The sequence below is a fragment of the Sphaerochaeta sp. PS genome, assembly GCF_032144095.1.
In the GTDB taxonomy this organism is placed as follows: Bacteria; Spirochaetota; Spirochaetia; order Sphaerochaetales; family Sphaerochaetaceae; genus Sphaerochaeta.
In genome coordinates this window covers 284877-398944 of the sequence record NZ_JAVSNJ010000001.1, presented here as the reverse complement: position 1 = coordinate 398944, position 114068 = coordinate 284877, and the positions used below count along the sequence as shown (strand labels likewise).

Here is a 114068-nt window from a genome sequence, read left to right as displayed (position 1 = left end):
ATCGAAGCCTCCTGGTGAATCGCAACAATGCCAGCCTCCTGGGCCTCGGTTGCATTCCTGAAGGAGACAGGTTTTCCTTCCAGTTCGATGGTACCCCCGGTGGGGATATAGACACCGGTAAGAATTTTGACAAGGGTTGACTTGCCTGCCCCGTTCTCACCAATGAGGGCATGAACTTCACCACTGCGAATCGACAAATGGACAGTATCCAGTGCACGAATGCCAGGGAAAATTTTCGTTAGGTTGTGTACTTCCAACAATGCCTGCTGCATTGATCCTCCTTCAGCCGATACGCTTGTCCAGGAAAAGAAAACAGCTCCCGTCCAAAGAACGGACGGGAGCATACAATAGGTAGCTTAGAAAATTGCAGCGTACTGCTCGATGTTGCCCTTGTTGAACACATATGGGGTGCTCATGTAGATGAGGCCATTGTCAACAACGGTAACGCTCTTCATGCGCCCTGCAGGAATCACATCGCCAACAGCGGCTTTGGTGGTTCCGTCAATGAGTGCATTGAGGATGTAGGTGGAGGTGTATCCAAGGTCAATCGGATTCCAGAGAGCCATCTGACGGCAGGTGTCGTCAAGGATGTAGCCCTTCATCTCTGAGGGAAGGCCAAGACCGGTAACTTCAACAACACCGACCTTACCGGCATCCTTCACAGCCTGTGCAGTTGCGAGCAAACCAACAGTGGTCGGGCAAATGATAGCCTGGAGCTTGGGATACTTCTTCATCAAGGAGACAGCTTCACGGTAGCTCTTGTCCGGTGCATCATCACCATAGACGACTTCAACGAGCTTCATCTTGGAGTACTTTGCATCGGTGATCTCTTTCTTCATCCATTCAATCCAGAGGTTCTGGTTTGTAGCCTGGGCAGAAGCGGAGAGGACAGCGATTTCACCAGTATAGCCGGTCAGTTCAGCAGCAAGCTGAATCTGCTGGCGGCCGATGAGCTCAGCATTACTGGGAAGAAGGTCGACGATACGTCCACCAGCATTGATGCCGGAGTCAAAGGAAATGACCTTGATACCAGCTGCCATTGCTTTCTTTGCAACGGGAATGAGGGCATCTGCATCGTTTGCGGAGATGGCGATACCGGAGACACGCTGTGCGATCAGGGTCTCGATGATCTCGATCTGGCCTTCAGCAGTTGCCTGGGGAGGAGCCATGTAGGTGGTCTTGATGCCGCCAAGTTCCTTCGCAGCCTCTTCACTTCCCTTGAAACAAGCATCAAAAAATCCATTTCCCATGCTCTTTCCAAGAATGACGATCTGTTTCTCGCCCTTTACAGAGGCATCTTCCTTGGTGCCCTGTGCAAACACCGTTCCCATTGCCATAGCAATGATAAGAACAACCAACAATGTTTTCTTCATAACCAACACTCCTTTTGTTTTTCTCTTCCGGACAAGCCGGAATCTATCTGCAACCCGGATACCGGGGTCAATAGCTGCTTACGTGGTCACCTGGGTACTGCGATACTTCTCCACTTCCCAGTTGCGGATGAACAGGACCATTGCCTCATCCATGAAGAAAGGCCCTCCGAAACTCTCGCTGTAGACACTTACTGCGACAGTGTCAAAGAAGAGGGGAAGAGGTTTCTCCCCTACGGAGAAGACCCCTGTGTTCTGCACACAGATGATCTTTGGCTCGCACCCATAGGTCTTCTCAAAGGTGGCATAGGCCTCTTCCACTGACGAATGCTCGCCTACCCAAAGCGGCTTGAAACCGCTGTAGACGATATGGTCAGGGGTAAAGGAAGAAGCAATGCGAGAAAATACCCTCTCATCGGTGAGATAGTGGGCAAACTCCCTGTTGAAGGCTGCTACTATGGTTGCCCCTGTCAGGTGCTCGAGGGTCGAGACAATCCCAGCCTTCCGCTTCGGGTCAATCTCGAGTGGAGTGAAATCAGGCTTCCTCGAGACCAAGGACTCTATGTTCCCCATGATCTGATCATATTGGGTGGCAATCTCCTCCAAGGTTGCACCTCCTACGAACACCCCATGGTTTTGCAGGAAGATAACCTGCGCTGTCTTGCCACTCTTCTCCTTCTGCAGGGCCAGCCGTTGGCGGACTATCTTGGCAAGGATGAAGCCAGGTTTGACAAGCTCTATCCACAGTGCATCAGGAAAATTCCGTTCGACAGCCTTTTGTCCCTCCACCGAGCAGGTAATCCCATTTACCAGAGCTGGATGGAGATGCACCACATAGGTGAACGGAAGCAGGGCATGCAGGAGAGCCTCCACCGAAGGACGGGCACTCTCCCCTTCAAGACGGGAGGCCATCATGTCCTTGAGGACCTCTTCCTCACGTTCATCATCGTCCGTTGAATAGGTCTTGTCCCAGATGGTCTCCATCCTGGCGAGGTCCATCCTGACGAACCCGCTGCTTCCGATGGAAGAGAGGGCCCAGCCGGAGGCCTTCACATAGAGCACCCCCCCATCCTTGTAGGAGGTGTTGCCACCCCCCAGCAGGACATAGCGTGAGTCGCTTCCATACCGGCGGGACTCCTCGATCAGGGTTTGTAGGCTCATTGCCGTTCTCCTAGCACTTCTTTCTCATAGTCGCCGACCAGCTTGATGAGCTCTGCATCAAGGGCGACATCGTTACGGCGGCAAAACTCATCCCAGATGTAGCCGAAGGGCAAGGTATTCTGCATTTCAAGCAGTGCCATCTTAGCCCAACCGTTGTCTGTCTCCTCATAGCGAAGCAGCAGGTTCAGGGGCTGGAGCATGGCAAAGAGCAGGGCCTTGCGCATCGAGCGCACACCGGTGACCCAAGCACCGATACGGTTGATGGAGGCATCGAAGAAGTCCATCCCTATATGGGTGGTTGCCAGCTTGCCACTGCGGACAAGCTCCTCGGCCACCATCTTTATCTTGTCATTGAACAGGACAACATGGTCGCTATCCCAACGCATGGGGCGGCTTATGTGCAGCAGGATCTCATCGTCGAAGAGCAGCAGGGCCGACAACTTGTCAGAGATATCCTCTTCTGGGTGAAAATGGCCCATGTCGATGCAGAGCATCTTGTTGTTCCTGATGGCATAGTTCATGTAGAACTCATGCGACCCTACCACAAAGGCTTCGCTTCCGATGCCGAAGAGCTTGGTCTCAAGGGCGTCGACCATCTCACTTTTGGGATACTCGATGGCAAAGACCTCATCAAGGGATTCCTTGAGGATTGCACGGTAGCCAAACTTGTCTACCGTAAGGTTCTTGGCCCCATCGGGGATCCAGGTATCGAGGATGCAGGGGCTGCCCTGCTGCCGGCCGATCCAGGCAGCAATCCTTCTACAACGCTTTTCGTGTTCGATCCAGAACCTCCGCACCTGCTCATCCTTGCTGGCAAGGGTAAAGCCATCGTCGGCAAGGGGGTGGCTGAAAAAGGTCCCGTTGAAGTCAAGGTGGACCTGGTTCTTTCGTGCCCAGTCAACCCACCCCTGGAAGTGCTTCTCCTCAATCTGGTCACGGTCGACAAAATCGGAGCCGAACTCACCATAGCTTGCATGGAGGTTGAGGCGGTGTTTGCCGGGGAGAAGGGAGAGGACCTTTTCCAGGTCCCTACGCAATTGCCCAATGCTCTTGGCCTTGCCAGGATAGTTTCCCGTTGCCTGGATACCACCACCACCCAAGGAAGAGTCGGGTCGCTCAAACCCGCCGACATCATCGCCCTGCCAACAGTGGACGGCAATGGGTACATTGGCCAGTTCCTCAAGGACAGATTCAGTATTCACTCCATAGTTTGCATACGCTTCTTTGGCAATCTCATAGGTAGTCATGGTCTAATCTCCTACCATAAGTATGACACCTTTTTGGGAATACGCCTTGACAGAATTGTCATTTTCTAGCACGATTTTATCATGTCATACCAAATCTTGCCTGAGGGCATGTTTTTTACCGAAAACAACCTCCAGATGAAAGTGTTGCTGAGGGACCCAGAAATACCCTATTCCTTACATAGCCACGAATTTTATGAACTTGTAGTAGTTGTCTCAGGCCAAGGTACCCACCTCTTTAAGGGGGGGGAACAGCCTATAGGAGAGGGGTCGGTCCTCTTTATCAGGCCTGGGGTGTTTCATGGCTATGACAGGATTAATAACCTTCGGTTATATAATATTTTACTAGGAAAGGATGTCCTTTCGAGAGACATCTCCGACCTCTCCGAAATGCCGGGATTTCGGGAATTCTTTATGCAGACAGGAGAGAATATTCCCATCTGCAAACTCACGGGATACCAGCTGTCTGAGGTTATTTTCCTGTTGAGGGAGATCAAGAAGGAGAGCGAACAGGCCGGCTTTGCCAAAGGGTCCGCTACCATGACCTATGCAAAGCTCTTGCAACTGGTCATCCAGATAGCACGCATCTACACTCCCAGACCTCAGCTCTCTTCTCGGTTTCCCTATGAACGGCTCACCCCGATCATGGAGTTCATGGAACAGAACCTGAACCGAACCCTGACCCTCGAGGAACTGGTAGAGGTGGCCAACATGAGCAGCAGCACCCTGAACCGTCAGTTCAAGACCATTACCGGCTGGTCTCCGGTGGAGTTCCATATCCATCGGAGAATAGCCTATGCATGTACCCTTATCCTGAAGAGAAAAATGACTATGGAGCAGATCTCTGAAGCCACCGGGTTCTCCGACGCGAATTACTTTTCGCGTCAGTTCCGATCCCACATGGGGATGAGCCCCATCCAGTACAGGAAGGTCTGGACCGAACCCATGCAGTAGGGCTCAGACCACCACGCCTTTCTTCAGCAGTACATTGGCATAGAGAGCCTTCTCACCGGTTGCCACCACGGCGTATGCCTTCTTGGCCCTGTCGTAGAAGGCATATCGGTCAATGAAGGTGAAGGCTGTAAAGGCTGGGTCCCCTTTCTTGGCGATTTTCTCGTATTCGGCCCAGATCGGGGTCTCGACGGTGTCGCCAGGAACCTTTGCCATCAGAATCGCATTGTCGGCGTAGGTATCCAGGGGAAAGAGCTGGAGGATGGCCTCAAGGATGGAGGGCACATCATGGCCATCGAGCCTGATGACACGATCGTTCATGGAAGAAGCGGGGAAGTTCCCATCACCAATGACCAACTCATCCCCATGGCCCATCTCCATGAGCACTTTCAGCAGTTCAGGACTAAGAATGGACGGAATTCTTTTCAGCATGTGGTTCTCCTTCAAGGTGAAAAATAGTTGCAATTTAGCATCGCTCGTGCAATACTGCAAATGATGTAAACGATTACATTGCTAATGATATACCAAGGGGGACCATTATGGCAAATGTTTCTGATAACAAAATGATCGGGGCGGAAAAACGCTACGCAGGCGCCCTGCCAAAGATCGGAATTAGACCTACCATTGACGGAAGGCAGAGAGGTGTTCGCGAATCTCTGGAAGAGCAGACCATGAACATGGCCAAGGCCGCTGCAAAGCTCATCAGTGAGCATGTCTTCCACAGCACAGGCGAGCCTGTTGAGTGCATCATTGCTGACTCTACCATCGGAGGCGTGAGGGAGAGTGCCGACTGTGCAGAGAAGTTTGCCCGTGAGGGAGTTGCCATAACGCTGACAGTCACCCCATGCTGGTGCTACGGAACTGAGACCTTCGACTTCGATCCGCTTACGGTCAAGGCAGTCTGGGGTTTCAACGGTACCGAGCGACCTGGTGCCGTCTACCTGGCGGCAGTCCTTGCTGCCCATACCCAGAAAGGGCTCCCAGCCTTTGGTATCTACGGCCGGGATGTCCAGGACAGCAGTGACACCTCCATCCCCTCTGACGTTGCCGAAAAGATTCTCCGCTTTGCCCGGGCCGCCTTGGTCGTGGCTACCATCCGTGGCAAGAGCTACCTCTCCATCGGAGGATGCTCGATGGGCATCGCAGGCTCCATCGTTGACCAGGATTTCCTGCAGGATTACCTGGGCATCAGGACCGAAGCGATCGACATGTGTGAGATCGAGAGAAGGATCAACGAGAACATCTTCGACCAGGAAGAGTACAAGCTGGCCATCAAGTGGGTACGACAGAACTGCATCCAGGCCGAGGACACAGTCAATGCCCCTGAGAACCGCAGAAGCAAGGAACAGCTGGACAAGGACTGGGAGTACTGCACCAAGATGACCATGGTCTGCAGGGACCTCATGATAGGGAACAAGAAGCTTGCAAAAGCAGGGTTTGGTGAGGAGGCATTGGGGCACAACGCCATCTTCGCAGGTTTCCAGGGCCAGAGACAATGGACTGACCATTGGCCGAACGGGGACTTCATGGAGACGATGCTTACCACCTCCTTTGACTGGAACGGCATACGCGAGCCCTACATCATGGCTACGGAAAATGACTACCTCAACGGTCTTGGCATGCTGTTTTGCAAGCATCTGACCAATCGTGCCTCCATATTCAGCGATGTCCGGACATACTGGAGCCCAGACTCCATCGAGCGGGTAACCGGTTGGAAGCCTGAAGGACTGGCCAAGGAAGGGTTCATCCACCTGATCAACAGCGGAGCAACCACCCTCGATGCCAACGGGCAGATGAAGGACAAAAACGGCAAGAGCGAGATGAAGCACTTCTGGGACATCACCGATGCCGATGTGAAGAACGTTCTGGAGAATACCCGCTTCAGCGTAGCCAACTGTGGCTACTTCCGTGGCGGCGGCTTTAGCTCCACCTTCCTCAGCGAAGGGGACATGCCCCTGACGATGGTCAGGCTCAACATGGTAAAGGGTGTAGGACCTGTCATGCAGATTGCTGAAGGCTGGACCTGCGAGGTACCCGAGAAGGTGTTCGACATCATCAACAAGCGGACCGACCAGACCTGGCCGACCACCTGGTTTGTACCCAGAACCGACGGCAAGGACGGTCCTTTCAAGGATGTCTACTCGGTGATGGCAAACTGGGGAGCCAACCATGGTGCCCTGGGCTATGGCCATTTCGGTGCCGACCTGATGGCCCTCTGTTCCATGCTGCGTATCCCTGTATGCATGCACAACGTCCCTGATGAGCAGATCTTCCGCCCAAGTGCCTGGTCAATGCTAGGCATGAACAAGGAAGGAGCTGACTTCAGGGCCTGTGAGAACTTCGGACCCCTGTACGGAAAGTACTGAGTAGCGATATCAAACAATCTGTAGTGTAAAAGGGGAGCTGGCTTGGCCAGCTCCTCTCTTTCTCCTGCCCCTACAGCTCCAGTATCTTCTCCCACACCCTCTCATCCATAGGGATGCCATCGCGCAGGTTCTCTTCGCGAAGAGTCTTGCGCTTCTCGCCAGGAAACCTCACAGGATTGGAAGGATCCATCGGGATGGAACTCTTCAGGTCTGCAAGAGAAGCAGCAATCTTCTCCTCAATCGCCTCCCTATCGGGCAAATTGGAGAGGGAGATGGCGATGAAGATTTGGGAAACCCCCTTCTCCACCTCTTCCTTCCCTATGGCCTGGGTGGTCATCCCTCCCGAAAGGGCTGCTGCTATGAGGTCCAGGGCAAGGGAGAGTGAGGTCCCTTTCCAGAACCCCATGGGCATGGGCCGCCTGCTCTCCATGATGGCAGCGGCATCCCGGGAAGGGTTACCCTCCTTATCGAATCCGCCATCGAAAGGAAGGGGTCTGCCCTCCCGTTTGTAGGTCTCCATCTTCCCATAGCTGAATTGGGACATGGCGGCATCAACAAGGACAGGGCCGTCCTTGCTGGGAATCGCGAAGACGATGGGGTTGTTGCCAACCTTGGCATCCTTTCCTCCCCAGGCTGGCATAAGAGGCAGGGTGTTGGTCCAGAGGATGCCGATGCAATCCTCTTCAGCCGCCATTAGGCCATAGGTACCAGGGCGCATCCAGTGGGAGTTGTTGGCAAGGGCAACACAGCCGATGGTGTGCCCCTTTGCAAGCTCGATGGCTCGTTTCATACAGATATGGGCATTGAGGTTGCCAGGACCCTGTTTGCCATCCCAGCGCTCAAGAGCGCCAAAGGTGTCCACCCTTGAGGCCCGGGCATTGATATCCACAACCTTGTCATCGATGTTCTTCACATAGAAGCAGAAACGGTTGGCCCCATGGGTGTAGACACCCTCCAGGGAGGTCTCTGCTATCAGGGTCGCAGAAAGCTTTGCCGAGGGGCCGTCCATGCCCCGTAACAGCAACACCTTCTCAAATTGATCGACCATTACCTCAAAAGGGATTCTCATATACCATCCTCCTTGTATTCCCACCAAAGAACCGAACCACAGCTACGCAGGAATGTCACACATCCACGAACAGGCCTGCCGTAGATCCGGTGCATAGCCTGCATATAGGTCTCAACCTGAGGCCTATGCACCTCGGGATGCCTATAGCGGTCGGTCTTGAAATCGATGACCAGTATCTCGTCATCAAGCTCCACCAGCAGATCCACCGAACCTTCCACTACCACCTCCCGTCCCTTGTGGGGGATGGAGGAAAAGAACTGAACCTCACAACGGAGAGCTTTTCCCTCAACATGCTCCCTGAAAAGGTCACTTTCCAGGAAATTGGAACAGAGATGCCTTGCATCAGCAAGGAGAATCCTTCGCTGCGGCTCCGTAAGCAGACGATACAATCTTTGGGGCATAAGGGCAAAGGGGTCCTCCGGAGGCCTTCCCAGCACCATCGCCTCGCACAGCCCGTGGACAAAGGTTCCAAAGTCGGCTGAGACAGAAAAGCTTTGTTGCCTTACCTTTTCAAGGACATCGTCACTGGCCAGCTGGGGCAGAGGGGATCCTTCCTCAAACCCCTGGTCCTGCTCCTCCCTGAAGAGGGTTGTCACCCCGTAGCGCAGAGGACCAAGGTCTACAGCCTTTGGTGTGTTTGCATACCATGTTTTTGCATACGGCAGGCGTTCACCCCTATCGACCAGCTTACCCCCATAGAGGGAGTGCTCGGGGATATCCTCTATTTTCCAGGCGCGCACCATCCCATCGACCAGATCTGGTTCATCGATGTTCACCCCTAGGGTGTTGCAACAGAGCAGAAGGAGGTTACCATCCGGCTTTTCACCGGAGAGATTGCGGTTTTTCAAGTTGAATGAGCCACTGATCACCAGATGGGTCTCTGCCCGGGTTAGGGCGACGTAGAGCAGCCGTTTCATTTCGGCAAGCTCAAACAGCTTTTCATCCTCCTCCTCAAAGAGGGATGCGGCGCTCTTGGCCTCTTCGCTCTTGGCCTCACTGACCGAGAAGGTGCTGGACATGAAGTTGGGAAGGGTCTCACCGGCAAAAGGAGCCAGGGAGCTCCCCTTGCCGCTCCCTCCACTGCCGCTGTTGGCAAGAAATACAATGGGGAACTCCAGCCCCTTTGACTTGTGGATCGTCATGATCTGGACCCCTTCCCCCTGCTCCTTGAGAACCTCCAGGTCATCGAGCCTCTCGTTCTGCCCAAGGTTGCTGCGGATGAAGTCCAGAAACTGGCTCAGACTCATCCCCTGTCCTTCCTTTATCTGGGCAAGGCGGTGGAGGAAGGTGAAATGTTCCAAGTACATCTGGTACTCCGGATGCGTTACCAGGGAGAGGTAGTAGCCGCTCTCATACCACAAAAGCTGGACTATCTCGCTGAGGCTCGCTGTCTCCACCCTACTCTTCAGCAGGGAGAAGAACGAGCAGCAAGCCCGGTAGCGTCCCAGGTCCTCCTCATCAAGGAAGGGACCCTCAACAAAGGGCATATTATGTGCGGTGTAATCTTGTAATGTGGAATACACTCCCTCATCGGAGAGCTTGCAGAAGGGAGAGCGTAAGGCGCTCATATAGGAGAGCCTGTCATCGGGATAGAGGGTAAGCTGCAACATCGCATAGAGGTCGTTTGCCGGTGCTTCCAGCATGAGCGAGCGTGCGCTCTGCAAGGTATAGGGGATGGAGAACTTCCTGAACGCCTTCTCAAAGCTCAGCTGGCTGCCAGTCGTACGCATCAAGAGGGCCATGTCGCTGGGTCTGGGCCTTCTCGGCCCTCCCTTGGAAGGAATCAGATAGTCGTCAGTGGTGAGCATCCTCTGCATGAGGGTCGCTACGGCGTAGGCCTCTGCATCGGAGGCAGTAGCACTCTCCTCGTCCTCATCACCGGCTCCCTTGTCAAACGGCTTCACCAGGATCGAGCAGGTAGGAGAGATCCCTTCAGTAGGCTTGCGGTAGCCCAGGGGGGAGAAATCAGCCTCATACAGCTCTCCTTCATTGCGCATCACCTCCACAAACATCCTGTTGAACAGCTTGATGAGATCAGGTTCGCTACGGTAGTTGGTATCCAGGGAGAGTGCTTCCCCCCCGATCTTGCCAAGCTCCATACCCAACTGCTTGAAGACCCGGACATCAGAGCCGCGGAAGCGGTAGATCGACTGCTTCTCATCCCCAACAAAGAAGAGCTTGTCCTCGGTCAGTGCCGAAGGGAGGGGAATGCCCACTGTAGAGAGTTCCTGCTTTTCGGCAAGCAGGTAGAGCAGCTCCTTCTGTTGCTGGTTGTTGTCCTGGAACTCATCGATCATGATGTAGCGGAACTTTGCCTTGAAGTAGGAGCGTAGGGCAAGGTTGTCCTTGAGTATCTCCACAGCTAACGATGAAACATCGGAGAAGGTAAGGATCCCTGTCTTCCGTTTTTCCTCTTGGTAGGATTCTACGTACTTCCTGACAAAATCGACTACACAGGAGAGTTCCCTCCTGTGCAACAGCACCGAGAGGGCGATGCAGAGCTTGCGCCTATACTGCTTGTACTCTTCTGTGCTTTCACGCAGGAAGAGAAAATCATCCCCGCTCCCTTTTCCGGGCTTTCGGAAAAAGAAGCTGTTGCTTGCCAGCAGGTCAAACATGGCCGCCTCGTCAGGGCCCTTTGCCATCTCGGAGAGTAGCGTCTGTGCAATGGTAGCCGCTACAGCTACGCTCTTAGCAGAGTCGGTAAAGGAGGCGTACCGCTCCAACAAGCTGACAAAGGATGCCAGAAGTGAGTCATACTGCTTTTTGACCTCTTGCAGCAGGGTATCGGCGAGGTGGTCATCCACCTTCTTGGGAAGGTAGTAGTGTTGCGAGGCGAGCCTCAGCAGCATGCCCTCCACCAGGACATCGGGGCTGTAGAGCTGGGAGAGGATCTTCGCCCCTTCACTGAAGGAGCTCTCCTCAAGCAGGGCCAGTGCACACCGTATGGCGCCCTTCTTGTTCTGTTCATCATCGATGGAGAAATCCGCGGCAATGCCGTATGAGGTGCTGTCACAACGGAGGATGGTCGAACAGAAGCTGTCGAGTGTCGATATGGTTGCCTCAGGGAACTTTGCAAGTTGCCTGGCAATATGTTCCTCGTCCTTGAGGGTAAGCAGTTGCCGGTGGATCCTCTCACGCATCTCCCTTGCCGCCTTGCGGGTAAAGGTGAGGGTGAGTATCTGGTCGCAATCGGCTTTCTGCTCCAGCACCAGCCTAAGGAACCTATAGGAGAGTACGGTCGTCTTTCCTGAACCTGCTCCTGCAGAAACAACACAGTTCTTGTCACAGAAGACAGCCTTGAGCTGGTTCTTATCCAACTGCCTGTTCCCCATGGCCATTACTTCATCAAAGGTAATCATTCGGTTGCAAACCTCCTTCTGCAGATGGGTCGGTAGATGCAACCCTTACAGTTCTCCTTGGACGGGGTCGCCTCAAGGTGCCCCTCCCCAATGCCTTGGGCCATCTTGATCAGGGCATCTTCCAGAGCCTGGTCACAAAAGGCCATGACAGCGCTATCCTCCCTATCCCAGATAGGAAGGTAGGAACCATCCTTGATGCTGTAGTAGGAGGCGTTCACCACCTCGGCGCCCAGGTCTTCCCGTACCAGCTTCCTGTAGAGAGGCAGCTGGAAGGAGGGAACCTTGTCCTTGATCTTGCTAAAGGGGGCCTTCCCCTTCTTGTAGTCGATGACCGCATAGAGCTTGCCTTCTGGTGGGTCGAGGCAGATGATGCGGTCTATCCTCCCTTCCAGGGAGAACAGCTCGTTGACAAAGGCGAGCTTCTTCTCAAAGAAGAGGGAACGGGTATGGGCAAAGAGACGCTCTTCCTCATCGAGGATGGCGGTACACTTAACCCTGAACTCATGGATGATCCAGGCACGGGAGGGAGGGTTCGGTCCCCCTTCGCCAAAAAACTCGACAAGCTTATTGTCAAACAGGGAGAGCAACAGGGCCCTATACTCCTCCTTCTTCATCGGGGAGTAGTACTCGATCCTGGAGAAGAAGGCCTCATAGACAGCGTGTAGGAACGAGCCAATGAGGCGGTGGTCCACACTGAGTACCTGGTATTCGGCCTGGTCGACCTCGAAGAGGTATTTGCACAGCCATGCATAGGGACAGCGGACAAAGAGGTCAAGGCCTGTCGGGGAGAGGTGGATGAGCCCCTCCTCATCCTTCAGCAGGGGGATCCACTCCCTGGGAATGGGCTTCCTTGCAAAATCGCTCCGTGTATCTGCAAGTGAGGTCTCCAGGGCAAGGGCAAACCATTGGCTCTGCCTGGCCGTGGCCTTGCCATCGGGCTCGCCCCCACGCCACAGGAGGTTCTCCCCCTCAAAGGGGTCAGCAGCCTCTGCGGTATCCTCGCGATGGGCCGTCAGCAGGTCGTGTTCCAGGAAATAGGTGGGGGGCAGAGCCTCCCCCTCATAGCTGGAGGTATGGTAGGAGAGATAGGTCTCCCCCTCCCCGAGGAGGGTAGATCGCAAGGTCGCCTCAGTGGTATCCTCCTCCCTCCTCTCCTTGACATCTACAGTCTGGGGGAGCAGGGCCAGGGGTTGGTCTACACAACGTGAGGCTGTGTGGTCCAGGGAGAGGATGAAATGGTGTGGCCCATCCAAGGCCGCTGTCAGGGGCCAGGGATAGACCTGTATCCCTTCATCCCCCATCTGGGGGACATAGAGCTTGGTATCCAGGTAGTCGAGCAGGAAGCTGAAGATGGCTGGCTGGGAGGGTATCGAGGCTGCCGCCATGGCTGCCTTGATGCTCTCCATGGCATCGAGGCAGAAGGAGTAGACATCCTCACCGGAGGTCCCTTCCCACTGGGTCTCGATGAAATAGGTGTCCTGGAAGTGGTTGAGCTTCTTTCTGAGCTCCTCGATGGTCTTGGCCGTGCATAGGCCTACGATACTCTCCTTGAACTGACGGTACCATTGGACAAGAGGCCCATTGTGCAGCTGTTCGACCCACTGGTCACTACCCCACAGCGAGCCTTGAACCACAGCCCTATCCACGGCAACGGCGAGAAGCTTTCGCTGCTTGTCCTGCTCTTTCCAGGGAAAGCCTATGTCAAGCAAAAGTGCCTTCATGCTTTCCAGGCTAAAACGCTCGTCATAGACCTCCTTCAGGCGGGAGAGGAACCTCCCGCTGGGATAGAGCAAGGGGGACTTGCCCTGTCGGATGACCAGGGGGATGTCATAGAGCCAGGCTTGTTGCTCAAGGAGGCCGAGCATGGTGGTGGGGTTGGCACACCCGATGAGGATGTCCCGGGTTGGGACGCCCTCATCAAGGAGGTGGCGGATCCTGCGCAGCGTGGTGTGGATCTCCTCGACATGGTTGGAGAATATCTCAAGCCTTACCCTGGTGCCGCTACAGTCTGGCAGTGGCTTGCGGACGATCCAGGAGGGGGAGCCCAAACTTTCGATAAGGCTATCCAACCCGGCAATGAGGTCGGGAAAAAGGATGCAGTATCGGCGGGAAAGCACCGCATCATCAGCGAACTGCAGGGAGGGCCTCTCAAAGCCTGGTTCGAAAAGGTGGTTCTCCGCCAGGAACCTTGTGTATGCTTGGTAGAGTATCGCCACGTCCTGCTGCATCGGGCGGGGCATCAGGGCGAGGACCTCTTCATCCAGAGCCTGTCCCAGCTGTGGTAGCAAGGAGGCAAGGTATTTGCTGAATCTGCTGTTCGCCTCAGGAAAGGCTGGGTTTATGAAGTAGGAGAGCCCATGGGGGCTCTGCAGCAGGCTTTTGGTAAACAGCTTGCGGATAAGGGTGTTGGAGGGTTGTTCGTTCTCATGCTTGGGCAAGAACTGCGCCCGAAACAGGTCAAAGGAGATGGCCTGTTCGCTTAGGATCGCCCTCTTCTTCCCCGTAAGGGCATAGTCGGCCAAGAAGCGTCTTGCTGCTACCTCTGTGGGAAACACACAGACATACCCTTCATCAAAAGCACTATGGGTGTAGGTTCGTTTCGTTTCTCTCATACATTGCAGTATACCACGATTGTGTGTACGATTACCTATGCTCATGTACAAAGAGGATGAAAAGAAGAACACAGGCCGCTTCCCTGCCATTGCAGGAGCCCTTTCCGTGCTGCTGGGTGTCTATTTCTGGCTCACCCTAGGCCCTCTCTTTGCCCAGATATTCTTGAAGTTTACCATAGAAGACCCTATCCTCAAGGCCTATCTGGTGGCCAATGCCCCGTTCTTCTCCATGGCCTTGGGCCTCTTGCTTTCCCTGCGTTTCCTGCTTCGTACCACACCGAAGGCCATCATCACCGACAAGGCGAAACCCGATTGGACTCTTATGCTCCTCTGTGGTGCAGCCTATTTTGGTCTGGCGGTGCTTTTCACCCTCGGCCATGCCCTTGTGCAGCCACAGTACTTTCACCCTTCGCCGTCAACAGAGGCAGAGATACTTCGGATGTTGCCATTCGTTCTCATCATCACCCCGATCCAGACAACCAGTGAAGAGTTTCTCATGCGTGCAATCCCCTCACGGATATTCAGGAAAGGACGACTGGTAACAAAAAGCAGGAGCATCCTCTGGGTAAGCCTCTTCACAGCCCTGCTCTTCACCCTGCCCCATCTCTCGAACCAGGAGATGCTGCATGCCAACCAGAAGTGGGCGGTCCTGCTCTACTACGCCCTATTTGGCTTTGGGGGAACCTTCCTGAGTTTGCATACCAGAGGCTTCGAGCCTTCACTGGGGATCCATGCGGCCAACAACCTCTACATAGCCCTCATCTGCAACTACACCAACTCATCCCTGCCTTCACGATCGCTGTTCATATCCACAGCCCCGGTAGGGACCTACCTGGATGTGTTACAGCTGGTGCTGGGCCTTGGGGCTGTGGCATTGGTGTTGCACAAGAGCAAGGCATTTTCCCCTTTGGCAAGCTGAGGGCAATACAAAGACAAAGAGGTGCTTCCTGAATGGCATGGTCCCAAAAACATGACGATATCTGCCCATCTCCATCACAACCAACAGACCAGAAATTGTCCTTACCAGTTTACGATCTTTTCTTCACCCATATCTTTCTGCATCTGCTGATCGAGCAGAAGGAGGTCATACAGGAATATCGTGACCCCCAGCAGGTCCGCACTGCCGCCACAACTGATCCTTTTCTCTGTGCAGGTCTTGTCCATCTCAGCAATGAGAGCCAAACCTTCCTCGGTGAAGGCTCCCCCTTTCTGGAGGATCTGCAGGGCACTGGTCTGTACATAGGAGAGGGTATGCTCTCCATGGCGGTAGAGCACATTGGTGTCGGCAACATGGGCCATGAGGTTGAGCAGCACCTGCAGCCGTGCCAGATTGGGATCGCGCCCCTGATGCAGATACTCCCCGTACCAGGGAAGGGAGAGTGTCCGTACCGATGCAAACCCTTGCAAGACCTCACCGCGTATCCCCTGGATGCCTTCTCTTACATAGAGTTGCTCACCATGGGTGAGCTGTTCTTTGTGCGGTATTCTGGCAAGTTCCTCTTCGAGGATTGTTTTTGTCATGGAAATTACCAGGGAACAGACCAGAGCCGGTCGTGTGGAGGCAAAGTTCTCCCTCGCATAGCCTGAGGCTGCACAGAGCAGCCCCACACTGAACAGCATACCCTTGTGGGTATTCACCCCACCGGTAGCCTTGAACATGGCTTCTTCTGCCTGCAGGCCAATCTTGCGTATCTCCAGGAAGAGGTCTTGCAGGCTCCCCTTCCAATGCTTGCCCACCCGAGCCATCTTTCCGAAGAACGGCTCCAATGCCTGGGTACTTGCTACAAAGGTATGGTAGTCCATATCCGTATGGCCGCCACTGCTTAGGCGGTCGACCAACCCTGGCTTGGGGGTGGTGCCCACCTCTTCAAGCAGGGCCTTTGTGGCAAGCATCTGCTCGATCATCAGGCACCGTCCTTGGCCAGGAAGAGCTGCAAGGCCTCCAAGGTGATCCTATCCAGCTCGTCGATGCTATGTCGTGCGCTTCTGGCGCACTCCTTGGCATCTCTCTTGCAAACCAAACAGGTCCTGCCCTCCAGCATGATATCCTTTCGGCTAATGGCAGATCCCTGGAGATCCTTGACATCGAGGTCCAGCCACCTGCCGATTGGGTATACCTGTTCAAAGAAGGCAAGCCTGCGCTTGAGGCTATGGAGGTTTGCCCCTCCAGTCACCATGAAATACCGCTCAGGTCCGGTTTCCAGCCTCCGTTCAAGGACCAGGTCCAGGACCCCTTCGTTCTGCTTGGCAAACGCTCCCATCGCCTTGTCAAAACAGGCCTGTATCAGGGTACTGTTCTTTTCTGGCCCAGGGATGTTCATGGTACAGGATACAAGCGGACACCCATACTTCTTGATCAGTGTTGCTTGCAAACCTGCCCTCTCATCCCTGGCAGACAGGATCTGTTCCAGCGTGGCCATAGCCCTACTCCTCCGACCCCTGGTCGTCCTTCACCTGGTAGATCAGGTCAATGACAGAACCATCACGGTAGGTGACCACTCCGACAACCTTGTCGGTATAGGCGATGGGAGTCCCTTCGCCGACAATCCTTGCAGCCTTGTCCCTCAACTCCTCTATGGTACATAGGTCGATATCCGCATCCTGCATCATCTTCATCAGGTCCGTACGAATCGGGTTCACCGCAATGCCCTGGTCAGTGACGACAATGTCGATGGTCTTGCCAGGGGTAACGATGGTATTTACCCGATTGACGATCGTCGGGATACGCCCACGGGTCAACGGACAGGTGATGATGGCAACTGCAGCTCCTGCTGCGGTATCACTGTGGCCACCTATGGCCCCTCGGATGACACCATCGGAGCCTGTGAGTACGTTGACATTGAAATCGATGTCGATCTCCAGGGCAGAAAGGATGACAAAATCCAGCTGATTCACAGCCGAACCCTTGCTGTTGGGGCTTGCATAGTAGGAAGCGGAGATCTGTTGATGGAACCTATTGTCCTTCAGCGACCGGGCTGCCTCGAGGTCAAAGGACTGTACATCAAGGATTTTCTTGATGAGCCCCTCTTCATGAAGCTGCACGATCTGCCCGGTTATTCCGCCGAGGGCAAAGCTGGCCTTGATGTTCTTCTTGACCATCTTCTCCTTCATGAACCGTACGGTTGCAAGGCTTGCCCCGCCAGAACCCATCTGGATGGAAAAACCGTTGCGGAAGTAATCGGTCGCGTCAATGATGTCGGCAACCTTCTGGGCTATCATCAGTTCCTTGGGGTTGGTCGTATAGCGTGTGGCACCGCTCATGATGCCATTGGGATCCCCGATGGCATCCACCTCCACCACATAGTCCACATCCGACTCCGAGACGCCAAAAGGCACATTGGGGAAAGGAACTATGTTGTCAGTGAGGATGACCACCTTCCTGGCATACTGGGCATCGAGCTTGGCATATCCCATGGAGCCGCAGACGATACCCTTGTCATTGTCGCGTGAATACCCGTTCGCATTGCCCAGGGGATCGCAGGAGGGGGCTCCGATAAAGGCAACATCGATGGGAAGCTGCCCGGTCTCGATCACAGCGGCCCTTCCGCCGTGGGAGCGGAATACGACGGGTACATCCATCAGGCCATGGGAGATTGCCTCGGCAAGCTCACCACGAAGGCCGCTTGTCTCTATGCGGCGAACAACCCCATTCTTGATATGTTCGATCAAAGGCTTGTGGATATCGATCAAGGAGCTGGGAGCAAGGACCAGGTTCTTGAACCCCATCTCTGCTATGGTGTCCATCACCCGGTTGACGACAAAGTCCCCGTTTCGGAAATGGTGGTGGAAGGAGATGGTCATGCCGTCCTTCAGGCCACAGAGCCTGATGGCATCCTGCAAGGAGGGTACGATCTTGTTGTCGCTGAGCTCCCGCTCATGACAACTTTTCAGCTCCTTGTAGACATGTTCGTTATCAAAGGGCACTTCGACGTTCAGCAGCTCATCAATATGTGCAATACCGGTTAGGTCAAGGTTCTGCATGGGGTATCTCCTAGAAAAGAATTTTGGCAGCTTTTGCCAGGCTCAGCACGCGTTCTGCGCGCAAGACGATGGGCCGGTCGATCATCTTCCCATTGAGGGAGATGACTCCGGAGCCCCTCTTGTTGGCCTGGGCTATGGCTTCCATAACGGCCTTGGCTTTCTGGATCTCCTTGAGTGTAGGGGTAAACACCTCGATGATCGGCTGAATCTGCCTGGGGTTGATGACAGACTTTCCGTCGAACCCCAGTTGCTTGATATGCTTTGCCTCAGCTATCAGCCCCTCCTCATCGTTTACATCGGAGAATACGGTATCGAGGGCAGAAATGCCGGCAGCACGTGCTGCCTGCAGGATCATGCACCGGGCAAAGAGCAACTCAATCCCCTCGGGAGAGCGGTTTGTCTTCAGGTCCGTGACATAGTCCTCAGCACCTAGGGCGATACCGATAAGCCGTGTGCTGGCCTTCGCGATCTGGGGGGCATTGAGCACCCCCTCGGCACTCTCGATAGCCGCCATAAGCTTGGTGGTTCCCACGGGAATCCCGATGGTTTTCTCGATTCTCTCTATCTGGGCATCACAGAACACGATATCCTCGGCCGTCTCGGTCTTGGGAAGCCTGATGACATCGACACGGGCGCGAACCATCGCCTCAAGATCATCCAGCCCGATAGGGGTGTTGAGTGCGTTGACCCTGACCACAAGCTCCTTGTCACCATAGTCGATGGTGGAGAGGGCATGGAACACCAGACTTCTGGCTGCATCCTTCTCTGCATAGGAGACGCTGTCCTCAAGGTCAAACATGATGCAGTCACAGTTGTAGATATACGCATCCTTGATCATTCCAGGGTTATTTCCTGGAACGAACATCATGGTCCTTCTGAGTTTTTCCTGCATGGCTATACCTCCCACCGGTAGTCAGTGCTTAGACATGCACGATAGATGGCCGTCTTCACCCTAGCCTTGATGACACAGTCCAAGGCACCTTGATCGATTGCCGAAATATTCACATCCTTCACGCCAAGGCTTTCTGCACACTCTCGGATGACAGAGCGTATCTGCTTGCCAAACTGCTTTGACACAGAACTTGTCAGCTGAATGGTGATGCCCGCCCCTGGGGCCTTGCTGACGGTCACCATGATGTCGCTAGACTCCATGGTTCCTGCAAAGCCAGTAGTCACTATATCCATTACCCGTACCTCCTGATTGGCCTCTTACGCCTTTGCCACTCTCTGATTCTTCCATTTCTTGTATGTGGATTGGATTACAGGCAACAAAAACGACCCTGCAATAAGCACAAGCAAGATGATGGTGATCGGAGAACTCGCGAAGATCCTGAAGTCTCCATTGGAAATCTTGTAGGCCCGCCTGAAGTACTGTTCCATGTTGGTCCCAACGATGACAGCCAGGACAAAGGGACTCATGGGAAAACTGGCCTTGGCCATGAAATACCCGAAGATACCGAACACCAGCAACATATAGAAACTTGCAACTGATGAGGCGATGGCATAGGTCCCTACGAAGGTGAGCCCAAGAACTATGGGATACAACACCCGTGGGGGGACAGCAAGGATCCGTACCAGCACTCCTGCCAGGGGGATGTTGATGACTGCAAGGATGACATTGCCGATGAACATGCTGGCTATGATGGCCCAGACAATGTTGCTCTGCTGCTGGAACAGGGCAGGACCAGGCTGCAGGCCGAGCATCAGCATGGCACCCATCATGACCGCTGTTGTTCCGGATCCGGGGACACCGAGGGCTAGCATGGGGATCAATGCACCGACAGAGGCGGCATTGTTGGCAGATTCAGGTGCTGCCACACCTTCTATTGCCCCATGGCCAAACTTCTCGGGATGCTTGGAAAATCTCTTCTCATTGCTGTAGGCCATCAAGGAGGCTATGGTTGCACCGGCCCCTGGAAGGACCCCTATAAAGAAGCCCAGCGGGGTGCTGCGGAGGATCGGCCAGATGGAGAGTTTCCACTCTTCCTTGGTAATCCAGATCTTTCCGAACTTGGTCTGTATCTTCTTTTTCCCGTCGGTAATGCTCTTGAAGCTCTTGAGCACTTCACCAAACGCAAATACAGCGATGATGACTATGAGGAAGTCAATGCCACCCTGCAGTTCGAGGATCCCGAAACTGAATCTGTTGACACCTGACTGGGGGTCGATACCGACGGTCGAGATCATCAGGCCGATGATCATCGAGATGAAACCCTTCAGTTTCTTCCCGTCTGACATGGAGGCCGTTGCACTTAGGGCAAAGACGTAGAGCAAAAAATACTCGGCAGATCCGAACTTGAGAGCGAAGCGGGCTACCGGCAAGGCAAGCAGGGCGATGAAGATGGTTGCGAGCGACCCACCTATGAAGGAGGCGATGGCAGACATTGCCAGGGCTGACTCAGCCTTCCCTTGCAAACTCATCGGATAGCCATCAAAGGTTGCGGCTATCGCAGCACCGTCACCGGGGGTGTTGATAAGTATCGAGGATCGGGATCCTCCATACATCGCCCCGTAATAGACTCCACACATCATGATGAGGGCTCCGACGGGACCGAGGGAGAAGGTCAGAGGCAGCAGGATTGCCACGCCTGTCGCAGGGCCAAGGCCTGGAAGCATCCCTACAATGGTACCGAGCACTCCACCTATGGTGACAAAAAGGATATTCATGGGTTGGGAAGCAACCCCAAACCCTTGTAGCAATAGTTGAAAACTGTTCATTCGATATTCCTTATACAAACCCTAGGGGAGACTTTGGAAGATATACACCCATCAATGAATTGAAGAGGAAAAAAGCAACAAGCGAAAAGATAAGGGAGATGAGCAAGGTGCTCTTCCACGTCTTCATTCCCCTGAAGATGAACAGCTGGATGTCCAGGAAGACAAAGGTTGCAGGCACATAGCCGACCCGCTCAAACAGCAGTGCATAGAGCAAGCCGTTCAACAGGGTAAAAAGTATATTCTTCAGTTCATCGCCAGCGGGTTTTGCCTTGGTTGCAGAGCGGCTCTCCTGTACGTGGAGCCGAATCTCCTGCACCATCAAGATGGCACCCAACACAAGAAGGCTGATACCCAGGATTCCAGGGAATATCTTCGGTTCGTTAGCGATCCCTATCTTTGCATCCGGCAAGAGGAAAGTGGATAGGGTATATACAAAGCCAATCATAGTGACTACGACTGACATGATCATTGATGTATTCATGGTTTCCTCCGAAGGAACACAGGCTCTGGCCGGAATTGGCCAGAGCGAGATAAGGGTAGGCTCAGATCATTCCAATTTCTTGGAGGATGACCTTGTAGTCCTGTTCAGTCTTTTCCAGGAAGGTAGTGAAGTCAGGTCCATTGAGGTAGACATCGTCCCAACCGTACTTGGTGAGGGCAGCCTTCCACTCAGGGGTCTTGACCAGTTCAGACAGGGTCTTTTCCCAGTATGCAACAGCGTAGTCAGGCATATCAGGAGCACCGAACAGGCCACGCCAGTTCTGGAAGGTCTCGTTGATCCCGGATTCGATACAGGTCGGAATTTCCGCAGCCTTTCCCGTTCCAATCCTGCGGGCAGCAGTCTGGGCCAGAACACGGAGGTCTCCACTGGTTACCAGGCCCATGACATCTGCAAGGCTGGTCGAGAAGAGGTCGATGTGTCCACCCATGACCTGGGTAGCTCCATCATTGTCAAAAGCGATGTAGTCAATCTTGTTGAGATCCTTCACCCCGGCAGCGCGGGCGATGATCAGAAACTGGACGTGGTCCATCGAGCCTGCTGCAGAAGTACCACCGATCTTTACGGATTTGGGATCCTTCTTCAGTGCATCCATGACATCCATGATGGTCTTGTATGGGGAGTCTGCCTTAACCACGAACGCGGCATAGTCTGCAATAAGACGGGCCAACGGGGTGGTATCGCGGAATCCATACTTCGAAGTACCATTCAGGTTGAAGAACAGGATGGGAGGGGAGTAGACGGTAATGATCTTTGCATCACCCTTCTTTGCCTGCAGGGTACCGAGGTGTACTGCACCACCAGCGCCAGGGGCATTGCGGACAGGCATGGCTACATCCACCAGCTTGGTATCGGAAAGAGCCTTGGCCACAGTACGGATTGTCAGGTCCCAACCACCACCAGCACCAGCAGGTGCCACAAAGTCAAAGTTCCCTTTTGGGTATGCAACTTGTGCATTTCCAGAAGCTGCTTCACCGGAACCATTTGCCATCAGGGCAAATGGGACTGCCATGATGAGACATAGCAGAATAAGCATTCCTTTTTTCATAATTGTCCTCCAAGAGATACAGTAGCGATAGCATTCTATCGCCCTATATTCAGTATAGGGGCCAATTCTTAAGGGATACTTAACCAGTTCTTAATATTTGTTAAGGTTTGGATCGATAGTCTTCCGTATCGCCGAGAGCAGTTCATCATTGGATACAGGCTTGAGCAAATACCGATCGATGATGGTGGCCTGTTCTGCCTCCACAATCTCACGGCGAAGCAACCCGGTAAGAAGGATCACCGAGATCTTCGGGTTGATGAGTTTGGTTTTCATGGCCAGGTCCAGCCCATGCATCCCCTTCATGTAGTCATCGGTAATGAGGGTAGTAAAGGAGTGTTCCCGCACCATGGCCAGCGCTTCGGTGGGGTCTGTGGTTGCATAGACCTCAAGGCCTTGCCTGTTTAGGCTTTTCTGCAGGACCTTCAGGACAGCAAGGTTGTCATCGACCAGCAGCAGGTTGAGCTTTTCCTTTTCGCTAGATGGCCACCCTACGGTCCTTTGTGTCGCACCACTTCCAGGCTTTTGTTCTTCAGCCAAAGGAAGGGTGATGGTAAAGCAGGACCCTATAGCAGGCCGTGAAGTAACGGTCACGACTCCCCTGTGGGCCGTTACGATATTCTGGACTATGGAAAGCCCCAGCCCGGTTCCCCCTACGTCCCCTCTGGTAGTGAAGAAGGGCTCAAAAATCTTTTCACACACCTCTTTTTCCATTCCTACCCCATCATCGGTGATCGAAATCTGGCCAAAGGAACCAAATTGGGGGTCGAGGGTCTCCCAGTTGCTCTTGGAGAAACCTTCACCAATCTCTGCCTTGGAAATCTTACGGTAGACCAGCTCAATGGTACCAGGTCGGTCACCAATTGCCGCCACCGCATTCAGTACCAGATTGAGCAGCACCTGGTTCAGCTGGATGACATTACCGTAGAACCCGCTCTGTTCATCGAGGATCCGAACCTCCAGCTTACAGTTGGGGGGGAGAATCCCCACGATCATCTTCTCGGTATTCCTGATGAGCGAAGAGGCCTGCATGTAGTCGAAGACCGCTTCTGTCGTTCGGTTCCCGAGCAGCAGGATCTGCTGGATGATAGCCTTGGCCTTTTCTGAGGCAAGGAGTATCTCCTTGGCATCGTCGTAATAGAAGTTGTCTGGGTCCATAGACTCCACCATGAGGGCTGAATACCCCATTATCGGGGTAAGGAGGTTGTTGAACTCATGGGCTATCCCGCTGGTCATGGTCCCGATGTTCTGCAGCCGTTGCTGATGGAATATCAGCTTCTCGTTTTCATGGAGGGTCAACAGGGTCTTGTTGAGCTGGTTGAGATAGGTGTTTCTCCTCTTCATCTCATTCTTCTCAAGATATGCGGAGATCAATAACACCAATACCGTGAAGAGGGTGAAGCAGATCAGCAAGGTGAGGATGATCATCTTGGTCATGCCACCAGTTGCAAGGGCAGCTATCTCCTTGTAGTCAATGACAGCGCTGACAATGAAGAATCCATCATCGATATGTACTGGGGCATAGGCAGCCACTTTGGTGATGATCTTGGGTTTTTCGTCATCCCACCAGTATGACTGGTAGACATCCACCCCTTCCTTTCCTTCCTTCTGTTTGGCAACCATTTTTGTCAGGCTCTCCATCTCAAGCTTGATGTCAGGATAGAGCGCCTGCCTTTCGGTGACAGCATTGACCCCAATCTGCTCCCTCAGATGGTACATGATGATGACCCCATCACTGTTCTTCACCAGAGCATACCCCTTCTCCCCCAACTTCACTGGCGCGATCATCCGCTCATACATCAGCTGCAGGTCCAACATCGCAGTGACGCCTATTCCCTGTGCATTTTTGACGGTGATGGAAAGATAGCTCTCATGGTGGTCAGATCCACCAAGCCAAAGCTCTATCTTGGCGTAGGCATCTTCACTGACACTACTCAGGAAGGAGTACTCCTTGTTCTTCAGGCTCCAGAGGATCATATCCGGCTCTTGGTCAAAAATGATCATGTTCTCAATTATCTGGGAGTTGTAGATGCTGTAGGAGAGCACCAGCTTGTCCAACGGCCAGGAGATACCTTCGTCGGTAAGAGCCTGTAGGGCTCTCTTCAGGTCTCCCGATTCGGCAAAGAAGAAGAGCCCCTGCTTGGTCTGGTGAATCTCCCCACCCATCGCCTCGGCAATGTTCTTCACGATGGTCATCTGCTTGGTCTTGCTGTTTTCGAACATGATGGTTGCATTCTGGTGGAAGATATCCACCAGAAGGATGGTAATGGCCAGGACGATGCACAATGCTACCAGCATCAGAGGCAACCATGTTCTCATATCTTTTCTTATGGTATCGGTAACTGGTAGGGCCAATGGATTCTCCCAATAGATATTGTTACCTAGGAATATATCACGTATACTCGTACGTAAACAGAAAAAAGAGGGCTGAATTACATGCAGGACAAGGTACTCATTGTTGACGATGACTCATCAATCCGCAAGCTCATGTCAAAGGTAATCACCTGCAATGACCTGATACCTGTTGCGGTAACCAATGGTGAGGAAGCGATCAAACTGTTGAGAACCTCTACCTTCCAGTTGGTACTGCTCGACATCATGCTCCCCGGAATGGATGGGTTTCAGGTCCTGAAGCAGATCAGATACCTCGGGATATCCACACCGGTCATCATCATCAGTGGCAGGACAGAGGACTACGATGCCCTCTATGGCCTGGACCTTGGAGCTGACAACTACATCTACAAACCCTTCAACCCGGTGATACTGGGAGCCAAGATCAAGGCCCTGATACGAAGGAACAAACAGGTTTTGAACACTCAGGATGAGGTAACCACACTAGGACCCTTCTCCCTGGACCACAAGTCGATGAGGTTCTACAAGGAGGAGGAGGAGGTGTTCCTCTCTGCCAAGGAACTGATCCTCATGAAGCTGTTCCTGGAACATCCCAACCAGGTATTCTCCAAGGAAGCGTTGTACGAACAGATATGGGGAGACTCCATCGTTGACGACAATGCGGTGATGGTCTACATCAACAGGTTGCGCAACAAGATAGAGAGCTCGGCCAAAGCACCCCAATACATCCAGACCATCTGGGGGAAAGGGTATACCTTCTCTATTTCATCAAGTGAGAGGAAATCCTCTGACCCTCCTCAGAAAGGATGAAGTCATAGGTAGTGGGAGGTACGAGATCCCGCAGGTCGTCAAACCTCTGCAAACCCATCAGACTACGCACCCTCGAGGCGCTGATGGCCTGTTCGCCGGAGCATAGCCGCTCGACCTCGACAAACCCCACACCCTTGGCCTGCAGCATCTTCTGCATCTGGCGGTTGTATGCCCCGGTGGTCTTGCATAGGGGTTCGGTCCCTACAAAACGGCAGGTGATGCCAAGGCCCGGGACAATGTACCGCAAAAAGATTGCAATATCCAGTTCGCTGTTCAACTCATCTGCACTGCCCTGATCCTTGATAAAGTAGGAGGGGAAGGTTGCCACCGATACCAGATAGTCGCTCGCCTCATGCACCACGATGGTGGGGATGTCGGCAACACCCTGGCGCACCAGTGCCAGGCGGACAGCAGTTGGGAAAGCGCTCTTGTCGCTGGAGACCACAAACACATGGAGAAGCGAGCACTCTTTTGCTGTTGTTTCCAACAGATAGCGGTGGCCATTGGTAAAGGGGTTGCAGTTGACCACTATGGCTCCCACAGTTCCCTGTAGGGAGAGGCCCCTCTCCCTGACCGCCTGTTCAGTCTCCCTTTGCAACCCCTCAAGGTAGTGCTGGATACCCTGTTTTTGGTTCTCCATCAGCAGGACCTGACCTGTCTCCTCTATGGCAAAAAACCCAAAGGGAGCGAACAACGACTTGTTCTGGGGTTTGGAGAAGACAAACAGGTGGGTTTGCCCATTGGCAAAGGCATGGGAGACCAAAGAGGTCATGATCTGGCCAAGCAGCCCCTCCCCCTGATGGCCCTTCCCTATTGCGATGTACTTGAGCACATTCCCATCAAGGGATCCTGTACCCACTATCGCATCCTCATCGGAACGCAGAAAACAGGTAAAGGCGGCCCTCCCCTCAAAGACCAGCCCATTCTCCAGCAGGAAGGCTTGTAGCTCCTCAAGCAAGGGTCCGTCCACAGGTTGCGCAGTCTGCACTGAAATCTGCATATCACCACCTCAGAATTGAGAAATTCTGAATCCTACACTATGGCATGCACCCTCTGCTGTCAAGAACCCTGATGCCTGGTAGGCCCAGAACATGGTACAGGCCCCTCCATCATGCAACACAGTGCCATACCCCTCGCCTCTGACCATATAGCCTAGCAACTATATATGGATTGGGGAAAAGCCTAGCCTCAGCAAGATAAGGTATGGTACTATTTCTCAAAATAAGGAGCTAATTGGCATGAAACTACCTAAAAAACTCATTATTCTGGTTATGACACTAGTACTAGGATATACCCTCGGAGCGGTGAACACCCAGAAGATATTTCCCCTTGAGCATGAGATCTACCGATACATCACCTCTCTCTATATCCTGCAGGGGAAGGCTCTTCCCTCCACCAGCGGTCCCTATAGCCATGACGAACTTGAGCGGATGCTGGGCAGGATAGATCCCGCCCATCTTACAACAGAGGCTGAGAGGGAGCTCTACACCCAGGCAGAAACGATTCTGGCAGAGAAGCCCACCCAGAAGGGCCAGCTTGGCTATGCTGTGGACCTCACCTTCAATCTGGAGGCGTATGCACATGCCAATACCGAGGACTTTACCAGTGAACAGGACTGGTCCTACAACTACAAGGACAGAAAGCCCTTCGGCAACCTCAGCTTCGAGACCTGGCCGACAGACCATTTCTACAGCTACTTCGAGCTCTCCCTCATGAACAACTTCGGCTATGCAACAGGACCTGGGGCAATACCCAATGCAAAAAGCAACCCGCTCTATGGTGAGTCAAAGCTGACCACCAACATCGTCATGGTCCCTCCCAATGGGCTCTACGAAATTGACCTCAACTTCCCCTATAGGGCCTTTGTCAGCGGCGGAGGGGAGCATTGGAACATGCAGGTGGGAAGGGACAAGATCAGCTGGGGAGCCGGAAAAAGCGGCAACCTCACCATCAGCAACACCATGCCCTACCAGCAGGTTGGGCGGTTCACCACCTACTTCGACTCCTTCAAGTATACCCTGCTCTCCTCGTTCTTCGCCCATCCGCAGATCCTCGACTCAGATTTCATCACCACCAATGCCGGTGCCAACGAACAGGACCTTCTGGCCGATGGAATCAAGATGTTCCTCGCCCACCGGGTAGAGTTCCGTTTCCTCAAGGACAGGGCTGGCTTCACCCTCACCGAATCGATGATGTACCAAAGCAGCTCAGGCTCGATAGACCTTCGCTTCCTCAACCCCGTAGGGTTCTACCACAACCAGTATATCCGGGGAAACTCCAACTCGATGCTTGTCCTTGAAGGGGATGTGACCCCGGTTCGGGGCATCAACATCTATGCCCAGTTTGGGGTCGACGAGATTGCATTCGGGGAGGATGCCCCCCCTGACAACAACGCCAAGCCTTCAGCAAATGCATACCTTTTGGGCCTCCAGAGCAGGATGCCCTTGAAGAAAGGGGTACTGACCGTAGCCTTGGAAGGGGTATATACCGACCCGTTCTTCTATTTGCGCGAGGAGTATGATGAGACATCCCATCAGTATGGGGTCGGCTACGATGGCATCGTACGGGTCCTTGCCCAAGGGATGGCAAACCTCCGGTACGTCCAGGGCTATCCCTATGGGGGTGACGCCATAGTAGGGAACCTCCTGCTTGACTATGAGGTCCCAGGATCCTGGAAGGCCTCCATGGAGACGATGTTCATGGCACACGGGGTGATGGGCATCACCAGCAAGTGGAGTCTCTACAACGGTACTGGCCAGGGTGTACCCTCCACTCCTTCTACGCAGAACCCGTTTGACCTTACAAGTGGGCCGGTGGCATACAGCCTGCTCGTCAAGCTTGCCTCAGCGGTAGAGGTGACAAAGAAACTCTCCGTAACGGGGAACCTGGCCCTGCCCTTTGTCTGGAACAAGGGCAATGCTCCAGGTCCGATGGTTTTTGACTACCAGCTGAGCGTAGGCCTGCGCTATACCATCTGACAAGGTTGCATCTTCCCCTTAGCCATGCAAGGGCCTACAGATATACCAAGCAGCGTGGGTATCGACATTGACCACCCTCACCTCCGAAAAGCAGGATCTCAGGAGGGAAACACACCCCTTCATCTCTTTTTCGGCACTTTTGATGAACTGGAAATAGTCCCCTCCCTCCAGCCACTCGGCAAAGGAGACCAGATGGGAACGCCTCTGGTTATAGTCATAGATGATCACATACTCCCTCGTTACCCTACCCATCTCCCTGTACATCCGTTTCCGCTCATCGGAGGGCAGGCCGTGGGCAACATAGGAGGCTATGGAGATATCGAAGCTTCTCCCTTCGAAGGCGAGCCCTTCCAGGACATTCGCCTGCAGGAACGTGATGGGCTCTTCCCGTGTCTTGTGCCTCGCTTTTAAAAGCATTTCACCCGCAGGGTCGATACCGGTGACCTCAAGCCCAGCCTGGGAGAGCACCGAGCAGAGGGCGCCTGTGCCACAGCCAACATCGAGGACGCTCGCAAAGGCCGAGAGGTCCAGCTCGGGCCTCATCCGATCGAGCACTTCAGCAAAACGTCTCTTCTGCATGGAGAAGAACAGTCCATAGACCGGGGCTATGGTATTGAACAGCTGGGTGTGTTTTTCTCCCGTTCGTTTTGCCAAGGCTGACTCCTTTTCCGTTTCCATCGTATCCTACCCAAGGGCCATAGTACAGAAAATTGGATCTATTCCTTGGATATCAAAAGGGCCACCGCATTGCGATGGCCCCAAAGTATCTACAGTGTAAAAACAGTTCTAGAGAGTACGGAAGGCGTCACGGCCAGCATACTTTGCGGTATCACCAAGGTAGTCCTCGATGCGCAGAAGCTGGTTGTACTTGGCCATACGGTCAGAGCGGCTCATGCTGCCGGTCTTGATCTGCCCAGTCTCGAGTGCCACTACGAGGTCAGCAATGAAGTTGTCCTCAGTCTCACCGGAGCGGTGGGAAACAATTGCGGTATAGCCATTGCGCTTTGCAAGGTCAATAGCCTCGAAAGTCTCGGTAAGGGTACCGATCTGGTTCACCTTGATGAGAATGGAGTTTGCTACACCCTTCTCAAGGCCCATCTTCAGTCTATCGACATTGGTTACAAAGAGATCGTCACCTACGAGCTGTACCTTGTCGCCGATGCGGTCGGTAAGCATCTTCCAACCTTCCCAATCGTCCTCGTCCATGCCGTCTTCGATGGAGATGATGGGGTAACGGTTACACCAGTCTTCCCACATGTCTACCATCTGGGCGCTTGTAAGCTTTTCGCCAGTGGTCCACTTGAGGGTATAGGTCTTGGTCTTGGAGTCGTAGAGCTCAGATACGGCTGGGTCAAGGGCGATCATGAAATCCCCATCGCGACCGGTGGTATAACCAGCGTTCTTGATGGCTTCCATGATGACCTCGAGGGCCTCTTCGTTCGACTGGAGGTCGGGAGCGAACCCACCTTCATCACCAACACCGGTGTTGTATTTTCTGCCCTTGAGGACAGCTTTCAGGTTGTGGAATACTTCAGTGGTCCAACGCAGGCCTTCGTGGAAGGAGGGGGCCCCGATCGGCATTACCATGAACTCCTGGAAGTCAACCTTGTTGTCACTGTGTGCTCCACCATTGAGGATGTTTGCCATCGGGACAGGAAGGACGCAGGAGTGATAGGCTCCAAGATACTTGTACAAAGGCAGGCCGAGGAAATCGGCTGCCGCTCTTGCAACTGCCATGGAGACTCCAAGAATAGCATTGGCACCAAGCTTTGCCTTGTTGGCAGTCCCGTCAAGGGCGATCATGGCGCGGTCAATAGCTACCTGGTCAAGAGCATCCATTCCCTCAAGCTCGGGAGCGATGATATCGTTGACGTTGTCAACAGCCTTCAATACGCCTTTGCCCATGAAACGCTTTTTGTCGCCGTCACGAAGTTCTACAGCTTCGTGTACACCAGTGGATGCACCAGAAGGAACAGCTGCGCGACCCATGGAGCCATCCTCAAGAATAACGTCTACTTCAACGGTGGGATTCCCACGTGAGTCAAGGATTTCCCTGGCCTCGATAAATTCAATAATGCTCATGACTATACTCCTACTACGTAATTGGGTTACAAGATTAATATCGTATCTTTTAGCTGTAATGTCAAGGTAAGTGAAGGTTTCTCTCACTAGCCAAACCATCGAATGCATAGTAGAATTTTCGATATGGACAAAGACAATACCGAGCTGAAACTCCCACCCCTGACTGAATATCTTCTTGAGAACATCATTTTTGCCATGGAGGACCAGGTTGATACCCATTATCTGGATCTCCTCAAAGGCGAGGTCATCAATGAAGAACAGAAACTCTACCCTCTTCTGGAGGATGGGGATGTGGACGAGGATGCAGAAGTTGACCCCGCCCTAAGGTACATCGACCTGCCTGACTGGCAACCTTCGGACGGATTCCGTACCATGGAAAAATTCGCCTACCAGGTAAGGAACCCCATCTACCGGGAGAAGCTGCTGCAGGCCCTGCAGGCAGGAAGAGGGGTGTTCAGGCGGTTCAAGGACACCATCGGTGAACAACCCTCCCTGGAGAGGGAGTGGTTTGCCTTCAAGGACGACCAGCTCAAGCGGGAGGTGATCGCCTGGTACAGGGAGAACGACGGAGCCTTGCAGCTGCGGGACCTCGGCCTTGAGATCGAGGAACTGACCGACGACATACTCCAGGAGGATTTCATCATCGGCAGGGCCGAAGACGAAACCCCTATTGAGGAGATTGTCAGGTTGCAGGCCGACCTGCTGCAGGAGATGCAAGAGGGCAGCGATGCACAAAGGACCGCCCTGCTGTTGCTGAAGCCGAGGCTTGCCAACCCAGAAGAGACCCAGTACTTCTATGCGAAGACCCAGGAAGGGGAACTTGCAGGGTTCCTCGCCTACGAGGTTCTCTCCCCTTCCACCGCTGAAATACTCTTTTTTGGAAACAAGAAGGAGTTCCGGGGCATGGGCCTGTTCCGGTTTGTATTTGACCACTTCTGCCGCCATGCAGCAAGAAAACACTACACTTGCCTCATCGTAAACCTTGCAGGGGAAGCTCTCAGCCTGGATGCACTCTTTGCCCCCCTGGGATGTGCTACCGTCACCAAGCAGATAGTGCTCAGCACAAACGCTTGGAACGAGAGCCACCCCTCAAGCGAGAGCGCCTACCTGTAACGCACCACTATTCCAAGCGTTGTGAATGTATTATTCTAAGCAGGAATAATGAGGCAACCATGCGAGTCACAATCTGCGAAAACAAACAGGACTTGGGCCTTCAGGCCGCAAGGCTTGGAATAGAGGCGATCAGGTCAGCAATAGAGAAAAGAGGCGAAGCCATCATAGTCCTTGCCACAGGGGTAAGCCAATTTATCCTGTACGAGCAGCTGGTGGCCTCCTCCATCCCTTGGGACAAGGTCGAAGCCTTCCACCTCGCAGAGTATGTAGGCATCGGCAAGACCCATCAGGCAAGCATGCGAGCCTACCTGCAGAACCGTTTCCTGGACAAGGTTGGCTCCCTTAGGGCATTCCATCCGATCGAAGGCGATGCAGAGGACCTAGGCTGTGAGCTCAAACGTCTGAACGACCTGATCAGGAACAAGAAGGTCGATGTAGTATTTTTGGGCATTGGGGAGAATGGCCATGTAGCATTCAACGACCCACCGGCGAACATCGATACGACCGAGCCTTTCATTCTGGTGAACCTTGAAGAGAAGAACCGGAGGCAACAAGTTCGGGCAAATTGGTTCCCAACCCTTGAGAGTGTCCCCTTGCAAGCCGTCTCCATGTCGATACGCCAGATCCTGAAGGCATCCACTATCATATGTACGGTCCCCGACCAGCGAAAGGCAAGGGCTGTGGCGATGTGCATGTTTGACCAGGTCTCCGTCTTTGCCCCCTGTGCGATGCTCAGGACAAAGGAGGAGTGTACCCTTCTGCTGGACAGGCCCTCCTCCATGCTCATCTTCGGCGACAGAAGGTAAAAGAAACGATGTACCAGAAGGGGGAAGGTCTCTCTCTTGCAACTAATATATTAGTATGCTAGAATAAATCAACAGAAAAACTGCTATATTTGGAGGAACTTTCCATGAAAATGACATTACGTTGGTACGGCTCAAAATTTGATACAGTAACTCTCAAGCAGATCAGGCAGATCCCCGGTGTCGAGGGTGTCATCACCATGCTCTACGACGTCCCGGCAGGAGAAGTCTGGCCGCTTGACAGAATTCAGGCCCTCAAGGCCGAAGTCGAGGCAGCAGACCTCAAGATCCTCGGCATCGAGAGCGTCAACGTCCATGACGCCATCAAGATCGGAAGCCCAGACCGCGACAAGTATATCGCCAACTACATCACCAGCCTGGAGAACCTTGGCAAGGCCGGCATCACCACCGTCTGCTACAACTTCATGCCTGTCTTTGACTGGACACGCACCGACCTTGCAAAGATGAGGAGCGATGGCTCCACCGTCCTCGCCTACGACCAGAAGGTCGTCGATACCATCGACCCCCAGACCTTCTTCAACCAGACCAACAACAGTTCCGGTGGCTTTGCCATGCCAGGATGGGAGCCAGAGCGTCTTGCTAAGGTGAAGGACCTCTTCGACGCCTACAAGGATGTGACCGAGGAGAAACTCTTCGACAACCTCATCTACTTCTTGAAGGCTATCCAGGGCACCTGTGAGAAGTATGGCATCAAGATGGCCATCCACCCGGACGACCCGGCCTGGCCTGTATTCAACCTGCCAAGAATCATCACCAGCAAGGAGAAGATCCTCAAGGTCATGCAGGCAGTCGATGCACCGTTCAACGGCCTTACCTTCTGCGCCGGTTCCTTTGGGACCAACCCCAAGAACGACCTTCCCGGCATCATCCGTGCCCTCCCCGGCAGGATCCACTTTGCACACGTAAGGAATTTGCACCACTTTGAACCCGGTGTGTTCGAGGAAGCGGCCCACCTCTCCAGTGATGGTTCCTTTGACCTCTATGAGATCGTGAAGGCCCTCTATGACACTGGCTTCGAAGGTCCTGTCAGACCCGACCACGGCAGGATGATCTGGGGTGAAGTTGCAATGCCCGGCTATGGTCTGTATGACCGCGCCATCGGGGCATCCTACATCCTGGGGCTGTACGAGGCTATCGAGAAGAGCGCTACAAGGAAGTAATATGGCACAGATCGTCCGAGTCACCGCTTCGGAAGAAATCTACCAGACCCTACGGTCTGAGATCCTTTCGCTGCGATTCAAACCCGGCGAGGAACTCAACCTGCAGCTACTCAGTGAGCAGCTGCAGGTTAGCCGTTCCCCCGTTCGGGATGCTCTGATGAGACTCAGCGGAGACAACCTGGTGGACATATTCCCCCAAAAGGGGACCCGTGTCTCCCTCATCGACCTCAAGCAGGTCGAAGAGGAGAGGTTCCTGCGCAAAAGTCTTGAGGAGTCAGCAGTACGAAAGTTCATGCACGTCCAAACTGAAGCACATCTAAAAACGATGGAAGAGACCATAGTTCTACAACAGAATGCAATGAAGGAAGAAAACTTCGTCAATTTCCTTGAGGCTGACAACGCCTTCCATGGAATCATCTTCTCAGGCATCAACATGAGCAGAATCTGGACCCTCATTCAGAGCCAGGGGGGAAACCACCACAGGATACGGCTACTCTCCTTCTCGGAGAAGAACGTACTGGGAAACATCATCGACCAACACCGGAAGATGGTAGGGTCCCTTCGTCTCAAGGACCTCACCGAGGTACTCTCCCTTGAGGACAAGCACCTGAGCAAACTCCTGCAAGAGACCGAAAGCATGGTCTTGCGCTACCCGGAATTTTTCAAAAGAGAAGCACCGACCCAACCATTTTATATGCGAAGCAACTACGCAAAGGAGCTATCATGAAACTAACACAGCAAGGCATACAACAGAAGGCTGTCTGGACAGAGAAGGGCTTCTCCCTTCCCTCCTTCGACCGTGAGGCAATGATCGCAGAGACCACCAAAAACCCCACCTGGATCCATTTCGGTGCCGGCAACATATTCCGTGGCTTTCCGGCAGCCCTCCAACAGACCCTTCTTGAACAGAACAAGGCAAAGACAGGGATCATCGTGGGTGAAGGATTTGACTACCAGATCATCGACAAGATCTATGACAAGCATGACAACCTCACCCTCCTGGTAACCCTCAAGAGCGATGGCACCATCGAGAAGAAGGTCATCGCCTCGGTTGCAGCTGCCTACAAGTGCGACCCCCAGTTCAAGGACGAATGGGCATTCTTCAAAAAGGCATTCAGAAACCCCTCGCTGCAGATGGTGAGCTTCACCATCACCGAGAAGGGCTACTCCCTCAAGGCTGGAAACGGCGAGTTCTACCCCGCCATGGCCTCCGACCTGGCCGCAGGCCCCTCCTCCCCTTCCATGTTCCTCTCAAAGCTCACCGCCCTTGTCTATGAACGCTATCTTGCGGGCAAGAAGGGGCTGACCCTGGTAAGCATGGACAACTGCTCCCACAACGGCGAAAAACTGCAGAGTGCAGTATTGACCATTGCCCAGGCATGGGAGAAGGGTGGCCTTGTCGAGAAGGGCTTCGTCGCCTATCTTGAGCAGTCGGTATCCTTCCCCTGGTCCATGATCGACAAGATCACCCCACGCCCCGATGCCAATGTAGAGAAGATGCTCCAGGCTGATGGCTTTGAGGATACCACCCTGGTCGTCACCGACAAGAACACCTACATCGCCCCCTTTGTGAATGCTGAGGAGTGTGAGTACCTGGTCATAGAGGACTCCTTCTCCAACGGCCGACCGGCCTTGGAAGAGACCGGGGTCTATTTCACCGACCGTGATACCGTAAACAAGGTGGAGAAGATGAAGGTCTGCACCTGCCTCAACCCCCTGCACACAGCCCTGGCCATCTATGGATGCCTGCTTGGCTACACCCTCATTGCAGACGAGATGAAGGACCCCCTCCTGAACAAGCTGGTGCACACCATCGGGTATGTCGAGGGCATGCCTGTGGTCGTCGATCCCAAAATCCTCGACCCCAAGCAGTTCATCAAGGAAGTGCTCGAGAAGAGAATCCCCAACCCGTTCATGCCTGACACCCCCCAGAGGATCGCAACCGACACGTCCCAGAAGCTCGGTATCCGCTTTGGCGAGACCATCAAGGCATACATGGCCAATGACAAGCTTGATGTGGCAGACCTGAAGCTGATCCCCCTGGTATTTGCAGGCTGGATCCGCTACCTGATGGGCCTCGATGATGAGGGCAATGCATTCACCCCAAGTCCAGACCCCCGTCTCGAAGATGCCATGGCCCATGTGAAGGGTATCGCCATCGGCGACAAGGGACCCTTCTCAGAGCAACTCAAGCCACTTCTTGGCGATATTTCCCTCTTTGGTGTTGACCTGTATGCGATCGGAATGGCATCGTTAGTTGAAACCTACTTTACCGAGATGGTTGCCTCCAAAGGCTCCATCCGCAAGACACTCGAGAAGTATATCTACTGACCTTTAGGGGGGATGAAATGCACTTGCATATGAAACGTACTGCCGTGGAAGTTCTCTATATTCTTTTGGGGACCTGCCTAGCAGGCTTTGCAATAGCTACCTTCATCCTTCCTGCCAAAATAGCGAGTGGCGGTGTCAACGGCATCGCCACCATCGCCTACCACCTTTTGGGATGGGACCCCGGGCTTGTCATGCTCGTGATCTCCATCCCTCTCTTTTTCCTGGGGACGAGCGTATTCGGCAAGCTCTACGGGTTCAAGAGCCTGAGCGGCACCGTTCTGCTCTCCTTCTGGGTCAGCCTCTTTGGCAAGCTCACCGCCTACAACGGCTTCCTTCCCTATACCGATAGGATGGACACCCTACTCTCTGCCGTCTTCGGAGGGGTACTTCTGGGCAGCGGAATCGGCATCGTAATGCGTTCCGGTTCCAATACCGGTGGCACCGACATCATCGCCCAGGTAATCAGCCGATTCACCCCGCTTCCCATGGGAACGGCCCTCTTCTTCACCGATGCGGTGGTAATTGTCCTGGGGGCCCTGGTCTTTGGGTTTGAACGGGCGCTCTTTGCCGTGATAACCCTCTACCTATCGGGGCAGATGATCAACTACATGGTCATGAGCCTGGGGACCAAGTATGCCAAGACAGCCTACATAGTCAGCGAGCAGTATGAGACGATCGGCAAGCGCATCATAGCCGAACTGCACCATGGAGGCACACTCATAACGGGAACCGGTGTATTTACCGGCAAGGGCCGCACCCTCCTGATGGCAGTGGTGCACAACCAGCAGATCAACTCCCTGATGCAGATCGTCCATGAGGAGGATCCCAAGGCCTTCATGTTTGTGCATGAGACCTACCAGGTCTTGGGTGAGGGTTTTGTGCCTATGCAGCGAATCCTGACACTACAGAAAAAAAAGCGGAGCAAGCAAGACAGTAAAGATGCCTGAAAGGCTTATCGCTATGCTGCTCATCGCCCCTTCCACCTCTCCAATCTCCAGGGCCTTGCTGGTCCCTAGGGCATGGCTGCACGAGCCGATGCCCACTCCATGTGCGACGGGGTCAGAGATGAAGAACATCTTTGCCAGAACTGGGGCAAGCAGGTTTCCCAAGGCCCCGGAGATCACTGTCGAAGCGACAGTCAGGGCAGGGATACCGCCGAACTGTTCGGTAAGGGCTATTGCAATGGGCGTGGTCACCGACTTTGACATGAGCGAGGATAGTACCACCGAATCAAGGCCAAGGAGACCACATGTCCACTTGATGGAGAACAGGGAGGCCAATGCCCCTGCAAAGGTTCCCATCATGACAGGAAGCAGGGAATCCTTGAGCAAGGCCCTCTGGCGATAGATGGAGAGGGCAAGAACAGCCGTTACCGGCGCGAGAAAGAGCGATATGATCGATGAGCCTTTCTCGTAGGAATCCAGAGGGATGTCGAAGACCAACAGCAGGATGACAATAAGGGCCATCGCTATGATCAGGGGGTTGGCCAGGGGGTTCTTGAGCTTCTTGTTTGCCCAGATGCCGATCTTGAACGCAACAATGGAGAGGGCTATCCCGAACAGGGGTGTATTCAACACTTCACGCATTGCGCTTTTTCCTCCAACGTCTCTGCAGGGAAGAGACCAGCACCACCGTCCAGCTGCTTGCGGCAAAGCATGCCAGCAACGAGACCAGGTTCACCACCAGCAGCTGCCACCAGACGCTCTGGATAAGGGCGGCATAGCGCAAGATCCCCACGCCGAAAGGTATGAAGAAGAAGGTCATGTTCTTGAGGAAGAAGTCGGCACTCTCTTCAATGGCTGACTCTTTCAACAGGTTGGAGAGCAAGAGCAGGACCATGAGCAACATGCTTACCACACTGCCGGGAAAGGCAAAGGGAAGGAGGGAGGAGATCAGGTCCCCTAGGATGCAAATGCCGAATATGAGTGCAAGCTGGATGAGTATCTTCATTGAGCAACACCATACCCCATCAGATGGCTTTCTGGGAAGAGGGTGAAACAGACACCCCTCCCCTTTCCAAAAAGAGAGTTCCCCTCCTTTCGATAACTGGGTATACTGCTCTGACTAGCAAGGAGTGAGAGAGATGGCTACTAAGAGCAAAAAGACAAACAGTATGGTAGACAAGAAAGTAGGCAAAGCGAAGAAAATGGGCAAACGCCTCCTGCTTCTGGCCCTGGTAGTGCTGGTACTCTGGGTCGTCACCCTTATCTTTGCCCCCAGTGAAGTCGAATACAAACCAGGCACCACTACCTATATCGCTGGTCTTGAACTTCCGGCAAACCCCAACGGGGAACCGGTCATTACCCATTCAGGCTACTCACTGCTCTACAGTGAGGAGCACGAACAGCCTCTCTGGGTTGCATACCACCTGACCCAGGAAGAACTCTACGGAACCGATTCGCGCAAGGACAATTTCCGGGCCGACCCCTCCATTGCAACAGGCTCAGCAACCTTGGCAGACTACAAGGGCAGCGGCTATGACCGCGGACACCTGGCACCTGCCGCCGACTTCTCCTGGTCGGAAGAGGCGATGAGCGACTCCTTCTTCCTCAGCAACATGAGTCCCCAGGCCCCAGATTTCAACCGTGGGATCTGGAGCACACTGGAGGCAACCGTTCGGAACTTTGCCGATACCGAAGGTGACATATACGTAGTCACAGGCCCCGTCCTCACCGATGGGCCCTATAAGACGATCGGCACGAACAAGGTCTCCGTACCAAAACAGTACTACAAGGTAATTCTCGACTATACCGAGCCTGAGTTGAAGGCCATCGGATTCGTCCTTCCCAACGAGGGCTCGAATGCACGGGTGGAGACCTTTGCAACGAGTGTCAGGCAGGTCGAACAGCTTACCAACCTCGACTTCTTCCCCAAATTGCCTGACCCGGTGGAAGAGAAGCTGGAAACCTCCTTCTCAGTCGCCGACTGGAAGTTCGACTCCTTCCAGGCAAGTGCAGCCCAACGTCAGGGTTTCGAGAAAGCCGAGCCTACCGTCCAGACAAAGGCACATCCCCTCTACACAATGGCAAAGGGGACGCTTACCAAGGTCCTGGTGATGGTGAAGAAGCAATCCCTGAACCTTCTGGACATCTTCCTTCCGAAGAGTGTCATGAAGCAGGTCCAGGGCATTGTCAGCTAAGGGCGAAAGAGGAGAACAAGGATGCGAATGGGGACCTCTTGCGGTAGAATACGGCAGGACTTCCCATGGGAGCGTCAATGCGATGTTCCCCTGGCCCATACACCCTGGAAGTGAACAGATGTACCCACTCATCGTCAGGAAGCAGGACAGACCTCTGTGATGCTCCCTCCTCAAGGATAGGGGCAACCAACAGGTCCCTTCCCAGGAGATACTCATCCTTGCAGGTAAAGAACGGCTTTTCGGGGTAATGCAGGAAAATGGGCCTCATTACAGGCGTCCCATGCTCGGCATTCTCCCCCACTGCAACGATGAGGTAGGCCTTGAGCCTGGCATGGATGGTAGCCATCCTTGCAAACAGCGCTATGGTCTGCCCATCCCCATCAAACTGCCAGTTGTCCTTCGGTCGGTTACCCTCATGGGTTCTCATCAGGGGGGTGAAGGCCGCAAACTCAGTCCAGCGACAGAGCAACTCCTTGGTCCTCTTCATGCCATAGAGGGTGGTATACCCTCCGATATCACTATGATGCAGGCCCATACCACTCATGGCAAGGCTCAATGCACTGGTAATGACTGAAGGGAGGCCATCATCTTCCGACCAGTCCACATTCTGGTCCCCAGCCCACATCATGGGACACAAGGCCAGGCTGCGGGCGTTGCCGGCACGCATGAAGTAGAGGATCTCATCCGCTTTCCCTGCCCCTTCAACCGCAAGCTTGTTTACCTCTGCCCAGATTCCCGGCCACTGGTTGTGCGCGATCATGGCAGGGCTCTTGTCAAAGAGGACCACATCGGTAGGCAGGTACTCGCCAAAGTCGGCCATCCACCCACCAAGACCGAAGTCGATCATCTCCTTCTGGATGACCTTCACATACCACGCTTTGGCCTGGGGATTGGTAAAGTCCACGATGCCGGCATAAAACTCTCCAAAATCAACAAGGTAGGGCTTGCCCTCACCATTGAGGGCAAGGAACCCCTTGGCATCAGCTTCGTTGTAGAGCTCATGGCCCTCCAATACGTAGGGGTTGATGTATCCAAGGAACCGCACTCCCTCATCTGCAAGCTTTGCAACCACCTTGTCCAGATCTGGATAGAGAACCGGGTCCCACTGCCAGTTCCATCTGAGCCGCTTGCCAAAGGAGGTATATCTCTCCCCCTGCCAGTCCTGGGCCCAGATTCCGACTACGGGGACAGAAGAACGTTGCATTCGTTCCAGCTTGTCCAGACAGTTCTGCGTCCCCCCCTGCATGCCCAGGATCACCCCATCATAGACCCAGAGGGGAAGCTTCCCCTGTCTACCTAGGAAGGCTGAGATGTCCTGGACCACCTCAAGGAGGGTTGGCTTTGCACTGAGGGTGATCGAGGACGGGACATCCCAAAACATCAGGCGGTGGGCCCTTTGGGAAGAGAAGTCAAAGTCAGCATAGCCGTAGGTCTCAGCATGGAAAAAATAGCCACGGCTCGAGACAAAGGTTGGCTGGGGATAGAAGGTCGTATGGTAGTCACCCCCTGCCCTATCCTCCCTGTCGGCAGTCTGGGTGATGGCGGTCTTCTTGTTCCTGCCCACCCCCTGTTCCCCGGTCCAGAGGGGGAAGTTCCTTCCCCTCAGGTCCAGATAGGAGAACTGCTCTCCACAGCCGTAGACATGCTCATCCTTTTCGGCAGTGATGAAGAGTTCCAAGCGGTTATAGGGGGAAGGGATGGCAGAAAAGAGCATTTCAAGCCTACCATCACGTTCCAACAGGGAACAGGTCATCGAAATGTCATCCTGGTAGAACCTGATGGTGTAGTGGACCCGCCCCTCTTTCAGCGATTGCGACAGCTCATACCCCTTGAGTCCAACCTTATCCTGGAGATCGTCCTCGATGAAGTAGTTGCCCCGATACATGTCGATCTTCTCAGTTCCCCTGTAGAGGTATATGCAGGGAGAAGAGGGAGTGTGCTCAATAATCGGTAGCTTGTCATAGAGGAGAACCAACCTCTCCTTTTGCATCGTGCAGCTTATCATGGCTAACCCTTGACCCCTCCGGCAGTAAGTCCGCCGATAATCTTGTCATGCAGGAAGATGTACCCAGCGACGCTGGGGATGATCGTGATGATGACGGCAGCGTACATGCTGCTGTAGTCGGTGATGAACTGGCTGGAAAAGAACTTGATCCCAAGCTGGATGGTCCTCGATTCGATGCTGGATGTGAGCAGCATGGCCATGAGGAACTCATTCCACGAGTAGATGAAGCAGAAGGTCGCCGCGGTCACCAGGCCCGAACGGGAAAGAGGCAGGATGATCTTGGTAAAACGCTTGAAGAAGCCACAGCCATCGATGATGGCAGCCTCCTCCAGCTCCTTGGGGATGCTCTTCATGAAGGCTGTCACCAGGAAGATCGAGACAGGGATGTTGACTGCAGTGTAGACAAAGATCAGGGCGGTGAGCGTATTGTAGAGTCCCGTATGGGTGATGAGGGAAAAGTACGGGACCATAAAGGAGATGACAGGGACCAATACCCCTGCAGTAAGGATGGTATAGATGACATCCCGACCCTTGAAGTGCTCGCGGGAGAGGATGAAGGCGGCCATGCTTGTCACCAGGCTGTTGACGATTACGGCACAGACGGCCACAACCACCGAGTTCAGCAAAAGCCTGGGCAGGCTTGCCATGGAGAGGGCCTTGACGTAGTTGACCCATTGTATCTTTGCTGGCCAACCGAAAGGGGAGATCTGCAGCTCGAGGTTGGTCCTCAGCGAGCTGACAAACAACCACAGGAGCGGCAACAGGGAGAGCCCAAGGAGGGTTCCCAACAGAATCCATTTGAGAATATTTGCGAAGATCCACAGAGGGGTACGTTTTGCATGCATGAGGGGCCTCCTACTGTGCCATTTCGCTCATCGGGTCGGATTTTCCGAAGAGTTTACGAAGTACGGTAATCACCACCGTACCCAACAGGATGAGGAAAACACCAGCAGTGCTTGCCTCGCTATAGCGCAGTGCATCCATCTTCAGATAGAGGTCGATGCCCATCGTGGTGGTAGCATATGCCGGCCCTCCACCTGTCATGAGGAAGGTCGATTCAAAGTGTCGCATGCCGTAGGCCATCGCAAGGGTCATGGTGGTGACCAGGGTGCCGCGAAGCATGGGAAGGGTAATGGAGAACTCCTGCTGCAGAGTGCTTGCCCCGTCGATCTGGGCAGCCTCATAGAGTGACTGCGAGATGTTCATGGCAGAAGCCAACAGGACGATCATGAAATAGCCGATATAGATGACTGTCTGGAAAATAACCGCAAACAAGGCTGTATCAGGGTTTCCCAGCCAGTTACGGCTCTCCATGCCGAAGAGTGTTCCCAGGATGGCGTTGAGTGGCCCGTTGACGTTGTAGATCGCTACCCAGACCATGGCCAAGGCTACGGTGGAGATGACGTTGGGAAGATAGTAGACAGTCCTGAGGAACTTCCAGCCCTTTGGCTTGCGTACGAGAATGATCGCAACAAGGCAGGCAAGGGGGACCTGGATGAATCCCTGGCAGAGGGCCCAGATGATGTTGTTGCCCAAGGCCTTCCTGAATGTCGCATCCATGATGAGCTTCTTGTAGTTTGCTAGGCCATTGAACTTCATCCCCCCGATGCCTCGCCAGCTGGTGAAGCTGGTAAAGACGGTAAAGAAGAAGGGATAGACAAAAAAGAAAAAGAAAAACAGGGAGACAGGCAAAAGGAAGAGGATTCTTCCGGCCCAGTTAGTTCGGTCTCGTGGCGCTAATGCCTGCATGGGAAACTCCTACTACATGGTATGAAATGAGGATGAGCCACCACAGCTGTGGTGACCCATCGTAGACAAGGCTTTTAGCGCTCGATCTTGCGGTCAACCAAGGCACAGAACTCTTCGGCAGAGATTCTTCCAAGGGCAAGGGCACCGAGCTGCTGGGCAAATTCCAGGGTGACTTCTGCACCGAGGGCTGCCTCGAGATCAAAAGATGTGGTCTTTGCACCATTTGCAACATCATAGAACTGCTTCTGCAGGCCAATGGTCGGCAGATAGTCTGTCTTGATGGCAAACATTGCACCGGAGCTCTCCGCAATGCGGGCAATACTCTTTGCACTGGTCAGGTACTTGAGGAAATCAAGTGTTGCAGCTTCCCGTGCAGGATCCTTGCTGGAAGCGGCACAGATGTTTGCCTGCAGGCGGCTGATCATGAAATCAGAGGTTGGCCCAACAGGAGGAAGACCGGCAATCTTGATGGAGTTGAAGAATGGAGTGGCAGCAAGGTCGGCACGACCTGCATACCAGGGGCCATTGGAGAAGACAGCGGTACGACCAGCGAGGAAGTGACCACCACTACCACCTGCACCAAGACCGACAGCGTCGCTTGTGGAGTAGTCTGTGATGAACATCTTCACGAGCTTTGCAGCCTCGACGAAAGCTGGATCGGTAAAGCTCTTGTCCCAAACATTCACGCCACCAAGGGAGACAGCAAAATGGGAGAACCAGATCATCGATGTCCAGGCGTTTGTATCGCCAGTCATCTGGCTGGAGGGTGCAATTCCGGCGGCCTTGAGCTTGTCAAAGGCAGCGGTCAGGTCTTTCATGGTTGTAGGGATTGAGGTTACCCCAACGGACCTGAATGCGTCCATGTTGTACCAGAGGGGAAGGATCGCGGTTTCCATCGGCAGGGACTTGAGCACTCCATCGACGGTGGACTGGGCAATGGAACCAGCATCAAAGGTGGCCTTCCACTGGGGATCCATCACCTTGGCAAAGTCCATGAGGAGCTTTGACTGGTAGAAGGTCTCTGTGGTGGGGTTGAACTTGATCGTAAAGATATCCGCAGGAGCCTGGTTGGCTGCCAGGGAGGTACGGACCTTCTGCTCATAGGCATTGTAGTCAGGCTGTGGTTCGATGACAACCTTGATCTTCCCTGCATTGGCGGCATTGTACTCTTTTACCAAAGCCTCAACGGAGGGGGCCTTGCTGTCATTGCCTACCCAGATGCTTGCCCAGCGAAGTTCAATCTCCTTCTGGGGGGCTGTCTCGCCCTGTGCCTGTGCAAAGAGAGAGAATGTCAGCGATAGCATTGCGAGCAACACGACGAGAGCCTTAGATGTTCGTTTCATGATAATCTCCTTTTTATAGTAACTTCTTGACGAAAGTACTCACCTATTCTATGACCTTCCAGCCCTTGAGCCTGGCCACTATCTCCAAGGGCCTGATATAGGTCCCATAGACAACCGAGGAGTGATGGGCAAGCCCATTGTACACTACCAGGTCCAAAACTTCCTTCACAGGACGGTCAAAGACCGCCTTCATATAGGTCCCCTTCAGCAATTTCTCCATGGGGATGGCCTTGGCTTTCTGCAGGAACATGCGGTACCCGCCACGGGCTGAGTCGATGCGCAGTACCGAAAGAGGCCCATTCTTGAGGACAAAGTCGGCAGTAACACCCTTGCCACCTGCGAAGTAGGTGTCCAGGGAGCGGTTGCATACCCCATCCCAAAGGTTGCAGGGAGCAACACCACAGTGCCAGAACAGGGCAAAGTCCTGTGCAAAGTCGACCTGGGAGAAGTCGAAGAGGAAGGGGGTCTCAGCCCCCAGGGCTGCATGGGCTATCATGGAGAGGGCCCCATCGATATCACCCTCACAGGCGAGGATCATCCCTTCAGACTGCAGGAGGGACATGGCAGCACAGGGGGAGACGCCAAAGTCCCTGGCGAATTCCGGCCAGCACCTGATGGCCAGGGCCGAGAGCCTATAGTGGCTATAGAAGGCGGTAAGCTTGGCAGAGAGCTGGGAGACCTTCTCGATCTGAAAATCCGAGAGGGTCGATACGTCGAAGGTCTTCCTCAGCTGGGCCATCCTGGAGGCAACGTCCTCCTCAGTGACCGGCCAGGCGTGCAGTTCGCTCAACTCATAGTGGTCGACCAAGGCCCCTGTCTGTCCAAACAGCAGGTTGTCCTGCACCCCAACGTTGAAGAACCCATCGGCTCGGTAGCCGACGATACCGATCTTCGCGCTCTTCATCGCCTTGATGACGCGTAGCGCATCGACCCAATCCTCGTCGATGTGGTCCTGGATGATGACCGTATAGTTGTCTACCCCGCTCTTATAGAGGTTCGAGGCGTTGAGGTTTACCCCACAGACAGAGTTGAGCCGGATCTTTCCCCCATTGTAGGGAAGCTCGGGCAGGCCCCAGAGCAACATCGGAGCCTTCACTGCATTCTGCAGCTGAAGAACGAGATGGCCAAGATGGAAGGTACCCGAAATGCAGACAACCCCATCGACATTGGCATGGGCAAGGCGCTCGGCGGCGGCAAGCCCCTCTTCCTGGCTGATGACAAGCTCTTCAATGATTTCCCAGCTCACACTCTCCAGGCCAGAAAGGTCTTCTCGAATCTTGGCGTACAAATCAGCAGCAGCCTTATAGTCATAGGTAGTTCTGGCCAGGCAGACAACTCCCAGGGTAATAGGTTTTTTCACAAAAACGCTCCTCATGTAGAAGGAAAAGCAGAAGGCCCTTCCCAATAACGTTATTTACTTTCTATAAGTAAGTAAATAACGGATTATGCGTTTCGTCAATAAAAAAAATGGAAACTTATGCGAAGAACTCTTTCAGCACCAAATCGGAGGCTCCCTTTTGAGCTAGCAGCGGGTCGTACGCCGTAGCAAAAATCAACGGGGGATTGTTTTCGAATGCATCCGGTTCCACTATCAGGCGCTTCACCTCGGTAGCCAGGGCATCGGCCACCACAGAGGAGCAACAGACAAAAAGAAAGGACTGGGGGGCCAGGAGACGTTTGATGATGCGCATTGCGATCACCAGATAGCCAGCCGCCCGCTCGATGGTGCGAAGGGCAAAGGGATCCTTCTCCTTTAGCTTGGCATCGAGGCCCTCAAACAGGGCGAGGCGAAGGTCGACCGAGTTCGGGTCAAGGTCCTGCAGGAAGGCCTGCAGGCAGCCTCGTGTCCCACAGCTACACCTAGGCCCATCAAAGTTGATGGGTATGTGCCCTGTCTCGATGGTCATCTCCTTGCTGTTGGTATAGATGACATCATCATGGACAAAGGCTCCGTTGACCCCTGTGCGCAACAGGAAGGTAAACATCGAGTTGTGATGGCTGTACCCTCCATACCGATATTCGCTGAAGGCAAGGGCGGAGCAGTTGTTGTGTATCAGCACAGGCATACCAAGCCGTTCTTCCAGGCGTTCGACCAGAGCCACGTCCTTCATCCCCACGATACGGGGATAATAGGCCACCCTCTTGTTGCGAAGGTCAACCTGGCCAGGAGCTGCAACCCCCAGACCGAGCACCCTCTTCCTGTCGATGGAGAGTTGGCCAAGGATTTCCTGGACCTGTAAGACGATGAGGTCGAGCACCTCATCGGCATGAACACCCCCAGGAAGCGGGTGCATCCCGGAATAGATCCTGTCGCCAATGAAATTGAAGACCCCGATGGAGAGGTAGGCTGTCCAGAACTCCAGACCGATGGAGAGGTAGGCATCCTTGGAAACGATGTAGTTTACCGGCCTCCTGCCCTTCTTGGCAGCAGCACCCTCCTCCAGTTCAGAGGAGAGGGCCTCGATGAGGCCTTCCTCTTCCAAGGCAGTGAAGATGCGGAAGATGGTAGGAGCCTTCAGACCGGTACTCTGCACAATCTCTGACTGCGAGGTACCAATGCGTTGGGATGCATGGATTATGGAGAGAACCATCTTCTGGTTGTGCACCCTCAGGTCCGAAGCCCTCATTGGATTTGCCTGCATGTATTCGCTCCTTTGCCTCAAGTCTATCCCCTTCGCCTGAAAAAATCCACAAGAAGTGGCTTTACAACCGAACCATTATGGAATATATTTACTTTCACTAAGTAACTAAAGAAAGGACTCACAATGGAAATCGCCAAATCATTGACCAAGACCGCCTCTTTTGCCAAGGAAATCCGCAAGAAAACGCTCTACACCATTGGGAAGCTCGGCGTAGGACACATAGGAGGGGCGCTTTCGATCGTTGAGCTGTTGGCACTCCTCTACGACCAGGAGATGCGCATCGACCCCAAAAACCCCACCTGGGAGGACAGGGACATGCTCGTCCTCTCCAAGGGCCATGCTGGCCCCGCCCTCTATGCAACCCTTGCCCTGAAGGGCTTCTTCCCACTCTCCGAGCTGGACACGCTCAACCAGGGGGGCACCAACCTTCCCAGCCACTGTGACAGGACAAAGACAGTCGGCATCGACATGAGCACAGGCTCCTTGGGCCAAGGCCTTTCGGCTGCCTGCGGCCTGGCACTTGCCCACAAGGTGGACAAGAAAAAGAACCTGGTGTTTGCCATCATAGGGGACGGGGAGTCCCAGGAAGGACAGAACTGGGAGGCAGCCATGTTTGCCGCCCACTACAGGCTTGACAACCTCATCGCCTTCACAGACTACAACAAGATGCAGATCGACGGGATGACCGACCAGATCATGGGTCTTGGTGATGTCGAGGGAAAATGGAGGACCTTCGGCTGGTATACCCAGCGGGTCGATGGGCATGACCTGGAGGCTATGAGCGGCGCTATCGCAAACGCAAAAGGCCAGAAAGGCCAGCCCTCGATGATCATCCTGGACACCATAAAGGGTAAGGGGGCTGCCTTCTGTGAAGGAAAGGTCACCAACCATAACATGAACTTTGACATGGCCGTAGCAAACGAAGCCATCGCCCAACTGGGTTGAGGAGGAGAGAACCATGGAAAACAAGGAAATGCGAGCAGTATACTGCGACACCCTCATCGATCTGGCCAAGGCTGATTCCCGCATCATGGTGGTCGAGGCCGACCTCATGCGTGCATCAGGGACCACAGGATTCCAGACCCTCTTCCCCGACCGGGCTGTAGATGTTGGGGTAGCGGAAGCAAACATGGTAGGGGTCAGTTCCGGCCTGAGTGCTGCAGGGAAGATTCCCTTTGCCGCTACCTTCGGCTGCTTTGCCTCCCGAAGAGTATTTGACCAGTTCTTCATCTCCGCAAACTATGCCAGGCTCAATGTGAAGCTGGTAGGTACGGACCCCGGGATTTCCGCGGCATTCAACGGGGGGACCCATATGCCCTTCGAGGACATCGGGTTGATGAAGATGATCCCAGGCCTCACCATCCTGGAGCCCTCGGACCCTGTCTCCCTGGAGGCATTGCTGCGCGCCTGTGCCCTCCACCAGGGTTGCACCTACATGCGTCTACACCGCAAGCAGACCGCTCCCCTCTACAAGGAGGGTGAGACCTTCACCCTGGGAAAGGGCAAGGTCCTCAAGGATGGCAGTGATGTCACCATCATCGCCCTCGGTGCAATCCTCGTCCCTGAAGCCCTCAAGGCTGCCAGGCTTTTGGAAGAACAGGGCATTTCAGCTGCCGTGATCGACATGCACACCGTCAAGCCGTTGGATGAAGAGCTGGTCCTGGAGTATGCCAAAAAGACCGGGGCCATCGTGACGGCGGAGAACCACCAGGTCAGCGGGGGCCTTGGCGCCTCGGTAGCCACCTTCCTTGCAAAGGCCCACCCCACCAGGATGGCCATGGTCGGAATCCAGGATGAGTTTGGCCAGGTAGGGACACAGGCCTGGCTACAGGAATACTACAAGCTAACTGCACAGGAGATAGCAAAACAGGCTATTTCACTAAGGAGCAACAGATGAAAATTGCAATTGCATCGGACCTTTCGGGCTTTCCCCTCAAGCAGGAGATAGCCAAACACCTGCTGGAAGCGGGGTATGAGCTGCTGGACTTTGGCATCGAGTCTGCCGACAAACCCCAGCCCTACTTTATCCAGGCCCCCAAGGTAGCCAAGGCCATCCAGAAGGGAGAGGCCGAAAAGGGCATTCTCATCTGCGGTACCGGCCAGGGCATGGCGATCGTCGCCAACAAGCACAAGGGTATCTATGCCTGTGTGGTTGACGACATCTTCTCTGCTGAGAGGTCGAAGATCGTGAACAATGCCAACGTCATCACCCTCGGTGGCTGGATAACAGCCCCCTTCCTTGGGGTCCAGATCGTTGATGCCTGGCTTGCAATGGCCTTTACCCAGAAGATGGAGTTCAAGAAGGATTTCCTTACCAATGCCTTCAACCAGGTTCAGGAGTTGGAAAAGGAGACCTTCAAATGATCAGCAGCGTGCTCAGCAGTGTCCACATCCTCCAGTTCGAGGACCTTTCGGGCAGTGAGCTCTTCGATGTCCTCTCGTTTGCAGCAGGCAAACGGGAGTCATTGCGAGTAGCAGCTGTCTTTGACGGTGCACCAATCCCGGCAAGGGATGACTTGCTGGAGGCCCTGGGAAGAGTGTGCACGGTCACCCATTTCGACCGCGTAGAGCCAAATCCCAAGAGTGAGGATATCCAGAGCATGTTTGGTGACCCCTCTTTCAGGGATGTAGACCTCGTACTGGGAATCGGCGGGGGAAGCGTCCTTGACTCGGCAAAGGCTCTGGCGATGCTCGCCAGCAACGGAGGGGCCCTTGACGACTACCTGGGTAACACCCCCACAAGGAAAATCGAGAAGAAGAGCCTCCCGCTGGTGCTTGTCCCAACCACTGCGGGAACCGGGTCGGAGGTTACCAAAGTAGGGGTCTATACCAGTGCAACAGGGAGGAAATACACCCTGGGCTCCCCCTTGATGGCAGCCCATACAGCCCTTCTGGTTGGGTCATTTCTGGACTCCATACCCCCATCGCTCTGTGCAGCAACCGGGCTCGATGCCCTCGACCATGCACTTGAATCGATCTGGAACAAGAACGCTACACCCATCACCCGAAAGGCATCGGAGGATGCGGCCATAGCAGTGTTGACCCACCTGCCGCCCCTCTATCAGGCCATTGTCCGAAAGGACAAGGACCGAAGGGCCCTCCAGAAGCGGATGCTGGTCTCCTCCACCATGGCTGGGATCGCCTTCAACATGACCGGCACTGCCGCAGGCCATGCCATCTCATTCATCCTCAGCGAACAGTGGCATGTTCCCCATGGCCTGGCCTGTGCATTCACCTTGCTGGAGGTGTTCGACTGGGCATCGCAGAACGAGGAGACCCGATCCTCCCTCGCAAGGATCGCATCCCACTTCTATCCCGAGGTATCCGAGCAGGACAGGCTTGTCGCTTTGCTCAGGGACCGTATTGCGACCCTGATGAAGGAGATGCAGATCCCAACCACGTTTGGAGCCTTGGGTGTCAAGCTCAGGGAGGAAGAGATAGAGCCGCTGTTCGAACGGTGCTTCAGTGACCCGAAGATGCACAACCAGCTTCCCCCGATGCAGGGCCCTGACCTCTACAGCCGCCTGAGTAGCAAGCTATGAGCGCCATCCTGCTCTCTGGCCTGGTGGTCTTCATAACCCATACCCTGGAGGCTGTCACAGGCTTTGGCTGCTCGGTCCTGGCCATGCCCTTCGTGACAGCCCTGCTGGGCATCAGGCTAGGGGTGATGGTCATCACCGTCCTTGCCTGGATCCTGGCCCTCTATTTTGCCGTAATGAAATTCAGGGACATCGATTGGAAGCAATACTTCATCATCACTTTTTTCATGCTGCTGGGACTTCCTGTGGGGATGTACCTCTTCAGGAGTGTCGACAGCGCAAGGCTGAGGATGATACTTGCCTACTTCATCCTTGCAGTATCGGTCTGGCAACTCTTTCGGCTGGGCATGAACAAGCAGGCAAAGCCTGTCCTCCAGGCAAAGGCAGCCCTACCCTACTACCTTCTCCTGATAGCGGGGGGCGTCATCCATGGGATCTTCTCCTCAGGAGGACCTCTGGTGGTGCTCTATGCCTCAAGACAGCTGCAGGAGAAAGGGAAGTTCAGGGCAACACTCTGTATGCTTTGGACCACCTTGAACACCATACTCATTGCAACCTATTTCATTGAGGGCTCCTTTACGCTCCCGGTTGCAAAGACCACTGGCCTATTGGTTCCCTTTGTGCTGGTTGGAATCGTCGCGGGAGAAAAGATCCATGACAGGGTCGACGCGCGTACCTTCAGCCTCATCGTATTCGGCATGTTGTTTTTGACAGCCATATTCATGCTTATTTTTTAGGGGTCACCATGCAAGAGATCAACTACAGGGTTCCTGACGAACTCATAGCAAGAAACCACAAGTCCATGATCCTCTCACTCCAGTCATCACGCTTCACCCAGTACGGGAGAGTCATCGAACATCTGGATGTCCAGCCCCTGATAGAGAGGGCCCGCACGACCACCCCCATTCCCCAGGAGGGCAATCTCTATGTCCCCTCAGTTGGGGATCTGGAGGCATTCCCCGTTGCGAGGGAGCTTGCCTCATACTATGGAAACAGGCCCATCCAGATTGGATTCTGCAATGGCCGCAACATGAGCATGAACGGCATGGAGTACCACAAGAGCCCTGAGATCGTGATCGCCGTGACCGATTGCGTCCTCTTCCTCTGTCCCTTTGCAAGCCTCAACGAGTTTGATACGGTCAAGACAACCGATGCAGAGCTCTTCTACCTTCCCAAAGGCTCGGTAGCACTGCTGGACGACAAGGTCCTCCACCTGGCACCCTGCATGGTCGACAGGAAGGGATTCCAGACCATCATCGTCCTGCCCAAGGAGACGAATGAGCCATTGGACGCTGAAGAGACCAAACAGCGCGATGCTTCCCAGGATAGGGAAGATCGCCTGCTTTTCAAGAAGAACAAGTGGATGATAGCCCATCCCGAACGGATGCAACTGGTCAGCCAGCATGTCCATGTCGGGCTGGTGGGAGATAACAGGGTGGTCAACCCTCTCTGAGGGTGGGCCTACTCAGGCCTATCGTCTTCGTCGTCTTCTTCCTCATCTCCAAACTCTTCGTCAATGCCATCATAGGCGGTGTCGAAGGTGGTGTATTTCCCTCGTACCGAACGCTCATAGGGGTCGAGGACAAAGTACCCGTCAAACAACTGGTAGATGGCAAAGGCATCGGTTTCGTCCAGTTCGTAACTCCCCTCATAGTCGGCGTGGTTTTCCATCCAGTCGTACAGGCCCTCATCAGCGATGTAGTCCACTTCCTCGTCATTGGCCACACGGTCCAACAGGCAGGCCGCAACATAGTCAACCTCCTCATAGGGCTCTTCCCCCATGGAGGCGTAGTCGGTCCGTTCCAGAACCTCCTCAAGGGAGGAGAACCGCCCTTCAATGGCGAACTCTGCCGGGATGGCGATGAAATACGCCCTGTCAAACTCCACGATATAGCTGACCTGGGGAATCTCCCCCTCTTCTGCACTGCTGAACAGGGTTTTGCGAATCTCCCCTTCATCCATCAGCCAGTAGAACAGTTCTTCCTCAAAATAGATCTCGGTGGTGCTGTCCATCTCCGAGGGGAATGTGTAGGCTGAAAACCTTTCAGGAAGGGCGGGGAGGCTTATCATGGCCATGTTTGCCTCAGCAAATGCAACTGGGCTGCAGGAAAGGGTCGGGGGATTCGTACCCTGTACCCTGTAATAGAGCTCCCGGTAGAAAAAGTCCTGAAACTGGAGACTATCATCAACATAGATGGCATCGACAGGCTCCCCTTCCTGCATAACCTCGGCACACATCGCCTCTTCACTCTTGCCAAACCAATCCTGCTTGGCTGAGGCTAGATCTGCATATTCAAGAAACACGCCTTCTCCGATGATGTAGAACTTGCCCTGGTGAGCATACACCCCACTCTTCCCATCGAACAGGGAGAGACTGCCCTCGTCAGTTGACCTGATCGTCTCCCGGTCTACCTTGCCATTGGGCTTGCAACCCTTGCTGAACTGCATATATGAATTCCTCGCTTATCTGAAGATCCTAGTGGGAAGCCCCAAAGGGCACCCGTATCGGCAGTATATGCTGACAACAGCCAGGTGCGATAGAGAGAAAGGGAAGATTCGTGGTTGTTCCCCCTAGGAGAAAAAGGAAAAAGGGAAGCTGAAAACACAGCTCCCCTATACCGCAAGAAGACTGAAGGCCGCATAAGCGGCCTTCAGCTGAACATTATTTGGAGATGAGCATCGTCTTTGGATCGAGACTGACACCCATAAGTTTCCCATTTTGCGTAGTGCGGGATTTCACTAAAGTCATCACCACCTTATCACGTTCCTCGTTGTAGATAAGGCCAATAAGCACATCGATCAGGTCCTTGTACTTGAGCATGGTATTGGGAACACCAAACTCATCATAGGCAACATCGGCACGGACTGGAGAAACACTGAACCACACCTCAAGGTTCATATCAACAGCAAACTGCTTGATCTTCCTCACATCGTCTTCGGTGGCTACCGTAAGCTTGTACCCGTCAAAGAGGATTGCATCAGCTTTGAAGGAACCATGCTTGATGAGGGTTTCCAGGCTGGAGAGCACTTTATCAATCGTGACATTCTCCTGGCTAAAATTCATGACGACACGATTGGAGAGGATGTTATTATAGACAGAAGCTGCATCGGCAAGGCTTCTTCCTTCTGAGACTTCACGAAACACTTCCTTATACCAGTTGATGACATGCTCTACGTTTCCAGAGAAAGAGACGTGGATAACATGCTGGCCCCTAAGGAGTTTGTCGGTGGCAAGGTGCACCAAACACGCTGTTTTGCCTACACCATGACGAGAAACAAGTACGCCGAGATTACCACGACCGAGTCCCCCATCAAGAGAATCATCAAATACACGCAGCGGACTCAAGTCGTTCAACTCTTGGATTTCCATATTGCTCACCTCCAGAAGATTTGTTGTTCTACTGCCAGTATACTATAAAAAAGTTGGATTGGGTAGGAATTTGCACTATGAGCATGATGCAAAGGCCACCGGCAAAAAAAACCTCCATCCAGAGAGAACTCTGAGTGGAGGTGTATTTGCTGGCAAAAGGCTTATTTCTGCTCTTTCCTGCGCTTTTCCTGGTAGTCCAGTTTCAGCTGCTCGGAAACGCTCTGAGGTACCTTTCCGTACTTGCTCAGTTCCATGGAGAACTCGCCCTTTCCCTGAGTCAGGGAGCGCAAGGTCGTGGAATACCCGAACATTTCGGAGAGGGGGACCTCAGCGTAGACAGTACACATGGCATGGTCTTCAGTGGAACTGATGATGATACCGCGTCTCTGGTTAACAGAAGCAAACAAGCTTCCCTGGAATTCAGTGGGGGCTACAACCTCAACCTTCATGATAGGCTCGAGGATAACCGGCTTGGCCTTCTCGAAAGCTTCCCTGAAAGCATTGAGTGCGGCAGTCTGGAACGCCTGGTCGGAGGAGTCAACCGGGTGCCATGCACCATCGTTGACAACAGCCCTGACACCAAGGACGGGGAATCCAACCTGGCTTCCTTTCTTGATCGCCATCTGGAAGCCCTTGTCGCAGGAGGGGATGTATTCGGTAGGAATCGATCCGCCCTTGACCTCGTCGCTGAACACATAGTCCTTGGGATCTTCACCCTCAACAGTCTCCGGTAGGGGCTCGATGTATCCTGCAACACGTGCATATTGACCGGAACCACCAGTCTGTTTCTTGTGGGTGTAGTTGAAAGAAGCGCGTTCGGTAATGGCCTCACGGTACGCAACCTCTGGCTGACCAATCTCCACCTCTGCCTTGTACTCACGCTTCATGCGCTCGACATAGACTTCAAGGTGCAGCTCTCCCATTCCCTGGATGATGGTCTGGTTGGACTCTGGGTCAACATAGGAGCGGAAGGTCGGGTCCTCTTTGGTAAAGCGGTTGAGAGCCTTACCCATATTGTCTGCTGCCTTCTTGTCCACCGGCTTGATGGCAAGGGAGATAACAGGGTTAGGAACATACATGGAACTGAGGGAGTAGTTAAGCTTGGGATCACAGAAGGTGTCACCTGATGCACATTCGATACCGAACAGTGCGGCGATCTCACCACAACCTGCCTCGGTAAGGTCTTCCATGTTGTTGGAGTGCATGCGGATAAGTCTTCCTACCCTGAACTTCTTGCGGCTTCGGGTATTGAACAATTCGTCGCCCTTCTTCACCTTGCCTTGGTAGACACGGATGTAGGTGAGCTGACCGTACTGGCCATCCTCGAGCTTGAATGCAAGCACAACGGGAGGGAGGTTCTCGTCCGAAGGAAGGATGATCTCCTGCTCGTGGTTGTCCAGGTCCAATGCCTTGTTGACAACCTGCCCTGGGTTGGGAAGGTAGCTGACCACTGCATCGAGCAGGGCCTGGATACCCTTGTTCTTATAGGCAGAACCCATCAGCACGGGAACGAGCTGCAAAGCGATGGTCGCCTTGCGGATCTCCTCGCGGATAAGTTCTTCGGTCACAGTCTCTTCCAGCATCGCTTCCATCAAGGCATCGGAGCACATGGAAATGCTGTCAAGCATGACTTCGCGCTTTGCAACGGCTTCGGCAAGCAATTCTGCAGGGATCTCTGCCTCACGCATCTGATCCTCGGCAACGCCAGCGTCAAAATAGAGGGCTTTCATGGAAATGAGGTCTACTACACCCTTGATCTTGTCCTCAAGGCCGATGGGAATCTGCAACAAAACAGCGTTCAGGCCGAGTTTCTCGACCAGCTGTTTCTGGACACGGTAGGGATTTGCTCCGGTACGGTCACATTTGTTGACAAATGCAATTCGGGGAACATGGTAGCGCTTCATCTGACGGTCAACAGTAATTGACTGGCTCTGCACACCTGCAACGGAACAGAGGACAAGCACCGCTCCATCAAGAACACGCAAAGAACGCTCAACCTCAATGGTGAAGTCGACGTGTCCCGGAGTATCGATGATGTTGATCTCGTTTCCTTTCCACATAACGTTAGTTGCAGCGGAAGCAATCGTAATTCCACGTTCTCGCTCAAGCTCCATGCTGTCCATGGTGGCTCCAACGCCGTCTTTGCCACGAACTTCATGTATTTCGTGGATCCTATTGCAGTAGTAGAGGATACGTTCGGTGAGAGTAGTCTTACCCGAGTCAATGTGGGCACTAATTCCGATATTCCTCATGTTTTGCAAGTCAGCCATACTATTAAACCTCTATAATATAGAATAAAAGCGATGCTGCAGTATTTTCTGCAACTTACATTGTCCGTATTGAATGAGCCGGTTGTTTCTTGTATACCCATATGCTGCAAAGAGGAAGGGATAGAAACTCAGCCCGCTAAATACCAGCAGCCTAGCGTACCTTGTGGATAATATTACAATCATGGTTTTTGTGCAATCCCTTTTGTCCACACAATCCTTTTCCGACTCGATAATTGTATGATACAATGGGCTTGAGGTGTGCTATGAAAACCATTTTCACTAAAATCATAGAAGGGGAGATCCCCTCCATCAAGTTGCATGAAGATGCCCTTTGTACGGTCATCCTGGATATCAACCCAGTCAACAAGGGCCATCTGCTGGTCATCTCCAGGGAACCCTACCCAACCTTCAGCGAGTGTCCCCAGACGACCCTGGACCATCTTATGGCCATCGCCAAGCTTGCCGACAGCAAACTGCGCACAGCCTTGGGCTGTGAAGGTACCAACCTGCTCATCAACAACGGGGAAGCGAGCGGCCAAGAGGTCCCTCACCTACATATCCATCTCATACCCCGCTTCACCAATGACGGGAAAAAATTCGCTTTCACCAAAGAGACCTATGCCGATGGCGAGATGGCCACCTATGGCAAAAAGCTGGGGTTCTGAGCATGAAAGCATGTCACCACTGCCACAGTGCAATAGATGTCCTGATGACGGTAGGAACCTCCACCCTCTGTCCCACCTGCAACAAGCCCCTGCACAGCTGTTTCAACTGCAGGTTCTATAGCCCTGGAGCATACAACGACTGCCTTGAAGAGGTTGATGAGTTCATCGAAGAGAAAAAAGAGGCAAACTTTTGTGATTTCTTCATGCTTGGCGACGATGACCAGGAAGAGATGAGAAAGCACGCCGAAGCCAAGAGGCGGGCAGAAGCCTTCTTCAACAACTAAGGAACACTACCATGAACAAACGGACCATACTCCTCATTTGCACCCTATTGCCCCTCTTGCTGCTGGGATGCCAGAGCTATACGGCAAGCAAAGGCATCGCTGCCATAGAACCCCTTGCCTCCATCACTGATGGCAAGACCATAACCAAGCCCTCCACCCTCCAGGAAGCAAAGGCCAAGGAGGAGGCAGAGGCCAGGGAAAAGGAACAACAGCAGCAAGAGGTACTAGCATCCCAACTACAAAAACAACTGGAGCAGAAACTCTCGACCCTGAGTGCAGGGGAGGTGAAGCTACAGGCAACCATCACCGACCTGGAAAACCAGCTGGCAGAAGCCAGGAAGAAGAGCGAACAGCTCACGGTGACCCTTACAGCCCTCACCCTGGAAAAGGAAACCTTGGCCAAGGAGAGCGAACAGGCACAAAATGAGGGCAACGAGCGCATCCAGGCCCTCGAGCAACAGAACGCCCTGCTCTCCTATCAGATAGCAGAACTACAGAACCTCATTGAGGAACAGGAAGCTCAGCAGCTACAACAGCAGGCCGAGAGGAAAAAGCTGGAACAGGAACAGCAAGAGATGCAAGCACAACAGGATGCAGAAAATGCACACGCCTGGCTGGATCTGAGCAACCAGCGCGACGAGCTCCAAGCCGAAAACCGCCTGCTGAAGGCACAGCTGGAAGAGAAGACCCTCACCATTGAGGAGAAGGTAAAGCTTGAACAGCAACGAAGTGCAGAGGCTAAACGGCTGGAGAGCGAGAAACAGGCAGCACTGAAGGCCAAGGAGGCCGAACAGCAGCACATGGCGGCCGAGGAGGAGGCCAGACGCCTTGCCGCCGAGCAGGAGCAGATGAAAATCCCCCCTCTGGACAAGATTACCTTCCCTAGGCTCTATACCACTGACATGAATGCCTCACTCGCCAAGGAGGGAGAGAAGCTCCTTGCCCTGATGATCCCTCTCTCCGACCTGCCTTGGACGAATGCCAACACAGTCAAGGAGGTGCACCAGAGCATCAGCGACCTCAACGCACCGGTCATCTTCGTTACCGGGCACATGGAGAATGTCATAGCCTTGGTCAGGGAGATGCGCAGCAATGCCGCACTCTTCAGCAGTGGGGCCATCATCACCAGCTTCCCGATCCTAGAGGTCAGCGACGGTGGCATGGAGATACAATACCAGGAGAAGAAGACGGTCCGCCTGGCGTTGGCAAACCTTCCCGAATACCAGGTGGTAGAGCAGGTCCTACGTGGGGGGGATTGGAAAAACACCCAGAAAAGCCTCGAAAAACAGAGGTTGGCACAGGTGGAAAAACTCTTGGCAGAGGGATCGTTGACAACGCCTACCCTCTTGGGAGCATCCCTCTATGAACCTTCCTACCGGGATTGGAATACCTTCAGCCCTGTCGCCTATCGGCAGGTGGACTACCTCTGGCCCCTAAGCGAACGTCTGGAAAGCGAAGGATTCTTCGATACCTACAGGCTTACCCACTTCAATGAAGCGACCAGTGCAGGCAACACCCTGCTCACACCCCAGTGGCAGGAGCGGGTAGACTTCCTCTTCAGCAGAAAGATACTTCCCCTGGAATCAACACTGCTCACCATAGGTGGCGAGTCTGCCCCTGACAGTAAGGGTTACTCCAGGTTTGGCATCGTGGCAACCTACCTCATCCCCTGATCAGGACCTGTCCTCTCCCGAACCTGGCTCGCCTATGACCTCCATGTGGCCCTCAATGGTAGAGAACTGCTTGCTGAGCTTGCGGATCCTTACCGACCAGAAGAACATTGCAAGGCCAGAGGCCAGGAGCACCACCCCTACCAGCTTCAGAAGGAGGCTTCCGATCTGGGTGGGGAATGCAAAGAACAGGGCGGCAAGCAGCAGGGAGAAGAGCGCCTCAGAGAGGAATGGGGAGACACTGATGTTGCCCTTGCGCAAAAGGAAAGCCTGCAAGAGCGAGATGATGGCAGAGACCACCAGCTGTGCTGCCAGGATGTAGAGCAATAGGTGGGTGCTGAAATTCTTGGTAGAAAGGGAGAGGACGACAACCAGGATTCCGACCCCGATGTTGACCAGGCCCTTGATGAGCAGGGCTCTCTTGCTTTTGGGCCCTACGGCGTATACGCCCATCGAAACAAAGGAGTTGATGCCGGTTCCCACCATTCCAAGGCCAAGCAAGGCGACAAACGCCTTGGCAAAAGAGTCTCCCTGGAACATCATGTAGATGCCAAGGATCGCCAGAATTGCGGCGAGGACCACCGTTGTATTCAGATGTCTTTTCATAAACGTGTCTGCCATGAACTACCTTCCTTGCGTATAATATGTACACATACCCCATTTTTCTCTATGGTACAAGGTGTACCATAGCAAGTAAAGCTGTAGGAGCCACAATGTACCGATATCTATTCTTTGATGCTGACGGAACCCTTTTCGACTTCAATGAGGCAGAAACTCGTGCCTTTTACCAGATGGCAGGACACCTCGGTTTCACGGCAACCGAAGAGCAGCTGCAGCAGTACAAGGCGTGCAATGAATCGTGTTGGAAGGCATTCGAGAAGGCCCAGCTGACCCAAGAGCGGCTCAAGACCAAGCGTTTTGAGGATTTCTTCTCTGCAGTAGGACTCAGCCTCGATGCAAGAGTCGCCAGCCATACCTACCAATCCTACCTATCCCAACAGGGAATCCTCTACAAGGAGAGCATTCCCCTGCTAACAGCGCTTCTCAAGCGGGGCTATACCCTCTATCTGGCATCCAACGGCATAGCTGAAGTACAGAGGGGAAGGATCGAGCAGTCAAAGACATCTGGCTACTTCAAGGACATCTTCATCAGCGAGGAGGTGGGGTCCCAAAAGCCGGATCAGATGTTCTTCACCACCATGTTCAGCAAGACTGGCCTGGAGGGAAAAAAGCATGAGTGCCTCATGATCGGCGACAGCCTCTCCAGCGACATCAAGGGAGGAGAGGCCTACGGGCTCGACACCCTCTGGATCAATATGGCAAACATGCCAAACACGGCCTCGGTCACCCCTACCTATGAGATGCACAGCCTCCCTGAGATGCTTACCCTTTTGCCTGGACTTTACTGAGGGGTCTCCACCTTCTTGAGTTCCACCTGCACAACCAACAACATGTTGGGTTCAATGTTCTGGGTGCCTTCCTTGCCGTATCCCAGCTTGGGATGTATCCAGAACTGATACTTGGAACCTTCACTCATCAGCTTCACACCCTCTATGAAACCGGGGACCATGATGGCCTTCAGCTGGAAGCTGGAGGAGTGGCCTCGCTCATAGGAGGAGTCTACCACCCTGCCGCTGAGCAGCAGCATGCTGTAGTCGACCTCGACCATGGACTCCTCGGTAGGCTTTGCACCTTCACCTTCGGTGAGGACCTTATACTGGAGGCCCGAGTCGGTGACCTTGACCCCTTTCTGGTCCTTGTTGAGGGCAAGGAATGATTCAGCCTTCTTCAGGTTTTCACTGGCCAGGAGGTTCTGCTCAGTCTGGGCGATCTCCAGCATCCTGCTCTGCACCTCGGAAAGGGTCCTGGACATCTCGTCCTGGCTGAAGAAGCCGGACCCCTTCTGGGCATCGACAGCTCCCTTTGCAAAATACTCGCTGTCGAGGAAATCGAAGCCCTGCTGAATCATGGAGGAGTAGAGCATATACCCGTAGGTATAGCTAAATCGCTGATCAAGCGTAGAGGGTTTGGGTTTGTCCTTGATGGAATCGGTGAGCACTATCTCAGCCTTGGTATTCTGGGCAACCGGGGTAACCAACACGGGCGGGACTACTTTCTGTCCATTACAGCTGAGAAAAAGAAGCGACACGATGCAGGACGAAATGCAAGCAAAAAAAAATTTCTTCACGGTATGTCCTTCCGTTGCAGGGGTTTTGCCTCCAGACACACCACTAGTGGCACCTGTGTACTATTGCGGATAGTGCTGTCAGTCACCCCGAGATGACAACAACCACCGCATGGAGGCTTGCATACAGAAAACTGTAGCGCAGATAGTGCGAAACGTCCAGCAAAAGATTTCTTTTTCCCACCCAAAGCGCAATTTCATCGCCTCAACGGGAGAATACGCTCCTACCAGTAGCATCAATTGCCACAATGACAGGAAAATCCTCCACATCCAGGAGCAAAAGGGCTTCAGGGCCAAGCTCTGCAAATGCTATGGTCTGAACGCTCTTCACCGTTGAGGCATAGAGGGCTCCACAGCCACCATATGCCTGGAGATAGAGGGCTTTGTTTCTCACGATGGCGGAGAGCACGGCCTCGCTGCGAGGGCCTTTGCCTACCATCACCTTCAGCCCCTCATCCAACAGGCGGGGGGTAAAAGGGTCCATCCTGGCACTGGTTGTGGGACCACACGAGCCGAGGGGAAAGCCCTCGGGTGCCGGTGACGGGCCCATGTAGTAGATGGCCTGGCCTTCTAGGTCGAGGGGCAGGGGCTGCTCTGTTTCCAGGAGGTTGAACAGCCTGCTGTGGACCTGGTCCCTCCCTACATAGAGCTTTCCGCTGAGCAGGACCTGGTCGAAGGCCGCCAGCGAGAGAAGATCGCTCTCGGCGATCGGCAACTGTATCTTACGCATCCTCACCCTCCCAGACAATCTCAGCCTTCCTGTCAGCCCAACAGTTGATGGAAACAGCGAGCGGCATGGCCGCAATATGGGTAGGCTCCTGCTCAATGGCTACATGGAGGGCAGTCACACTGCCGCCAAAGCCTCCTGCCCCAATACCGAGGGCCTGGACACAGGAGAGGATATCCCTTTCCAGCTTCGCATAGGCGGGTTCGGCATGTTCGGTACGGGCATCCCTCAGCAGGGCACGCTTGCTCAGGGAGGCAGCGCGGTCCATCGTCCCACCAAGGCCTACCCCGATGAAGATCGGGGGACACGGTTTGCCACCGGCAAGACGGACGATATCACACACGGCATCGATGACGGCCTTCTCTCCCCCGGTGGGGTTGAGCATCCTCACCGAGCTGCAGTTCTCACTGCCAAAGCCCTTGAGCAGGATCCTGATGGAGAGAGAGGGGCCATCGACAAGGGTCCAGGTTATGACGGGAGGAAGGTTGTTCTGGGTATTCTTTCGTTCGAATACAGGGTCGGTCACCACCGAACGCCGGTAATGGGCCTTTTGCACCGCATCCAGGCACCCCTCGTTGATGGCTTTCTCGATCTGGGCCAGTTTCAGGGGGCAATCACGTCCAAGATCGACAAAGACGGCAAACATGCCGGTATCCTGGCACATCGGCAACCCCGTCCTGTCTGCAATCTCCAGGTTCTGCAGGATGGTATCGAAGACCGAGAGGCTCGCCCTCGATGCAACATCACCAGCCTCGTTGGACTGCTGTTGCCTACCCTGCTGAATACACCAAAGCACATCCGGTGAGAGACGTACTGCCGCCTCCTGCAATGCCTCACTAATCTTAGTTGAGAGTCTCATGGTCTTCCACCTTCCAATTGGGATCATAGAGCCAAGGTCGGGTAGCAAAGTAGCTTCCAACCAGGTTAAGCAAAGCCAGGGCCAGGGCGGTACCGACCACCAGGCCCATGCAATCGCTGGCCAGGTCCATCCACTCGCGGCTACGGCCAAAAAACGGCTGGAGCAGTTCAATAGACAGGCCGAACAGGGTCCCCAATACCAATGTCAGGATGATCGAAGAACCGGCCCAGGAGGTGAGATGCAAGGTAGAATGGGGTTTCCTGTTCTCACGGACGGTCTTGCCCGACCCTGGGATCTGGATGGTGGCAATGAAAAGGGAAAACCCAAGGAAGGCATAGGCTGCCATATGGTCGCCCTTGTCTGCAAAGGGAATCCATGAGATATGGGGGTACTGCTCCCCTGGTATGAATGAGAAATACATAATGAGTACCACCCCGACGGCGGTAAGCGCAAGCCCAATGGCCCGTAGTATTATTTGTAACGGAAGTCGGTCTTTCATGTCAAATCCCCTTGCCACACACCCCTCTCCTTCATTGCCTTTGCTAGGGAAAGGAGAAATGCACTTTTATCAGGAAACGTCCTGGGAGCCACCAACCTATGGTTAGGAGTTTCACACATTAGCCGTTCCACCACAACATCTTTTTGCAAATGTCTGAGAAACCAGATGCAATCCTCCTGATGCCGTCGGGAGGAGGCCACACTCACCTCCCCCTCTTTATACCAATCGAACACCCTCGTCCCCCCACAGACATGGAGGTTATGGATTTTCACGGCATCACTCTTTGCAGCGTTTATCCAGGCACAGGTCTGGGCATAATCGGCCTGGGTTTCGCCTGGCAAACCAAGCACTACATGAGTACAAACACCAATACCGCGGGAATGTAACGCATTTGCACTAAGAATGTAACAATCACGGTCATGTCCCCGCCCAATCGCCTGCAAAGTCGCATTGTTTGCACTCTGCAGCCCCAGCTCCACCCACACCTTCTGCACTTGGGTGGAATAGCTTGCCAGCAGGTCAAGGGCCTCGCTGGTGATGCAGTCGGGCCTGGTTGAGATGATCAGCTCAACAAAGGGCCCCTCCTCCAGGGCTGCATCGTAGAGGGCCTTGAGGGTAGCGATGTCCGCATAGGTATTGGTCCATGCCTGGAAATAGACGCTGAACAGTTCGGCCTTGTAGCGCCTTTTCAGGAAATTCTTGCCATGGGCGACCTGCATCCGGATAGACTGCTGCCGCTGTTCGAGCGAAAGGGCCACAGGGGGCTTGCCCCTGCTGACCTTCTCGTCGAAGTCGCTGTCGAAGGAGAACCTGCTCTCACTTTTTCTTTGGTACATGGCCGAAGCTCCTGTACCATCGCAGAAGGCACAGCCACCTTGGCGCCCCTCATCCCGGTTGGGACAGGAGAAACCTGCATCGATGCCTATCCGATGGACGCGTCTGCCATACTGGGCGATGAGGTGTTCACCATACCCCCTCCAGAACTCCTGCATCAGAGGATCACCACCATCAGGGAGATGGTGCCAAGGGTGCTGAAGCCAAGCTTCACCATCACATCCCCCAGGGGAGCCTGAAAGCCCAAAGCCACACCCAAACCAGCCTCAAGGCCCCTTGTCGAGGCAAGCCAAGGCTCCCTTGTGTAGGGAACTCCCCCATAGGGGTCATAGCTATCGGAGAGGCCCACCTTGGCCTCTACCTGCAAAAAGGTGGGGAGGCCAAACATCTTCTCCAGCTTCTGCTGGTAGAGCATCCCGGCAAAGGCAACATCGCGCTTGAGCGAGCCGACACTGTAGCCGGGGAATGCATTGTATCCTCCAATGTCCACATAGGAGGAGAGCAGAGGGTATGGCATGCGCATCATCGCAAGGAAAAGGTCATAGCCGAGGGTGGTCCTGTTGTCCAGGGCGAAGCGTTGGTTCCAGGCACTCTTCAATCCAAAGACCGGCCTCTCCTGGTACCCTAGGGTGGAGGAGAACTCCCCCCTCATGCCTGTGGTGGCAAACGGGGATAGCTGGGTGTCCCAGACAAGCGAAGCATAGAGGGAGGGGACGGCAAAAAAGGGAGCTTCCCAGCCATCACCATGCAGGGATGTGAGATTTACCACTCCCCCGAAGTCCATCCGCCCGTTGTCGAGGAACCGAAAGTCCATGCTGATGTCAACGGTAAAAGCCTTGTCCAGAGCGACAAGCCTCTCTCCATTGACCTGGTTGTTGAGCGGGGTAAACCCTCCTCCCTCATACGCCACAGAGAAATCGAGGTCCAGGGAGGTTTGTGTCCCGGTATAGAAAGGATAGAAGGCAGAGACCCGCATCTTGGAGGTCTGCCCCAGGGTGGCAAGCACCTCTAGGGAGAAATCACTGTCCATCACGTTGGAGAGCCGTGCATTCAGGCGGGCATCGGAGGTAAACCACACGGTCCCGTTGGGCGTATTGTTCGAAAGCCCGGTACTACCTGCCAACCCGAGGGTGATGTTTGAGTCACTCTCCTTGAACGACCGGACAAAGATGGTAAGCTCCCCCTGTCCCTCAACGGGGCGACCCATCTGGTAGCTGACGGTCGACAGACGGTAGTGCTTCTTGATCAGGTCCAACATATGGGTTAGCTGTCCTTTGGTCACTGCGTCCAGAGGTCGGCCCAGGAACTGTGAGAACTGCTCTTCTTGGGGGGTGTAGGCAGAAGGGGTGAGGGAGAGGTCAACGACCCTGACCGACCCTATGGTGGGGTCCTGCATGGCGAAGTAGCTGCCTCGGCGGCCCTGTTCCCTGAAGACCAAGGGGCGGTCGAGCTGGATTCGTGCAGCAAGCTCGCCAAACTCAGCGCCCTTCTCCTTGCTCGCCCTCTCCCCTTCGCTGATGATCTGGGCAAACTTGGAGAAGTCCAAGGCAAAGATGGTCCGAAGGTCGGGCTCGACCAAAAGATCTACCAAAGGGTACTGCCAGGTCACCCCGCCCTGGGTGACCAGTGTGATGGTCTGCATGACCATGCTGGAAAGGGAACCCATCACCGTCTCCAGGTCCGGGGAGACCGCATTGACATCACAGGCGATGATGATGTCATAGCCAAGGTCCCTGGCTATCTTCACCGGCATGTTGTCCACGATCCCGCCATCGACGGCAAAGCTGCCATCGCCTTGGGGATAGGGGGTGAAGATGATGGGGATCGAGATGCTTGACCGTACGGCTGTCACAATCGAGCCCTTCTCATAGACAATCTTCTCGCCGGTCAGAACGTTGGCCCCGATGCAGCGGAAGGGTATCTCCAGATGGTCAAAATCGATGTCGTCAGGAATCTTCGAGAAGACCGAGGTGAGCATCTCCATGATCTTCTGGTCGCCTATCAGACCCGGGGAGGAGCCCAACCCTTCCTTGCCAAAACCCAGAAAGAAGACATTGGAATGGGTTGGCTGAAAAGCCTCGGCAACATCCTGGGGAGGAACGGTGGTGCTTTCGAGAAACATGGTCGTGAAATTGGAGCTCTCCACCAGGGCGCGGATATCCTCAGGGCTATAGCCTGCACAATAGAGCGAGCCGACCAACGAGCCCATGCTCGTCCCCAATACCATATCGATGGGGATGCCATACTGTTCAACGGCCTCAAGCACCGCAATGTGTGCAAGGCCTCTGGCCCCTCCGCCGGAGAGGACCAGGGCCACTTTCGGTTTTTGGGCAAAGAGCGTCAACGCCGAGAGCAGAAGGAGGAAAAAAAGCATCAGCTTCTTCATGGTTATCCTAGCCTTGTAGTAAGAAAAGTGCGGTTCCCTGGTAGGAATGAAGCCCAGTCCATCTCCTTGCGTTTGTCCAGCTGCAGGCGGTCGACCCACAAAAGCCCATCGCCTGTCGCAATGGCTATGCCCTTGCCCTTCTGTTTTGTCACCACAGTGCCGACAGCAACGCCATCTGGAACAGGATCTGAGCCTGCATCCCTGAGCGTCCCCTCCACTGAGGTTATGAAGAGTGTCTCTCCCCCACATGTCGTATACGCCTTTGGCCAGGGGTTCATGCCCCTTACCAGGGCGTGTATCTCCTTGGCTGTGCGCTTCCAGTCGATGAGGGCCATCGGCCGTTCTATGAGGGTGGTATAGCTGCTCTCACCCTCTTGGGGTCTAAACATGCCACGTCCCTCCTCCAGCTCCTTGAGGCCCTGGACCGCCAACTGAGGCGCTAGAGCCCGTACCCGGTCAGTCAGGCTTTGGGTTGTCTCATCGCCTTCAAGGGCGAACGAAAGGCTGCACAGCAGATCCCCACAGTCCATCTCTGAGGCCAGGCGCTGGATGGAGATGCCCGTGTGGGTGTACTGGTTGAGGATCGCCCCCTGGATGGGGGAAGGGCCTCTCAAGAGAGGCAGCAGGGAGGGGTGGATATTGAGCCTCTCCCCGGGAAAAAGCGAGAGGAATCGGGGACCGAACAGCTTCCCATAGGCAAAGCAGACGAGGGTGTCGCACCCATAGGATGAGACCATCTCCCGCGCTTCGCTACGGAGCCTTTCGGGCTGCAGCACGGGAAGGCCGAGGCGAATCGCCTCCTCCTTGACAGGAGAGTAGAGCAAGGCCTTTCCCCTGGTCCCCGGCTTGTCGGGATTGGTAAGCACCGCCCCGACATCAAACTGTTCAGACAAGGCCCTGAGGGTAGGTACTGCTATGTCGGGAGTTCCGGCAAACAGGATCCTCACGCCTTTCGCCTCCTGCTCGCCTTATTCCGCTTTTCGTAGGCCTTGACCATGCTCTCCCGTTCCTCAAGGGTGAGGCGGTCGATGAAAAGCGTTCCGTTGAGGTGGTCATTCTCGTGCTGGATCGCACGGGCAAGCAACCCTTCGGCCTTGACGGTGAAGACCTTGCCTTCGATGTCCTGGGCCTGCACATTCACCCTCGCAGGGCGTTCAACGTCGTGCCATACTCCGGGGACGGAGAGGCACCCCTCTTCGGCTGTATCGGTCTCGATGGAGGTCTCAATGATCTGGGGATTTATATAGGCCCGTTTCTCGACTCCGTGGATGTTTATCACAAACAGACGCAGCGAGACACCGACCTGTGGGGCGGCAAGACCGACGCCATCGGCTTCGGCCATTGTTTCAAACATAGCATCGACAAGGACACGCAGGCCGCTGTCGAATTTTGTTACTGGTTGGCTCTTCTCTGAAAGAACCTCTTCTCCAAGCGTGTATATATCTAACATGATGGACATATGATACCAATACATACCGCAAGAGGTCAACGCTACAACATTTGCAGAGGGTCTATATCCACTTCCACATAGATGCCCGATGGGGCAGTGTAGTGCTCCAGGACATGAGCAACCACACTATGGGCTGCTGAGGGTCCGGGACCCATCACCAGGACATGGTGGCGCCAGTTGGACGCTATCTTCTCCAGGGGACATTCGCAGTTGCACAGCACCTCGGCTGCCCCCTCGCCGGGCATGGAGGCGATAGAGGCCTCCAGCAGCTCCTCAAGCCTATTGGCCTGCTGGATGACCTTCTCCTTGTTCCTGCCCCGTACCACCAGGTTGATCAGCCGGGTATGGGGGGGAAAGCCCGTCTCTTCCCGCATGGCAAGCTCCTGGTCGAAGAATGCATCGACCTCACGAAGGCGGGCATGGACGACAGCGGAATTGTCGGGATGGAAGGTCTGGATGATGACCTGGCCCTGGTCGTCATACCGACCAGCCCGCCCTGAGACCTGCATCAAAAGCGAGAAGGTCCTCTCCTGGGAGCGGAAATCGGGAATATTCATCCCGCTGTCAGCCAGGACGATGCCAACCAGCTCAACACCGGGAAAGTTCAGCCCTTTGGCAACCATCTGCGTCCCCAAGAGGATATCGACCTCACCCTTGCGGAACTGGTCCAGGACACCCTGCATATGCTTCTTGTCCTTGGCACTGTCGGTATCCAGGCGCCTGATGGTGGCCTTGGGGAAGAATTGGCTGACCTCCTGCTCGACCATCTCGGTGCCGAACCCACTGTAGCCTACATCGAGGGAGTGGCATTCAGGGCAGACCTGGATAGGCTTGCCACGGTAGCCACAGTAGTGGCATACCATGTCATTGCTGCCATGGTGGAAGGTCAGGGATACCGAGCAGTGGGGGCACTGCATATCGTAGCCACAGCTTTTGCAGTGGAAAAAGTAGGAGTAACCCCTTCGGTTGAGAAAGAGGATTACCTGCTTCTTCCTGCCCAGGACCCGCTGCATCTCCTCCAGCAGCTTCTTGCTGAGGGTATGCTTCTCCCCCACCATGTCCACTACCGTGACCTGGGGAGGGACACCACCACCTACCCTGGTATCGAGGCGGAGGGCGGTGACCTGCCCTTTTTTCATCATGCTCCACGCTTCCAGGGAGGGGGTTGCACTGCCCATGACCAGAAGGGCCTTCTCGTCCTTGCACCGCTGCTGGGCGACCTGGCGTGCATGGTAGCGGGGGGTATTCCCGCTTTTGTAGCTGTTCTCATGCTCTTCGTCGATGATGATCATGCCCAGGTTCTCAAACGGGGCGAAGACTGCACTGCGGGCCCCGATGGCAAAGAGCACCTCCCCACTACGGATACGCTTCCACTGGCTGAGGCGCTGGCTCGGGGTAAGGGCCGAGTGGAGGATCGCCACCTTGTTCTCAAAGCGGGTGGTCACCTGCCTCGCCAGCTGATGGGTCAGGGTAATCTCGGGCACCAGATAGATGACGGCCTTGCCCTGGGCGATCATGGCCTCGGCGCACCTGAGGAATACCTCACTCTTGCCGCTTCCCGTGATGCCGTAGAGGTAGTACATCGGATGCCTTGCCTCCAGGATCGTCTCAATGGCCCGGCTCTGGTCGACCGAGAGGTTGGCAACCCGAGCGATGGTTGCATCGTCCTCGACTGCCAGGGCGGGGGTACTGCTGTCCCGCCTGCCTCCGGGTACCATCATGCTCAGGGCCTCACCCTGGCTACAGAGGTAGAAGCGCGCCATCCAATAGGCAAGCTTCACCGAGGCCTCGCCATAGAGGCTCTCCTTGTCGATGACCCTCTTGATCTCCCTGATGGGGTAGGTTGCCTCAAAGCGAGGCACAACCTCGATGACATAGCCGGTCATCTCGCGCTTGCCGAACGGCACGACCACCCGGATGCCAACATGGACGAAAGGCTCCATATCGGACGGGATCGCATAGGTATAGCTCTGCTTTACCGGCACATCGAGCACAAGATGGGCAAAGAGGCTCATGACGACTTTCCTGGTATGGTGAGGTTGAGAAAGGATGCCACCTTCTTCATGTCCTCCCAGACAGGCCGCTTGAGGTCGGGGTTGCGAAGCACACCTGCCGGATGGTAGGTCACCACGACAGGGATGCCTTCATAGCGATGGAAGCGGCCCCTGAGCTTTCCTACCCCTTCATTGCTCGTGAGCAAAGTCTTGCTGGCCACAGCCCCTACAAGCAGGATGAGCTCAGGCTTGGCCAGCTGGATCTGCCGTTTCACAAAGGGGAGGCAGAGCTCTATCTCATCGGCCTGGGGGTCGCGGTTCTCCGGGGGCCTGCACTTGACGATGTTGGCGATATAGACGTTGGTCTTGCGTGACATGCCGATGGCTGAGAGCCAGGAGTCAAGGTACTGCCCGCCCTTGCCTACAAAGGCCCGTCCTGTGGCATCCTCTTCCCCGCCGGGACCTTCACCGATTACCATCAGCCGGGCCGGAAGTGTCCCTTCCCCGAATACGGTGTGGGTGCGCCCCTCTGCCAGGCGGCATCGATAGCAGGCCGCAACCATCAGCTGCAGCTGTTTCATGGTGGCCCCTTGGGGGGAGTCCTTGTCCATGGGAAGGGGGATGATGGCATCCACCAAGGAGGAGAAGTCCATCATGGGGCTCGCCTCTACAGGCTTGCCGGTGATAAGCCCTTCGGCCTCGTCGCAGATTTGGAGAAATTGCTGGAAGGAGGCGGCTAGGGCCTTTCGCTTCTGTTCACTGCTGTTCATCATGAGCCTCCTCAAACCAGGCATACTCCTCTGGGTCGTACGAAACGCGATAGAAGTAGAGCCCCCAGGGAGAGGCCGTCCTTCCCGAACGCCGACGGTCCTTGCTGGCAAGGATATCCTTGAAAGAGGCTGCATCCATATCCTTTTCTGCAAACTCCAGCATGGAACCCACCAGCGAGCGGATCATCCGGTAGAGGAAGGCATTCCCGCTGATGGTGTAGACCAGGACCTGGTGCCCAAAACGATCGGTCTCGTAGGACCAGTAGGACTCATAGATATCACGCCGACGACTGATGGAAGTATCCCCCCTGGCTGTGAAGGTGGTAAAGTCATGGGTGCCCTGTATGCAGGCGGCATAGCTGTTCAACAGGTCGATGGAGGGGAACTTCCTGACCTTCCAGACCTGCTTGGCATCGAAGGGGATGATGTCGCTTTCGCGCTTGAGGTAGTAGCGGTACATCCTTGCCATTGCCGTATAGCGGGCATGGAAGGTTCCATCGACCTCACTGCTCTCCATGATCCGGATATCCGACGGCAAAAGCCGGTTGAGGGCGATGGCGAAGACCCTGCCCTCTACCCTCTGGTTGGCCGTATCGAAATGGCAGACCTGACCGATGGCATGCACCCCGCTGTCAGTACGCCCACTGCCGACGACCATGACCTCTTCACCTATCATGGCATGGATTTCCTGCTCGATCCTTTCGGCTACCCCAAGTCCGTTCACCTGTTTCTGCCAGCCGTTGTAGTGTTGCCCATCATAGGCAACGGTCATGCGAATCCGTCGTTTTCCTGGTTCCAGCGGCTCAAGAGGGGGTCTTTTCCAGTCAGAGCGAGCCATCAGGACCCCCTTGCAGCAGGACTATGGCAGAGGCAACCGGAGGGTCGTGGGCTATGGAGACAAGCACCGTGCGCTCCCCGACCAGGGCCTTGGCTGTACCGTAGAGTCTCATGAAGGGTTTTCCAGACTCCGTCACATCGGTATGGATGTCCGAGGGACGAAGCCCTGCCATGCCACTACCGAGGGCCTTGCCAAGGGCCTCCTTTGCGGCAAACCTCCCGCTGAGGTATTCGCTCTTGCGCTTGGCCTCCAGGCCAAGGGCATAGGATACCTCCTCCGGATGGAAAAGCCGCTTGAGCACGCCATCGGAGATCATATCCATACGGGAGATGTTGACAACGTCGATGCCAATACCTTCAACCATCACTTCACTCCCTGGAGAGTGAAGAGGATCCTGTACTGGCTGGGATTTGCCGAAATGGAGATGCCTCCGCTTTCAAAGACATTCTCCTCATAGACGAGCAGGACAGGGGCATTGGCGATGCCCTCCCTTTTCACGAAGCTAAAGTCAATGCTTGCCTTGATGGAGTTGGGGTCGATCAGGTAGATGATGTCGTCGTTGCCCCGAATCTGCACCTCGACCGAGTTGGGAACCAGGCTCGATGCCACATAGGCTGAGGGCAGCTGCACATCCAGGGGGATGGTGACCACACGCGAACCTATGGTCGAGTACTGGATGAAGAGATAGATGCATACGGCAAAGACCAGGGAGATTACCTTGGCCGGCCAATGATAGAGCATGCTCTGCAGATATTTATTCAGCTTCATCGCTACTTGCCTCCTGCAACAACTCCTCAGGAGTGATGTCATGGTAACTGAAGAGGGCAAGAAGCATCCTCTTGATGGTAGTGGGTTCCAGGTCGTAATAGAGGTTGGCGTTATAGGTCATGCTGATGGACCCGGTCTCCTCGGAGACGACGATCACCACAGCATCGGACTCCTCGGCCATACCGAGGGCCGCACGGTGACGGGTACCGAAGCTCTTCTTGATGTCCGTCTGCTCGCTCAGGGGCAGGTAACAGCCCGCTGCCACAATCCTACCATTCTGGACGATCATCGCCCCGTCATGCAGCGGTGTATCGTGGTCAAAAACGGTTAGGATCAGGGAGGTAGAGAGGTCTGCATTCAGCTTGGTGCCACTGTCAATGATGTTCTTGATGCCCAAGCGTCGGGGAAAGACGATCAGAGCCCCCCTTCTCTTGTTCACCAGCACATTGCAGGCATTGAGGATGCTGTCTATCTGGTCGGAGCTGGTGGTCTGCGTCCCGATGCGGAAGATCCTGCTGCGCCCACTCCACAGCTGGGTGAAGGACCTTCGCAGCTCAGGCTGGTAGATGATGCAGATGAAGATGGTGGCAGGGACGGCAAGGGCCTTGAACATCCACAGCAGCACCTCAAGCTTGAGGATGTAGCTTACCGCGTAGGCGGAGAAGAGGATGATGAGCACCTTGACGATCTGTTGCGCCTTGGTCTGCGCTATCGCCTCATAGAATCGGTAGAACACCCATGCCAAGGTCCCCACCTGCAGGGCGGGGCGAAGAAAGGCGTAAAGATTTTGCAACGCATCAGAGAACATCATGCACTCCTATTCTTCGTCGTCGGAGGAGACCCAATCCAGCGTCCGGCTCACAGCCTTCTTCCAGAAGCGTATCTTCTCATTTCTCACAGATTCTCCCATCGTAGGCGACCACCGGGTCTCCTCTTGCCAATAGGAGGCAAGCTCCTCAACACTCTTCCAGACACCAACCGAGAGCCCTGCAGCGTAGGCAGCACCCAAGGCGGTGGTTTCCACAACCAAGGGCCTGATGACGGGAATTCCCAGAAGGTCTGCCTGGAACTCCATGAGGGGCGTGCTGTTGGTCAGCCCTCCATCCACCTTCAGGGTCGTCATGTGGATCTTGCTGTCGCTCTCCATCGCCTTGAAGATATCATGGGCCTGGAAGGCCGTGGCCTCCAGGATAGCCCTACACAGGTGGGCTCTGGTAGCAAAGCCGGTTAGGCCGGCGATGACCCCTCGGGCATCCGAACGCCAGTACGGGGCAAACAGACCACTGAAAGCCGGTACGATATAGACTCCGCCGCAGTCTGGCACAGAGCAGGCCAGCTTGTCCAGTTCCTGGGGGTTCTCCACTATCTTGAGGTTGTCCCTGGCCCACTGCACAAGGGATCCTGCCACAGCTACCGACCCTTCGAGGGCATATACCGGTTTCCCGTCGCCCAGCTGGTAGGCAACGGTGGTCAACAGCCCGTTGTTTGAGTAGACAAGCCTCTCTCCGGTATTTACCAGAAGGAAGCATCCGGTACCATAGGTACTCTTGCCCAGGCCCTGGGTAAAGCAGGCCTGTCCGAAGAGGGCTGCCTGCTGGTCCCCAAGGATTCCACAGACCGGTACCTCGGAGCGCAGGGGCCCGCTGGGGGAGGTAAGGCCATAGACCACCCCCGATGAAGGGACGATGGTGGGCAGCGCCTGCTTGGGGATTCCAAAGAGGGCGAGCAGCTCGTCATCCCACTGGCAGGTGGCAATATTCATCAGCATGTAGCGGGAGGCATTGGTCACATCGGTGATGGTGAGTTTTCCTCCGCTGAGGTTCCATGCAAGCCAGGTGTCCATGGTGCCAAAGACAACCTCCCCTCTCTCTGCCTCCTCACGGAGGCCAGGCACCTCTGCCAGCAGCCAGGCAATCTTTGAGGCTGCGAAGTAGGGGCTGAAGATAAGGCCACTCTTCTCGCGCAGCCATACGCTGTCGACCTTCCCCTTCAGCTTGTTGATGAGTTCCGATCCCCTGAGGTCCTGCCAGACTATCGCATTGTGCCAGACCTTCCCTGTCTTGGGATTCCAGGCAAGGATGGTCTCCCTCTGGTTGGTGATGCCTATGCCTACAACGTCCGTTCCCTTGGCTGAGGCCTTCTTCATCGCCTTTGCAATGCACTCGCTGCTGTTGTCCCATATCTCCCAAGGGTCATGTTCGACCCAACCGGGCTGGGGATAGATCTGCTGGTGTTCAAGCTGGGCGGAGGCAATGTTCGCCCCCTTCTCATCAAACAGGATGCATCGGGTACTGGTTGTCCCCTGGTCCAAAGCGGCAATTAACTTCACGAAAGGCCTCCTCTTTACGCTAGTATAGCTTCTTGCCCCTCTTTTTGAAAGGCAAAAACCAGCGAAGCAAAGCAGTTCACAAACAGAATTGCCCAATAACCAGTTTCCCCTATCGAAGAGAGTGCCATCATGGTATAATGCCCTCCATGAAACTGAAAGAAATACTTGAATGCGTGGATGGGAAGCTGGTCTGGGGAGAGTCCCATCTGGAAGATGAAGTGAAACGTGGCTTTGCCAGCGACCTGATGAGTGATGTGCTTACCATCCTCGAGGATGACATCATCCTCATCACAGGGTTGTCCAACAACCAGTCCATCCGTACGGCAGAGATGAGCGACATCAGCAACATCCTTCTGGTCCGAAACAAACGACCAAGCCAAACCATGGTCGACATGGCCAAGGATCTTGACATATCGCTCTCCTACACACCCTACTCCCTGTTCAAGGCGAGTGGCCTGCTCTATGCCAAGGGATTGAAGCCGGTATATTGAGATGCATGAAGAATTCACCATACCTTCCAAAGACTTTTCGGTAGCAGGGGACGCTTCAAGCAAGATCAAGAGGATCTTGAAGCAGCTGAACATACCGCCGCAGAGGATCAAGCAGATTATCGTTGCCGTATTTGAAGCGGAGGTGAATGTCATTGCGCACTCCTATGGGGGGAAAATTCTCTGCGACATTGAGGAACAACGGGTCCTGATCGATGTCATCGACACCGGCCCCGGAATAGAGAACCTTGAGCTTGCCATGACCGAGGGGTGGTCCACTGCCTCCTCAGAGGTAAGAGAGATGGGCTATGGTGCTGGTATGGGTCTGCCGAACATCCGCAAAAGCTGTGATGACCTCAAGATCTATACGAAAAAAGGAGATCATACCCACATCTCCATGCAGTTTGTCCTATAAAGGAGTGTGCGATGAGCGACCTTCCCTTCCACCACTCGCTTCATGTGATAGAGGAGCAATGCAAGGGGTGTACCCACTGCATGAAACGCTGTCCTACCAGTGCCATCCGCATCTCCGGGGGCAAGGCAAGGATCTATAGCGACCTCTGCATCGACTGCGGCCAGTGCATGGCAGTCTGCCCCAACGACGCGATCGAGGTCGAGCAGGACTCTTTCGAGCAGCTGAAGGGGTTCACCTACCGGGTAGGCATCGTGCCTTCGGTCTTCTTTGCCCAATTTCCCGACACCTTTTCCGAACAGCAGATCTGCTCGGCCCTCTACGAGTCGGGCTTCACCCACCTCTATCTCTCCGAGACCGGTGTCGATATCCTGGACAAGATCGGGGCTCCTGAGATGGAGCATGAGCTACCTCTCATCAGCAACTTCTGCCCTTCGGTGCAGCGTCTCATCCAGATCCGCTTCCCCCTGCTTTTGGACAACATGAGCCGGGTCCGCCCGCCGGCCCAGATGGTGGCCCTCTTTGCAAGGGCTGAACTCGGGGCCCAGACCGACTCGCTCGGAATCTTCTACCTCACCCCGTGCGCTGCAAAGATAGCCCAGATCAAGACCGAAGGGTCGGAGGACAACAGCCTCTTCCAGGGTGTCATCAACTTCGATACGGCCTACAATAGGGTTAGGACCTTCCTCGAGAAGCACAAGCACCAGAAGAGTGTCGGGAAACCCGATGCCCTCTCCTTTCCTGTCTGCACACGCAAGGCGAGCCAGTGGAGCATGGTCAAGGGGCAGAGCAACAACCGCAGCGGCAGGAATCTCTCCGTCGATGAGGTGCATAATGTCATTGAGTTTCTCGACCAGATGGAACAGGAAGCGGAGAACAACCTGGAGTTCCTAGAGCTGGATGCCTGTGCAGAGGGGTGCCCGGGAGGGATCTTGACGGTGAGGAACCGCTTTCTGACCAGTGAGCGGCTCAGGCACTGGTCGATGACCCTACCCAAGGAACTTCCCCCTTCCCTGATCAAGCGCATAACCGACCAAAGCGATTTCCTTGCCAAGAACCTCTACCTCGAAGCACCCCAGGCAAAGGGTGCGATGAAGCTGGACCAGGATATCGGCAAGGCGCTCTACAAGCTGGAGAAGGTCCAGCAGATCCTAGCCGTCCTGCCGGGGATCGACTGTGGGCTGTGTGGGTCTCCCACCTGCAGGGCCCTGGCCCAGGATATCGCCAAGAGCGAGGCGAGCATACGCCAGTGCGTCGTGCTCAAGCTCAAGGACCCCAAGGAGCTCAACGCCCTTGGGAAGATCTGGGGAGAGCGTTCTAGAGGGGCAAGCGCCTCGAAGGACGATCAAGAGTAGGGTTCTTCGCCTTCTCTGTATCCAGGAGGGCGGAGCCCGCTATCACCACAACCGAATCCTCGCTCTTGGCAAGATCCAACAGGGCCTTGGCCCCTTCGTTGAGGTGCGAGCTCGTCATCGCCAACATCTGCTTCCTTCTCATCGTCCTGAACTCATCGGTGATGTTGTAGAGGATTCTCCTGAAGGAGAGGATGGAGTCCTGGGATGGGGAGAGGGGCCTCAAGTCGTTTCCAACGGTGGAGATGAGCGCATTCTCGATATCCTTGGCAGGAATCTCCTTTGTCGTATAGAGCTCAAGGCTCTTGGTAAAGTCTGCAAGGGTCCCTGCAATACGGGGGTCGCGGTAGGAAGTGAAGAAGAAGAGCTCCTCCATGACATCGGCATGGGCGGAGACCCCATATGCCCCACCCTGGCCACGGACCTTCTCCCACAGGTCGTTGCCTGAGAGGATCTGGCCCAGCAACACCTGGGAAGCCTGGTTGTCACTCCCCCGCTTGCTGCTCCGTATCACATATGCGGCATAGCTTACCGTCGAAGGAAGGCGGAAGAGCTCCACTGCGTGGGCAAGGCCCTTGCTTACCTTCTCGTAGGAGCGCTGGCGCATCACTATCTCATCCTTCAGCTCAAAACGCTGGGCAAACTGGTCATACTGGGAGACCAGGGAGGGTACCAGCTCGTCATCACAGCCAAGATGGAATACCAGACGGTTACGGTTGTTCAGCTTCTTCTGGAGGGCGAGGAACTCCTCGGCCACCAGGAAGAGCTGTTCGTCGTGGATATTCTCCAGGAAGAACCACTGGTCCAGACCCGATAGCTGCTCACCCTCAAACTGCACGTTGCTGAAGATGGAAGCGGCCGAAAGGGAGGCAAAGCTGTGGGCCGAATAGGTTATGTTGTCGACATAGTCTGTCTTGAGGTTGGTAAGGGAGGCCTGCAGCCTTTCCAGATCCCCCACATTCGCCTCGGTGAAAAGCTTGTGCAGGAAGGTCAGTGCCGGCTCAAAATCCTCTACAAGGGTCCGGGTCCTGCATACCAGCAGCATCCGGTCATCCCCCTGGTGGGAGGAGCCCATCTCCAGATAGAGGTTGGTATCCCCTGTCAGGTATTTGAGCTGGTTTGCCACCTGGGGATACTCCATATCCCCTATGCCGGTCAGCTGCAGGGTGCGGATGTACAGGGGCAGGAGCATCAGCTCCCGTTCGCTCAGGTCCTCAAGGTGGAAGGCAAAGTCGGCATAGACTATCTTGTTGCAGAACATCTTCTTTAGATAGAGGGGCCTACCTGCGCAAGTGAGCTGCTCATAGAGGTTGGGTACGATGGTGGTCGGTAGGTCCTCGAGCTTGAGGTAGGGCACCTTTGCAAGGTCCTCCTCACTGTCCCCTTCCAGCTCGAACTGCAGGAAATGCTCGTTTTGTTGGGCAAGGAGTTTCAGTCCTTTCTTTCCCAGTGCATCGGCCTGTTCCTTGGCATACTTCTCTATGGTTGCCAGCTGTCGCCTCTCATGTTCGCTGTCGGCCTTTACGACGACCATCGAACGGTGTGGGTTGTCCAGCAGATGGTGCTGGATCCAATCCTCAAAATAGCGTGGGTTTGCTTCCAGGGCCTTCTGCAAAGCCTCCAGGGGCTCTGTAGTACCAATGGCGACGGTGGGAGAGAGGTCGACCATCCAGGACCGGGTTGCACGGTTGAGGGCGCGTAGGCCGTTGGGGATCCCGCCTGGGATCTCCTGCTGCTTGAAGCGCGAGCGTTTCATCGAGGATGCGATGATATCCACGGCCAGGCCTTCGCTGACGATGGCCTTGAGCGAGGTGAGGATGACATGCTCTGCCTCATCGGCCTTATCGGCATCGATCCCCTTGAAGCCGACAGTAAAGGGCATCTCCCTGAAATCGGCACTCATGCCACTTTCCGGCGAGATGTCCTTGCCAAGCTTCGAATCCAGCAACGCCTTGTAGAGCGGAGCCCCTGGGTTGCCCAGCAGGATGTCCACAAGCGTCGAGAGGGTTATGAGGGCAAGGGGGTCGGAGGCCTCACAGGTAGCCCAGGAGAGCACTACAGAGTCCCCGTTGTCCCCTTCCCCTTCCTCGACGGGACTGGTGAAGGATGACTTGCGGGGAGCCTTCCAGGGCTCCGAGAGTGGGACCAGGCTATCCACATTGAGCTTGCCATAGGAACGCAGGTATGCATTTTCGAGCATCTCGAGCTTTGCACCCACTTCCATGTCCCCGTACAGGAAGAGCTTGCAGTTGGATGGGTGGTAGAACATGCTGTAGAACGCGAGGAACTGCTGGTAGTTGAGCTGGACGATCTGCTCGGGCAGTCCTCCGGACTCAAAGGTATAGGGAGTATCGGGAAAGAGGGAACGGACGCTTGCCCTCCCTACGATGCTGTCGTGGTCGCTTCCGCCGCCGAGCATCTCGTTGAAGACTACCCCTTCAAAATGGCAGCTCTCCCCTTCACAGACCATGCGAACCCCCTCCTGCTGGAAGGTTTCCTCGCGTAGCAGCGGGGCAAATACCGCATCGGTATAGACAGAGAAGAGGTTGTCAAAATCCTTCTTGAGCGGGCTTGCCGCCGGGTAGAGGGTCTTGTCAGGATAGGTCATGGCATTCATGAAGGTGTTGGTGCTGCCCTTGAGCAGGGTCATGAACGGGTCCCGTACAGGATAGTTCTTGCTGCCAGCCAGACAGCAGTGCTCCAGGATATGGGCAATGCCGCAATCATTGTTGGGCAGGGTCCTGAACACATAGCCAAAGAACAGCTCGCTGTCGTCATTGACCATCTGGTAGACTTCCATCCCCGTGGCAATATGGCGAAACAGATAGCCTGTTGCCCTATAGTCCTCAAGGGAGGAGACTTCTACCAGCGCAAAACCAGAAACTTCATCCCCAACGGCCCATTGTCTTTCACTCATTGCTCTTGATGCTCCTATTCAAGGGGGAACACTACCACGAGTACCAGTGATTGACAACCCTTGGGTCAACTACTACCCTTTGGCCATGTTATACATAGGAAGCCATACCAGTATCGCCGGAGGCTTGGAGAATGCCGCCATCGAGGCAGACAGCCTGGGAGCAAGCGCGTTCGGCATGTTCACCAAAAACCAGCGACAGTGGGCTACGAGGCCCATTACCGAGGAGCAGAGCACCCGATTCAAGGAAATGCTTGCCTCCCTTGGCTTTACCAAGGAGCAGGTACTGCCCCACGGCAGCTACCTCATCAACCTGGGCAACCCCGACGGCCTGAAGCGAAGGCAGAGCCTGGATGCCTTCATCGACGAACTCTCCCGGGTGGGCCAGCTTGGCCTGGACAAGCTGAATTTCCATCCTGGAGCCCATGTCAACATGCTCGACAGGACAGGGAGTCTCAAACTGGTCTCCGAGGCCCTGGACGAGGCCCTGCAAGAGACCGAGGGGGTGATGCCCATCATCGAGACGACTGCCGGACAGGGAAGCACCCTCGGATCCTCCTTTGAGGAGATCGAGATGCTGCTCAACCTATCCAGATACCCCGAGCGGCTTGGGGTGTGCATCGATACCTGCCACATCTTTGCCGCGGGATATGACATCAGGGGTGAGGAGGCCTTTGCCAAGACCTTCGAGCTCTTCGACAGGGTCGTTGGCTTTGCCAACCTGAGGGGGATGCACCTCAACGATGCGAAGATCAAGCTGGGCAGCAGGCTGGACAGGCATGAGAGCCTGGGCAAGGGGGAGATCGGGCTCGACCCATTCATCCGCATTGTCCAGGACGAGCGCTTCATGAATATCCCCCTTATCCTGGAGACAATAGACAGCACCCTCTGGAAAGAGGAGATCGCCCTGCTGAAGGCTTCCAGCCAGAAGACGATGCAATGAGAGAGTTTCCTGCTGAAAAGCCTCTGTTGTTTGGCCATCGTGGCTACTCTTCCCTGAGGGCTGAGAACACCATCGCCTCCTTCCAGCTTTGCGTGGAAAAGCAGATCCCTGGCGTCGAGCTGGATGTACAGCTTTGCAAGACCGGCGAGCTGGTGGTCATCCATGATGCAAATGTACAGAGGGTCAGTGGTAGGGATGCCCTTGTCGCGGACCTGAGCTTTGAGGAGCTCAGGGGCCTCGATGTCGGGGGCCATGAGCAAATTCCCCTGCTCAGCGAGCTTTTCGAGCTTTGTGCTGACAAGCTCTACTACGACATCGAGCTCAAGGTTCCCGACCTGAAGGACCGTGGCCTTGAGCTAAAGACCTGGCAGACCATCGCTGCCTTTGGCCTGCAAGAGCGGTGCATGGTCTCTTCCTTCAACCCGTTCGCAGTCAGAAGGTTCAACAAGATCAGCAACTTTGCACTGCCAAGTGCGGTCATCTTCGATGACAGCCCCTCCATCCCAAGGCCCTTCCGCCATGGGTGGGGCAGACATATTGCCAGGTGTTCCTACCTAAAGCCCTCGGTCACCTTGTTGGACGAGGAGATGGTCACCAAGTTCAGGAAGAGGAAGGGGTATCCGCTCATCGTCTGGACAGTAGATGACTATGAGAGTGCGAAGAGGGCACTCGAACTAGGGGCAGAAGGGTTTGTCAGCAACAACCCTGAGCCTCTGCTGTCGCTTCTGCACTAGAAGAACGTAGCGAGCAGCAAGGAAGAGCTTATCATGCCGAAACGGCGGAAGGCCTCCTGCTTGGCATCCTCTGAAAGGGCGGCGAAGGCTACGGCCTCAACCTCAAGGGTGTTGCCTTCCATGGTCTTTTTCTTCAGGTCCCACACCTGGACCGATCCGGTGACAACCACCACATGCTGGTCTCCCACCACGGTCTCTTCAGCCACACCGGCCTTGCCCTTCACCACCATGTTGGCAGAAGGGGCTTTCTTCTGCACCTCATCAAAGAGCTCCTGCTGCTCCTCCCCCACCAGGGAGGTCGCCGTGATGGATAGGCCCCGGCTGCCATAGAGATCGAGCAGCGACCCAAGGGCCTGCTTGCCAGGACGTTGGGTACCGTTGTACTCATACTCCTGGATATCGGCCACAATGGTCTTGTTTGCAAGCGATGATACCAGCGAGTAGGGAAAGAGGATGCCCTGCTTTTCCATGGCCGCAAATAGAGGTTCCAGCTTCTCTTGGGGAACAGCCTGCTGCAGGGCCCCGAGGGATGAGGAAAAGTCGACACCGAACCGGATGGAACCGCTGCCGGCCAAGCCATAGTTGTAGGGGACAAACTCGATGAATCCATCGCTTGCGGTGTTGAAGGAGAGGGAGTCTGAGTAGTGTTTCCCCAGGCTGTTCTGGGCTTCAAAGGTTGCCACTATCGGGGCATTGAGCACTTTTGGGGAGAGCAAACGGCTCTTCCTTCGCAACTGGACCGTGGTCCTTGCCTGGGAGGGGTCACTCTTGCTGAGGGAGAACCGCAGGGCGTTGATGAAGGTGATGCTCTTGGAAAGCAGGGCGTCGACCTCAAACTTCTTGGAAGAGACAGAACCTTCCGAAGAAAGGATGGTGGCCTGAAAATAGAGGGCTATAGCCTCAATGTCGTTGTTTGCCCGGTAAGCCTTGTCGGCCTTGCCGATCAGGGCGGCTATGTCCTTGTCCCTTTGGAGCACTGCGTTGTAGACGCTGGTCCGTCTGGAAACCAGCTTTGCCGTATCGGCCGTTGCCAGCAGATAGAACTGGGAGGGGGCGCGGGGTTCTGTCTTGGAGTGTTCATTGACGATGCTCAGCGCGAATTCCGCAATCCCATCGGTGGTGGTAAGCTCACGATAGTAGGTCGACTGCACCGGCTCCCCGATGAAGGTCGATATCTGGTTGAGGATGTCCTCATAGGCCATCAGCTTGGCATTGAACAGCACCTGCGTGCTGCCCTTACCGACGAAGGCTGTCTTGTTTGCGGAAACCACTGGGGTATAGACCCAGGAAGGAACCCCTTCCACCTGGCTTCGCACAAGGTTGGAGAGCGAGGTACAGGAGGAGAGAACCAGCAGCAGGGCAAGCAGTGCTGCCACATTCACTAGTCGGAGGTGTTGTATCTTCTTCATCTCTACCAAGTGTACGCTGTACCCAGCATTAGGAAAAGCCCTGAGCCAAAGGAAGAGTGCTCAGATGCCCAGTTCTGGTTTCCTACCCCACCTTCCAGACGTAGGTCCCCTATCCTGTACTGGTACGAGACCACAACGCGGCTACCCAGGAGCAACTGGCTATCGGAAAGGGCGTAGCCAAGGCCAAGGGTGCAGCTGGCGGAGAGCGAGCTGTTTCGCCAAACCCCATGGTGGATGCCAAAGAGCAGGGACAGGGGCAGCCTTACGGCAAGGCCCGTCTGGGCATGCAGGCCGACGGGCGAGGTGCCTACTCCCACCAGGAAGGTAAAGGGGTAGAGGCCCACCTCCTGTTCATAGAGGGCATCGAAGAAAAGGTCCCTGGTCTGGGAAACGAGCAGCGATAGGGAGACGGCCCTGCCCTCCATCCTTTTCAGCCTCATGGAGGGGAGCAACTCCTTTCCCTCGGTCTGGGCTAGGATGGAGACGGCCCCTACCTGCTGGACAACGACACTGCCCCACCTCTTTGCCTCAGCATCGAGGACCTGGTAGTATTCACCTTTGCCCAAGGGATCGGAGGAGGCATAGCCCTGATTATAGGAAGAGCCAAGACGCAACGCCTCATCTTCCTCGACAAACAGCAGCCCATCATAGAGCAGAAGGAGCGAGAGCTTTCTCTCCAGACCCTTTTCCAGAGCCCCCAAACTCTGGGCATGGAGGCTTACCTGGAGGGGTAGGCTCTTCTCGCCGTAGGAAACCATTAGCCCAAGGCGAAGGTCGTAGGGTTCAGTGAGCAGGTAGTCATCAAGGGAGATGGAGAGCGAGCCCTCCCCTTCCATTCGGGAAAGCAGGGAGTGCTCTGCAACTCGCTCGACAGTGCCCCCTACCATCGCTGCCACCTCCCCTTGTGCGGTGGCAAGGTCCAGGACAAGCCGTGGCCTGGCACTGAGAGGGAGAAGAGAAGCCAGGATAAGGACAAACACCGTCACTCTCTTCACTGCTCGGATCCTACCTTGATGATCTCCTTGATAAGTTTTGCACTATCTTCCATGGCTGGAAGGGCCGCCCACTCAAAGCGGGAGTGGAGGTTATGCCCACCGGTAAAGATGTTCGGACAGGGGATGTGGTGCTCATTGGCCATCCTGGCCCCATCGGTACCTCCCCTGATGAGGGCTTCCTCCAGGGGCATGCCCAGTCGCTCTCCGGCCATTCTGAGGTTGTCCATGGCGATGGGCTTCTGTTTTGCAACCAGGGCCATATTGTAGTAGACAATCTTGGATTCAACGGTGGCCTTGCCTTTGTGGTAGAGGGCCTCGGCACTCTGGGCAAGCAGTTTCAGTGCATCGATCCTACGGTTGAGGACATCGAGGTCAAAGTCCCTGAGGTAGAGTGTCAGGTCAACCTCGGTGGCAGTACCGTTGATGGTATGGGCACAGTAGTAGCCGTAGCGCCCGTCTGTGGCCTCGGGACTCTCTGCCTGGGGAAGGGCGTTGATGAAGTAGGCTGCCATGGTAAGGGCATTCACCAGTCGTCCCCGGGCTGCTCCCAGATGGTAGCTTACTCCGGAAAAGTGAACCTTCACCGTTGCGGCGTTGAAGCACTCGCTCTCGATCTCAAAGCGCTTGCCACCGTCGATGGTGTAGCAGTAGTCGCACCCGATCGCATCATAGGGGAAGCTATCCATGCCACTGCCTGTCTCCTCATCGCTGGTGAAGATGAACTCCAGGGCCCCATGCTTGATGGACTTGTCCGCACTCAGCTCCTTGGCAACGGCCATGATGGCGGCAACCCCTGCCTTGTCATCGCTGCCAAGCAAGGTAGTGCCGTCGGTGACGATGAGGGTCTGGCCCTTGTACTGGGCAAGCTCGGCGTTGTCATCCCTCATGATGGTGTAGGTTTCATTCAGAGGGATATCCCCTCCGTCATAGGAGTCGATCACCCTAGGTTTTACCCCATTGCCAGGGACGTCGTCGGCGGTATCCACATGGGCCATGAAGCCTATGGTCGGGATCTCATGGTCGAGGTTCGAGGCCATGCGAGCTATGACTACCCCGGCCTTGTCGACGGTGATGTCGTCGATGCCCATCTGCCTCAGTTCAGAGACAAGCAGGTTGAGCAGGTCCCACTGCCCATCGGTAGAGGGTTGTTTCGTAGAGACCACCGTATCGTCGCTCATGGTATCAATGGCAGCATATCGCAAAAATCTCTGAAGTATGTCTTCAGCAATAGGACTTCTCATCATGTTTCTCCTTATGGCTATAGGGCCATTATTCCACAAACCCATATCGTGAGCAACAAGCAAAGGGTGACAAATAAGAAAGAGGCCCCCTTTCGGGAGCCCCAACGGAAACCAGAGAGTGCATCAGACATTGAAATTATACTTCTTCAGCATGGGTTTGATCATGTCGATGACATTGTAGAGGGCGAATACGCAGATGATGATCCCCGTTGTCACAAACCCTCTTTTCAGGGTTGTCCCAACTGCAATCATGCTGGCTGCAAGGGCGTAGGAGACCTCCGGCTCGGTGGTAACGGAGACAAGCCACTCGTTGAAGGACTCATCCAGCTCCCCTCCAAACTGGTAGTAGCGCCAGATGGACATCACCGTACTGGCGACCACCCCTGCAGCTACGGCTATGGCTGTTGCTGCCGAGATCTTCCCCCAGAAGACAACCGTCGGGATGCATGCATAGACAACCCCTGCGGTAAAGAGCACGACAGAGCGGGTAACAAGCTTTTGCATGTCCTTCCAGAAGGGGGCGCGCTGGGAAGGAGCCAGAGAGCGGGCAAGAGTTTCTGCCTCTGCGAGCATCAGAGCCCGGTTCTCCTCAAGCTTCACCTCAAGGTTGGCCATCTCCTCCTCACTGATCAGCCCCCTGGCAAACTCAACCACCTCCGAAGCCTGGTCGAGTGAGTTCACATCCTGTACCGCATAGCAGAACTCAAGGTACTGCCTTCCCTGCTGCTCGGTCAGGATGTTCTGCACTATCTCCTCACCGCTCTGCTCTGTTGCCCTGAGCGCCCGGCTCAGGTCCTCCTCGAGGTACTCCCACACCACGTCCTTCTGCTCGTCGATGACGCGGGCAACCGTAGGAAATAGCTCCTTGTCGGTAATCTTTGCTTTGGTTTGGGCTTCCCAACCCAGGGAGCATCCCGACAGGGGGATGACCAACGCGACCAATACCACCCAGTTCACGGCGTATTGCATCTTTCTTCTTTCCATGTGACCACTCCTTCTTCTTGCCATTTGCTCGGTATTACTTCTCCTCACAGGGCAGGGATGGCAAGAAATTCCCACCCAACCAGGAGAAACAGACGAAATTGGCCGTAGTCGGGCAGATACCGCTGGATCAGGGCATATTCGGCCTTGAACACCCCGCTGGGATCCCTGACAATGAGCTTTGGCTCAAGGTACAGCGACGGCGTCACATGCCAGGTGTAGCCAAAGGCAACCTCGTTCAGGTATTGAAGAGGTTCATCACCCTTGTCAAAGCCACTGAAAAGCCCCACCTGGACCAGGGAGACGGAGAGGAAGAACCCATTGTGGAAGGGGTGGTAGTCCAAGAACAGGCCAAATTCCCAGAGCCTGATATCGTTGTACCGAAGATCTGCGGTAAGGGTGCAGGGAATGTGGAAGGAGAACTCATCGTTGATGCATAGCCTCACCTCCGCCCTGGCCTGCAGGGTGTCAAGGAAAAGGGCATCCGCTCCCCTCAGGTCTCCACCCAAGGAGAGGGTGCTGCCCTCGCTTGCATAGAGGCAAGACAGGGTGAATGCCAATGCAACTGCCAACAGGGTCCTCTTCATCTCTTTCCTCTTGCTCCCTAGCCTATCATCAGGGGGAACAAGGAGAAATTCTTCAAATCTACTACCCAAGAATATGGAGAGAAAAAGGCAGGACACCCGGCCATAGGCAGCACCATTTGCCAGAGCTTATCCAGCTGCAAACGATAGACAAGGAGAAAACACTCACATTTTTCCAGTCTTATGGTAGACTTGTAGGGCAAGTGCCCACTATTTTGTTATACTGGTAGGTACAAGGAGCTTGGCGTGAATAAAACTTGGTCAATCATACTTATTGTAGTCGCATGCATTGTGGTGCTTGGGGGTACCTATTGGTACGTCGGAGCGCAAAAGCCTCTCACCGATGAGACAACAATTGAGCAACCCATACAGCAACAGGTTCCTGAGAAGGCCAAACCGGCAATTCAGCCTTCAGCGGCAAAGGAAACGGTCCAGCCAGAAAAGCAGGTACCAGCGGTCGTCGAAAACAAGGCGAGCACCCCTGTGAGCCCCCAGCCAGCGGTAAAGGCCAAAGCCACAGCCCCAGTTGTGACAACCACACTCCCCCCTCCAGTTGCCCCTGTTGTGAAAAAAGGTGTCTTCGCTCTGCCAACACTAGGGGAGAACCTGCAAAAGGAAGAAGCAGCACCTACCCCAGTCTTGATGGAAAAGGTAGTGCCTTTGCAAGCTGAGGCAACCATTGAGCAGGAGGTCCTTCCCGTCCCGGAAGAAAATAATGCAGAGGTTGAGCAAGCGCCTCTTGAGATGGCAGAACCTGTACAGGAAGCGGAGGCTGCTCCCATCAGGGAAGAGATTCCCGTCATAGAGCCGGTACAGGCAGAGCCTATTGCGGTGGCCATGAGTACCCCCTTGCCCCCACCACCCACCTCAGTCAAGCCTCTCGTGTATGAAGAGCCCGTAGAAAAGAGTGCAACCCTCGATGCAAGCATCTCTGTCTCATTTCTTGACTTAAGTTTCCCCAAAGAGCTTACCCCGTTCGACAAGGGATTCAATGTGCAGGTGGACCTACTCCATCAGGGCGAGAGCCTTGGCTATGGCGGGGTGTTGGAGGTTGGGAAGGTTGGCACTGACCAGCTACAGGTGAGCCTGCTTGGCAAGGTTTCCTGGAGCCTGGGAAAGGGGACTGTGACATTCCCCCTCTCGATTTCCCTGGGGCCGACATTCTTCCATGATACGACCACCAATGCAAACGGTTTTGGCATGAAGGCAAAGCTGACCGGTGGCGTCACCTATGCAATCTCCGACTCCTTCAGGATCTTCTATGAAGTAGGGGTTGCATCAACCTACAACTTCAAGGAGAGCACTTCCTTCAGGCTTGCCTTGGAGCCAATCAGGGTCGGGGTAGGCTTCAGCTTCTAGGTTCCAGCTTTTCGTCCAGGCTGCTGAAGGAGGGGGCACTTGAGGCTTCCCCCTCAACCTCTACGGGTTGGGGAATGGTAGGGAGGCGCTGCCACCCCAGGGCCTTGATGATCGCCTCTTTCTGCTTGATGGCCTTTGCGGCAGTGAAGCTGACAGATCCTTCATCAAGGTAGAAGATGAGTCCCTTTCGTGGGCCCACTACCTTTCCCACCCCCATACTGCGTATCAGAGAGACATCCAACGACCAGACCTCCTTACAGGGGGTCTGTCTTGTCCTGTGCCTCTCCACCCGTTGGTAGATCTTCACCGTCTTGTCGGTTATGACCAACCTTCCGCGGATGAGGTCTCCCTCCCCGCCCAAGGGGGCTTTCCCACAGAACAAGGAGAGCTGATAGTCTTCCTGGCGTACCTTTTTCACATCCGAGTCACTGACCCAGTAGGAGACCCTGTAAAACAAAAAAACCAACAGGAAAAGTGTGGGGAATATCAGGTAGTACGGGACTATCCCGATGGTTGCAGGAGAGATAAACACAACAAGCAGCGTCAGGCCCAACAGGAGGATTTTCAAGAGTGTCTTCATAGAGATGACTCTACCGCCTAGCTGAAAAAAAAGAAAGCCTCAGAAAAGATGAAGCGAAAAGCCTAGTGCGGAGCCTATCTGGTTGGAGGCTACTATGAAATACATTCGTAGAATGACCGGTCGGCTCACATTGCTTCTCTTGGCATTGCTTGTGGTAGGCCTGGCTGGTTGCAAAGAGGAACCTGGAAGGACATCCCTGCATCTGACCATGCAGGAGAAACAGGGCCAGGATCGTTCCATCGTTCCACAAGACACACCCTTGGATGTGTCTCGCTATGCAGTTACCGGCGAAGGGCCCCAAGGAAGCACCTTCGAGATCCAGAGCACCAGTGCCAACATAGAGATCGATGGCCTGCTCATGGGTAACTGGACCATTACTGCGGTGGGTCAGAACAAGGATGGGGTGAATCTCGTACAAGGCAGTACTGCCTGTACACTGACCACAGAACCCACAAATGCCGTAATCGAACTGAAGAGCCTTATGGGATCAGGGACCATGACGGTACATTTCACCTGGGACCAGAGCAAGATCTCCAGCCCTAGCATCGAGCTGTGGGTAACCGATAGCGAGGGGATCAAGAGCAAGGTGACACCTACCACGAACAACCTCATCAATGGCTCTGTCTCCTACAGCTCGATCTACCCCGCAGGTTCCTACATGGTGCAGGCCCGCCTGTACAGTGGCAGTACCGCAGTTGCAGGATGTGCAGAGGTGGTGCGGGTCGTAGGGAGCAAGACCACAGAGGGAACCATCACCCTGGATTTGGACAAGTATCCGGAGATTCCCAGCAACCTTACCCTCATCAACAAGGCAGGGACTCCCATCCAATGTTCCATATCGGGCCTCTCTTCCACTGTGGAGGCCTTGCAGCCGGTGCACGCCACCGTCACGGTCCCTGCCTCTGAGGAGAGCAGCACCATGGAGGTCCTCTGGTTTCTCGATGGCGAGGAGATATCCTCCTCGCTGGACTGCACCTTTACCCCGGCGACTGGGAACCACCGCCTGGACCTCATAGCAAAGGGGGCCCTCCTAGCCAGTTCTGGGTCGGCCAGTATATCTTTCAAGGCAACTGTTACGGGAACTGCCGGTATACCGGTACTCGTGAAAGTGGTAGCGGACAATACCAATGGCCTAAAAATCAGCGGGAATACCAGGGTGGCATTCCTTCCTGACGGAAAGGTATTACTGGCAAGCTCAATTCACCAGACACTGCAGATCTGCAGGATTGTCCGAGACTCCCTGGAGGTCATCAGGACCTATACCCAAGCTGACGGCTTCAACACCGCACAGGTTACGGATATCCTGGTAGACAAGACCACCAACAGGGTGGCAGTTGCCGATAACCAGCATCCTGGCATCACCCTCTACCAGTACAATGCGGGCAACGCTTCCCTGACCAAGCTCTTCTCGAGGGACAATGTCAGCATGCAGTTTGAGGACGGGTACAAGGTCACGTTCAACTCGATCAACCGCCTCATCCTCGATCCTGTCTCCGGTGTCCTCTACAACACGGAGCCCGGAAGCTGCAAGCTGCCCTGGACCAACTTCTATGCAACGAGTCAGGCTGATTTCAAGATCAACCGTTATAGCGATTTCCTGTTCATGCAAGAGGAGATGACAGGCATGACCGTCTCACCGGACTTCAAGAGGTCAGCTCTGTTCAGTACCCCTGCCAACATGCTCAAGATGTGTGAACGGACCACCGGTGGGGACATATTGGGCTATGCCCAGGACTACAGGACCCAGGATGGAATTCCCTACATCTCGGCGATCAGTGCTGTCGAGTTCCTCAACAACGAAAACGTACTGACTGGCAACAACAATGCACTGAACCGCTTCCACCTGATGAAGGAACCCCATCCTGACATCGAGGACTGGTGGTCGCAGGATGAGACCTGGCTTTCGGGGGACAATGGGCTGGGAGAGATGCTGGGGATCGAGCAACTCCTGGTCAACGCTTCCCGGGACATGCTCTATGTAGTCTGCAGTGGCAGCAAAAACATCAAGGCCTTCTCCTACAACGAAGCCATTGGATTCCTCAACTATGAGGGCAACACCTCGCTGGACACCTTTGTCCCCTCACAGGCAGCTATCTCTCCTGACAAGGAGAATATGCTGGTCGTCTCCAGGGTCAGCAACCAGATACTGATCCTCACCATCCCACACTAGGAGGTTGCCTAGGGAATACTGCATATCACACAGCCATTTTTACCCTGATGTTGGGGGCGCATGAGAGTGCGCCCCCTTCTTCTGCAGGAAGGCAATCTTCCTATAGCCCTACTTGCCAAAAGGATAGAACGGTTCCAAGAGCAGGACACCAATAGGTTTCATATCTATCTATATTATATAGCTCACAATCGTTCTTGTACTGCTTCAATACATCTGCGGAAGAAATCATTCAATTTCATATATTGTTGTTCAGCAGTATATTGGTTCCCGTCATCAAATATTTCTTGTACTGAATTTAGCTTTAAATTTATCAGCACATCCCTATCTGGTGGCTCAGAAGTAAACATTTCCTCATTTGGAATTGTAATTTGCTTACCAATTAGCTGATCACAATACGTAGATAGAGATTCAAACATTACCGAAATCTCTTGTTTTTGATACATAATCCCGAACCAAGGATACAAAGGGTATGGTAATTTTGGTGTTTCCATCCGAAAATAGAATCCAGAATACCCAACTCCAGCCTTGAATCTATATTCATTTACTTTGATTCCAAGTGTCAAAAAATGTTCTGTTGAGCCAATTGCAAAACTCTGAAAACCCCTCTTTCACCTAGTCTATTAGCCAAGGTTGGAGAAAAGACTATATCAGTGTTGTCTTACCCGGATTGGATTGTCTTTTGAACTGCTGTTTTTCCTGAAAATGGTCTTTGCTGGATATAGCAAGTCTGCCCCTTATGGGGCTTCAGACTAGAAAACCATTCTTTTCATTCAGCCCAGTCCTCTTGGATTATGCTACATCCTGTCTTTCCCTGAGCAGCAATCCCATCTGGAGTACAGCCAGCGCAACCACTGCACAACCCAGAGAAAAGTGCATTTTCTTGTGTCCCCTGATGCACAGGTTCTTGGGAATCAGCCAGTCCTTGAGATGGGAATTTGAGCGTTCAACAGTTGTGCGAACTTTGTAACGATGCTCCTCAGATGGGCAGAACGGCACTGAACCCAGTCTCTTTGCAGGGTCTATCAGGGCAATTCTTCCTGTATCATCGATATAGTTCTGGATGACGTTTGAGTAATAGCCGCTGTCCATGAGGGAGTAGCAGTGCTGCACCCTTTGCTGGGTCATCTTCTCCAAGGGGATTGCAACCTGGCTGTCATGCACATTTGCCCCTGTCACCACATAGCTGAGGGGTATGCCGGTATCGGTGGTGTCCAGGTGCAGCTTGTACCCACGCCAGAAGGAGGCGTTGCCTTGGGAATTCTTCTTGGAACCCCAGCTGCATTTGGTGTTCAAGTGGGATAAAGTCTCTCCTAGTGACTGAGTAACCTGTTTCTCGACAACTGAGCGTTTGTCTCGGTTAAGAAACTCCTTCTCTTCTGGGCTTCCCTTCTTCTTCCTTCCCCGTTTTTTAGGATGTTCTTTTCCCTTTGTCGGTTTCTTCTCAACTGTCTCACGGGCAGGGATTGCTGTGCTGTCCCTGCAGACATGCATGACATATTCCCCCTCTCCTCTGGGGTAGAAGGTCTCAACCAGAGGGCCCAATACATGGTCGTTCATGTCGATGCTATCAGAAAGAATCTTCAGGTAACGGCTAAAGGTAGCCTCGCTAGGGATACGCTCGAACCCACAAAGGTCCTTGAGGTTGTGATCAATCAGAAGCAACCTTCTCATGTCCTTAAAGGTGCTTTGCCGAAATATGGGCATAGCAAGCTGGAAGCGGAAAAACGCGTGTATGGGGTAAGGCTTCCGACCGAACCTCTTCTCTTGCTTGATGCTGTCCAATGAAAAGGGAAGCATAGGCTCAACGGCCATGATGGTAGCGGCAAGTTGCTCATGCAGATCAGTCACTGGAAAGATGCAACAACGCGAAAGCTCCTCTTTTGTCTCACTGGAAAATAGGAGGGGCTGGAATACTACAGGGGTATGTGGTACGGTATTAGGCATAAAGCTTGTGTTTCTCCTTAACTTTTTTGTGGTAAAATCAGTATAAAGGAAATACAGGCTTTATTCTATATGATTAATCAAGTTACTTAAAATGATTACGATATTTCTAGCCTTTTAGCAAGCCTATGCTAAGAGTACAAGTCAGTAAGGTAAATGAGAGTTTTGCAATTGCCTCTGTTGAATTTGCAATTATTTTTCTGAAAGTGAGATTTAGAGCTTCAAGAGAACCTAGATGGCTTAGTTCCATATGGACAGCCTCCCTATAATTACATACTTGCTTGATATATGTATAACAGAAATTATAAAACTCTGATAATTCACGGTCTCGATCACTCTTCTTTATCTCAGATGCCAGATGGACCAGAAACTCTTCCCATGTATGAATGCAGTAGTCATTTGAAAATCTTAGACTTCTTGCATTTCTTGAATAATTCATAATAAAACCGCGATTGCCTTTGCCTATCATTGGAAAGGTATTAATATAATCTTCAAAATGATCATATTGGTCTTGGATCTTTACTTCAATGAGATGTGTCAATTGTCCATCAGTCAGGATTATAAAATCCGGCCTGCAATTATCCTTGGAATATTCTCGGATTAAGTCGATTTGACGAGAGAAATCAATATTATTAAAGAAAAAAGAGAGAAAGAACCACTTAAATTGCTCACAGGATTCACAACAAGTCCAGATAAAATCGGAGAGGTCATTTTCGCTATGAAACCTGAACCCCATATTTGAAAAATATGATTCTATGAACATTGTTTCACCCCTTTTCCCCTTATTAATATTTTTTTAAGGCGGATGGCTCAACAACATACGTTCTACAATCGAAGCTCCGGTGAAAAAGGAGCTCCTGCTTCACACTAACATATGCAAAGTTAAGAAAAATTCAGCAAACATCTTCATAGCTGTTCTCGTAAATGAAAAAAACTGTTCAATTATGCGAATTGTTATTATTGAAAGGTCTTACAGCGACAACAATAATTCCGATTATAGTGAGCAGGAAGCCCCACCAAAAACCACCATCATAACCTTTTGATTCATTCATAGATTTGGTAATGAACCCGCAAATGACACCTACAATAATGTATACCAAAAACATTTTATTGTTCCTCCGGCGATAAATTTATAATAGCACATCTTCGAATATCGAACCAAACTAATTAAAAATTATTGTTGATCCATCTGTGCATACTCTTCTTGTCATCTGAATTGAGGCCTGCACTTCTTTCCTTGCGTAGAGGATGGTTTGCTCCATTGGGCTGACCACCACGGCGATACAAGCCTCACCTTACAGCCGGGAGCAGGACCGAAACGGTATTCTCCATATTGACGGAGCCATTCTGTCACCATATCATTCGCACGTGGAGTGTAGGCTTCATCAAGAATAGAGAACAACTTACAACAAGGAGATTGGATGTTTAGTAGTTTGGATTCGGTTCGTTATGCATAGCAAGGGCTATTGCATAGTACAATAACTATTGGGCAATAGCCCTTGCTTCAATCCTGACACAAACGTAGGAGGAGCATAATGGGCTATAAAAAAGCAATCGATCTATTGCCGCATCACCTATTGGTTGCGGTTCAACAGTATATAGATGGCGAGTATATCTATATTCCACGGAAAGCTGAGAGCAAGTTGCCGTGGGGTACAAACACTGACACAAGGGATCTTGTTAAGGCAAGGAACAGGGAAATATTGGGCAAACGCCTGGCAGGGTGTTCTGTTGGAGAGTTGGCCCAGCACTATTTCTTGTCAGAAAAAGCTATCTACAAAATCATCAATGCCAGTAAAAAAGAGTGAAACCAAAACGTCCTAACCTCAATTGGTGCGTTTTTTCTTTTCTGAAACAAAAAGTGGGATGCATCTGGAAGCTGCACAACGTAGTATCTCCTTACACATCTTAGACGAAAGGAACATGACTATGAACACCTCTTTTACTGATACGTTTGACAGGGATTTTCTTCTTGAAACCATGATGGGACCCAATGCCATGCGCATTACAGAAGAAATGGCGAGTTTCCTCCCTATTTCTCCAGGCATGCGCATTCTCGACCTTGGTTGCGGAATGGGAATTTCTTCCATCTTGCTTGCCCAAAAATACGATGTGACCGTGTTTGCTGCCGATTTATGGGTTTCCCCCAGCGACAACGCAAAACGCTTTGCAAGCTTAGGCCTTGATTCGAAAGTGATCCCTTTTTTGGTTGATGCAACCAAGGATATTCCGTTTGCACACGAATATTTTGACATGATCATAAGTGTGGATTCCTATCAGTACTTTGGCAATAATGAGCACATGTTGCCGAAACTACTGCCCTTTGTGAAAAAAGGGGGCTTTATGGCTGTAGCCATCCCTGGGTTTGTACAAGAGTATCCCGAGGGACAATTGCCAAAGGAAGTGCAACCCTACTGGACACCAGAATGGTATTTTTATTCCTGTCCTTGGTGGCGAACGCTATGGGAAAAAGAAGCCAGTATTGTTCTTACAGACCTACGTGAAATGGATTCGTGCAAACAGGCCTGGGATGATTGGCTGCAATCACCCAACCCCTATGCTCAACGTGATAGTGCGATGATGGAAGCAGGAGCCGGTCAATATTTCAACATCATCCAACTGATAGGAAGAAAAATATGACAGAAACCACAACCTACAAGTGGTTACACCAGTGGAGCCAACGGCCATGGCCCAAAGAGCTTCCATGGTCGTAGACCCCAATCATCGACAACAGAGGCATGGTTGCAAGCATTCTTTCATCAGCAAGGCTACTCTCTTCACGTTTTCAATGAAGAGAGTCAAAGCTCGACAGGAGATGGTGATGAAAGATGCCCTGGCTACATGCTCATGCCAAAGATTGCCCCTGAAACATAGGGTATCAACCATATGAGCCATACTGCAATGCTGAATTTGTGGAAACTGTTTCGTTTCGCCTGGTCGTTCTTCAGCAAAACAATCGTTGCCCATAGTGCATGGAAAAGCATGAGGGCAATCGCAAGGACCCCTGTAATCCCATGGAAATTCAAGGTGAAGCCGCTGCCTGCCATTGTGCTCATCAGCGTCGTTCCCAGGGTATCAAACAGAAGGCCGACCCAAAATGTAACGAGGTGCCATCGCTTCAACACCCCTTGTAATTTTTCGCCCCAGACTCCGATTGAATAGAAAACAAGCGCCAGTGTAATACTTACAATTGCATATACGAGCATAGTAGGGATCCTCCAGGATTTCCCTCACAAAGATAATTCTATTTTATGCCATGAGCAACCTACCTGCATAAAAAAGATAAAAGTTGGGCCTTCTTCGGCATGCAACCAGATTTCCGGTCTGCACTATATCACTCCATTCCAACCGCAAGCCACCTGTTACACGCCTTCCCGAATTGTTTTCCCCACCCTCCCTTCATTTCCTGCCCTATAGCCAAGACAGCAAAACACCCGGCCTATTGCTAAGCCGGGTGTTCTGTATGAGTGAGTTGTGAACCTATCAGGCCTTGTAGAGAGGCAGTTCCTGATAGGTGGTGTGCAAGAGGTGGTGTGCCTTCTCGCTCATCGGCTTCTCAAGGAAATCCTCATACAGCTTGATGATGGATGGGTTCTGGTGTGAGCAACGGTAGACACTCTTCTTGTCATCGGCATAGAGGCCTGCACTTCTTTCCTTGCGCAGGATATCGTTTGCACCATAGGGCTGACCACCACCGGCGATACAACCACCACGACAAGCCATGATCTCGATGAACTCATAGGGAGCCTTTGTCCCGTTGGCCTTTGCTTCACGGATTTCGTCCAGGACTTCCTTCGCGTGGGAGAGTCCATGGACTACGGCAACGCGGATAGGAGTGCCGTCAAAATCGACGGTTCCCTTCTTGATCTCATCCAGGCCACGCACAGCTTCGACTTCAACCCTCTCCATCTCCTTGCCGGTCACCACATGATATGCGGTACGTACAGCCGCTTCCATGACGCCACCGGTGGCACCGAAGATTGTTCCGGCCCCTGAGTATTCGCCGATCGGGCTATCAGCTTCCATCTCCTCAAGCTTGAGGAAATCGATTGCCGAGTCCTTGATCATGCGGGCAAGCTCACGGGTTGTCAGCACAAGGTCGACATCCTGGTAGCCTGATGCACTCATGTTGTCATCACGTTTTGACTCAAATTTCTTTGCAGTACAGGGCATGATGGCCACAGAGTAGATCTTGGAAGGATCGAGACCGGCCTTCTCTGCATAGAATGTCTTGGTAATGGCCCCATGCATCTGCATCGGGCTCTTACAGCTGGAGACATGGTCAAGCAGGTCAGGATAGTACTTCTGGACATAGTCGATCCATGAAGGACAGCAGGAGGTCAGCAGGGGCATGACGCCACCCTTGGTCAACCGGCCTACAAGCTCATGGCCCTCTTCTATGATGGTGAGGTCGGCACTGAAGTTCGTGTCATGCACTGCATAGGCACCAAGTTTCTTCAGGGCAAAGTAGATCTTCTTCGTGGTGACAGTGCCGGCAGGAAGCCCGAAGGACTCGCTCAATCCTACACGGATGGAGGGAGCGATCTGGACAACTACCTTCTTGTCAGGGTCATTGACCGCCTTGCGGAAGGAGCCGATCTCATCCTTTTCGTAGATGGCACCGACTGGGCAGTGTGCTGCACATTGGCCACACTTTACACAGGGGCTGTCATCGAGCTTGAGCATCGCAGCAGGAGCCATGTAGGTTCCATCACCACGGCCGATGAACTCGAGGGCGAAGGTGCCCTGGAGGTCCTGGCAGACCTGTACGCAACGGCCACACTTGATGCACTTCTCAGGGTCCAGGACGATGGAGGCAGAGGAAGTATCCTTTGGCCTATCGCTCAGGCGAACCTCAAAAGGCTGCTCGCGGATACCGAACTCAGCGGCCAGGTCCTGCAGCTCACACTCTGTATTGCGGATACAGGTGAGGCAGGAGGAGGGGTGGGTGCTGAGGATCAGCTCCAGGATGGTCTTCCTTACTTCATACAGCTCGGCATCATGGGTGATGACACTCAAGCCCTCGTTGACAGGGGCGGCACAGGCACGAATGATCTTCGCACTGCCCTCCTGCTTGACAATACACAGTCCACAGGAGCCAAACGGGGTCAGGTCATCGTGGTAACAGAGCGTCGGGATTCTGACCCCTGCCTGCTTGGCAGCGTTTAGCACGCTTGTACCCGGTTCAACTTCTACAGGGATACCATTTATCTTTACATGTACCATACTCAATTTATTCCTCCTCTGTCGGATCCTAATGGACTACGACGGCTCCAAATTTACAGGTCTCCAAACATACACCGCACTTGATACAGGTGCTCTGGTCTATGATGTGGATCTGTTTCTTCTCGCCGGTAATGGCGCCGACAGGACACTTTCGGGCACAGGCAGTACAGCCGATGCACTTATCTGCAAGGATCGAATACCTGACCAACTTCTTACAGGTTCCACTTGGGCAAGCCTTGTCCTCGATATGGGCACGATACTCCTCAGGGAAATACTTCATGCTTGAGAGAACCGGGTTGGGAGCTGTCTGGCCCAGAGCACAGAGAGAGCCGGTCTTCATCGCATGGCCAATCGTCTGGAGAGTCTCGAGGTCCTCAGGGACACCATTTCCTGCAGTAATCTTCTCAAGGATATTGCACAGGGAACGGCCACCAATTCTGCAAGGTGCACACTTTCCACAAGATTCATCAACGGTAAAGTTGAGGTAGAACTTGGCGACGTCCACAATGCAGTCATCCTCATCCATGACGATCATACCACCGCTACCCATCATGGAACCGATGCGGACCAAGGATCCGAAATCGATCGGAGTATCGAGGTCTTTCTCGGTGATGACGCCACCGGAAGGTCCACCGGTCTGCACTGCCTTGAACTTGCGTCCGTTGGCTATGCCACCGCCGATGTCAAAGACGATCTCGCGAAGGGTGGTTCCCATGGGCACTTCAACCAAGCCTGAGTTCCGGATCTTCCCGGTAAGGGCAAAGACCTTGGTTCCCTTGCTGTCTGCAGTACCGATCTTGCTGAACCAGTTGCCACCCTTGGTGATGATGATGGGGATGTTCGCCCAGGTCTCAACGTTGTTGATGACCGTCGGCCTACCCCACAAGCCCTTGACGGCTGGGAATGGCGGACGGGGCTGTGGCATACCACGGCGCCCTTCGATGGACTGCAGCAGAGCGGTCTCTTCACCGCAGACGAAGGCACCTGCACCGAGACGGATCTCAATGTCAAAGTCAAATCCACTTCCGAGGATGTTGGTTCCCAAAAGTCCATATTCTCTGGCCTGGGCCATGGCGATTTCAAGACGGTGGATGGCCAGAGGATACTCTGCACGGATGTAGATGAAGCCCCTGTGTGCACCGATTGCCTTACCACAGATGGTCATGGCCTCAAGGACGGAGTGCGGGTCCCCTTCCAGGGTGGAGCGGTCCATATATGCACCGGGGTCTCCCTCGTCAGCATTACAGACAACATACTTTACATCATTCTCAGCCTGCTTGGTGAAGTTCCACTTCATCCAGGTCGGGAAACCAGCACCACCGCGTCCACGCAGTCCTGCAGTCTTCAGTTCCTGGATGATGTCGTCACCGGTCATCTCAAAAAGGGCTTTCTCGAGAGCCTCATACCCTTCGCGGGCGATATACTCGTCGATATTCTCGGGGTCGATGAATCCACAGTTGCGCAGTACGATACGGAACTGCTTCTGGTAGAACTGGATGTCCTCAACCTTGGCATGCTTGCGGCTCTCTTCCTTGTTGTAGAGAAGGCGCGTAACTTCACGGCCCTTGATGATGTGCTCGGCAATGAGCTCATGGGCATCATTGGGAGAGACCTTTACATAAAAGGAGTCCTCTGGAAGGATCTTTACGATCGGGCCCTGTTCACAAAAGCCGAAACAACCGGTCTTGATGACCTGTACTTCGTCTGCAACGCCCTGAGCTTCGCACTCCTTCACAAGGTTCTGATAAATCTGGTCTGCACGGCTCGATTCGCAAGCAGTACCTCCACAGACCAAGATGTAGTTTCTGAAAGCCATTATCTACCCCCGTCCTTCTTGATGATATCAGCAGCAGGACGATCAAACAGATGATCGGTCACCAGTTGCTTTGCAATGATGTGCTGCTCAACAATCCGTCTTGCCGTAGCAGCATCCACTTTTCCATAAATGGTATCGGGCATGCCAGGAACCAGGACCTCAACGGTTGGCTCCACATAGCAAAGGCCCATGCACCCTGTCTGGGTGACCGATACATTGTCAACCTTGTTCTCGTCCAGGACAGCGAGGAAGGTATCCAGGGCGGTCTTGGCCCCAGCTGCGATCCCACAGGTACCCATGCCGATCACGATTCGGGAATCCTTTCCTTCGATGTCGCGCTTCTGCAGCGCGCTCTGTTTCTCGTCCCTAAGCTTTCTCAATTCTTCAAGTGTCATTTTAGCCATGGTCTAGCCTCCTAAATTAGTACGTGAAACAGGCTTTATGCCAAGAAAGGCGAGTGCTCAACATAATACTGCCGTAGGTCCTCTTCCTGCGATACCAGGAACTCCTTAAGCAGGTTCAACGTGCCGCTGGAGGTCAGGGGACCCAAGATTTCTCCCAACTCGCTCTTGGAGAGTTGGTACTCTCCATCTCCTTTAACCGTTGCAAGCGTCCGCCTGACAACAAGTTCCTGGGCGAGGGGGTGGCTCATCAGAGTCAGCAGTGTAGAAGGAAGGTCTCCAAAGGGAGGTGTATCCACATGGTTCAGGGGAAAACTAAAGGAAACTTTGGTTCCCATCCCCAAGGTGGACTGCAAGGAGAAGCTCCCTTCACAAGCTCTACAAGCCTGTACAAGAAATGGCAACCCCAAACCGACCTTACGTTTTGTATGTTTGACCCCATCAGTGGTGAAAGGGTCCAGTACTCTGGCTTTCAGATCCTCATCCATTCCCTTTCCGTTGTCCTCTACTGTACAAGAGAGTAGATGGTCACTCTCCTCGAGGGTAAGGTGCACTTCGCTACTCTTGGCCTCGAAGGAGTTTTGGACGATGTCCAACAGAAAGTCACAGATAAAGATGTGCATACGCCCTGTTTCGCGCTCCTTATTTGTACTTTGCGATTATTCCAGCAATCTGGTCTTTGGTGACCTTGCCGAAAACTTCCCCACCGACGGTGAGGACCGGGGCCAGGCCACAACAGCCTACGCACCGTACAGCCTCAAGGGAGAAGAGACCGTCGTCGGTCACTCCACCTATCTCGAGCTTGAGCAGCTTGCCCAACTCGTCGATGAGAGGCTGTGCACCCTTCAGGTAACAGGCTGTGCCCAGGCAGACCTGAATGTTATGTTCGCCAGGCTTGGTCAGCTTAAAGAAGTGGTAGAATGATACAACACCCCATATGGTCGCCAAGGGAACATCCAGCATCGCAGCAACCGTATCGGCTGCCTCGCGGGAGATGTAGCTTTGTTCCTCTTGCACTTTATGGAGAACCATAATGAGATTGCCCGGTTTGTCCTTCCACTCCTCGATGAAAGAGATCAGCTCAGGCGAGAACTTGTTTTCGTTAGTTTCCGACATGTAACCTCCAGTACCCAAATTTTCAGTTTGCCTATTCTAGCATTATTTTCCAAATCGTGTCACCATATTCTTACATCTAACGCTAATAACCATACTACTTTACTGGTTTTTGTAATTAAATATTGACCATTTATATGGTTTAATATACAATTAGGCACATTAACAGGAGATAATCTATGAACAACGACCAATTGATAAGAATCACAAGATACTACAGATCCCTCAATCGTCTTAAGACCATCGGACTGGAAAAAGTCTTTGCACATAACCTAGCCGATGCAGCAGGAGTTTCTGCCGCAATCGTACGGAAAGATTTCTCACAATTGGCAATATACGGGCAGAAAAGAGGTGGCTATGAGATCCTCGACCTGCTCAAGTCCCTTGGGGAGATTCTTGGCAAGGGATCTCCACAGAACTGCGTCATCATAGGCTGCGGGAGGATCGGGAAGGCCCTGATGCACTACAACGGCTTCGAACCCGATGGCATCCGCATCGTGGCAGGTTTCGATAGCGACCCGTTGGTGTATAGCGATGCATCCCATCCGGTTCCCATCTACCCGATCAACAGGATCGACGAAGTGGTTGAGGCCCTTGAGGTGACGGCAGGGATCATCACCGTCCCCGAGCAGGCAGCTTCAGACAGCTATGAACGGCTGGTAAAGGCCGGGATCATGGGAATCCTGAACTTTAGCCCCATAACCCTCAAGCCACAGCTGCAGAAGGACGGGACCATGCCGGTTGTGCACAACATCAACATAGCCCTGGAACTGGAGCAGATCTTCTACGAGCTCAAGTTCCCCAAGGAAGGGGGCAAGTCACCTGCGCAGAAGCGTAAGGAGAACAGGAAGATGGTCGCTGACGCCACTGAGAGTCTGTAGGTTCCACCCGTTGGGCGTCCCGTCCGTCTTCAGACAGACTGGCGGGGCGAGTATCTGGCAAGACCCATACTCCCAACCCAACCCATCAAATAAGAACTCATTGCCCAGAAACTGGTCATAGTGGTGCCAGGCCCCTCCATAGAAATAGCTACCGGGCTTGGCAAAGCTATTGCTCCTGTCAAGATAGGGCGAATACCAGACATCCGAATAGACATGGGCCCTCTCACCGGTAATACCCAGTGAACCGCTTCCCATATAGGTGCGTGCCTTCTGGCTCTCGATGCCTATGAGTGCAGGCTGTACGGTGGATGCACTTCGGTAGGCATCCGGGTCGGTATTGAAATCACCACAGAGAATGATGAGCTTGCCCTCGTGGCGCTTGGCAGCCTGCCCAAGGACACGGCTAAGTTCCAGACGCATGGCCTCGGTCTCCTCATACTCACCTATCTGGCTTTTGGCATGCAAGCCAAAGATGACGACCTCACCACGTGGGGTATCGAACACAGCTTCCAAAACAGGTCTGGATCCTTCTACTGCATGGACAGCAACGTGCTTTGGTTTTCTCCTGCTTACCATCCCCACCCCGATGGAAGAGCCTTCCTCTTTGGCAAAGGCATACCAGAGGTAGCCCTTGCGGCCAAGGTGGTTGTCCAGAAGGTCGGAGAGGACCCTCTCGTTTTCGATCTCCTGGAATATGCAGACATCACAGAGGCCGATGCTGCGGTTGGTGACCACCTCGTTGAGGGTTCTCAGCCTCATCCGATAGGATGCGGTATTCCAGCTTTCCGAAGGACGGTATTCAGGATACTCATCCCCGTCGAGCTTGTCGTCCATGAGGTTCTGTACATTGTAGGTGAGGATCCTGAACTCCATTTCCGAGGAGGGCTGGGCATCAAGGGAGCAGCCGCACACCAGGAACAGGAAGCACAGCAGGGATACAAGGGCTCTTTTCATCGTACAAAGCTAAGGGGGCGATCAGCCCCCTTTGCTTCAGACTTTGGCGTTCTTTCCCAGGGAGTAGCAGAAATAGAGCCCGGCGAGGGCATCCTGCATGTCAAAAAGCTTGATGTCCATCTCACGGGACTTGAGAATCCCAATCTTGAGGTTCTCAAAGTTGGGGTCGAAGGAAACATTGCAGTCATCGAGGATCCCCAGGCAGAAGGTGCGTAGCTCATCCCACCTATGGTTGGTGAACATCGAGTGCACCTCATCATAGTGTAGGTCTATCTGGTTGAGGTCCCTGGCTTCGGTAAGGAAGCCGGAGAGGAAATCCTTCACACTGCCGGTGTTCATCTGCTCGAAGAGGGTCGAAAGCCTTGGGGAGCCAAACTTGAGAAAGGATGCTATGACAGCATAGCGGGTCTGTCGGAAGGTCGAGCTCCTGCCCTGCTCCACCGAGAGGAAGAACTCCTGGTAGAAGGTCCCCTCCTTGTCCATGTGCCGTTTTGCAATGAGGAAGTCGATGACCTCGTCGATGTGCTTGGCATTGTGCGAAAGCTCATTGACCAGGGGCAGGTATTCGGTCGATTCGGTGATGCGTGCAAGGGTCTTGCTGGCCATGGACCTCACCGAGGACCATCGGCCATACTTGAGCAGCTGGAGCATTACTTCCTTGACCTTCGGGTCCTTCTTGTAGGAACCAAGGGCGGCTATGGCATCAAGCTGGACGTAGGAGTCATCGTCGCGTGCGATGGTGATGAGGTCATCGAGCAGGGACTTCCGTGGCCGGTCGGCAAGGGCACGAACAGCCTCGATCTTGTCCGAGGAGAAGGGGGAAGCAAGGATGGACCGGATCTCACTGGTTGCCATGTTGTTGTAGTTGCTTCCCAGGGAGTGCATGAGAAACCTGCGCTTTGCAGGGTCGGTCTCCTTCTCAAGCTTCTCGATCATGGAGACGGCCTTCAGCCCGTGCATGGAAAAGACAACCGCAGCAGCAGCCTGTGAGGAGTAGGCACCCACTTCCTGCAGCTTTGCAGCAACCAGGGCTTCGACGGCTGTCAGGACCATCGCAAAGAGGAATACCAGCGTATAGCCATTGCCTGCCGACCTGCTGTCAAAGGTGAAGATCGAGCGGGCAAGGTCGCCGCTGTCTGCCAACAGGCCGCTGACAATACCTACGCCAAAGGCCACGATGGCTATGACGAAGTTGGCCATGGAGTTAAAGCCCACTGCATCGTCGTCGGGCATGACCTGGGCAAGCAGGCGAAATACCAAGAGGCTGATGAGTGCGACAAAGAAGTTGGTAAAAAACCCGAGGAAGAAAAATACTACCGGAGAGGTCTGGGGAGTTATCAGAGCCCAGAGCAGGAAGAAGAAGAGGGAGAACAGGGTGGACAAGAAGACCAGGGGCCGGGATCCCAAGCGGTCGGAGAACTGCTTGCTGATGTAGCTTGCCGCAACCACAGCAAGGCCCAGCACGACAGAATAGAGTACGACCATGCTGTTGGAGAGGGCAAGCTCAATCCTGAGGAAAGGGACGGTAAGGCCAAAGATGACCGACACTGAGGTAGAGAGCCACCTGAGGAAGAGCCTTCTGCGCAGGGATGACTGGCCCATTGCCTCCCTGAAGATGGTGAAGACTGTCCTGCCCTTGTTGTGGACGATGGTGCTGCGTGAGGGAATGAGGGACATCTGGTGGGCGGCAAAGAAATTCATGAAGGCACCAATGATCTGCAGGCCTATCAAGCCAACGAGGCCAGAGAACTGCTGGATGCCCAATACCAGAGCGGTGATGCAGCGAACAACCATGGAGGAGCTCTGGTAGGCTACGTTGACGTTTCCCACCACCTTGCCCCGGTTGGAGACGCTGCTGATGCTCTTCATCGTAAAGTCGTTGAGGGCGATGCCTACCATGCGGAATATGTTGAATATGGTGTAGATGCCGAGCAAGAGGAGGACCGCAGCATCGCCAGTGAGGAAGAACAGGCCGACATAGCCAAAGCAGACCACCCCTCGAAGCAGCCAGACGCTTGACTGCACCTTGATCTGGTTCTTTCCCTTGAAGATCAGGGGGATGAACGGCAACACAGCCCCTGCGATATAGGAGGCAGAGGCTATGTATCCCAAGGCAAGGTTACCTGCACCAAAGTAGATGGCCAACAGATAGACGATGGTGTCCCCAAGCAGGCTGTATGCAACGCCGTTGAAGAACTCCTGCAAATACATGTGCTTTCGCCCGAGTTGTTTTTCTGCCTCACTGAGGTATTTTGTCTTGCCCATAGGTTTCTAGAGTTCACCCCTTGTGGTTATGATCCTGCTGACAAGGCCATAGGAGAGGGCTTCCGAGCTGGAGAGCCAATGGTCCCTTTCGGTGTCCTTGTTGACCTGCTCTGCACTCTTGCCTGTCTCGGAGGCGATGAGGGCATCAAGCTTGGTCCGAAGCTTCTCCAGGTGCAGGGCGTGTATCTCGATGTCCGTAGCCACGCCCTTCATCCCGCTCATGGGCTGGTGGATGAGGTAGGTGGAGTTGGGAAGAGCAAGCCGTCTCTCTGCAGGCACTGCAAGCAAGACCAGGGCAGCGGCACTGGCCACAAGGCCCATGCCTATCATGGTGACAGGACAGGTAACGAACCTGGCCATGTCGAAGATGGCGTAGCCTGCATCGACATCACCACCGGGGCTGTTGATGAAGATCCTGACAGGGTCGTTGCTCTCCCCTTCCAGGACCAACAGCTGCTTGATGACAAGTTCGGCACTCTCCTTGTTGATCTCGCCGCTGAGCATGATGGAACGGGTCTTCAAAAGTTTTTCGTTTATCTGGGGATCCTGCACTGCAGGCTTCTTCTCTTCTTCTGTATCTGGCATGAAAAGCCTCTCTTCATAAAGGTTTGCCGCTTACGCGTTTTGTCCAAGTATACGGGATATGCAACGCATTGAAAAGGGATAACAAGCCATTATGAGGAGGCGTTCAGTGATTCTTTGCACTTCTGTATCCATTGGCCTAGCTATTCGCTATACTCACCAATGGAGGATCTGTTCATGAAATGTGCCACAGTTGCAATTATAGGAAGGCCGTCTGCCGGCAAAAGCACCCTGCTCAATACCATCACTGAGATGAAGGTATCCATTACCGCATCCACGCCCCAGACTACCCGAAATGCCATCCGTGGCATCTATACCGACCCTCGAGGACAACTTATCTTTACCGATACCCCGGGCTACCACCTCAGCGAGAAGGTGATGAACAAACGACTGCAGGATACTGCGGTCAGAACCCTGGAAGATAGCGATATCATTCTCTACATCATCGACGCCAAAAGAACCCCTGGCGATGAGGAGAAGGCCATCACAGCCCTGCTGGCAAAGGTGAAGACCCCTGTGGTCGCCTGCATCAACAAGAGCGACATCCTCACCATAGGTGAGCATGACGCTGCCAAGGCCTTTCTTGCAGAACAGCTTCCAGCCGCAGTGGTTATAACTGCCAGCGCCAAGCTTGACGAAGGGGTCGACGAGATACTCATCGAGCTGTACAAGCTGGCCCCTGAAGGGGAGCTGCTCTACCCTGAGGACGCCTATACCGACCAGCCTGTGGAGTTCCGCGTCAGCGAGATCATCCGCGAGAAGGCGATCAACCTGGTCACCGAAGAGATCCCCCATGCCATCTATGTCACCGTCGAGGACATCGAGCACAAGGAAGAGACCAATACCATCTGGATCCGTGCAGCGATCATTGTCGAACGGGAGACCCAGAAGGGTATCGTCGTAGGCAAGGGCGGAGCCAACATCAAGAAGATCCGCCAAGGATGCACCCCTGAGATCAGGGCCATATTCCCGGGCAAGAAGCTTGAGCTTGACCTCAGGGTGAAGGCCCAGGACAAGTGGAGAAACAACGCCTCTGTCCTTGATAGGATCCTTCGCTAGCCTACCCCTGGCCGCAGACATTCCTTGCCTCTATGCAGATGAGCACCCATCCAACGATAGGTGCTCATCTGTTTGTACAGCAAGTCCAACAAATGTGTATCTACAGGGTGGAGAAGCGCAGGACATTCCAGGATGCTTTCTTCACTACCACCTCAACGGCTTTCCCCTTTTCCATGGGAAGGCCCTGGTGGAAGGGCTTGATGCGCATGGGGTCGGTTCCTGTGTTGGTCTCCTTCAGGCCATGGCCATCCAGCCTGATATGCTCGATCCCGGAAGAGACATGGAGTGACCGCAGGTCGCATCTGAGCTGCAGGTCGTCTGTGAGGCTACGGTTGAGTATGAAGAGCGTACAGGTTTTTTCCTCTTCGTTCAGGACTGCCACAGAGTCGATGAAGGGAATCCCTTCGCCTATAGCGCAATCATAGAGAGGGCTTTCAAGCTCCACCTCCAGGGCCCTTCCCCGTCCAAAGGTGGAGGCATGCATATAGGGGTAGAATATGGTCTGGACCCAGGCCTCGCCATCTTCTTCAGTCATGATCGGCGCGATCACATTTACCAGCTGGGCAAGGCAAGCTATCCGTACCCGATCGGAATTCTTGATCAGGGTAATCAAGAGCCCGCCGACAAGCAGGGCATCCTCGAAGTTGTAGTTGTCCTCCAACCGATGGGGGGCATCGACCCAGTGTTCGATACTCTTGTCCTGGTCAAGGGTATGGTACCAGACATTCCACTCGTCAAAGGAGAGGTTGATGGTCTTCTTCGACCCCTTCCTCGCTTTTGCGGCATCGCACAGGGAGACGACGCTCTTGATGAACGAATCCATCCCAAGGTTCTTGGCTAGGTAGGAGGGAGTGTCACCTTCACTGTTCCCATAGTATTCATGCAGGGATAGGTAGTCGATATGCTCATATGCCAGGTCGAGGACGGTTGCTTCCCATGTGCCAAAGGTGGGCATCTTGGAATAGGAGCTGCCACATGCCACCAGCTCGATGGTGGGATCTGTCCACTTCATGAGTTTTGCGGCCTCTGTTGCAACCCTTCCATATTCATAGGCGGTCTTGCTGCAAATCTGCCAAGGGCCGTCCATCTCGTTGCCAAGACACCATGTCTTGATGTCATAGGGGCTTTCCTTGCCGTGTTTCTTCCTCAGGTCGCTCCAGTAGGTCCCACCCCTATGGTTGCTGTACTCCACCAGGTTCCTGGCCTCATCGGGCCCTCGTGTCCCAAGGTTTACCGCCATCATCAGCTCTGAATCCACGTTTCCCAGCCACCTTGAGAACTCCTGCATCCCGATGGTGTTTGGTTCCCTGGTAAACCAGGCCAGGTCTAGCCTGGTTGGACGAAGCTGCTGGGGGCCTACCCCATCCTCCCAGTTATACCCGGATACAAAATTGCCTCCCGGGTACCTGATGATGGGTACCCTCAGTTTCCGTACCAAATCAATCACATCGAGCCTGAAGCCATCCTTATCGCTTCGGCTATGCCCTGGTTGGTAGATGCCACCGTAGACGGCCCGTCCAAGGTGTTCTATGAATGAGCCATACAGGCGGTCGTCGATGAGGGCGATCGATGCCGAGCGGTCTACTGTCAGTGTTGCAGATTTCATACTATATGGCTCCTTCACAACGATATGGGTCGGGTAGGCTCTAGCGGATAAAATTTGTCCTCAGCTCGTTGCTGACCTGGGGATGGGCAACGCCGTTGGCCTCGCCTGCCTCAATGCACTGCAAGAGCCACGCAAGGTTGGAGCCGAGGTTCCGCATTACCTGCAGCCCCTCAAGATCCTGACGCACCTCGTCAGGGGTGTTGCCATGGACACTGTTCCAGTAGGTGGAGGAGACGACGGGCATCTGGCTGATGGTAAAGTACTTGTTCAGCTGGTCGAAGGTTGCACTTGCCCCACCCCTGCGGCAGGATACCACGGCGGCACCTAGCTTTTTGGCCATATGTTTGGAAATGACCCTGAACAGCCTGTCGGTGAAGGCAACCAAAGAGCCAGCCGCTGCTGCATAATAGACAGGGGAACCCAGGACCAGGGCATCACAGGCCTTGGCCTTGAGGGCGGCTTCGTTGACCCGGTCCTTGGTAAAGATACAGACGCCGGTGGTGCTGCACGACCCACAAGCTGTGCATCCGTTGATGGCACCCTTGCCTATCCAAAGGATCTCGCTTTCGATACCCAGCTCCTGTAGCTTGGTTGCCACCTCACTGAGGGCTGTGTAGGTGCAGCCTCTCTCGTTGGGACTGCCGTTGATCATAAGAACGTTCATCGTTACCTCCAAAAATAGAAAGGGGAGCATGTGCTCCCCTCCAATATACCATATACTTTCGAAATGAGGCGCTGTTAATATCGCTTGAGAATGGCGAGGGTCTTCTCCTTGCCACAGGTCTGGATGAAGGGTCCGAGTTTCGGCCCCTTGTCCTGGCCGATCATCACGCGGTAGACAAGCTGGAAGAAGTCGGCTGTTTCAAGGCCATTGTCCTTTGCAGCATCATAGAGGCGTGTGGTGTACTCCTTGTCCTCAAGGCTGTCCATTACCTCTACCAGGGCGGTGAGGTCATGTATCGCCTTGCGTTCGGTCTCGGAGATTTCAACCTTGGCGTCAGATTCGGTTGCCAGGCGGTACTTGAAGTCTTCAGGGGCAAAGTGGGTGATCCAGTTCCAGGCGCAGACACAGCGGGTTTCAAGGCGTTTTCTCTGGCTGTCGGTCATGCTTCCCAGGGTGCTGATGGCTACAGGGATGTTTCCTTCATGTAGCTGAAGCAGGTTGCAGAGGTGGCGGAAGGGAATCTGGAAGGAGGCTTCGGTAGGGACTTCGCCAACCTGGCTCAGTTCGTAGATCCTCTTCTCCTTTGCCTTTCGCTTGTCGTTTACCTGCATCAGGCCAAAGTAGATGCGCTCGCAGGAGTCGTAGTCCTCGTACATCTTCAACACATCGAGGTCGAAGGAGATGGCGAACTCGGAGTTTGGTCTGGTACCTACAAACATGTAGCGGGTTATCTCTGGGGTAAAGACTTCCAGGACCTCATAGAGGGAGATTACCTCTCCACTTGAGGAGGAGATCTTCCCACCACGGCCCTTGATGCTGATGAAGTCATACTGGAAGGATACAGGGGCCTCTGCCCCAAATACCCTGACCATCTTCCTTGAGGTATCGAACGAGCCACCTTCACTGTGGTGGTCCTTGCCAGCTGGTTCGAAGTCGACACCCTCATAGGACCATCTCATCGGCCAGTCAAGTCTCCAGGGGAGCTTGGCGTAGCTGGTGTTGCGTAGGTCTATGGTCTCGGTCTGGCCAGTCTCGTCATCCCTGTAGGTTACGCCCCACTCCCCGTCCCAGCCAAGGATGGTGGTGGTGTCCTTATCGGTGAAGGAGGAGAATACGGATACCGGCCACCAATCCTCTTCGAGGGGTGTGGTGCGGAACTCGTCCAGGATGACCCTGATCTCGTCTCTCTTTTCCAGGGCAGTGCGTATGCCTTGGGCATAGACACTCTTTCTGTATCGGTCGGCCTGGTAGAGGTACTCGGGCTCTACGCCCACTACAGGAAGGATCTTCTCCACGTCCAGCTCGTTGGCCCGGGCGTAGTTGTCTGCCTTTCCTGTGGTATCGGGTACCAGGGTTATGGGTTTGCGCAGGAAGGTTTCCAGCAGTTCCGGTTGGGGCATGTTCTTGGGTACTTTGCGGAACACGTCGTAGTCATCCCAACTGTAGATGAACCGTACGTTCTTTCCTTTGGCCCGAAGTGCCTTCACCACGAGGTCAACTGAGATGATCTCCCTGAAGTTTCCTATATGGACAGTTCCAGAAGGGGTAATGCCGGAAGCGCAGGTATAGCACTCCTTCTCGCCCTTCTCACGAATAATCTTGTCGGCGTATATATCCGCCCAATGTGTTGATAGGTTCTGTTCGCTCATAGCTGTCGAGTATAATGGAAAGAGACACATCAATTCAACTCCATGTTGCCAAAACAAAAGGGCTGAGCGTATACTATGGGTATGAAACGAGCATTAGCCTTTATGATCTGTCTGCTTTTTGTGCTTCCGCTGTTTGCTGAAGCCGAAGCCCAACCGGGGTCCATCATCGAGAAGGGCATCGCCTCCTGGTACACCAGCGACATGGCCGGAAGCCTCACCGCCAACGGAGAGGTCTTCGACCCCACTTCGCTTTCGGCAGCACACAAGAGCCTGAAGTTCGGCACCCTGGTGCGAGTGACCAACCTGGACAAGAACAAGAGTGTGGACGTAAGGATCAACGACCGAGGTCCGTTCATCGAAGGGCGCATCATCGACCTGACCCCAGCTGCTGCAAAGCAGGCAGGGCTGCTGGACAGCGGTATCGCCAATGTGACCCTTACCCTGATTTTCCAACCCGAGGTCCCCGAATCCAAATATGACCGTCCTGGCGATACCGGCTGGTATCAGATCCAGGTGGGTGCATACTCGTCGTTGCTGACAGCCTACTCCCAGTATGACCGCCTGCTCAACGCAGGGCTTCGTCCCTATGCCGAACAGCTTCCCGATACGAAGGCGGTACGGCTTACGGTTCGCTGGATCCCAGCCTACCAGCTGGACAAGACGGTGAAGGTCCTCTCAGCCCTGGGCTTCGATGAGAAGAACATCCTCAAGAAGAGTGAGGCCAACCCTTACAAGTAGGCTAGACGGAACACCATTTCTTCCGACCGTAGAGGCTACTGTATCCACTCCATTGGATTTGCAGAAAAGCATGGAGGGTCTGGTCAGAAGCTTGCGTATGCACCTGTGTTTCCCCTAAGAAAAACAGGGAACAGAATATACGTAATGGCTTGACGAAACTGGGTTTCACGGTGAGGATTGACCAGTAGGGGAATATGATGGAAAAGCAATATTTGGTTCTGAAGCTCAACAACATGGGTTACCGCACAAGAGACCTGGAAACAGGGACCATTGTTTCCATAAAGGGTGTTGTCGACTTCAAGACATTTGAACTTGATACCATAACCGTCGAAGTCGACAAGGAGTGGGTGTTCAAGAAGACTTCCTATGTATCAGGGAACCTGCTCAAAAGCGAGCTTATCCTTGCAAACCTAGCTGTCCCTCCCCTTGAGTTCGAGAAGGTCGAACGAAACAAGTATGAGTTCAAGGATTATACGGGCTTTGGCTTCTACAGCCCTGGAAGGGATCCTGTATATGAGGCTACACAGATGGAGGGCTCAAAGGGGTATGATGCGCTTGCAAGGCTATGGGAACAGTATCCACAGTGCATCGATGCCTTGGTCCATATGGGAACCATGAGCTTTGCAACCCCTGATATGGAAAGGAGCTCCTTCAACTGTTATACCGGAGCGATCCACATTGCAGAGCAGAGTCTTCCTTTTGATGAAACCTCACAGTTCCCATGGGAATACCTCAACAACAGGCCCTATCTGCGTGCCCTGCACGGCCTTGCATGCTGGTATTGGAAGCAGGGTGATTTCGATGCTGCAGCAGTACCTGCAAGGAAGATATTGAGGCTCAATCCTAGGGATAACCAGGGTGCAAGGTTTGTTTTGGAGGCTGTCAGGAACAAGGAGATCTATAGGCCTGACTGGTAATAATCCTCCTTCGAAGTTCTTTCACAACGTCCTTTACATTCTCAAAAAAATCTTATACATTACTTACAGCTTTTCGGGCCTATAGCTCAGTTGGTTAGAGCATCGGACTCATAATCCGTGGGTCGAAGGTTCAAGTCCTTCTGGGCCCAAAGTTAGAAACTCCTTGCAGTGCAGGGAGTTTTTTTGTTTTGAGGGTTCATGGGTGAACTTCAAAGGCTCAGATCAGAATCTTGTGGGATTTGTATTTCTGGTAGGGTTTCCTGCTGGCTACTGATACCTTGGGGGTATATTTTTTTATGAACTATGGTGCATTAAATCAACAATAAAATTGATTCGAGCCTGACAACGTTTAGGGCGAGGAATCCTGATGCATCAGCCTGTCACACTTAAAGTGTTGAAGGGCTGTTTCGGGTCTCCTGGTCTCGTTGTGCCCTCAGGCTAGCAATCTGATCATCACGGCTTCGAATGGCGTCATGTCCTCGCCCTCCGTCCCAGGCGGGAGGCACACATGGCAAAGGACGCCAAAGCAGAATTCTACTATTACATCAACGGGAAACCGTACCTTCTTACCCCAGGTAAGGATGGCATCACCGAGGAGACAATCACTGTCTTCCGCGACTCCTAGCAGGCTGAACGCTTGAACAACCGGTATGAGGATGAGATCCAGGACCCAAGGTTCAAGTTTTCGAAAACCCTCCACGAAAGAAACCCACATGCTTTTTCAGATGATCCCATCGAAAGCATCTCCGTCCTTTCCCAATCCCCTGAGGCTGTGCCCTTGAGGGAGGAACTTCCTCCCTCAATCCGCGGCCGGGTACATGAGAGCATTCCCCTCCTCATACCCGAACAGCAGGAGCTCTACTGGAGATTGTCTGAGGGTAGAAAATTGGTCGATATCGCAAAGGAGGAAGGAACCACCGACAACGCCATCAGAAGCCGCAGGAGAAAGATGATCAGACGCATTCAGAGGCATTCAGACACTTTATGGTGAGAAATTCGGGGATGCATAATCCCCGTTCACACCAATGGGTACGGTTTCCCGGTACTAAGCAGAGGAAGCGAAAGGATGGCAGCTATGCCTCAGCAACCTTCGGGAGAAACCCCGTACAGCAATGGAGATACGAAATGAAACTTCAACACAGGGTCCAGATCAATGTGGCCCAAGGTGACGGGCCTACCCAAGAGGTGCTAGGCAGCCGTAGCCGGAGAATCCCGGCTAGGCTGCTACGTCTCCTGCTCGGCGAGTACAGCGAAGAGCTCGTACCCACCCCAGGCAAAAGCGTCAAAAGCATTGAGATCCACTAGATACAGCAAGTAGGAACAGAAGATGGAAGACACAACCCTGTTATTGCTTGAGGGGGCGAAGGGGCTCAAGGCTCTAGCAGAAGCACTTGAGAGAGTGGCTGATCTGATGAGTAAGCAGGACATTGCTCCATTGTCACCAGAGGTAGGTATACAACCGTGTGTTTAGTCAATGTCTTTTCCAATAAGGAAAAGGTGTTCTGATAAACCATAGAATCCAGGATCTCTACCTGTAATTTCACTGGTAGGGTTTACTTCATTAACTAGCTGGGTTATGTCCGACCAAGTGGTTGGGTTGCGCCGGCGAACTCATAATAATCTGCCATGTGTAAATACAGGTTGAGAACTACAAGATTGTCCCTATAATAACCACTTCTTTGAACAGCATTGAAACGAATTATTAAATCCTCCTATAAACTTGAAATGTAACTATTAGTATTATCGACCTT

108 protein-coding genes and 1 tRNA gene (1 of these 109 only partly in view) are annotated in these 114068 nt (G+C 53.9%); 40 read left to right on the top strand and 69 right to left on the bottom strand.

The features are described 5' to 3' along the window. The 4 genes from ROJ03_RS01920 to ROJ03_RS01905 form a co-directional block, all read right to left on the bottom strand. Window positions 1–272 carry the 5' portion of a sugar ABC transporter ATP-binding protein gene (locus ROJ03_RS01920; RefSeq protein WP_313725300.1) on the bottom strand. It extends 1243 nt beyond the left edge of the window, so the window shows 272 of its 1515 coding nt (coding positions 1–272); it begins with the start codon at window positions 270–272; its stop codon lies off the left edge, out of view. Window positions 273–356: 84 nt separating this feature from the next. Continuing rightward, window positions 357–1373, bottom strand: a complete 1017-nt coding sequence (gene rhaS / locus ROJ03_RS01915; protein WP_313725299.1) for a rhamnose ABC transporter substrate-binding protein — start codon at window positions 1371–1373, stop codon at window positions 357–359. A 78-nt stretch (window positions 1374–1451) separates the two neighbouring features. Further along, the gene (locus ROJ03_RS01910) at window positions 1452–2531 is read right to left on the bottom strand and encodes a class II aldolase/adducin family protein (protein ID WP_313725298.1); all 1080 of its coding nucleotides are present in this window, start codon (window positions 2529–2531) and stop codon (window positions 1452–1454) included. Further along, complete coding sequence (locus tag ROJ03_RS01905) at window positions 2528–3778, bottom strand: L-rhamnose isomerase (protein WP_313725297.1); 1251 nt, start codon at window positions 3776–3778, stop codon at window positions 2528–2530. Before ROJ03_RS01905 ends, ROJ03_RS01910 begins: the two co-directional genes overlap by 4 nt. Window positions 3779–3859: 81 nt before the next feature. Between ROJ03_RS01905 and ROJ03_RS01900 the strand changes: the two genes are divergently transcribed. Continuing rightward, on the top strand, window positions 3860–4729 hold the full coding sequence (locus tag ROJ03_RS01900; protein ID WP_313725296.1) for an AraC family transcriptional regulator: 870 nt from the start codon (window positions 3860–3862) through the stop codon (window positions 4727–4729). A 3-nt stretch (window positions 4730–4732) separates the two neighbouring features. On the opposite strand, the gene fucU is transcribed toward ROJ03_RS01900, so the two are convergent. Next, window positions 4733–5158: an L-fucose mutarotase gene (gene fucU / locus ROJ03_RS01895; RefSeq protein WP_313725295.1), complete on the bottom strand. Its 426-nt coding sequence runs from the start codon at window positions 5156–5158 to the stop codon at window positions 4733–4735. A 107-nt stretch (window positions 5159–5265) separates the two neighbouring features. Here fucU and ROJ03_RS01890 point away from each other — a divergent pair, with 107 nt between their 5' ends. After that, the gene (locus tag ROJ03_RS01890; protein WP_313725294.1) at window positions 5266–7092 is read left to right on the top strand and encodes an L-fucose isomerase; all 1827 of its coding nucleotides are present in this window, start codon (window positions 5266–5268) and stop codon (window positions 7090–7092) included. Window positions 7093–7162: 70 nt separating this feature from the next. Here the strand turns inward: ROJ03_RS01890 and yiaK are convergent, their stop codons facing one another. Genes yiaK through ROJ03_RS01875 form a run of 3 tightly spaced genes read right to left on the bottom strand, consistent with a single transcriptional unit; the run spans window position 7163 to window position 14135 of the window. Beyond that, complete coding sequence (gene yiaK, locus ROJ03_RS01885; RefSeq protein ID WP_313725293.1) at window positions 7163–8161, bottom strand: 3-dehydro-L-gulonate 2-dehydrogenase; 999 nt, start codon at window positions 8159–8161, stop codon at window positions 7163–7165. Beyond that, complete coding sequence (locus tag ROJ03_RS01880) at window positions 8158–11523, bottom strand: UvrD-helicase domain-containing protein (RefSeq protein ID WP_313725292.1); 3366 nt, start codon at window positions 11521–11523, stop codon at window positions 8158–8160. Before ROJ03_RS01880 ends, yiaK begins: the two co-directional genes overlap by 4 nt. Continuing rightward, a complete protein-coding gene (locus ROJ03_RS01875; protein WP_313725291.1) occupies window positions 11520–14135 on the bottom strand; it encodes a PD-(D/E)XK nuclease family protein in 2616 nt (871 codons plus the stop codon). The genes ROJ03_RS01880 and ROJ03_RS01875 overlap by 4 nt, the downstream gene beginning before the upstream one ends. Window positions 14136–14172: 37 nt before the next feature. Between ROJ03_RS01875 and ROJ03_RS01870 the strand changes: the two genes are divergently transcribed. Then, window positions 14173–15054: a CPBP family intramembrane glutamic endopeptidase gene (locus ROJ03_RS01870; protein WP_313725290.1), complete on the top strand. Its 882-nt coding sequence runs from the start codon at window positions 14173–14175 to the stop codon at window positions 15052–15054. Window positions 15055–15155: 101 nt separating this feature from the next. On the opposite strand, the gene citG is transcribed toward ROJ03_RS01870, so the two are convergent. The 9 genes from citG to ROJ03_RS01825 all read right to left on the bottom strand — a co-directional run bounded on the left by citG (window position 15156) and on the right by ROJ03_RS01825 (window position 24697). Next, window positions 15156–16040: a triphosphoribosyl-dephospho-CoA synthase CitG gene (citG, locus tag ROJ03_RS01865; protein ID WP_313725289.1), complete on the bottom strand. Its 885-nt coding sequence runs from the start codon at window positions 16038–16040 to the stop codon at window positions 15156–15158. Next, the gene (gene citX / locus ROJ03_RS01860) at window positions 16040–16555 is read right to left on the bottom strand and encodes a citrate lyase holo-[acyl-carrier protein] synthase (protein WP_313725288.1); all 516 of its coding nucleotides are present in this window, start codon (window positions 16553–16555) and stop codon (window positions 16040–16042) included. Before citX ends, citG begins: the two co-directional genes overlap by 1 nt. A gap of 4 nt (window positions 16556–16559) precedes the next feature. Next, window positions 16560–18116, bottom strand: coding sequence for a citrate lyase subunit alpha (gene citF, locus ROJ03_RS01855; RefSeq protein WP_313725287.1), 1557 nt, complete (start codon window positions 18114–18116; stop codon window positions 16560–16562). Between the two features lie 10 nt (window positions 18117–18126). Beyond that, complete coding sequence (citE, locus tag ROJ03_RS01850; RefSeq protein WP_313725286.1) at window positions 18127–19008, bottom strand: citrate (pro-3S)-lyase subunit beta; 882 nt, start codon at window positions 19006–19008, stop codon at window positions 18127–18129. A gap of 2 nt (window positions 19009–19010) precedes the next feature. Then, complete coding sequence (gene citD / locus ROJ03_RS01845) at window positions 19011–19301, bottom strand: citrate lyase acyl carrier protein (protein WP_313725285.1); 291 nt, start codon at window positions 19299–19301, stop codon at window positions 19011–19013. Window positions 19302–19325: 24 nt separating this feature from the next. Further along, window positions 19326–20834 carry a tripartite tricarboxylate transporter permease gene (locus tag ROJ03_RS01840; protein WP_313725284.1) on the bottom strand — a complete coding sequence of 503 codons (1509 nt, stop codon included), beginning with the start codon at window positions 20832–20834 and terminating at the stop codon, window positions 19326–19328. 10 nt (window positions 20835–20844) lie between these two features. Beyond that, on the bottom strand, window positions 20845–21315 hold the full coding sequence (locus ROJ03_RS01835; protein ID WP_313725283.1) for a tripartite tricarboxylate transporter TctB family protein: 471 nt from the start codon (window positions 21313–21315) through the stop codon (window positions 20845–20847). A 61-nt stretch (window positions 21316–21376) separates the two neighbouring features. Continuing rightward, complete coding sequence (locus tag ROJ03_RS01830) at window positions 21377–22381, bottom strand: tripartite tricarboxylate transporter substrate binding protein (protein ID WP_313725282.1); 1005 nt, start codon at window positions 22379–22381, stop codon at window positions 21377–21379. 90 nt (window positions 22382–22471) lie between these two features. Next, a complete protein-coding gene (locus ROJ03_RS01825) occupies window positions 22472–24697 on the bottom strand; it encodes an ATP-binding protein (protein ID WP_313725281.1) in 2226 nt (741 codons plus the stop codon). Between the two features lie 117 nt (window positions 24698–24814). Here ROJ03_RS01825 and ROJ03_RS01820 point away from each other — a divergent pair, with 117 nt between their 5' ends. Beyond that, the gene (locus ROJ03_RS01820) at window positions 24815–25540 is read left to right on the top strand and encodes a response regulator transcription factor (protein WP_313725280.1); all 726 of its coding nucleotides are present in this window, start codon (window positions 24815–24817) and stop codon (window positions 25538–25540) included. Here ROJ03_RS01820 and citC read toward each other — a convergent pair. Further along, entirely contained in the window at window positions 25491–26540 is a 1050-nt protein-coding gene (gene citC / locus ROJ03_RS01815; protein WP_313725279.1) for a [citrate (pro-3S)-lyase] ligase, read from the bottom strand. The genes ROJ03_RS01820 and citC overlap by 50 nt on opposite strands. Before the next feature lie 271 nt (window positions 26541–26811). Here citC and ROJ03_RS01810 point away from each other — a divergent pair, with 271 nt between their 5' ends. Then, complete coding sequence (locus tag ROJ03_RS01810) at window positions 26812–28518, top strand: hypothetical protein (protein WP_313725278.1); 1707 nt, start codon at window positions 26812–26814, stop codon at window positions 28516–28518. Between the two features lie 18 nt (window positions 28519–28536). On the opposite strand, the gene ROJ03_RS01805 is transcribed toward ROJ03_RS01810, so the two are convergent. Both ROJ03_RS01805 and eno read right to left on the bottom strand, forming a co-directional pair. Beyond that, window positions 28537–29172 carry a class I SAM-dependent methyltransferase gene (locus ROJ03_RS01805; RefSeq protein WP_313725277.1) on the bottom strand — a complete coding sequence of 212 codons (636 nt, stop codon included), beginning with the start codon at window positions 29170–29172 and terminating at the stop codon, window positions 28537–28539. Between the two features lie 132 nt (window positions 29173–29304). Then, window positions 29305–30600 carry a phosphopyruvate hydratase gene (eno, locus tag ROJ03_RS01800; protein WP_313725276.1) on the bottom strand — a complete coding sequence of 432 codons (1296 nt, stop codon included), beginning with the start codon at window positions 30598–30600 and terminating at the stop codon, window positions 29305–29307. A 123-nt stretch (window positions 30601–30723) separates the two neighbouring features. On the opposite strand from eno, the gene ROJ03_RS01795 reads away from it, so the two are divergent. The 6 genes from ROJ03_RS01795 to ROJ03_RS01770 all read left to right on the top strand — a co-directional run bounded on the left by ROJ03_RS01795 (window position 30724) and on the right by ROJ03_RS01770 (window position 36975). Then, the gene (locus ROJ03_RS01795; protein ID WP_313725275.1) at window positions 30724–31713 is read left to right on the top strand and encodes a UPF0158 family protein; all 990 of its coding nucleotides are present in this window, start codon (window positions 30724–30726) and stop codon (window positions 31711–31713) included. Between the two features lie 59 nt (window positions 31714–31772). Then, on the top strand, window positions 31773–32519 hold the full coding sequence (locus ROJ03_RS01790; protein WP_313725274.1) for a 6-phosphogluconolactonase: 747 nt from the start codon (window positions 31773–31775) through the stop codon (window positions 32517–32519). A gap of 104 nt (window positions 32520–32623) precedes the next feature. After that, the gene (gene uxuA / locus ROJ03_RS01785) at window positions 32624–33697 is read left to right on the top strand and encodes a mannonate dehydratase (RefSeq protein ID WP_313725273.1); all 1074 of its coding nucleotides are present in this window, start codon (window positions 32624–32626) and stop codon (window positions 33695–33697) included. Window position 33698: 1 nt separating this feature from the next. Further along, a complete protein-coding gene (locus ROJ03_RS01780; protein WP_313725272.1) occupies window positions 33699–34424 on the top strand; it encodes a GntR family transcriptional regulator in 726 nt (241 codons plus the stop codon). Then, the gene (locus tag ROJ03_RS01775; RefSeq protein ID WP_313725271.1) at window positions 34421–36028 is read left to right on the top strand and encodes a mannitol dehydrogenase family protein; all 1608 of its coding nucleotides are present in this window, start codon (window positions 34421–34423) and stop codon (window positions 36026–36028) included. Before ROJ03_RS01780 ends, ROJ03_RS01775 begins: the two co-directional genes overlap by 4 nt. Window positions 36029–36057: 29 nt before the next feature. Next, window positions 36058–36975: a YitT family protein gene (locus tag ROJ03_RS01770; protein WP_313725270.1), complete on the top strand. Its 918-nt coding sequence runs from the start codon at window positions 36058–36060 to the stop codon at window positions 36973–36975. Here the strand turns inward: ROJ03_RS01770 and ROJ03_RS01765 are convergent. Both ROJ03_RS01765 and ROJ03_RS01760 read right to left on the bottom strand, forming a co-directional pair. After that, window positions 36931–37614: an LrgB family protein gene (locus tag ROJ03_RS01765; RefSeq protein ID WP_313725269.1), complete on the bottom strand. Its 684-nt coding sequence runs from the start codon at window positions 37612–37614 to the stop codon at window positions 36931–36933. The two genes, ROJ03_RS01770 and ROJ03_RS01765, sit on opposite strands and share 45 nt — an antisense overlap. Next, window positions 37607–37978 carry a CidA/LrgA family protein gene (locus ROJ03_RS01760; protein WP_313725268.1) on the bottom strand — a complete coding sequence of 124 codons (372 nt, stop codon included), beginning with the start codon at window positions 37976–37978 and terminating at the stop codon, window positions 37607–37609. Before ROJ03_RS01760 ends, ROJ03_RS01765 begins: the two co-directional genes overlap by 8 nt. A 133-nt stretch (window positions 37979–38111) precedes the next feature. Between ROJ03_RS01760 and ROJ03_RS01755 the strand changes: the two genes are divergently transcribed. Beyond that, window positions 38112–39167 carry a DNA/RNA non-specific endonuclease gene (locus ROJ03_RS01755; RefSeq protein WP_313725267.1) on the top strand — a complete coding sequence of 352 codons (1056 nt, stop codon included), beginning with the start codon at window positions 38112–38114 and terminating at the stop codon, window positions 39165–39167. Here the strand turns inward: ROJ03_RS01755 and ROJ03_RS01750 are convergent. The 6 genes from ROJ03_RS01750 to ROJ03_RS01725 form a co-directional block, all read right to left on the bottom strand. Further along, window positions 39160–41172 carry an alpha-glucosidase gene (locus ROJ03_RS01750; protein WP_313725266.1) on the bottom strand — a complete coding sequence of 671 codons (2013 nt, stop codon included), beginning with the start codon at window positions 41170–41172 and terminating at the stop codon, window positions 39160–39162. The two genes, ROJ03_RS01755 and ROJ03_RS01750, sit on opposite strands and share 8 nt — an antisense overlap. 2 nt (window positions 41173–41174) lie before the next feature. Beyond that, window positions 41175–42017: a carbohydrate ABC transporter permease gene (locus ROJ03_RS01745; protein WP_313725265.1), complete on the bottom strand. Its 843-nt coding sequence runs from the start codon at window positions 42015–42017 to the stop codon at window positions 41175–41177. Between the two features lie 10 nt (window positions 42018–42027). Further along, complete coding sequence (locus tag ROJ03_RS01740; protein WP_313725264.1) at window positions 42028–42921, bottom strand: sugar ABC transporter permease; 894 nt, start codon at window positions 42919–42921, stop codon at window positions 42028–42030. Between the two features lie 74 nt (window positions 42922–42995). Then, the gene (locus ROJ03_RS01735; protein WP_313725263.1) at window positions 42996–44264 is read right to left on the bottom strand and encodes an ABC transporter substrate-binding protein; all 1269 of its coding nucleotides are present in this window, start codon (window positions 44262–44264) and stop codon (window positions 42996–42998) included. Between the two features lie 43 nt (window positions 44265–44307). Further along, on the bottom strand, window positions 44308–45624 hold the full coding sequence (locus ROJ03_RS01730) for a fucose isomerase (RefSeq protein ID WP_313725262.1): 1317 nt from the start codon (window positions 45622–45624) through the stop codon (window positions 44308–44310). A gap of 115 nt (window positions 45625–45739) precedes the next feature. Next, complete coding sequence (locus ROJ03_RS01725) at window positions 45740–46906, bottom strand: ROK family transcriptional regulator (RefSeq protein WP_313725261.1); 1167 nt, start codon at window positions 46904–46906, stop codon at window positions 45740–45742. Between the two features lie 123 nt (window positions 46907–47029). Between ROJ03_RS01725 and ROJ03_RS01720 the strand changes: the two genes are divergently transcribed. Genes ROJ03_RS01720 through ROJ03_RS01695 form a run of 6 tightly spaced genes read left to right on the top strand, consistent with a single transcriptional unit; the run spans window position 47030 to window position 51898 of the window. Continuing rightward, entirely contained in the window at window positions 47030–47851 is an 822-nt protein-coding gene (locus ROJ03_RS01720) for a transketolase (RefSeq protein WP_313725260.1), read from the top strand. Between the two features lie 13 nt (window positions 47852–47864). Continuing rightward, complete coding sequence (locus tag ROJ03_RS01715) at window positions 47865–48803, top strand: transketolase C-terminal domain-containing protein (protein ID WP_313725259.1); 939 nt, start codon at window positions 47865–47867, stop codon at window positions 48801–48803. Next, the gene (locus ROJ03_RS01710) at window positions 48800–49270 is read left to right on the top strand and encodes an RpiB/LacA/LacB family sugar-phosphate isomerase (protein WP_313725258.1); all 471 of its coding nucleotides are present in this window, start codon (window positions 48800–48802) and stop codon (window positions 49268–49270) included. The genes ROJ03_RS01715 and ROJ03_RS01710 overlap by 4 nt, the downstream gene beginning before the upstream one ends. Beyond that, window positions 49267–50448, top strand: a complete 1182-nt coding sequence (locus tag ROJ03_RS01705) for an iron-containing alcohol dehydrogenase (RefSeq protein WP_313725257.1) — start codon at window positions 49267–49269, stop codon at window positions 50446–50448. The genes ROJ03_RS01710 and ROJ03_RS01705 overlap by 4 nt, the downstream gene beginning before the upstream one ends. Then, entirely contained in the window at window positions 50445–51182 is a 738-nt protein-coding gene (locus ROJ03_RS01700; RefSeq protein WP_313725256.1) for a sulfite exporter TauE/SafE family protein, read from the top strand. Before ROJ03_RS01705 ends, ROJ03_RS01700 begins: the two co-directional genes overlap by 4 nt. An 8-nt stretch (window positions 51183–51190) precedes the next feature. After that, window positions 51191–51898, top strand: coding sequence for a DUF4867 family protein (locus ROJ03_RS01695; protein ID WP_313725255.1), 708 nt, complete (start codon window positions 51191–51193; stop codon window positions 51896–51898). A gap of 8 nt (window positions 51899–51906) precedes the next feature. Here the strand turns inward: ROJ03_RS01695 and ROJ03_RS01690 are convergent, their stop codons facing one another. The 3 genes from ROJ03_RS01690 to fusA form a co-directional block, all read right to left on the bottom strand. Next, window positions 51907–52893 (bottom strand): hypothetical protein, encoded by a 987-nt coding sequence (locus ROJ03_RS01690; protein WP_313725254.1) that lies wholly within the window; start codon window positions 52891–52893, stop codon window positions 51907–51909. Between the two features lie 214 nt (window positions 52894–53107). Continuing rightward, on the bottom strand, window positions 53108–53815 hold the full coding sequence (locus ROJ03_RS01685) for a hypothetical protein (RefSeq protein WP_313725253.1): 708 nt from the start codon (window positions 53813–53815) through the stop codon (window positions 53108–53110). A 161-nt stretch (window positions 53816–53976) separates the two neighbouring features. Next, a complete protein-coding gene (fusA, locus tag ROJ03_RS01680) occupies window positions 53977–56085 on the bottom strand; it encodes an elongation factor G (protein ID WP_313725252.1) in 2109 nt (702 codons plus the stop codon). A 263-nt stretch (window positions 56086–56348) separates the two neighbouring features. Between fusA and ROJ03_RS01675 the strand changes: the two genes are divergently transcribed. The 3 genes from ROJ03_RS01675 to ROJ03_RS01665 are packed head-to-tail and all read left to right on the top strand — an operon-like array spanning window position 56349 to window position 58707. Next, window positions 56349–56750 (top strand): HIT family protein, encoded by a 402-nt coding sequence (locus tag ROJ03_RS01675; RefSeq protein WP_313725251.1) that lies wholly within the window; start codon window positions 56349–56351, stop codon window positions 56748–56750. A gap of 2 nt (window positions 56751–56752) precedes the next feature. Then, entirely contained in the window at window positions 56753–57034 is a 282-nt protein-coding gene (locus ROJ03_RS01670) for a hypothetical protein (protein WP_313725250.1), read from the top strand. An 11-nt stretch (window positions 57035–57045) separates the two neighbouring features. Further along, window positions 57046–58707 carry a hypothetical protein gene (locus ROJ03_RS01665; protein WP_313725249.1) on the top strand — a complete coding sequence of 554 codons (1662 nt, stop codon included), beginning with the start codon at window positions 57046–57048 and terminating at the stop codon, window positions 58705–58707. Here the strand turns inward: ROJ03_RS01665 and ROJ03_RS01660 are convergent, their stop codons facing one another. Then, the gene (locus ROJ03_RS01660; protein ID WP_313725248.1) at window positions 58708–59325 is read right to left on the bottom strand and encodes a DUF308 domain-containing protein; all 618 of its coding nucleotides are present in this window, start codon (window positions 59323–59325) and stop codon (window positions 58708–58710) included. A gap of 92 nt (window positions 59326–59417) precedes the next feature. Between ROJ03_RS01660 and ROJ03_RS01655 the strand changes: the two genes are divergently transcribed. Beyond that, entirely contained in the window at window positions 59418–60113 is a 696-nt protein-coding gene (locus ROJ03_RS01655) for a YjjG family noncanonical pyrimidine nucleotidase (protein WP_313725247.1), read from the top strand. Here the strand turns inward: ROJ03_RS01655 and ROJ03_RS01650 are convergent. The 15 genes from ROJ03_RS01650 to glpK form a co-directional block, all read right to left on the bottom strand. Beyond that, a complete protein-coding gene (locus ROJ03_RS01650; RefSeq protein WP_313725246.1) occupies window positions 60107–60892 on the bottom strand; it encodes an FKBP-type peptidyl-prolyl cis-trans isomerase N-terminal domain-containing protein in 786 nt (261 codons plus the stop codon). The two genes, ROJ03_RS01655 and ROJ03_RS01650, sit on opposite strands and share 7 nt — an antisense overlap. Before the next feature lie 202 nt (window positions 60893–61094). Beyond that, window positions 61095–61619 carry a FumA C-terminus/TtdB family hydratase beta subunit gene (locus ROJ03_RS01645; RefSeq protein ID WP_313725245.1) on the bottom strand — a complete coding sequence of 175 codons (525 nt, stop codon included), beginning with the start codon at window positions 61617–61619 and terminating at the stop codon, window positions 61095–61097. After that, window positions 61612–62475, bottom strand: coding sequence for a fumarate hydratase (locus tag ROJ03_RS01640; RefSeq protein ID WP_313725244.1), 864 nt, complete (start codon window positions 62473–62475; stop codon window positions 61612–61614). Before ROJ03_RS01640 ends, ROJ03_RS01645 begins: the two co-directional genes overlap by 8 nt. Then, window positions 62459–62974: an antibiotic resistance protein VanZ gene (locus ROJ03_RS01635; RefSeq protein ID WP_313725243.1), complete on the bottom strand. Its 516-nt coding sequence runs from the start codon at window positions 62972–62974 to the stop codon at window positions 62459–62461. The genes ROJ03_RS01640 and ROJ03_RS01635 overlap by 17 nt, the downstream gene beginning before the upstream one ends. Then, window positions 62971–63966 carry a TIGR01212 family radical SAM protein gene (locus ROJ03_RS01630; RefSeq protein ID WP_313725242.1) on the bottom strand — a complete coding sequence of 332 codons (996 nt, stop codon included), beginning with the start codon at window positions 63964–63966 and terminating at the stop codon, window positions 62971–62973. The genes ROJ03_RS01635 and ROJ03_RS01630 overlap by 4 nt, the downstream gene beginning before the upstream one ends. Further along, entirely contained in the window at window positions 63966–66194 is a 2229-nt protein-coding gene (locus tag ROJ03_RS01625; protein ID WP_313725241.1) for a patatin-like phospholipase family protein, read from the bottom strand. Before ROJ03_RS01625 ends, ROJ03_RS01630 begins: the two co-directional genes overlap by 1 nt. Window positions 66195–66196: 2 nt before the next feature. Continuing rightward, window positions 66197–67141: a methionyl-tRNA formyltransferase gene (fmt, locus tag ROJ03_RS01620; RefSeq protein ID WP_313725240.1), complete on the bottom strand. Its 945-nt coding sequence runs from the start codon at window positions 67139–67141 to the stop codon at window positions 66197–66199. Further along, the gene (def, locus tag ROJ03_RS01615) at window positions 67138–67644 is read right to left on the bottom strand and encodes a peptide deformylase (protein ID WP_313725239.1); all 507 of its coding nucleotides are present in this window, start codon (window positions 67642–67644) and stop codon (window positions 67138–67140) included. Before def ends, fmt begins: the two co-directional genes overlap by 4 nt. 41 nt (window positions 67645–67685) lie before the next feature. After that, the gene (gene priA, locus ROJ03_RS01610; protein ID WP_313725238.1) at window positions 67686–69659 is read right to left on the bottom strand and encodes a primosomal protein N'; all 1974 of its coding nucleotides are present in this window, start codon (window positions 69657–69659) and stop codon (window positions 67686–67688) included. Then, window positions 69656–70408: a uracil-DNA glycosylase gene (locus tag ROJ03_RS01605; RefSeq protein WP_313725237.1), complete on the bottom strand. Its 753-nt coding sequence runs from the start codon at window positions 70406–70408 to the stop codon at window positions 69656–69658. The genes priA and ROJ03_RS01605 overlap by 4 nt, the downstream gene beginning before the upstream one ends. Next, window positions 70395–71246, bottom strand: coding sequence for a tRNA pseudouridine(38-40) synthase TruA (gene truA, locus ROJ03_RS01600; protein ID WP_313725236.1), 852 nt, complete (start codon window positions 71244–71246; stop codon window positions 70395–70397). The genes ROJ03_RS01605 and truA overlap by 14 nt, the downstream gene beginning before the upstream one ends. Continuing rightward, window positions 71233–71610, bottom strand: coding sequence for a holo-ACP synthase (locus ROJ03_RS01595; RefSeq protein WP_313725235.1), 378 nt, complete (start codon window positions 71608–71610; stop codon window positions 71233–71235). Before ROJ03_RS01595 ends, truA begins: the two co-directional genes overlap by 14 nt. Continuing rightward, entirely contained in the window at window positions 71610–72014 is a 405-nt protein-coding gene (locus tag ROJ03_RS01590; protein ID WP_313725234.1) for a CdaR family protein, read from the bottom strand. Before ROJ03_RS01590 ends, ROJ03_RS01595 begins: the two co-directional genes overlap by 1 nt. Continuing rightward, window positions 72001–72822 (bottom strand): diadenylate cyclase CdaA, encoded by an 822-nt coding sequence (gene cdaA, locus ROJ03_RS01585; RefSeq protein WP_409530487.1) that lies wholly within the window; start codon window positions 72820–72822, stop codon window positions 72001–72003. Before cdaA ends, ROJ03_RS01590 begins: the two co-directional genes overlap by 14 nt. A 9-nt stretch (window positions 72823–72831) precedes the next feature. Further along, window positions 72832–74343 carry a glycerol kinase GlpK gene (gene glpK / locus ROJ03_RS01580; protein ID WP_313725232.1) on the bottom strand — a complete coding sequence of 504 codons (1512 nt, stop codon included), beginning with the start codon at window positions 74341–74343 and terminating at the stop codon, window positions 72832–72834. Between the two features lie 146 nt (window positions 74344–74489). On the opposite strand from glpK, the gene ROJ03_RS01575 reads away from it, so the two are divergent. Genes ROJ03_RS01575 through ROJ03_RS01565 form a run of 3 tightly spaced genes read left to right on the top strand, consistent with a single transcriptional unit; the run spans window position 74490 to window position 76598 of the window. Then, the gene (locus ROJ03_RS01575) at window positions 74490–74834 is read left to right on the top strand and encodes a hypothetical protein (RefSeq protein WP_313725231.1); all 345 of its coding nucleotides are present in this window, start codon (window positions 74490–74492) and stop codon (window positions 74832–74834) included. A 1-nt stretch (window position 74835) separates the two neighbouring features. Continuing rightward, complete coding sequence (locus ROJ03_RS01570; protein WP_313725230.1) at window positions 74836–75246, top strand: ATP-binding protein; 411 nt, start codon at window positions 74836–74838, stop codon at window positions 75244–75246. Between the two features lie 11 nt (window positions 75247–75257). Next, complete coding sequence (locus ROJ03_RS01565; protein ID WP_313725229.1) at window positions 75258–76598, top strand: [Fe-Fe] hydrogenase large subunit C-terminal domain-containing protein; 1341 nt, start codon at window positions 75258–75260, stop codon at window positions 76596–76598. Here ROJ03_RS01565 and ROJ03_RS01560 read toward each other — a convergent pair. Next, window positions 76561–79512, bottom strand: coding sequence for an insulinase family protein (locus tag ROJ03_RS01560; RefSeq protein WP_313725228.1), 2952 nt, complete (start codon window positions 79510–79512; stop codon window positions 76561–76563). The two genes, ROJ03_RS01565 and ROJ03_RS01560, sit on opposite strands and share 38 nt — an antisense overlap. Before the next feature lie 85 nt (window positions 79513–79597). On the opposite strand from ROJ03_RS01560, the gene nfo reads away from it, so the two are divergent. Then, complete coding sequence (nfo, locus tag ROJ03_RS01555; RefSeq protein ID WP_313725227.1) at window positions 79598–80452, top strand: deoxyribonuclease IV; 855 nt, start codon at window positions 79598–79600, stop codon at window positions 80450–80452. Beyond that, complete coding sequence (locus ROJ03_RS01550) at window positions 80449–81186, top strand: glycerophosphodiester phosphodiesterase family protein (protein ID WP_313725226.1); 738 nt, start codon at window positions 80449–80451, stop codon at window positions 81184–81186. Before nfo ends, ROJ03_RS01550 begins: the two co-directional genes overlap by 4 nt. Here ROJ03_RS01550 and ROJ03_RS01545 read toward each other — a convergent pair. From ROJ03_RS01545 to ROJ03_RS01525, 5 genes are all read right to left on the bottom strand, one after another. Then, window positions 81183–82595 (bottom strand): hypothetical protein, encoded by a 1413-nt coding sequence (locus tag ROJ03_RS01545; protein WP_313725225.1) that lies wholly within the window; start codon window positions 82593–82595, stop codon window positions 81183–81185. The genes ROJ03_RS01550 and ROJ03_RS01545 overlap by 4 nt on opposite strands. A gap of 2 nt (window positions 82596–82597) precedes the next feature. Then, window positions 82598–83590: a hypothetical protein gene (locus ROJ03_RS01540; RefSeq protein WP_313725224.1), complete on the bottom strand. Its 993-nt coding sequence runs from the start codon at window positions 83588–83590 to the stop codon at window positions 82598–82600. Next, the gene (pepT, locus tag ROJ03_RS01535; protein ID WP_313725223.1) at window positions 83587–84831 is read right to left on the bottom strand and encodes a peptidase T; all 1245 of its coding nucleotides are present in this window, start codon (window positions 84829–84831) and stop codon (window positions 83587–83589) included. The genes ROJ03_RS01540 and pepT overlap by 4 nt, the downstream gene beginning before the upstream one ends. A 123-nt stretch (window positions 84832–84954) precedes the next feature. Then, the gene (locus ROJ03_RS01530; protein ID WP_313725222.1) at window positions 84955–85815 is read right to left on the bottom strand and encodes a hypothetical protein; all 861 of its coding nucleotides are present in this window, start codon (window positions 85813–85815) and stop codon (window positions 84955–84957) included. Window positions 85816–85859: 44 nt separating this feature from the next. Beyond that, entirely contained in the window at window positions 85860–86399 is a 540-nt protein-coding gene (locus tag ROJ03_RS01525) for a hypothetical protein (protein WP_313725221.1), read from the bottom strand. 243 nt (window positions 86400–86642) lie between these two features. Here ROJ03_RS01525 and ROJ03_RS01520 point away from each other — a divergent pair, with 243 nt between their 5' ends. Continuing rightward, the gene (locus tag ROJ03_RS01520) at window positions 86643–87755 is read left to right on the top strand and encodes a hypothetical protein (protein WP_313725220.1); all 1113 of its coding nucleotides are present in this window, start codon (window positions 86643–86645) and stop codon (window positions 87753–87755) included. On the opposite strand, the gene ROJ03_RS01515 is transcribed toward ROJ03_RS01520, so the two are convergent. After that, window positions 87745–88335 carry a hypothetical protein gene (locus ROJ03_RS01515; RefSeq protein ID WP_313725219.1) on the bottom strand — a complete coding sequence of 197 codons (591 nt, stop codon included), beginning with the start codon at window positions 88333–88335 and terminating at the stop codon, window positions 87745–87747. The genes ROJ03_RS01520 and ROJ03_RS01515 overlap by 11 nt on opposite strands. Window positions 88336–88429: 94 nt before the next feature. On the opposite strand from ROJ03_RS01515, the gene ROJ03_RS01510 reads away from it, so the two are divergent. Further along, window positions 88430–90505, top strand: a complete 2076-nt coding sequence (locus ROJ03_RS01510) for a hypothetical protein (protein ID WP_313725218.1) — start codon at window positions 88430–88432, stop codon at window positions 90503–90505. Between the two features lie 182 nt (window positions 90506–90687). On the opposite strand, the gene ROJ03_RS01505 is transcribed toward ROJ03_RS01510, so the two are convergent. The 3 genes from ROJ03_RS01505 to ROJ03_RS01495 form a co-directional block, all read right to left on the bottom strand. Further along, complete coding sequence (locus ROJ03_RS01505) at window positions 90688–90996, bottom strand: hypothetical protein (protein ID WP_313725217.1); 309 nt, start codon at window positions 90994–90996, stop codon at window positions 90688–90690. A 298-nt stretch (window positions 90997–91294) separates the two neighbouring features. After that, window positions 91295–92449, bottom strand: coding sequence for a transposase (locus ROJ03_RS01500; RefSeq protein WP_313725216.1), 1155 nt, complete (start codon window positions 92447–92449; stop codon window positions 91295–91297). Window positions 92450–92555: 106 nt separating this feature from the next. Next, window positions 92556–93209 carry a hypothetical protein gene (locus ROJ03_RS01495; RefSeq protein ID WP_313725215.1) on the bottom strand — a complete coding sequence of 218 codons (654 nt, stop codon included), beginning with the start codon at window positions 93207–93209 and terminating at the stop codon, window positions 92556–92558. A 79-nt stretch (window positions 93210–93288) separates the two neighbouring features. Here ROJ03_RS01495 and ROJ03_RS01490 point away from each other — a divergent pair, with 79 nt between their 5' ends. From ROJ03_RS01490 to ROJ03_RS01480, 3 genes are all read left to right on the top strand, one after another. Next, complete coding sequence (locus ROJ03_RS01490) at window positions 93289–93489, top strand: hypothetical protein (protein WP_313725214.1); 201 nt, start codon at window positions 93289–93291, stop codon at window positions 93487–93489. Between the two features lie 492 nt (window positions 93490–93981). After that, window positions 93982–94254: a CD3324 family protein gene (locus ROJ03_RS01485; RefSeq protein ID WP_313725213.1), complete on the top strand. Its 273-nt coding sequence runs from the start codon at window positions 93982–93984 to the stop codon at window positions 94252–94254. Between the two features lie 121 nt (window positions 94255–94375). Then, complete coding sequence (locus ROJ03_RS01480; protein WP_313725212.1) at window positions 94376–95086, top strand: methyltransferase domain-containing protein; 711 nt, start codon at window positions 94376–94378, stop codon at window positions 95084–95086. A 197-nt stretch (window positions 95087–95283) separates the two neighbouring features. Here ROJ03_RS01480 and ROJ03_RS01475 read toward each other — a convergent pair whose 3' ends face one another. The 6 genes from ROJ03_RS01475 to ROJ03_RS01450 all read right to left on the bottom strand — a co-directional run bounded on the left by ROJ03_RS01475 (window position 95284) and on the right by ROJ03_RS01450 (window position 101005). After that, window positions 95284–95652: an HsmA family protein gene (locus ROJ03_RS01475; RefSeq protein WP_313725211.1), complete on the bottom strand. Its 369-nt coding sequence runs from the start codon at window positions 95650–95652 to the stop codon at window positions 95284–95286. 277 nt (window positions 95653–95929) lie between these two features. Further along, window positions 95930–97672: an NADH-dependent [FeFe] hydrogenase, group A6 gene (locus tag ROJ03_RS01470; protein WP_313725210.1), complete on the bottom strand. Its 1743-nt coding sequence runs from the start codon at window positions 97670–97672 to the stop codon at window positions 95930–95932. Between the two features lie 28 nt (window positions 97673–97700). Then, window positions 97701–99488 (bottom strand): NADH-quinone oxidoreductase subunit NuoF, encoded by a 1788-nt coding sequence (locus tag ROJ03_RS01465; RefSeq protein WP_313725209.1) that lies wholly within the window; start codon window positions 99486–99488, stop codon window positions 97701–97703. Further along, window positions 99488–99892, bottom strand: a complete 405-nt coding sequence (locus tag ROJ03_RS01460; RefSeq protein ID WP_313725208.1) for a (2Fe-2S) ferredoxin domain-containing protein — start codon at window positions 99890–99892, stop codon at window positions 99488–99490. Before ROJ03_RS01460 ends, ROJ03_RS01465 begins: the two co-directional genes overlap by 1 nt. Before the next feature lie 35 nt (window positions 99893–99927). Beyond that, window positions 99928–100512 carry an ATP-binding protein gene (locus ROJ03_RS01455; RefSeq protein WP_313725207.1) on the bottom strand — a complete coding sequence of 195 codons (585 nt, stop codon included), beginning with the start codon at window positions 100510–100512 and terminating at the stop codon, window positions 99928–99930. Between the two features lie 19 nt (window positions 100513–100531). Then, window positions 100532–101005, bottom strand: coding sequence for an NAD(P)H-dependent oxidoreductase subunit E (locus tag ROJ03_RS01450; RefSeq protein ID WP_313725206.1), 474 nt, complete (start codon window positions 101003–101005; stop codon window positions 100532–100534). A gap of 176 nt (window positions 101006–101181) precedes the next feature. On the opposite strand from ROJ03_RS01450, the gene ROJ03_RS01445 reads away from it, so the two are divergent. Beyond that, entirely contained in the window at window positions 101182–101883 is a 702-nt protein-coding gene (locus tag ROJ03_RS01445; RefSeq protein WP_313725205.1) for a redox-sensing transcriptional repressor Rex, read from the top strand. On the opposite strand, the gene ROJ03_RS01440 is transcribed toward ROJ03_RS01445, so the two are convergent. Genes ROJ03_RS01440 through ROJ03_RS01430 form a run of 3 tightly spaced genes read right to left on the bottom strand, consistent with a single transcriptional unit; the run spans window position 101821 to window position 105687 of the window. Continuing rightward, complete coding sequence (locus tag ROJ03_RS01440; protein WP_313725204.1) at window positions 101821–102837, bottom strand: endonuclease/exonuclease/phosphatase family protein; 1017 nt, start codon at window positions 102835–102837, stop codon at window positions 101821–101823. The two genes, ROJ03_RS01445 and ROJ03_RS01440, sit on opposite strands and share 63 nt — an antisense overlap. Before the next feature lie 36 nt (window positions 102838–102873). Beyond that, the gene (locus tag ROJ03_RS01435; RefSeq protein WP_313725203.1) at window positions 102874–105102 is read right to left on the bottom strand and encodes an MFS transporter; all 2229 of its coding nucleotides are present in this window, start codon (window positions 105100–105102) and stop codon (window positions 102874–102876) included. A gap of 6 nt (window positions 105103–105108) precedes the next feature. Further along, window positions 105109–105687: an ATP-dependent Clp protease proteolytic subunit gene (locus ROJ03_RS01430; RefSeq protein WP_313725202.1), complete on the bottom strand. Its 579-nt coding sequence runs from the start codon at window positions 105685–105687 to the stop codon at window positions 105109–105111. A gap of 174 nt (window positions 105688–105861) precedes the next feature. On the opposite strand from ROJ03_RS01430, the gene era reads away from it, so the two are divergent. Next, the gene (gene era, locus ROJ03_RS01425; protein ID WP_313725201.1) at window positions 105862–106743 is read left to right on the top strand and encodes a GTPase Era; all 882 of its coding nucleotides are present in this window, start codon (window positions 105862–105864) and stop codon (window positions 106741–106743) included. Between the two features lie 100 nt (window positions 106744–106843). Here the strand turns inward: era and ROJ03_RS01420 are convergent, their stop codons facing one another. From ROJ03_RS01420 to lysS, 3 genes are all read right to left on the bottom strand, one after another. Continuing rightward, window positions 106844–108349 carry an alpha-N-arabinofuranosidase gene (locus ROJ03_RS01420; RefSeq protein ID WP_313725200.1) on the bottom strand — a complete coding sequence of 502 codons (1506 nt, stop codon included), beginning with the start codon at window positions 108347–108349 and terminating at the stop codon, window positions 106844–106846. 40 nt (window positions 108350–108389) lie between these two features. After that, window positions 108390–109013 (bottom strand): flavodoxin family protein, encoded by a 624-nt coding sequence (locus tag ROJ03_RS01415; protein ID WP_313725199.1) that lies wholly within the window; start codon window positions 109011–109013, stop codon window positions 108390–108392. Between the two features lie 74 nt (window positions 109014–109087). Next, on the bottom strand, window positions 109088–110662 hold the full coding sequence (lysS, locus tag ROJ03_RS01410) for a lysine--tRNA ligase (protein ID WP_313725198.1): 1575 nt from the start codon (window positions 110660–110662) through the stop codon (window positions 109088–109090). Window positions 110663–110743: 81 nt separating this feature from the next. Between lysS and ROJ03_RS01405 the strand changes: the two genes are divergently transcribed. From ROJ03_RS01405 to ROJ03_RS01380, 6 genes are all read left to right on the top strand, one after another. Further along, the gene (locus ROJ03_RS01405; protein ID WP_313725197.1) at window positions 110744–111400 is read left to right on the top strand and encodes a septal ring lytic transglycosylase RlpA family protein; all 657 of its coding nucleotides are present in this window, start codon (window positions 110744–110746) and stop codon (window positions 111398–111400) included. Between the two features lie 197 nt (window positions 111401–111597). Continuing rightward, entirely contained in the window at window positions 111598–112317 is a 720-nt protein-coding gene (locus ROJ03_RS01400; RefSeq protein WP_313725196.1) for a hypothetical protein, read from the top strand. Between the two features lie 75 nt (window positions 112318–112392). Beyond that, a tRNA-Ile gene (locus ROJ03_RS01395) sits at window positions 112393–112466 on the top strand. Window positions 112467–112954: 488 nt separating this feature from the next. Beyond that, on the top strand, window positions 112955–113308 hold the full coding sequence (locus ROJ03_RS01390) for a hypothetical protein (RefSeq protein ID WP_313725195.1): 354 nt from the start codon (window positions 112955–112957) through the stop codon (window positions 113306–113308). A 134-nt stretch (window positions 113309–113442) separates the two neighbouring features. After that, complete coding sequence (locus ROJ03_RS01385; protein WP_313725194.1) at window positions 113443–113622, top strand: hypothetical protein; 180 nt, start codon at window positions 113443–113445, stop codon at window positions 113620–113622. 22 nt (window positions 113623–113644) lie between these two features. Beyond that, window positions 113645–113788, top strand: a complete 144-nt coding sequence (locus ROJ03_RS01380) for a hypothetical protein (RefSeq protein ID WP_313725193.1) — start codon at window positions 113645–113647, stop codon at window positions 113786–113788. Window positions 113789–114068: the final 280 nt, after the last annotated feature.

Bases quoted from the DNA above. Each gene is read 5' to 3' on its own strand.
- ROJ03_RS01725 (WP_313725261.1), bottom strand. From the start codon at position 46,906: ATGCAGGCAAATCCAATGAGGGCTTCGGACCTGAGGGTGCACAACCAG.
- ROJ03_RS01640 (WP_313725244.1), bottom strand. From the start codon at position 62,475: ATGAGACTCTCAACTAAGATTAGTGAGGCATTGCAGGAGGCGGCAGTA.
- ROJ03_RS01465 (WP_313725209.1), bottom strand. From the start codon at position 99,488: ATGGCTTTCAGAAACTACATCTTGGTCTGTGGAGGTACTGCTTGCGAA.
- ROJ03_RS01660 (WP_313725248.1), bottom strand. From the start codon at position 59,325: ATGGCAGACACGTTTATGAAAAGACATCTGAATACAACGGTGGTCCTC.
- ROJ03_RS01575 (WP_313725231.1), top strand. From the start codon at position 74,490: ATGAAACTGAAAGAAATACTTGAATGCGTGGATGGGAAGCTGGTCTGG.
- ROJ03_RS01775 (WP_313725271.1), top strand. From the start codon at position 34,421: ATGAAACTAACACAGCAAGGCATACAACAGAAGGCTGTCTGGACAGAG.
- ROJ03_RS01745 (WP_313725265.1), bottom strand. From the start codon at position 42,017: ATGCATGCAAAACGTACCCCTCTGTGGATCTTCGCAAATATTCTCAAA.
- ROJ03_RS01790 (WP_313725274.1), top strand. From the start codon at position 31,773: ATGCGAGTCACAATCTGCGAAAACAAACAGGACTTGGGCCTTCAGGCC.
- ROJ03_RS01705 (WP_313725257.1), top strand. From the start codon at position 49,267: ATGATCAGCAGCGTGCTCAGCAGTGTCCACATCCTCCAGTTCGAGGAC.
- ROJ03_RS01550 (WP_313725226.1), top strand. From the start codon at position 80,449: ATGAGAGAGTTTCCTGCTGAAAAGCCTCTGTTGTTTGGCCATCGTGGC.
- citF (WP_313725287.1), bottom strand. From the start codon at position 18,116: ATGCAGAACCTTGACCTAACCGGTATTGCACATATTGATGAGCTGCTG.
- nfo (WP_313725227.1), top strand. From the start codon at position 79,598: ATGTTATACATAGGAAGCCATACCAGTATCGCCGGAGGCTTGGAGAAT.
- ROJ03_RS01570 (WP_313725230.1), top strand. From the start codon at position 74,836: ATGCATGAAGAATTCACCATACCTTCCAAAGACTTTTCGGTAGCAGGG.
- ROJ03_RS01595 (WP_313725235.1), bottom strand. From the start codon at position 71,610: ATGGTTGAAGGTATTGGCATCGACGTTGTCAACATCTCCCGTATGGAT.
- fusA (WP_313725252.1), bottom strand. From the start codon at position 56,085: ATGGCTGACTTGCAAAACATGAGGAATATCGGAATTAGTGCCCACATT.
- ROJ03_RS01835 (WP_313725283.1), bottom strand. From the start codon at position 21,315: ATGAATACATCAATGATCATGTCAGTCGTAGTCACTATGATTGGCTTT.
- ROJ03_RS01545 (WP_313725225.1), bottom strand. From the start codon at position 82,595: ATGAAGAAGATACAACACCTCCGACTAGTGAATGTGGCAGCACTGCTT.
- ROJ03_RS01560 (WP_313725228.1), bottom strand. From the start codon at position 79,512: ATGAGTGAAAGACAATGGGCCGTTGGGGATGAAGTTTCTGGTTTTGCG.
- ROJ03_RS01795 (WP_313725275.1), top strand. From the start codon at position 30,724: ATGGACAAAGACAATACCGAGCTGAAACTCCCACCCCTGACTGAATAT.
- ROJ03_RS01665 (WP_313725249.1), top strand. From the start codon at position 57,046: ATGAACAAACGGACCATACTCCTCATTTGCACCCTATTGCCCCTCTTG.
- ROJ03_RS01880 (WP_313725292.1), bottom strand. From the start codon at position 11,523: ATGATTACCTTTGATGAAGTAATGGCCATGGGGAACAGGCAGTTGGAT.
- ROJ03_RS01385 (WP_313725194.1), top strand. From the start codon at position 113,443: ATGAAACTTCAACACAGGGTCCAGATCAATGTGGCCCAAGGTGACGGG.
- cdaA (WP_409530487.1), bottom strand. From the start codon at position 72,822: ATGTTCTCTGATGCGTTGCAAAATCTTTACGCCTTTCTTCGCCCCGCC.
- citE (WP_313725286.1), bottom strand. From the start codon at position 19,008: ATGCAGGAAAAACTCAGAAGGACCATGATGTTCGTTCCAGGAAATAAC.
- fucU (WP_313725295.1), bottom strand. From the start codon at position 5,158: ATGCTGAAAAGAATTCCGTCCATTCTTAGTCCTGAACTGCTGAAAGTG.
- ROJ03_RS01405 (WP_313725197.1), top strand. From the start codon at position 110,744: ATGAAACGAGCATTAGCCTTTATGATCTGTCTGCTTTTTGTGCTTCCG.
- ROJ03_RS01605 (WP_313725237.1), bottom strand. From the start codon at position 70,408: ATGAACAGCAGTGAACAGAAGCGAAAGGCCCTAGCCGCCTCCTTCCAG.
- citC (WP_313725279.1), bottom strand. From the start codon at position 26,540: ATGCAGATTTCAGTGCAGACTGCGCAACCTGTGGACGGACCCTTGCTT.
- era (WP_313725201.1), top strand. From the start codon at position 105,862: ATGAAATGTGCCACAGTTGCAATTATAGGAAGGCCGTCTGCCGGCAAA.
- ROJ03_RS01470 (WP_313725210.1), bottom strand. From the start codon at position 97,672: ATGGTACATGTAAAGATAAATGGTATCCCTGTAGAAGTTGAACCGGGT.
- ROJ03_RS01500 (WP_313725216.1), bottom strand. From the start codon at position 92,449: ATGCCTAATACCGTACCACATACCCCTGTAGTATTCCAGCCCCTCCTA.
- ROJ03_RS01510 (WP_313725218.1), top strand. From the start codon at position 88,430: ATGAAATACATTCGTAGAATGACCGGTCGGCTCACATTGCTTCTCTTG.
- ROJ03_RS01625 (WP_313725241.1), bottom strand. From the start codon at position 66,194: ATGAAGAAGCTGATGCTTTTTTTCCTCCTTCTGCTCTCGGCGTTGACG.
- ROJ03_RS01525 (WP_313725221.1), bottom strand. From the start codon at position 86,399: ATGAAGAGGACCCTGTTGGCAGTTGCATTGGCATTCACCCTGTCTTGC.
- ROJ03_RS01900 (WP_313725296.1), top strand. From the start codon at position 3,860: ATGTCATACCAAATCTTGCCTGAGGGCATGTTTTTTACCGAAAACAAC.
- ROJ03_RS01870 (WP_313725290.1), top strand. From the start codon at position 14,173: ATGCTCATGTACAAAGAGGATGAAAAGAAGAACACAGGCCGCTTCCCT.
- ROJ03_RS01445 (WP_313725205.1), top strand. From the start codon at position 101,182: ATGAACAACGACCAATTGATAAGAATCACAAGATACTACAGATCCCTC.
- ROJ03_RS01485 (WP_313725213.1), top strand. From the start codon at position 93,982: ATGGGCTATAAAAAAGCAATCGATCTATTGCCGCATCACCTATTGGTT.
- ROJ03_RS01840 (WP_313725284.1), bottom strand. From the start codon at position 20,834: ATGAACAGTTTTCAACTATTGCTACAAGGGTTTGGGGTTGCTTCCCAA.
- eno (WP_313725276.1), bottom strand. From the start codon at position 30,600: ATGAGCATTATTGAATTTATCGAGGCCAGGGAAATCCTTGACTCACGT.
- ROJ03_RS01380 (WP_313725193.1), top strand. From the start codon at position 113,645: ATGGAAGACACAACCCTGTTATTGCTTGAGGGGGCGAAGGGGCTCAAG.
- ROJ03_RS01875 (WP_313725291.1), bottom strand. From the start codon at position 14,135: ATGAGAGAAACGAAACGAACCTACACCCATAGTGCTTTTGATGAAGGG.
- ROJ03_RS01695 (WP_313725255.1), top strand. From the start codon at position 51,191: ATGCAAGAGATCAACTACAGGGTTCCTGACGAACTCATAGCAAGAAAC.
- ROJ03_RS01750 (WP_313725266.1), bottom strand. From the start codon at position 41,172: ATGATAAGCTGCACGATGCAAAAGGAGAGGTTGGTTCTCCTCTATGAC.
- citG (WP_313725289.1), bottom strand. From the start codon at position 16,040: ATGATCGAGCAGATGCTTGCCACAAAGGCCCTGCTTGAAGAGGTGGGC.
- ROJ03_RS01780 (WP_313725272.1), top strand. From the start codon at position 33,699: ATGGCACAGATCGTCCGAGTCACCGCTTCGGAAGAAATCTACCAGACC.
- ROJ03_RS01530 (WP_313725222.1), bottom strand. From the start codon at position 85,815: ATGGAAAGAAGAAAGATGCAATACGCCGTGAACTGGGTGGTATTGGTC.
- ROJ03_RS01590 (WP_313725234.1), bottom strand. From the start codon at position 72,014: ATGAAGCTGAATAAATATCTGCAGAGCATGCTCTATCATTGGCCGGCC.
- ROJ03_RS01700 (WP_313725256.1), top strand. From the start codon at position 50,445: ATGAGCGCCATCCTGCTCTCTGGCCTGGTGGTCTTCATAACCCATACC.
- ROJ03_RS01740 (WP_313725264.1), bottom strand. From the start codon at position 42,921: ATGCAGGCATTAGCGCCACGAGACCGAACTAACTGGGCCGGAAGAATC.
- ROJ03_RS01480 (WP_313725212.1), top strand. From the start codon at position 94,376: ATGAACACCTCTTTTACTGATACGTTTGACAGGGATTTTCTTCTTGAA.
- pepT (WP_313725223.1), bottom strand. From the start codon at position 84,831: ATGAGAAGTCCTATTGCTGAAGACATACTTCAGAGATTTTTGCGATAT.
- ROJ03_RS01690 (WP_313725254.1), bottom strand. From the start codon at position 52,893: ATGCAGTTCAGCAAGGGTTGCAAGCCCAATGGCAAGGTAGACCGGGAG.
- ROJ03_RS01565 (WP_313725229.1), top strand. From the start codon at position 75,258: ATGAGCGACCTTCCCTTCCACCACTCGCTTCATGTGATAGAGGAGCAA.
- ROJ03_RS01630 (WP_313725242.1), bottom strand. From the start codon at position 63,966: ATGCAGGAGTTCTGGAGGGGGTATGGTGAACACCTCATCGCCCAGTAT.
- priA (WP_313725238.1), bottom strand. From the start codon at position 69,659: ATGAGCCTCTTTGCCCATCTTGTGCTCGATGTGCCGGTAAAGCAGAGC.
- ROJ03_RS01450 (WP_313725206.1), bottom strand. From the start codon at position 101,005: ATGTCGGAAACTAACGAAAACAAGTTCTCGCCTGAGCTGATCTCTTTC.
- ROJ03_RS01670 (WP_313725250.1), top strand. From the start codon at position 56,753: ATGAAAGCATGTCACCACTGCCACAGTGCAATAGATGTCCTGATGACG.
- ROJ03_RS01770 (WP_313725270.1), top strand. From the start codon at position 36,058: ATGAAACGTACTGCCGTGGAAGTTCTCTATATTCTTTTGGGGACCTGC.
- ROJ03_RS01765 (WP_313725269.1), bottom strand. From the start codon at position 37,614: ATGCGTGAAGTGTTGAATACACCCCTGTTCGGGATAGCCCTCTCCATT.
- rhaS (WP_313725299.1), bottom strand. From the start codon at position 1,373: ATGAAGAAAACATTGTTGGTTGTTCTTATCATTGCTATGGCAATGGGA.
- ROJ03_RS01455 (WP_313725207.1), bottom strand. From the start codon at position 100,512: ATGCACATCTTTATCTGTGACTTTCTGTTGGACATCGTCCAAAACTCC.
- ROJ03_RS01635 (WP_313725243.1), bottom strand. From the start codon at position 62,974: ATGAAAGACCGACTTCCGTTACAAATAATACTACGGGCCATTGGGCTT.
- uxuA (WP_313725273.1), top strand. From the start codon at position 32,624: ATGAAAATGACATTACGTTGGTACGGCTCAAAATTTGATACAGTAACT.
- ROJ03_RS01435 (WP_313725203.1), bottom strand. From the start codon at position 105,102: ATGGGCAAGACAAAATACCTCAGTGAGGCAGAAAAACAACTCGGGCGA.
- ROJ03_RS01830 (WP_313725282.1), bottom strand. From the start codon at position 22,381: ATGAAAAAAGGAATGCTTATTCTGCTATGTCTCATCATGGCAGTCCCA.
- ROJ03_RS01715 (WP_313725259.1), top strand. From the start codon at position 47,865: ATGGAAAACAAGGAAATGCGAGCAGTATACTGCGACACCCTCATCGAT.
- ROJ03_RS01755 (WP_313725267.1), top strand. From the start codon at position 38,112: ATGGCTACTAAGAGCAAAAAGACAAACAGTATGGTAGACAAGAAAGTA.
- ROJ03_RS01505 (WP_313725217.1), bottom strand. From the start codon at position 90,996: ATGGAAACACCAAAATTACCATACCCTTTGTATCCTTGGTTCGGGATT.
- citX (WP_313725288.1), bottom strand. From the start codon at position 16,555: ATGGCCACGCTGGAACAGATCCTGTCTGCCAGGGATGAGAGGGCAGGT.
- ROJ03_RS01655 (WP_313725247.1), top strand. From the start codon at position 59,418: ATGTACCGATATCTATTCTTTGATGCTGACGGAACCCTTTTCGACTTC.
- yiaK (WP_313725293.1), bottom strand. From the start codon at position 8,161: ATGAGAATCCCTTTTGAGGTAATGGTCGATCAATTTGAGAAGGTGTTG.
- citD (WP_313725285.1), bottom strand. From the start codon at position 19,301: ATGGATATAGTGACTACTGGCTTTGCAGGAACCATGGAGTCTAGCGAC.
- ROJ03_RS01495 (WP_313725215.1), bottom strand. From the start codon at position 93,209: ATGTTCATAGAATCATATTTTTCAAATATGGGGTTCAGGTTTCATAGC.
- ROJ03_RS01515 (WP_313725219.1), bottom strand. From the start codon at position 88,335: ATGAAGACACTCTTGAAAATCCTCCTGTTGGGCCTGACGCTGCTTGTT.
- ROJ03_RS01910 (WP_313725298.1), bottom strand. From the start codon at position 2,531: ATGAGCCTACAAACCCTGATCGAGGAGTCCCGCCGGTATGGAAGCGAC.
- ROJ03_RS01460 (WP_313725208.1), bottom strand. From the start codon at position 99,892: ATGGCTAAAATGACACTTGAAGAATTGAGAAAGCTTAGGGACGAGAAA.
- ROJ03_RS01820 (WP_313725280.1), top strand. From the start codon at position 24,815: ATGCAGGACAAGGTACTCATTGTTGACGATGACTCATCAATCCGCAAG.
- ROJ03_RS01710 (WP_313725258.1), top strand. From the start codon at position 48,800: ATGAAAATTGCAATTGCATCGGACCTTTCGGGCTTTCCCCTCAAGCAG.
- ROJ03_RS01400 (WP_313725196.1), top strand. From the start codon at position 111,598: ATGGAAAAGCAATATTTGGTTCTGAAGCTCAACAACATGGGTTACCGC.
- ROJ03_RS01645 (WP_313725245.1), bottom strand. From the start codon at position 61,619: ATGCGTAAGATACAGTTGCCGATCGCCGAGAGCGATCTTCTCTCGCTG.
- ROJ03_RS01475 (WP_313725211.1), bottom strand. From the start codon at position 95,652: ATGCTCGTATATGCAATTGTAAGTATTACACTGGCGCTTGTTTTCTAT.
- lysS (WP_313725198.1), bottom strand. From the start codon at position 110,662: ATGAGCGAACAGAACCTATCAACACATTGGGCGGATATATACGCCGAC.
- ROJ03_RS01685 (WP_313725253.1), bottom strand. From the start codon at position 53,815: ATGGAAATCCAAGAGTTGAACGACTTGAGTCCGCTGCGTGTATTTGAT.
- ROJ03_RS01415 (WP_313725199.1), bottom strand. From the start codon at position 109,013: ATGAACGTTCTTATGATCAACGGCAGTCCCAACGAGAGAGGCTGCACC.
- truA (WP_313725236.1), bottom strand. From the start codon at position 71,246: ATGGCTCGCTCTGACTGGAAAAGACCCCCTCTTGAGCCGCTGGAACCA.
- ROJ03_RS01420 (WP_313725200.1), bottom strand. From the start codon at position 108,349: ATGAAATCTGCAACACTGACAGTAGACCGCTCGGCATCGATCGCCCTC.
- def (WP_313725239.1), bottom strand. From the start codon at position 67,644: ATGTTAGATATATACACGCTTGGAGAAGAGGTTCTTTCAGAGAAGAGC.
- ROJ03_RS01810 (WP_313725278.1), top strand. From the start codon at position 26,812: ATGACACTAGTACTAGGATATACCCTCGGAGCGGTGAACACCCAGAAG.
- ROJ03_RS01735 (WP_313725263.1), bottom strand. From the start codon at position 44,264: ATGAAACGAACATCTAAGGCTCTCGTCGTGTTGCTCGCAATGCTATCG.
- ROJ03_RS01825 (WP_313725281.1), bottom strand. From the start codon at position 24,697: ATGAGAACATGGTTGCCTCTGATGCTGGTAGCATTGTGCATCGTCCTG.
- ROJ03_RS01760 (WP_313725268.1), bottom strand. From the start codon at position 37,978: ATGAAGATACTCATCCAGCTTGCACTCATATTCGGCATTTGCATCCTA.
- ROJ03_RS01430 (WP_313725202.1), bottom strand. From the start codon at position 105,687: ATGCCAGATACAGAAGAAGAGAAGAAGCCTGCAGTGCAGGATCCCCAG.
- ROJ03_RS01890 (WP_313725294.1), top strand. From the start codon at position 5,266: ATGGCAAATGTTTCTGATAACAAAATGATCGGGGCGGAAAAACGCTAC.
- ROJ03_RS01720 (WP_313725260.1), top strand. From the start codon at position 47,030: ATGGAAATCGCCAAATCATTGACCAAGACCGCCTCTTTTGCCAAGGAA.
- ROJ03_RS01675 (WP_313725251.1), top strand. From the start codon at position 56,349: ATGAAAACCATTTTCACTAAAATCATAGAAGGGGAGATCCCCTCCATC.
- ROJ03_RS01905 (WP_313725297.1), bottom strand. From the start codon at position 3,778: ATGACTACCTATGAGATTGCCAAAGAAGCGTATGCAAACTATGGAGTG.
- ROJ03_RS01440 (WP_313725204.1), bottom strand. From the start codon at position 102,837: ATGAAAAGAGCCCTTGTATCCCTGCTGTGCTTCCTGTTCCTGGTGTGC.